This is a genomic window from Chloroflexaceae bacterium (genome assembly GCA_025057155.1).
Classification (GTDB): domain Bacteria; phylum Chloroflexota; class Chloroflexia; order Chloroflexales; family Chloroflexaceae; genus JACAEO01.
Genome location: JANWYD010000001.1, coordinates 147,113 through 262,455, shown reverse-complemented (window position 1 = coordinate 262,455; position 115,343 = coordinate 147,113). Strand labels below are relative to the sequence as shown.

Genomic DNA, 115,343 nt, shown 5'->3' with positions numbered 1-115,343 from the left:
CGCGCACAAGGAGGGTCTCCAGGCGAGGATGGGCAGCGCGCCAGGCGGCGATGGCGGCGAGCACGGCCGGGACGCGACCGGCGCGGGCGTGCAGGAAGTCGCCCAGCAGTACCAGGCGGGCGGCGCCGGTGCGTTGCAGAGCAGCGGTGAGCCGGGCCAGGTCGGCGGCGGCGCTCTCAGGAACGGCGATGGCCGCGGCGCGGAAGCTGGCGGCCTTGCCGAAGTGAGCGTCGGCGACGATCAGGGTGCGCTCACGGGGCCAGAACAGCGCCCGTTCAGGAAGCAGGTCCACCGGTTCGCTGCCGAGCGTGACGTGCAGGTTTTTCATCCTGTCGTTGTTGTTGGGGCGAAAAATCTTTCGCTGCAACAGGGAAACCCCGTTTCCCCGCACCCATGTCCAATGGCTAAAAGCATATTATACCACGGTTCAACGGGAAGGCCGCGCCCGGCCATGCGCGCCGTAGAGCCGGCACGCGGGGCCGGCTCTACGCCACCCCCTGGCGCGCACATCATGATGGACGTCCGCGGGCGCATGGCCGTTGCCGGCAGTGGCAAAGCCGGCCCGCGGGGTCGGCTCTGCGCCAACCCCCTGGCGCGCAAGGCCAGGCCCCGTCAATCCGCCCATCCCAACAATTATTTGTGACCGACACCACAAAGCTCCGGTTCGAGGCGTGGTACAATACCTCCGAGTTGGCGGCGCGCGGCAGAGGCGCCGGGCGCAAATATCTAGCAGCATGAACGCGAGAAAACACCTTATGAACTTGCGGCAATTCCACGGGCCCAACGCCGGTTACCTGGTGGAGCTATACGAGCGGTACACGGCCAACCCGGCCGCGGTGGACGAAGCAACGCGGGCCTTTTTCCGCCAGTACGGCCCGCCGGACGCGGAACTGGCGGCTTCGGGGCAAACGCAACTCGATGTGACGCGGATCGTCGGCGCGGCGCGGCTGATCCGCTACATTCGCGAGCTGGGGCACCTGGCGGCGCGGATCGATCCCCTGGGCAGCGATCCGCCCGGCGACCCGGGGCTGGAACTGGCGACCCACGGGGTTACCGTAGCCGACCTGGCGGCGCTCCCGGCGCATATCGTGCGCGGGCCGCTCGCCGCCGAGTCGGCCAACGCCGCCGAGGGGGTCGAAAAGCTGCGGCAGATTTACTCCGGCCCGATCGGCTACGAGACCGACCAGATCCAGAACTACGAAGAGCGCGCCTGGATCCGCGAGTGCGCCGAGAGCCGGCGCTTCTTTGGCGGCATGGATGCCGACCGGCAGCGCGAACTGCTCGATCGCCTGACCGAGGTGGAGACCTTCGAGCGCTTCCTGCACAAGACCTTCCCCGGCCAGAAGCGCTTCTCCATCGAAGGCTGCGACATGCTGGTGCCGATGATTGACGCGATCATTCGCAACGCGGCGGTGGCCGGCACGCGGGAAGTGGTGATCGGCATGGCCCATCGCGGGCGGCTTAACGTGCTGGCCCATATTCTTGGCAAGCCATACCTCTCCATTCTAAGCGAGTTTCAGACTCCCGATTACTCCAAGGACACCTATCTGGGATGGACGGGCGACGTGAAGTACCACCTCGGGGCGCGCAAGGCGTACCGTGAGAGCGGCATCCGAGAGATGCCGATCACCCTGGCGCCCAACCCCAGCCACCTGGAGTTCGTCAACCCGGTGATCCTGGGGCGCACGCGGGCGGCGCAGGAGAAGCGCACGCGCCCCGGCTTCCCCTACGAAGATGAGAAAGAGGCCCTGGCGATCATCATCCACGGCGATGCGGCCTTCCCCGGCCAGGGCATCGTCGCCGAGACGCTGAACCTGTCGGGCCTGGCCGGTTATCGGGTGGGAGGGGCGATCCATATTATCTTGAATAATCAGATCGGCTTCACCACCGACGCGCGCGACTCGCGCTCGACCCTCTACGCCAGCGATCTGGCCCGCGGCTTCGAGATGCCGGTGGTGCACGTGAATGCCGACCACGTGGAAGCTTGCATCGCAGTGGCGCGCATGGCCTGGGCCTATCGCGAGAAGTTCCAGAAGGATTTCGTGATTGACCTGGTGGGCTACCGGCGCTGGGGACACAACGAGGGCGACGAGCCGGAGTTCACGCAGCCGCGCATGTACGAAAAGATCCGCAACCACCCGACGGTGCGCACCCTGTGGGCCCAGGAACTGGAGCGCCGGGGCCTGATCACCCACGAAGAGGCCGAGGCGCGGGTCGAGGCGGTGATGACGAAGCTGCAACACGCCTTCGACATGGTGCGCGAGCGGCAGCGTCTGGCGGCCGCCGCTCCGCCACAGCCCCCGACTCCGCCGGTGGTGAACCAGATGCGCAACAAGGTCTTCGCCAAGCCCATCTCGCGCCAGAAGCTGCTGGAACTCAACGAGGCGCTGCTCGAGCGGCCCGAAGACTTTACGGTGCATCCGAAGCTGGAGCGCATGCTGCAGCGGCGGCGCCAGAGCATCCACGACGAAGGCGGCATTGACTGGGCCCACGCCGAGATTCTGGCCTTTGCCGCCATTCTGGCCGATGGCACGCCGATCCGCATGTCCGGGCAGGATACCGAGCGGGGCACGTTCAGCCAGCGGCACCTGGTGCTGCACGATGTGGTCACGGGGGAGCGCTTCATTCCTCTGCATCATATTCCCCAGGCGCGAGCCTCATTCGCGGTGTACAACAGCCCTCTCTCCGAGGCGGCCGTGCTGGGTTTCGAGTATGGGTACAGCACCCACGCTCCCGGCACGCTGGTAATCTGGGAGGCCCAGTTCGGCGATTTCGCTAACGGCGCCCAGGTGATCATTGACCAGTTCATCGTTTCCGGGCGCGCCAAGTGGTCAGTGGACCCGGCGCTGGTACTGCTGCTGCCGCACGGCTACGAGGGGCAGGGACCGGAGCACTCCTCGGCGCGTCTGGAGCGGTTCCTGCAACTCTGCGCCACCGACAACATCCGGGTGGCGAATCCGACGACGGCGGCGCAGTACTTCCACCTCCTGCGCTACCAGGCCGCGGCCCTGCCGGTGCATCCCCGACCCCTGGTGGTGATGACGCCCAAGAGCCTGCTGCGCCACCCGCTTGCCGCGTCCTCGTTGAACGATCTGACGCAGACCCAGTTTCAGCCAGTGCTGGGGCTGGGTACGGAGGCCCCCGACCCCGCCGAGGTGACGCGCCTCATCCTGTGTAGCGGCAAGGTGGCGATTGATCTGCTCTCCTCGGCCGAGTTTGAGCAGGCCCGCGGCAGCATAGACGTGCTTCGGGTCGAGATGCTCTACCCGTTTCCCGAGGAGCAGCTCAAGTCGGCGCTGGAGCGCTACCCGCAGGTGCAGGAGGTGGTCTGGCTGCAGGAGGAGCCGCAGAACATGGGCGCATGGAGCTACATTGCGCCGAAGCTGCGGGCATTGCTGCCCCCAACGCTCCCGCTGCGCTACGTGGGCCGCCCGGAGTCAGCCTCACCGGCCGAGGGCATTCACAGTGCACACGTGGTCGAGCAGCAGCGCATTCTGCGCGAAGCGGCGCGCGGGGCGCCGGTAGCGGCGACCGCTATCAGTGAAAGCGCAGGGTAGCCAGGGTGTGGAGATGTAGAGGCGCAGACCAGATTGCGGAGATCGTTCGAAACGCGCCTGATGCTGAGGTGCGAGCATTGAACCGAATTCTGACCGCCAGGACTACAAAGAAAACGTGTTGTCGTAGCACTGGCGCCGGAGAGAAACAGGCCATGGCCTACGAGATTAAAGTCCCTTCGCTGGGCGAGTCAATCGTCGAAGCGACGGTGGCTCGCTGGTTGAAACGGGTCGGCGAGACGGTCGCTGCGGGCGAACCGGTGGTTGAGCTGGAGACCGACAAGGTGAACCTGGAGGTGGCGGCGGATCACGCCGGCGTAGTGACGGCTATCCTGAAGGAAGAGGGCGCGACGGTGGCGATCGGCGACGTGCTGGGCGCTATCGAGGCGAGTGCGGCGCCGCGAGCGGAGGCTGCTGCATCCGGGCCGCCGGTAACGGCGGCGGTCGCAGAGGAACCGGGCGGGGCGGAGACGCCCGGCGCGAACGGCGCGGCGGTGCTGGCCACGCCGACCGCCCAGCGGGTGGCGGCGGAGTATGCAGTCGATCTGCGGGGGGTGGCGGGCACCGGGCCGGGCGGACGGATTACCAAGGAGGATGTGCTGCGCAGCGTTCAGGCCCCGAGAGGGGCGCCATCCGCACCGGTGTCCGCCACTCCCGCGGCGGCGGCGCCGCCGCCCGCGCCAGCGACCCGGCCCGCCCCGGCCCCGCCGGCCGCCGCCTCCGGACGTTACGAGGAACGCCAGCGCCTCAGTCGGCGCCGCCTGACCATCGCCCGGCGGCTTGTCGAAGCCCAGCAGACCGCGGCCATGCTCACGACCTTCAACGAAGTGGACATGAGCGCGGTGATGGAACTCCGCAAGCGGCGCAAGGAGGCCTTCAAGGAGCGCTATGGGGTGAACCTGGGCTTTATGTCCTTCTTCACCCGCGCCGTCGTCGGGGCGCTGAAAGCCTTTCCTATGGTCAACGCCGAGTTGCAGGGCGACGAGGTGGTGGTGAAGTACTACTATGACATCGGCGTGGCCGTGGGCGTCGAGGAGGGGCTGGTGGTGCCGGTGGTGCGCGACGCCGACCGCAAGAGCTTCGCCCAGCTCGAGCGGGAGATCGCCGACCTGGCTCGCCGCGCGCGCGAGGGGACCCTGAGCCTCGCCGATCTGCAGGGCGGCACCTTTACCATCACCAACGGCGGCGTCTACGGCTCGCTGCTCTCCACGCCTATCCTGAACACCCCCCAGGTCGGCATCCTCGGCATGCACAAGGTCGAGGAACGGCCCGTGGCGGTCAATGGGCAGATCGTCATTCGCCCGATGATGTACCTGGCCCTGAGCTACGACCATCGCCTCATTGACGGCAGCACCGCCGTGCGCTTCCTGGTACGGGTCAAGGAGTTGATCGAGGATCCGGAGGCGCTGCTGCTGGAGGGGTAGAAATCCTCCTGGCAGCGAGGGGGTTGGGGAAATCTGCTTTCCTCAACCCCCTCCAACTGGCGATGTTTACGTAAGGCCGCAGACGGCCGCGCCTTCTCACATCCTCCTGTCGCTACCGACCGTAGCGCCACTGGTAATAGTGCTGGCCGACGTTGCCCATCTCGACGCGGAAGGCGGGCGGGTTGGCAGGGTTGTAGGTCAGCACGCGGCGTTCGAAGACCTGGAAGAGGATAGGCGCCTCCTTGCCGCCGACCTTGGCCTTGACCCAGTAAGCCCCGGTAACGGGCAGGCCGAAGACGAAGAGGGGATCATAGACCCGTCCAATCACGTTCCGTCCGCCCTCAGTGACCAGCCCCCGCTGATTCATAAAGTCAATAAAGACCTTCGCCACCCCGTGGTTGTTATCACCCAGCACCAGGATCGTGTTGGGGTCGTTGACGAAGTCGTTGAAGCCGGTGATGGAGCCATCGGGGTTGAAGAATCCGGTCGCGGGCCGGCCGAGATCATTGGGATTAACGGCGCCGGGGCTCTGGTAGAGGGGCAGCAGATCGGCATAGGTCGGGAACTGCCCGGGGTCGCCAATGGCGCTGATGCGAGCGGGGCCGCGCTGCTCGAAGCGGTTATTGCCGAGTTGCATGCGCCCGGTCATCATTTCGATGGGCAGCAGGCCATTGGTGACGTACCAGAGACTGTTGGGATTGGCAGTCGGATCATTGATCTCCATGCGGCTCTTATCAAAGTACTGCACGGTTCGCAAACCGTCAATGCCTTCGATGTAGGTTTCGCGCATAATCCCGCTGATGGGCGCGGGCCCCCATGTCCACGAGCGATCGGTCAGGCCCTGGGAGACGGGGTAATCCTGGCGGGTCCAGACGCGCAGGAAGCTCTCGTTGCCGATAGCGGGCGCGGCCAGCACGGGCTGCAGGGCCAGCAGGGCGGCGGCGAACACCGCGAACATGCCGGCAAGAACGGTCCGTTTCATCGCACACCTCCTGAAGGTTGATCTGGATGCGCGCCGGTGGCGCGCACCGACGGGCCAGACTGGTTCCGATGGGGTCGCGATCGCCGGAACCTGAGCGATACTGCGGCCATCTTCAGCATAGCACCGCGGGGTAAGGATGGCGATCACAAATGTGCTATGCCTGGCTGATGAACAGTCGACAGGAGCGTGAGATCGGTGATACTGAGGTCCCGATGCTATTCGAGGGAGGGAGCAGGCAAATCGGGCTTCCCCGCCGTGCTGCAACCAGCCGGGACATACCCCCCCATGGTATAGGACATGGGTAGTTTTTCCCACCCAATCGGGTACGGGCGCAACAACCCATTCTGAGCGTTGTGGTCTCAGATCGATTCTGGCATACTTTCGATAAGCAAGAGTTTTGCATTATCTCATCGCGCCGCGTGAATGCGAAACGTCTGTCGGTCAGGACGGCTGCGAGTCGCGCCCTGAGATCGACCTCGCTTCTCCGATGCCTGCTGGAGAGGCCAGGTTTTGTGCAGTCCTGCACCTCCCCGGCGCGGTTCTCGCCCGGGCCGCACAGCGAAACCATATGGCGCGACGGCTGAGGTAGCTGCGGTCGTCAGCGTCTCGCGAAGGCGGTACGGCAGCGATGGAGTTGACCGAGTCACTCAAGGAGCTGCTGATCGAAACGGCGCGCAAGCTCAAGGGGCGCGATCGCCGGCGTTTTATGGCGCTTACGGTCAGGGAGCTTGGACCGGGCGGCCAGCGCCTGGCCGAGCGTGAACTGGGCTGGAGCCGGGTGACTATCCGCAAGGGCCTGCGCGAGCTGGAAGCGGGCGCCAGCGACCCGAGCCTGCCTGGACCTCAGGGGCGGCAACGAGCCGAAGAGCGCCTGCCGCAACTCCTGGCCGACATCTGCGCGCTGATCGAGCAACAACGGCGTCTCGATCCCGATCCAAAGTGCAGCACCGACCCGCGCATGGCCTGTCTGAGCGCAGCGGAAGTGCGCCGTCGCCTGATTAGCGACTTTGGCTACACTGATGATGAACTGCCAACCGTCCAGACGATTGCCGCCAAACTCAAGACGCTGGGGTACCACCCGCGGCGCGCGCCACACCCCCAGGCGCCGATGGAGTCCCCTCGCGGAGCGACAACCCAAAAAATCATCTATCCCAGTCGCTCCTCCTCTGAAGGCGTCGAAGCCTGATATGCCGTATTCTAATCACACTCCATAACCGTGATAGCGATATAATTGACTATTATAGTGCAAAGTTGGGATAATTGCTTGTTTTATACCTTGCAACTATTAGTGTCTCGTGCGTAAAGTTGTCAACTCATAACTAAACACGGCGGATGATGGTCTTGAAAAAGATTTTTCCCCTGCTATATTTCGGCTCAACGACGGTGCGGACACCAACCTCCGATTGTGAAACAAATAACTCCGAAAGGAAAGACGCCCGAAGGGGTATAATATCGAACCCCGCTCGCTAGTGCGCATCCTTTTCGCGTGGAGGGACGTGGATTTCTATCCAGCTATCCCTTCCTGCACACAAATGCGGCGGATTTGATATAACTCCGGCAGGTATCGGACGTTTCGGGATCACTGTGGCGAGGGCGCAGCAGCGACCTGGCATGGGTCTATGTGCGCATCCGCTGGAGCGATGAGGTGTGACCTGCGGCGAGTAACGGTAGTGCAACGAAGGAGCAGAGGTTATGGAAGGTGAGCTGAAAGCATTCGTCGAGTCCCTTGAGCGCAACATGACCCCGGAGGACGTTATTACGCTCGAAGCATGCATGGATTGCAAGCTGTGCGGTCATGCGTGCGCCTGGTACCTCGCAACCGGCGATGAGAAGCTCCACCCGACCTACAAGACCAAACTCATTCGCGATGTGTACCACTCGTACATGACCCTGGAGGGCCGTGTCGCCACCGCGCTCGGGCTGCGCAAGGCGCCGACGCTTGAGGATGTGCGCGAGCGCATGCAGTCGTTCTGGCAGTGTACGGCCTGTGGCCGGTGCACCCTGACCTGCCCGCTCGGATTGAGCACCCGGCGCGTGGTGCGCCTGGGTCGGGCGGCCTATACTGACGCCGGTCTCAGCCGCGCCAATCCTACGATCAAGTCCATCATCGAGAATACCGAAAATCTGAGGCACAGCTTCGGGTTGACCATCCCGCAGGTCATCGGGCGTGTCGGGCTGTTTCTCCAGAATGAGGGCATCGAGGTGCCCGTGGAGGTGCACGGCGCCGATCTGCTCTTCGTCTGCCCGGCGGCCGGCAACACCAAGATCCCCGACTATGGGATCAAGATGGTCAAGATCCTCAATGCGGCAGGCGTGAGCTACACGGTCTCGCCGCGCGTCGTTGACACCGGCACCGAGATTGACCACATCGCCGTGCATCACAAACTGTCACGAGTGATGTTGGAGGAGTGGGAAGCAGAGGCGGATCGGCTGGGCGTGAAGCAGATCCTGCTGGTGGAGTGCGGGTGCGATGTGCGCACCCTCTATGCCGAGGCCTCAGAGGCCCTTGGGCGACCGCTCAAGTACCCGGTGGTCAGCGTGGACGCGCTGATGCTGGAGCTGATCAAAGATGGCCGCCTGCCGGTCGAACCGTTGAACACCCGCATCACCCTGCACGACCCCTGCTACGCCACGCGCCTCTCCGGTCTGGGGGAGATCTTCCGCGAGATCCTGAGCTACGTCACCACCGATTTCGTGGAGATGACGCCCAACCGCGAGTACAACTACTGCTGCAACGGCGGCGCGGGCGGTATGCGCCTGCCCGAGAACACCGAGCTGCGGCGCAAGATCTCAGTGTTGAAGGCCAACCAGATCAAGCTCACGGGCGCGGAGCTTGTGACAACGCCCTGCGTGGTCTGCTCGCTGTCGCTGGAGGACACCTGCAACGTCTACGGGCTGGCGCAGCCGGGCGAGCGCATGGTGCAGGTGCTGTTCGAGGTGGTCTACGACGCAATGGAGCAGGCCCTGGCCCGCCGCGGCGAGCTTGACCGCATGTACATGCCCGCCGAGTTGATCGGACGCGACCCGGACTTCTTCGACGCTCACAGCATCGGGGGCCGCATGGCGATGCTGGCGCACCTGCCTGACTTTGACAAGTTGGTGGACTGGCTGGAGCAGGACCCGATCGTCAAGCGCTTCGCCGCCACGCATCCCAGCGTGATGGATCAACTGCGTGGCCTGCGGGAGCTGGCCGAGTGTCCGAATTGCTGACAGGGGAAGGAGGCCCCGCGATGCTCATCACTCTTCTGGACATCGTTGCGCCCATCGTCTTTACGATCTTTCTCGTCGGTCTGGGATTGCGCCTGGGGCGCCTGCTCAAGGCCCTGCTGTTTCGCCAGCACTTCCGGGGCGTGACGCCGAACTTCATCGGCGCCCCGCCGCGCATGCCGCTGGGCGCAGCGCTCAAGGCGGTGCTGATCGGCCCGTTCGCCCACTTCCATCGCAAATCCAATTCGCTCTGGGGCTACGGGCTGATCGCCTATCACATCGCCATCATCACCGAGGTCACCGGCTATACGCTCTCGGCACTGATCCTGGGGGCGCGCCTGCTGGCAGGCCAGCCCGTGCCCGACGTGGCCCGGCACCTGGAACACAGCTACAACACCAGCCCCTCCAACCTGCTGGCGATCATCTTCGGCAACGGCGAGGCGCTACAGTCGCACTTCCTCTTCGGCAGCCTGGCGCCGGTCTTCGTCGGCGTGACCTGGGTGGCGGTCGGGTTTGCCGTGGTCGGGAACATGGCCCTGATGATCACCCTGCTGCTGCGGCGCAGCTCGGCTATCGTCTCGGATATGGATGAGGCGTCGCGAGGGGTGCGCGTGGCCGGTCGCCGGCCCTGGGACCGCATGCTCGTCCGGACGCTGATCTTCTGCATCATCTGGACGGAGCTGTTCGCGCGGCTGGAACTCGTGCCGGGGATCGTGTTCGTGCACGCCGCGCTGGGCCTGGCGCTCTTCACGCTCTTCCCCTTCACCTACCTCTTCCATATAGTGTATGGGTTCTTCGCCATCGCCGTGGCGACCCGCCGGCGGATGGTGGGGACGATTGCGTAGGTGTGGAGGTGTGGAGGTGTGGAGGTGTGGAGGTGTGGAGGTGTAGAGATGTAGAGGTGTGGAGATGTAGAGGTGCGGAGATATCCGAATTGCAGGTATCCTCTCCACTCCACAGCTCCACACCTCTACACCTCCACACCACCCTACGCTCCCGGGGCAGGTTGCTTCGACTCCGCCAGGAGCTGGCGCAGCACATACTGCAAGATGCCGCCGTGGACGTAGTACTGCAGTTCCTGGGGAGTATCAATCCGCGCGATCACCTCGAAGGTCTTCACCGTGTCATTATCTCCAGTGGCGCGCACCGTAAGCGTCCGCCCACCGGCGAACCCTAAGGCCACGGCCTCCTTGAGGCCGAGAACATCGTAGACCTCGCGGCCGGTCAGGCCGAGGCTTTCGGCGCTCTCCCCCGGCTTGAATTGCAGCGGCAGGATGCCCATGCCAACCAGGTTCGAGCGATGGATGCGCTCGAAGCTCTCGGCGATCACCGCTTTGACGCCCTGGAGATACGGCCCTTTAGCGGCCCAGTCGCGGCTGGAGCCGGAGCCATACTCCTTGCCGGCGATGACCAGCAGCGGCGTTCCGTCGGCCTGGTAGCGCATGGCGGCGTCGTAGATGGAGAGGATCTCGCCGGTGGGCAGGTAGGGAGCAAAGCCCCCCTCGGTTCCGGGCGCCAGGCGATTCCGCAGGCGCACATTGGCGAAGGTGCCGCGCACCATCACCTCGTGGTTGCCGCGGCGTGATCCGTAGCTGTTGAAGTCTTTTGGTTCAACGCCGCGTTCGATCAGGTAGCGGCCGGCGGGTGAACTGGCTTTGATGCTCCCCGCGGGCGAGATGTGGTCGGTGGTGATGCTATCGCCAAGCAACGCCAGCACCCGCGCACCCTCAATCTCGGGCACGTGCGCGGGCGGCTCCTCCGGCATGTGATCGAAATAGGGCGGCCGCCGCACATAGGTGCTCTGCGGGTCCCAGACGAAGCGATCGCCGGCCGGCACGTCCAGGTTCTCCCAGTGCTCGTCGCCGACAAAAATCTGCGCGTAGCTGCGCTGGAACATTTCCGACTGGATCGCCGCGTCAATCGTCTCCTGGATCTCGGCATGGCTCGGCCAGATATCTCGGAGGAACACCGGCTCGCCATCGGCGCCCACGCCCAGGGGCTCGCTGGTCAGGTCAATATCAATGCGCCCGGCCAGGGCAAAGGCCACCACCAGCGGCGGACTCATCAAGAAGTTGGCCTTCACCTCTGACTGCACCCGGCCCTCAAAGTTGCGGTTCCCCGACAGCACCGACGCGACTACCAGATTGCCCTGCTCGACCGCCTGGGAGACCGGCTGGGGCAAGGGGCCTGAGTTGCCGATGCAGGTGGTGCATCCGTAGCCGACGGTGTTGAAGCGCAACTGATTGAGGTAGGGGGTCAATCCGGCGCGATCAAGGTACTCGGTCACTACTTTGGAGCCGGGGGCAAGCGAAGTCTTGACCCAGGGCTTGACGCGCAGGCCTTTCTCGACGGCCTTTCTGGCCAGGAGGCCGGCGCCGATCATCACCGAGGGGTTGGAAGTGTTGGTGCAACTGGTGATAGCGGCAATGACTACCGAACCGTGGCCCAACTCCACCGTCTCGCCATCAATGATGCAGGGCACGCGCGTCTGCAACGCAGCGGGATCAACCTCGCCTCTGGGGCTAAGGATGCCAGGCAGCGCGCCAGCGAACACCGGACCGATCTTGCTCAACGCCACGCGATCCTGGGGGCGGCGGGGGCCGGCGACACTCGGCTCGACGCTGCCAAGATCCAGCTCCAGGACATCGGAGTACTCGGCGTCGGGCGTATACTCATCGTGGAAGAGGCCCTGGGCCTTGAAGTACGCCTCCACCAGAGCGACTCGCTCGGGGGAGCGACCGGAGAAGCGCAGGTAGCGCAGGGTCTCGGCGTCTACCGGGAAGATGCCGCAGGTGGCGCCGTACTCGGGGGCCATATTGGCGATAGTGGCGCGATCAGCCAGGGAGAGGGCGGCAAGGCCGGGGCCAAAGAACTCCACGAACTTGCCCACCACGCCCTTCTGGCGCAGCATCTGGGTCACGGTGAGCACCAGGTCGGTGGCGGTAGCGCCCTCGGACAGGGCGCCGTAGAGCTTGAAGCCGACCACCTGGGGAATAAGCATCGAGACCGGCTGGCCGAGCATCGCCGCCTCGGCTTCGATGCCGCCAACACCCCAGCCGAGCACGCCAAGGCCGTTGATCATCGTCGTGTGGCTATCAGTGCCGACCAGGGTATCGGGATAGGCCTGCACCGGGCCGGTAGCGCGGGGGTTCTCGTCGCTGGTAAAGACCACGCGGGCCAGGTACTCCAGATTCACCTGATGCACGATTCCGTTGCCCGGGGGCACAACCTTGAAGTTCTGGAAGGCGGTCTGGCCCCAGCGCAGGAAGGCATAGCGCTCCCGGTTGCGCTCAAACTCCAGCTCGCGGTTGATCAACACGGCCGCCTCGGTGCCATAGGCGTCCACCTGCACCGAGTGGTCAATCACCAGTTCCACGGGTTGCAGGGGATTGATGAGCGCCGGATCGCCGCCCATGTCAGCCATCGCGTCGCGCATAGCCGCCAGGTCAACCACACAGGGCACGCCGGTAAAATCCTGCAAAATGACGCGCGCGGGGGTGAAGGCCACTTCCCGCTCCGGCTCGGCCCGCGGGTCCCAGTTAGCAAGAGCGAGGACATCATCGGCGGTCACGGTGCGGCCATTTTCGGTGCGCAGCAGGTTTTCAAGCAGAATCCGGAGACTGAAGGGCAGGCGCTCGAGGGTTACCCCGTGCCGCGCCAGGCTATCAAGCCGATAGATCTCATATTCTTTACCGCCAACCCGAAGCGTGGAGCGAGCGCCAAAACTGTTGTTCATCGGGAGTCTCCTACCATAATCAAGAGTGGCTGAAGAAGTACGGGAAAACCGGGTTTCCCCATGCCCCCTCCCCCCGCCGAATGGGAGGGCGCCTGCGGCCCCAGGGCCGGCTGGAGGAGCGCCGGGGCCGCATCTCCTCGCTCAACGGAGGCGAAGCCGCCCGGAAGCCGCGTGGCTATGCAATGCGATCAGCTATCCCGGATTATAACACGCCGCCAGGCTTGACCTCGACCAGGCATTACCCGCTGGTGATCGAGGCCAACTGCCCAGCGCCCTCGGCGCGCAATACTTCCATCAGCCGGGTCATAAAGCGCAGATTATGGATAGTGGCCAGGCGCAGGTACAACGTTTCGCCGGACCGGTGCAGGTGGTGGAGGTAGCCGAGGGTATAGTGACGGCAGGTGTAACAGTCACACGCTGGCGAGACAGGCGCGGTCGCCTTGACGAACTTCTTATCGGCGACATAGATCGTCTCGAACCAGCGTCCGGCGAGGCGGAACCCCGGCGCGGACGGGTCGGCGCCGAAGGCGTAGAGGCGGCCCGCTCGGGCATCGCGAGTGGGAAGGGCGCTATCGAAGAGCTGATAGCCCATACGGGCGCAGGCCACCACGTTTTCGGGATGGCCCACGCCGAGGGCATGCATCGGCAGGTGGGGAGGGATCAACTGGCGCGTCGCGCGCAGCACCTCGTGCAAGAGGTTGCCCTGCGCGTCGAGGGGCCAGCCGCCAAAGCCATACCCATCAAAATCGAGTTCCAGCAGCGCCTCGGCGCAACGGCGCCGCAGCGTCAGATCGCCGCCGCCCTGCACCACGCCGAAGAGCAGCGGACGCGCGGCGCCCAGACGGCGCTGGCGCATCTGGCGGTCGAACTCATCGCGGCAGCGCCGCGCCCAGCGGATCGTTCGCTCAACCGCCGCGCGTTGTTCATCCGCTGGCGCATCCACGTGGGTGCAATCATCCAGGCACATTACCACATCGGCGCCATAGGCCAGTTGCAATTGCACGCTCTTCTCAGGGGTAAGTTTGAAGGGGCGCTCGGCCCCCTCGGGCCGGAAAGTCAGCCCCTCATCGCTGAGGCGCCCGGCCCCCGGGTGCTGGCGGATCAGCGAATAGGCCTGAAACCCGCCCGAATCGGTCATAATCGGCCCGTCCCAGGCCGCCATGCGATGCAACCCGCCGAGGGCTGTCACGGTCGAAGAGCCGGGACGTTGCATGAGGTGGAACACGTTCATCACCAGCGCCGCAACCCCTGCCTCGCGCAGGTCGCGCGCGTCCACTGCACGGACGACGCCAAGGGTGGCATCGGGCAAGAAGGCGGGGAGGGCCAGCGGACCGTGATTCAGCAGGAGGGTAGTAATCATACCTGAGCGAGGGGAAGATTCTTCGCGCCGACTTTCACCAAAATGACTTAACAAAAATCAACTTATGGTGTAAAATGTAATACAATCTTTTATCGGTCCTGGCGTCCGAAAAAGATCGCCGCTGCCGGGCAAACTTAGTATGCGAGAATAATGCTCGTGCACGGCAGTTTTTGACCCGCAGGCCAAGAAAGGGACAAAAAGACGCACCAGGAGTCGGTTTTGGGCGACTTTGGTCCCTGTTTCCACTGGATAAGCCGCAAGGATTGAATAATTCAGGAGGGTGTCGTGGTCGATCTGAAGAAGTATACGTTGGACGTTGACCTGAAGCAGGGTGTCGTGCCAATCTCAAAGGCCGCCTCCTCGCTGGCAGCGTTGATTAAGCGTTCGCGGGCCAACCACCAGCCGATCATCGTCACGCAGAAGGGCTACCCTACGGGCGTGATTCTCGATGTGGAGCTGTTTACTGCGCTGCGCCAGCTCGCCGATCTCCACCTGCAGCAGGAGGAGGCGAACGGCGGGAGCGAGACGCCAGCGGAGAGCTGAGAAGGGCTGCAACGCTTCAGACCTCCCTGCTGGCAGGGATGGGGAAAGCGAGTTTCCCCATCCCTGGTTTGATTCTTTTACGGCAGCGGCCTCCCTCCTTAATGGCAGCAGGAATATCGTTCTCCCGGAAGGGCGACGCCCTGCCAGATGCTCCCATTCCTGGCCTGTTTGCACGTTAGAAACCCTTACAGCCGCCCCCTCCGGTAGCCGCACGTTCATGCCAGTATAGCGCACCTTTGCCCGGCGCGCCGCACTCGAACGCGGATGCCTGGTGAAAAGACCGGAATGCTCCTTCCAATCCGATCATTCCAGCGGATCGAACCGATGGAAACACCGTGCAGGAGCAGTCTATGACATACCACTGGTCAATTCAGGGCAACCAGGCCATTATAATGGGCATGCCTGTTTCGCCCGCGCCCGCATTACGGTAGAGTCGATTCTGACCAGAGTCGCCGCCAGCGAAACCATCGAGCAACTGCTTGCCGCCCATCCCCATTTAACCACAGAGGCGCCTCAGACAGCGCTCGCCTTTGCTGCGGAGGCCCTACGGGCCAATACTCTCTATCCAATGACCGATCAAAGGGTACATCATCCGGGAGTATCAGCGCCGAGAAAGTGTCAGTATGGCCAGTAAAGTTACACAACAGGAGTAATACTGAATGGGCAAGCTGGCGAATATACTTCGAGAAAAGGAATTACATCCAGATATCGCTATTCGTGTGATCGACAGGTTTGATCACGATTTTCTAGACGACGCCATCTTAAACGCTTATAAAGTTATAGAAGAAAAACTCCGCGCAATCATGGGATCTTTTGATTCTGATGCAATGGAACTAATAAAACAGGCTTTTCACCCCAATACGGGATTTTTAACAGATCCGCGCTTATGGCCTTCCGAAAAGGAGGGAATACACCAATTATTTCGCGGGGCTTTCCTGACTTACCGAGACAGTTCTGCACATAGATATACACTCATCAATCCTGATGAAGCATGTGACGCCATTATTATTTTGCCAATCGAGTGTATATTATAGTGGATAAATGCTACAAAAATAAAACCGCTTTTTTAAATATACACGCTCCAACCTCAGCCCTGGCATACCCAAAAATCGACTCTAATAGCGAAAAATCGCTTCTTGATGTTGACAATGACGGTCAGGATGAAATACTGGCAAGAGTGCGTTATGTGTATCGTTGGAACTCCTTACGAGGATCATTTGATCTTATACATAGAGAATTCTTGTATATAGGGGGCAGGTAAAAACATTGCGCACCGGCAAGCGCCAGCATTCCCCAGAAACTGTTCGAGTCCGTACCATTAATCTCTCTGATCACCGTACAACTGCTCGCCAGAGAGGAGCACAGGGTTGTATGCATTACCACATCGTGTTCCCGACGCTGTTGCTGATTGCCGCCTTCGGCTGTATCGTCCTGATGATCCGTTCCGCCTTCAAGGAGACGACCCACCTTGCCACCGGCGTCGTCGATACTGAACGCTGGGTTACGGCGTATGCGGGATTTGCTTTCGTAGCGGGTATTGCCGTGCTATCCGTGTGGATTGGGGTCTCGTACAGTCTCTGGCTGACCCCCATCCTGCTGATCGGAGGATCAGCGCCAGCGCTCATTTCGATCGTGCTTGAAGCAAGCAGCCTCAACTCGCGACCGCGCCGATGGGGCCGGCATCTATTCTTCTTTGTTACTGGCGTGGCGGTGGTTCTCGCCTCCTGGCCCCTCGTTTTCAAGATTCTTTTTACGTTGGCCCACACGATGCCGCGCTAACGCTATGGCGGACTCTGGATCGGGCGCGGCGCGTCCGGAGGCAATCGGCGTCGTGCCAATCCCGGAATAGGTCGCCTGGGCCTTGCACCAAGATCCCGCTCTTACTCCCACCGCCCACGGCTGATCACCCGGCGGATGAGCGCCCGCCGCAACGCCCCGATCGCTTCGGCGGGGGGCAGGGGGTCCGGACGCCCGCGGTAACGCTCACCGGCGTAGGCGCGGGCAATGGCGCGAATGGTATGGCGATGCGCGGGCAGGGCCGCTCCGAGAGCTTCGGCATACTCCTCAGGGGTCTGTGAGGGACGCTGGGGTAGTCCGCCCCAGCCGGCCAGGAGGGCCATGCCCGCATAGGTTGCCGCGACGGCCCCCAGCCCCCGCGTTTCGCGGCGCCATACCCCGTACAGCGTTCCTGCGCCCAGCGCGGCAATCGCCAGCGCCACGCCGATGAGCGGCAGACCGCGGGGTGCGCCGCCCTGCACCTGCACGATGACCGGGGCGCGGCTCGGCTCTAACCCTTCGTCAAGCTCCTCGATCAGGTCGCGGGTGTCGCGGGGCGCGACGCCGCTTGCCGTCGTGTCCGCGGCGTCCTCGCCGAAGGCGCCGGTCAGCGGGCGCTGTGGCGGGCTGGTGTAGGCCGCTGGGGTCGGCTCGAAGCGCTCCCAGCCGAAGCCGGGAAAGTAGACTTCGGGCCAGCTATGGGCCACGCTCTCGCGCACCACGTAGACTCCCCGTTCGACATCAAATTCGCCCCCGGCGTAGCCGCGCACCCAGCGGGCGGGGATGCCCTGCGAGCGTAACATCACCACCATGGCCGAAGCGAAATAGTCGCAGTAGCCCTCGCGCTGCTCGAAGAGGAACCAGTCTACCAGATCTCTGCCGGCGGGCGGGGTGGCGATGCTCTCGTTGTAACGCAAGGTGCGCAGGTAGTCCTGAATGACCACGGCCTGATCGTAGGCGGTGAGCGCGCCAGCTTCACTCACCAGTCGGGCGGCCAGTTCGCGGGTGCGCGGGGTGACGCTGTCGGGCAACTGCAGGTAGCGCTCGCGCACCCAGCGGGGGTAGTCATCGCCAGCGGCGCGCAGGCTGCTGATGTCGGCGAAGGAGACCAGGGCGGTGACGCTGTAGGTTGTCCCGGCGCTGAGGCGCTGACGGGCGACGATGAGCGCGCTATCGTCGAAATTGGGCCGGGCGGCGCCGCTCTCGTCGAGGAGATAGTTGTGTTCCACCAGCGCCGGCAGACTGAGGCTCCGCGCTGCGCCGCCGACCACCACCAGGTCATCCAGGCGATCCCTGGCCAGCGTAACCGTCTGGGTGATCTCGCGCCGCCCGCGTAGATCGGCGAGGGGAATGGGTTCATTGGCGGCGCGGGGGGTGCGGGCCTGTTCGGGGGTGGCGGCGCCAAGGGTGGCGCGAGCCTGTTCGCCGGTGGTGTTTTCCCACCTGGCCCCGTCGTAGCGGTCGAAGGCCACGGCGCGCCAGTACTCGTAGCGCATGGAGCGCACGGTCATCACCACCTCGTCGCCGAGGCGCCGCGCCCCGCCCAGGGCCGCGCCACGGGAGGTAAAGGCCCCGCTGCCGGCGCCCGGCGGGGCGCTGATGGTGCTGAACATATCTTCCCACTGCTCGCGGGCCAGGCGGACGGGGCTGCTCAACACCGCCCAGGTGCGCGTGGCCCGATCCACCGATACGCTGCCGGGCAACAGCGCGGTGAGGGCAATCAGCGCCGCGCAGACCAGGGTCGCGGACCAGAGCACATGGACCGGCAGCAGATCGGGATGCTCGATCTGCCAGGCATCCCAGAACGCCAGGCGCTGGCGCATGTTCTGATACACTAGCAGCAGCAGCGCGGCCCCAAGGAAAATGAAGAAAGCCGTCGTCGGCTTGGGCTGGACATAGGTGTAGTTGACCAGGGCGATGGTCGCGTTCATAATGATCGGACGCCAGACCTGGCCCTCGCGCAGCACGGCCCAGGCCGTGCCATAGGCCAGCCCCCAGCAGAGCAGGCAGAGGGCCAGCACGTAGAGAGCGATATCCTCGCCACGCCCGCCTGAACTGAGAACGCGCGCCCAGATCAGCCCGCGAATGAGCAGATCGGTGGCCCGGTCGCGCCAGGTCAGCAGGCGCTCGTCGAGCAAGGGGGCCAGGGCATGCACGACCCAGGTGAGCGCCAGAGCCGCGCTGAGAAGGTGGGCGACCCAGCGGGGCAGCCAGGGCAGCCCGGCAAAGACGACTCCGCACAGCAGGCCGAGGAGGGCCATGGGCCGCAGCGCCTCCAGGCCAGGCGCCCAGCCCGACACCGAGAGCGCGTACACGACCGAGCCGGTCATCAGCAGGATCAGCAGCGCGCCGGGGAGCAGCGCGCCCAGGGTGCACGCCGGGCCTGGCGCGGGAGATGGGTGGGTTCCGGCTGCCATAGGTGAGTTGATGTCAACAATAGCTGTTCGGAGGGGTACGGGGAAACCGGGTTTCCCCATCCCCCGGCCCGACGGTAGGGCGCCGGCGGCCCCGCCACCGGTCAGGGACATGGGGAAACCGGGTTTCGCTACTCCGCTGTCATCCGGACAGCCCAACCGAGATGGTCAGGTCCACAGGATTGGCATCTTCCCACGACCCCATCTTACCCGTGCCGCTCACCGAAGGTAAACAGGCGCCCGGCGTTCGCCCACACCTGAGCGGCCACGTAGGCCAGCAGCTCATTGCGCAGTGCAGCGAGTCGCTCGACCACCAGGCGCACATAGGCAGGTTCATTGCGCTGGCCGCGGTAGGGGTTGGGAGACAGATAAGGGCTATCGGTTTCGGTCAGCAGCATAGCGAGCGGCGCCTGCCGGGCGACCTGGTGCAGGGCGGCGGCTTTGGCATAGGTCAGGGTTCCGCTGAACGAGAGCATGAAGCCGATGTCGAGGCAGGCCTGCGCATAGGCCCAGTCGCCGGAGAAGGCATGCATCACCCCGGTCTGGCCGCGGGCCGCGTCGGCGAGGATGCGCAGTGTATCGGCCTGCGCGTCGCGGCTGTGGATCACCACCGGCAACCCCAGGTTGCGAGCAAGGGCGAGCTGGGCGCGAAAGACCTCCTCCTGGGTGGCGGGGGGAACGCGCATCCAGTAGTAGTCGAGACCGATCTCGCCGATGGCGACCACCTTCGGATGCGCGGCCAGGGCGCGCACCTGCTCCAGATAGTCGGGCGGGGCCTCGTGGATGTGATTGGGCTGCAGGCCAACCACGGCGTAGATGGCGGGATGGCGTTCAGCCAGGGCCACCGCGGCCCGGGAGGAGGGCAGGTCGTAGCCGATTTCGATCATGCGAGCCACGCCAGCGGCCCGGGCGCGGGCGATCACCGCCTCACGATCCTCGTCAAACTGGCTCATCGCCAGGTGGGCGTGCGTATCAATCAACAGTGGCGCGTCACTCATAGCGCCGGCATTGTAGCACATCGGAGCGCGCTGCCGGGGGGCAGAGAAAGAGAAAACTGAGGGCTGATGGGGTCCAACGAACAATCGCTGTGTCACCGCTTTTCCCGCTGGCAGGGGCGAGAGGAAACCTGGCGTCCCCACCTCCCTGCATCCTGCCCTGGGCGGGTCTCGTCCGCTCTCCTCCGCCCGCAGGGGCGGGGTGAACCCTGGTTGCCCCGCATCCCTTCAACCCGCGCCGGGCGGGCCGCGCCCCCCACCCCTGCCGGCAGAGGCGTGGGGAAACCAGGTTTCCCCACATCCTCCAACCGGCTTTGAAAAAGCATCTATGCAAGTAGATAAAGCGCGGAAGCGTTGTACAATGAGGGGCGCATGAGAAAGTTGGCACAGGCAAGCCTACGATGAACGTAGGATCAGGAAGGTAACGGGGATGGCCCGTCGAAACGGCAGCCAGGAGTTCGCAGTGATCGGCCTGGGGCGCTTCGGCAGCGCCGTGGCCCTGAATCTCATCGAGCGCGGCTACACGGTGCTGGGAATTGACCGCGACCCCGAAATTGTTCAGAAACTGGCCGACCGTATCACCCAGATCGTAGCCCTGGACTCCACGAACGAAGACGCCCTGCGCGCCGTGGACATCACCTCCTTTGAAACCGTGGTGGTGGCGATCGGCACGCACTTTGAAAACAATCTAATGACCACGGTGACGCTGAAAAGCATGGGCGTGAAACGGGTGGTCTGCAAGGCGGTCAGTGAGCGCCAGCAGCAGATCCTGCTGCGCGTCGGCGCGGACCAGGTGGTGCTGCCCGAACACGAGGCAGGCGCCCGGCTGGCATGGCGCCTGGCCGAGCCGCGAGTGCTTGATCATCTTGACCTGGGTTCGGGCTTCAGCGTGGCCGAGGTGCGTGTGCCGAACTGGCTGGTGGGCCAGTCGCTTATGACCAGCGGGTTGCGTAAACGCTTCGGCATCAACGTGCTGGCGATCAAGCGCGGCTCGCAGATGTTCGTCACTCCCTCCGCCGACATGGTGTTCGCGCGTGATGATATGATCCTGGTGATCGGTTCGGATCAGTCCATCAGCAGCTTTTGCAACCAGGCCAGATAAATGCGGATCGCTCGCGGTCAACTGGCCCGATCGGGGCGCGTTCCGGCCGGCGCAACCCGGCGACCCCTGCGCCCGGCGCCACGCATTGTGGGCGGGCTGGCCCTGCTGGTCAGCCTGGGCACCCTCTTGCTGATGCTGCCAGTATCCGGCCGCGAGCGCCCTCTGGCCTGGAACGACGCTTTATTCACCGCCGTTTCGGCCCTGAGCGTCACGGGGCTGTCAACCATCACCGCGTCGCAGGATCTCTCGCTGGTGGGCCAGATTCTGCTCCTGACCGGCATTCAGGTCGGCGGCGTCGGGTTCATGGTTGTCGCGGTGGTGATCCTGCGGCTGCTGGGACGGCGCATCGGCCTGACCGAACGCGTGGCGCTGAGCGACTCGCTGGGCCTGCTCTCACCCGCGGCGATCGTTTCGCTCACCAAGCGGGTGCTGACCACCGTGCTGCTGTTCGAGGGCCTGGGCGCGCTGCTGCTCTACCTGCACTGGCGCACCGACGAGCGCCTTAGCGAGTGGCAGGCGCTCTTTTATGCCATCTTCCACGCCGTCTCGGCCTTCTGCAATGCCGGTTTCGATCTCTTCACCGGCACGCCCGGCTTTCCCGAAGGCATTCCACGCGACAATCTCACCCTGGCGATCATGGGCACGCTGATCTTCATCGGCGGCCTGGGGATTCCCGTCATCGCCGACCTGCTGACCTACTATCGCGAGCGACGCCTGTCGCTGCACACGCGCCTGACGCTGATCGTGGTCTCCTTCCTGGTCGTGGGCGGCACACTTGGCTTCTGGGTCGCCGAGATCCGCAGCACGGGCGCCCTCGCCGGAGAGAACCCCCTGCGCGCCCTGCTGATCTGCCTGTTCCAGTCAGTATCGGCGCGCACCGCCGGCTTTGTGGGCATCGCTCATTTCGACGAACTGAGCGCCCCGAGCCAGTTGCTCATGATCACGCTGATGTTCATCGGCTGCGCCCCCGCGTCAATGGGTGGCGGCATTACCACCGGCACCTTCGCGATTATGACCATCTCGTTGTGGAGCTACGCCCGCGGGCTGCCCACGGCCCAGTTCGGCGGGCGCTCGCTGGCGGCGGGCACCTCGCGCAAGGCGGGGGCGGTGTTGACCATCAGCCTGCTGGTTACTCTGCTGGCGTCATGGCTGATAGCCATGACCCACGACTCGCCCCTGGAGCCGGTGGTCTTCGAAGTGGTCTCGGCTTTTGCCACCTGCGGCCTGAGCCTGGGCCTGACCACGGAGTTGAACCTGTTCGGGCAACTGGTGATCTGCCTGGTGATGTTCTGGGGGCGCCTGGGCGCGCTGACCATCGTCGTCGCCATCGCCGGGCAGCAACGGCGCACTCAACTGGTGCAGTATCCAGAGGAGCAGATTCTGATCGGCTAAGGGAGTTTTGGATTTTGGATTTTGGATTTTGGATTGGGGTATGAAGAGGCGGTTGATGGCGTGGTAACGTCTGAACCGGCGTGCTGGAACCGCGCCGGATTGGGCGCGAGCGCCCGTGCTACAATGAACGGGCAGCACAGCCGGCGAACCCGCTCGTGGGGCGGTTCGCGAACCGCCTCTGTCAACCTTGAGCTCCCCTGTCGGTCTGGGAGGGCCGCACCCTCCTGAGCATTCTCTTTTCATCTCAATCGTGGCATACAGGTTTCTATGGAAACCAGGTTTGCCATATGAGAGAAAGCCGCGGCTCGACGATCATTCCGATGCTGGGCGGCGGGTTTCTATGGGAACCAGGTTTGCCATATGAGAGAAAGAAAGGCAATTCCCGTGAGCGAGAGCGTCTACGATGTGGTGATCATCGGCTCGGGGCCGGGCGGCTATGTCGCCGCGGTGCGGGCCAGCCAGTTGGGAATGCGCGTGGCGCTGGTCGAGGCAGGTCAACTCGGCGGCGTGTGTCTGAACGTCGGCTGCATTCCCACCAAGGCGTTATTGCACAGCGCGGACCTGCTCGACGAGGTGCGCGAAGGAAAACGCTTCGGCATCAACGTCGAGGGGCTTAGCTTCGACCTCGGCGGCGCGATGCAGCATAAAGACGCCGTGGTCAAGGCCAGCACCGACGGCGTGAGTTACCTGATGAAGAAGAACAAGGTCGAGGTGGTAGCCGGTTGGGGACGGCTGGCAGGGCGCGGTCAAGTGCACGTGCGTCTGAACGAGGGCGGCGAGCGCACCCTGACCGGCAAGCAGATCATCGTGGCGACCGGGGCGCGTCCGCGACCGTTTCCCGGCGTAGAGTTCGACGGGCAGCGGGTGCTCTCCTCCACCGATGCGCTGCGGCTCACTGCCGTGCCGGAGAGCCTGCTGGCGATCGGCGCGGGGGCGATCGGGGTGGAGTTCGCCTCGATGTACCGCGCCTTCGGGGCCGAGGTGACCCTGGTTGAGGCGCTGCCGCGCATCGTGCCCAACGAAGACGAAGAGGTCTCCGCCGAACTGGCTAAAGCGTTCCAGCGCCGGGGGATCAAGACGCTGGCCGGAGCCCGCGTGGAGAGCATTGACGCCGGCGGGGAGCAGGTGGTTGTTACGCTTATCGATGCTGGCGGCAAGGCCCGGCAGATCGCCGTGGAGAAGCTCCTGGTCGCCATCGGCATTACGCCGAACACTGAGAACATCGGCCTGGAAGAGGCCGGCGTGAAGCGCAACGCCCGCGGATTCATCGAGACCGACGGCTACATGCGCGCCGCCGAGGGGATCTACGCCATTGGCGACTGCGTGGCGGCCACGCCCTGGCTGGCCCACAAGGCCAGCGCCGAAGGCATCCTGGCGGTCGAGCACATCGCCGGGCTGCACGTGACGCCGCTGGATTACCGCAAGATCCCTGCCTGCACGTACTGCAACCCTGAGATCGCCAGCGTCGGCCTGACCGAGGCCCAGGCGAAGGAGCAGGGCTACCAGGTGAAGGTGGGGCGCTTCCCCTTCTCGGCCAACGGCAAGGCGCGGGTGCTCGGCCAGAGCCGCTTCGGGTTCGTCAAGGTCGTTGCTGACCAGCAGTACGGCGAGATCCTGGGCGTGCACCTGATCGGCCCCCGCGTCACCGAGATAATTGGCGAAGGAGGGCTGGCCCTGACCCACGAGGCCACCGGCGAGAGCCTGGTGCAGACCATCCATGCGCACCCGACGCTGCACGAAGCCATCGGCGAGGCCGCCCACGCCCTGGCGCATGGCGCGGCGCTGCATCTCTAGGGTTGTATGAACTGTGGAGGTGTGGAGGTGTGGAGGTGTGGAGGTGGGGGGACTTTGGACGAGGTTGCGCCGAACCATACAACACAGGTCTGTGCACCACAGCCTTCTCTACGCCGCTGCGTACCGACAGCGATCCGGTACGACTGAGCGCAACCTGCGTATTACACCTCCACATCTCTACACCTCTACATCTCCACACTTCCACATCTCCACACCCCCCTAGAACGCGACTCCTCTGACGCCCTCCGCCTCCTGACGCATCAAGGCCCACAGGGCGGCAACATCGGCATGGGTGGTCGGCTCGGCGCCGATGCTCACCCGGCACATCCAGCGCCCATCGAGCACCGCCGGGGTCAGGAAGGCCGCGCCTGAGGCGTTGATCCGCCCGACCCAGTCGAGGGTGTGGCGATCAAGGGCCTCGCCTTCCAGCCCGGGCGGCTCGTGGCGCACACAGACCGTTTGCAGGTGCACCGTATTGAGCAGGCGCCATGCCGGGGTCGCGCGAACCTGGTCGGCGAGCCACCGGGCAGCGGCCAGATCGCGGCGCAGGCGGGCGCGCAGGGCTTCCACCCCCTCCAGACGCAGCAGGAACCACAGCTTGAGGGCGCGGAAGCGCCGCCCCAGCGGAATGCCCCAGTCGCGGAAGTTGGTCACCGTCCCGTCGGTCGCGGTCTGCAAATAGCTGGGGTTGGTGGACATCACCCGGATCAGGTGTTGCGCATCGCGCACGTAAAAGAGTGAACAATCGAAGGCCGCGCCGAGCCACTTGTGGGGATTGAGCACCAGACTGTCGGCCCCCTCAATGCCCTGCCACATCCAGCGGCACTCGGGCAGGATGAGCGCCGAGCCGGCCATCGCCGCGTCCACGTGCAGCCACAGGCCGCGCTCCTGGCAGATGGCGGCAATCGGCTCCAGCGGGTCGAACCCGGTGGTGGCCGTCGTGCCGCTTGTCGCCACGACGGCGCAGGGCCGGCGGCCATAGGTCAGGTCGGCGACGATCTCATCGGCCAGCAGATCCACGCGCATCGCGTGGCGCTCGTCGGTGGGGATGATCCGCAGGTTCGAACGCCCGAAGCCGGCGAGCAGCACGGCTTTCTCCACTGAACTGTGGCTCTCGGCTGAAGCATAGACAGTCAGGGGCAACTCCTCGGCCTGTAGACCGCCGCGGGTCTGGCTGTAACTGGTGCTACGCTCGCGGGCGCAGAGAAGCGCCACCAGGGTCGCAGTGCTGGCCGTGTCGTAGATAACACCGCGCCATGCCTCGGAGAGGCCAAAGAGCTGGCGCATCCAGTCAGCCATATGCTCTTCCAGCTCCGTCAGCGCGGGGCTGGCTTCCCAGTTCAGGCCAAGCTGGCCCAACCCGGTGCTGAGCAGGTCGCCGAGGACCGAGGCCAGGGCGGCGTTGGCGGGGAAGTAGCCGAAGAAGCGCGGATGCTGCCAGTGGGAGAGACCGGGAAGGATGATACGCTCCAGGTCCTCGATCAGCGCGGCAAACGGCTCGGGGGCCTCCGGAGGCGCGGGGGGGAGCTGCGCGCGGATGGCGCCAGGATTGACGCGCGACCAGACCGGCAGTTCGGGGAGGCGCTCCCGGTAGGCGGCGATCCAGTCAATCAACGCATGGCCCGCCTGTCGAAACTCATCGGGGCGCATACGCGGTTCCTTTCTCACATGCGGCTGCGCCGCACACCACTTCCCGGAAGGGCTGCACCCTCCCGGACCCTCCCCCCATGATAGCCGATATTCACGCATCCGCAGGGCTTGACATCCGACGCCGGGCAGACTATCATCTAGTGTCAAGTATACACTATTACCCCGGCGGCTCGTTCCCCTAAGGAGGACACGATGCGAGCAGAGCAGCAGCGCACGGCTGAGGGCATCCTCTTCACCGACCAGTACCAGTTGACCATGGCCCAGCTCTACTTTCGGGCCGGGCTGCACGAGCGGCCGGCTCAGTTCGACCACTTCTTCCGGCGCTACCCCGACTATGGGCTGCACGCCGCTGGCTACTGCGTGGTCGCCGGTCTGGAGTGGCTGCTGAACTGGATGCGCGCGGCGCGTTTCCGAGAGGAGGATCTGGCCTACCTGCGGGCCCAGCGCACCCGCACCGGCGCACAGCTCTTCGCCGACGACTTCCTCGACTACCTGCGCCATCACGGGCATTTCGAGGCCATCAGCCTCAGCGCCATTCCCGAGGGACGGGTGGTGCATCCCGGCGTCCCATTGAGCGTCGTGCGCGGGCCGCTGGCGATGGCCCAGATCCTTGAGACGGCGCTGCTCAACCAGATCAACTACCAGACCCTCATCGCCACCAAAGCTGCGCGCATCCGCGAGGTGAGCCGGGCAAGCATGGTGCTGGAGTTCGGGCTGCGGCGAGGGCAGGACCGCGGCGCCAATGCCGGCACCCGCGCGGCGTTGATCGGCGGGGCTGATTTTACCTCTAATGTGGGCCTCTCCAGCACTCTGGGGCTCCCCCCCAAAGGCACCCATGCTCACGCCCTGGTGCAGGCCTACCTGGCGCTGGGCCAGAGCGAACTCGACGCCTTCCGCGCCTTCGCCGAAGTCTACCCTGATGACTGCATCCTGCTGGTTGACACGGTGGATACGCTGGAGAGCGGCGTTCCCAACGCCATCCGGGTATTTGAAGAACTGCGAGCGAAGGGCCACAAACCGGTGGGCATCCGCCTCGACTCGGGCGACCTGGCCTACCTGGCCATCCAGGCCGCGCTGATGCTCGACCGGGCCGGGTTCAGCGACACAGTGATCGTGCTCTCCAGCGACCTGGACGAACTGGTGATCTGGCAGATCCAGACCCAGATTGCCGCCGAGGCCAGGCGCTACGGCGCCGATGCCGACGCAATCATCCACCGGCTGGTCTACGGCGTGGGCACACGTCTGGTCACTTCACACGGCGAGGGCGCCCTCGGCGGGGTGTACAAACTGGTGGCCATCCACGATGGGAACGCCTGGCGTCCGGCGATCAAGATCGCCGACTCGCCCGCGAAGATGACCACTCCCGGTCTCAAGCAGACCTGGCGGCTCTATGACCGGCGCGGCCTGGCGACCGCCGACATGGTATGCCTGGACGACGAGGATCCAGCGCGGATGGAGCAGATTGTGTTGCGCCATCCTAGCGAACCAACTATGTTCCGTGTCCTGGAGCCAGCGGCGCTTTCGGGAATGGAACCGCTCCTGGTTGAGGTGCTGCGCGAGGGCCAGTTGGTGTACGAACTGCCTTCCCTGGAAGCGATGCGTGAGCGGCGTCGGGCCGACGTTGAGCGCCTCGACGCTGGCGTGCGCCGTATTGTCAACCCGCACATTTACCACGTCTCGCTTTCACAGCGGCTGTGGGATCTAAAGCAAGAGCTGCGGCAACGGCTGGAGAGCGGGGATTAGAGCACTGACCGGAATGCTTGAGCCACTGAAGACCCTGAGCCGTGCGGCTCGCTGCGCGCGCAGCCGGCGGTGCGGGTCAATCGTTTTGAGAAACGCTATAGGGGGATCTGGCGAGGCGGGGATGGAACGGTCGCGCATCACCTATCGCATCGCGCCCGAAGACGCCGGGCTGGGTCTGCGCGAACTGGCGGCGCGCCTTGCGGGCGAGGCCGGCGCCATTGCGGCAGCCCGGGGCGGGGCCTGGCTCGACGGGCGCCGGGTGAGCGACGCTGCTGCGCCTGCGCCCGCTGGCGCAGAGCTGACGCTGCGCTTTCCCCCCGCCGACGGCTATACCGACGTAACCATTACGGCGGAGGATCTGGCCTACGAGGATGCCTGGCTGATCGCCGTGCACAAACGCGCGGGCTGGTATGTGGGGGCCACACCGTGGGACGCTCAAGGCAACGTGCTCGCGGCCCTGGGGCGCTACCTGACATCGCGCGACGGCGCGGCGCCGCCGCTGCACCTGGCGCACCAGCTTGACCGCGACACTTCGGGCCTGCTGCTGGTGAGCAAGGCGCCTGCTGCCAATGCCGCATTGCAGGCGGCTTTTACCACGGGCGAGGTGGTCAAGACCTACCTCGGCCTCTGCGCAGGCAGACCGCCGTGGAGCGCGATTGACTTGCGCACCGGCCACGGCCGGGCAGCCGGGGGGCGCTGGCGCATCTATCCGCTGGAGGCTGTGGGACAGGCGCTGCCCGAGGGCGGCGGGCGCGTGCGCGAAGCCCACAGCAGCTTCCGCGTTGCGCGAACCCTGGGCGATGCCGCGCTGGTCATCGCCGTACCCCATACCGGGCGCACCCACCAGATCCGCCTGCACCTGGCGCACCTGGGCCATCCCCTGCTCGGCGACACGCGCTACGGCGGCCCGCCCGGCTATGCCGGCCAGCCGCTGCCTGGTCACCTGCTGCACGCCGCCGAACTGCGCCTGCGACACCCAATCACGGGCGCGATGCTGGCCCTTGCCAGCCCGCCGCCGCCGCTCTTTGAGGCGTTCCTGTAGCGCAACCTTCCAGGTTGCGCGCGCCTGGGAAACCCGAGGTCACCCACGTCTCTGCCCGAAGGGCCGGTGGGCGGAAGAGAACGGGGAAACCGGTTTTCCCCGCGCCCCTGCCCGTGGATGGGGAAACCAGGTTTTCCCACGCCCTCGCCTGCCAGGTCGGTGGTCGGAGGAGCAGGAAATCCGGGACTCCCCGAACCTCGTCCGGATGGCGCCCCCGGCAGCCCATCATCTCCGTGACGTCCGTGCGCGGGTAACATAAAAAGCCAGCAGCCCCCCAAGGGCGCCGCTCAACAGACCCAGGGCCTGGACGGCGACAAGCAGGCGCGGCACCGGCGCGAGGCCAGGGTTGCTTGCCGCCGCCGCCAGAATCGACGTAACGCCGACGAGTAAGCCGTGAAGGGTGAACGCCGCGCCGGCGATGCGCGCGGCGATAAAGCCGCCGGTGGCGGTAGCGCCGAGGAGCAGCGCGAGGATGAACACGTGCAGCGGCTTGTGGAGGCTCGGCGCGACGAACACGGAAGTTGCGCCGAGCCAGCCAAGGGTCACTTGAATGAGGATGCGGAGCGAGAAATCAGCCAGCCAGCCAAAGGCCACAGCCGCCCACTGCACGTGCAAATCGGTGAACATAGGCCCCACAGGGGAGGTTTTGAGAGGGCCTTGCCTTACCAGGAACAGCCTCTCACCTCGCTCGTGCGCAGCGCAGGCGTCTGCGTAGTTATCTGCTCATGCCCCAGGCGATGAGGAAGATCATCGCCGTAATCTCCATTGCCCGCAGGCAATCAGGAATCACACCGCGCCAGAACTCCTGCTGGCCCAACCACCACCAGATCCGGTTCGCACCCGAGCGGAGGCGCACACGGTCTTCCCACCGAGCCAACTGCTCGACGCGAGCAAGACGAAACAAACGGCGCGTGTGAATGATGACGGTTGAGGCCCACACCCCGGCCATCATCAAATGCAACAGCAGCGGCATCGATTGTAGCTCCTCCTCGACACGTTAGACAACCAGGCGGCTTTGCCGCCAAGCAGTGGGAAAAGGCCTGGCAGGGCCTCGCTTACGTTGCAGGTTTATCCCCCCTGCCCCTCCCTGACCCTCCCCCGCCGGGGAGGCAACCGGGCGCCTCCTGCCAGCGGCGGGAGGCTGGCAATGAGACGCAAGTCTCCGACAACAAACCCGTCTGTTCTTAGTATGCAATGACTTTGCCCAGAAAGGCAAGGCGCTATTTGATACTTCAAAAATCGTCGAGGTAGTACTACGGCGCATTGGGAGATCGGTACCTGCCGGATGCACGCCGCCGACGGCTGAGGGTGTCGAAGCGGCGCTTGAGGGCAAAGGCGACGACAAGTGAGAGGATCGGAATGAGGGACAGGCAGAGGAAGGCGAAGAAGAGAGCCCGTGAACCACGCCATGGCGTTTCTTCGGCGCGATCAGGGGTTGTCTGGCGGAGGGGCGCATCGGAAGGGAGCGGCGGCAGACCCGGGCGCTCCGCGGTGAACCGCAGCGCCAGCGGGGCAGCGGCGCCTCCAGGTGCGCCTCCGTCGCCAGCGAGGAGGACCGCTGGCGCGAGAGACCACAGGACCGCCAGGGCCATCAGCAGCAGGCGCGGATGGTGCGGGAGCATAAACGACCCGGCAGGGCTAGGGCCGGCACACGCCGTCATCGCAGGCATCAGCGCGCCCCCCAAGGAGGTAACGGTTCCGGGCGATCCAGGCATACATCGGGCGGGCGAAGAGCATAGCCCCGGGGAGGCGCATCAACTCGCCGAGGCCACGCAGAGCCGGCAGGCGCAGCAACGTTTCGCGCACCGCATCGGCGCCGCGATAGAGCGTGCCGTCAGGGGCCACCAGATGCACTTCACGCTGCGCGTCTTCGGGAGTGACCTGCGGGAAGCGCGCGCGAGCCTCGGGCGAGCGCATATCAAGCACTTCGATGATGCCGGCATCATTATAGGCTTCGATCCAGCCAATCTGGGCGGTGCAGAGCCGGCATGCGCCATCGTAGAGCAGCGTATAGCGAGGCATGCTCATTGTGTGTAAGCCTGTCGTAATATACGCAGCTTGAGCGTATCAGGTTGCTATCAGTACTATATCATCACACGCCGGCTGGCGCAAAGACACGCTCCCTCGTCAGGGCCAATGCCAATGCGGCGCCGGCGATGGGGTCTGGGGCTGCGACGCCACCCGAGTTACTGGCGTCTGATCTTGCCCTGAAGACGTTGCATCAGCCTGCCTCTGGAGCGCCACCCTTTGGGTGGCGCGGCCCGGGTGGGAACGGCCCGCCCGGGCATCTCTGACGAGAGGAACGAGTTATGCGACAACGACAGATGCTGCGGTTCGCTGCCGCCGGGTTCGCGCTGGCCCTGGCGCTCGTGCTGGGGGTGTTCGCCTATACCTCGTCGGCTTCGACGGCCTCGTTCGGCATTTTCAGCGATCGGCCCCGGGTTGTGTGCGACCGCGTGGGCATCAGCGCCCCATCGGTGTTCCAGGGCGGGCGCTTTCAACTCAAGCTGTCGCGCTACTGGACGGAGCCGGTCGAGGTTGACATCTCGTTTCCCGATGGGCGGCTCTTCACCGTGCCGGCCGCGCGACTGCTCGACGGCACGATTGATCAGGTGATCAACAACCCGGCGGCCAGCCGGGCGAATGCCAACATCGCCGGCGAGGTATCGGCAGTGCTGACCGTGCCCGGCACCTGGCCCTACGGCTGCTACTTCTTTACCGGGCGCGGCTTGCTGAGCGGCAAGGTGGCCGGCGCGGCGCTGGTAGTGGTGCCCGGCGGCGCGCCGGGGCCGAACCCCGGCCCGGCCTTTGCCGCGGTCACCCGCGTAGGCAGCAATGAAGCCAGGGGCGTGCAGGGTTCGCGGGTGGACATCAACGGCAGCGGCTTCCGCGGCGGCGAAAGGATTGACATCTGGATCACCGCGCCTGATGGGACGGTGCTCAACTTCCCCCCCGGTCCGGCCATCTTCGCCGACAATTCGGGCGATTTTCGCGCCGCCTTCACCTTCGACGGCCTGAACCCGGTGGGCGTCTACCAGTTCACCATTCAGGGCGCCAGCAGCGGCTACCGCGTCATTACCACCTTCACCCTCACCTCGCCGCCGGTGACGCCGACCGGCTGGGCCACGTTCCGTGTGGCCTTCCCGCCCGACCAGGCCGACCCGCAGCGAAGCGCCTTTGAGGTGCAGGGCGCGCTGTTCTACCCTGGAGAGCGGGTGGACATCTGGCTGACGCTGCCGGACGGGTCGGTGCGCGGGCTGCCTTCGCAGTTCGCCGACGGCGTGGGTGATTTCTACGCCGTGCTCTACCTCGATGAGCGCCTGCCAACCGGATTCTACCAGGCGACCGCCAGAGGCAGTCTGAGCGGGCACCTGGTTATTACCAGCTTCACCCTGCAACGGGCCATTCCGCAGGACACCATTTTCAATCCCGTTCCTGGGCCGGCTGTCATTGACAGCAGCAGCAACATCACCGGCCCGTCGCCAGATGTGCTCGATCCCTTCAACCAGGGCACGATCGGGGATCGCCTGCCGTAGGCCGAGCACAAATGAAGATCGCTTGAATCTAGATGGTCTGGGAAGGCTACGCCTTTCCAGACCATTGCTTTCCCCACGCACCACCTCAGTACGGCGCGATCGCCGTCACCACCAGCACCATCACCAGAAAGCCGATGACGCTGACGCTGAGGAACTGCGCCAGCCGGCGCCGACGTTTATTCATCGCTGTATCTCCTTCCTCGCTCGGTTGAAGGAGGGCGGGTAAGCCGGATTGACCCATGCCCGTGCCGGATGGGAGGATCTGGGCGGGCTACACCCTCCCGGACCCGTTTGTTACCGCAACCCTCTCTAGTGTACCGTCACCCGGCACAGGCGCGCAAGGGCGCCCCGGAGAAGGGCCGAACAAAAGGGTTGACGAGGGGTATGCAGCGCGGTATACTATGAGTAGTTCGGAGTTGAACTACTAATATGCAATGAGACGACAATCGCTATGGATCTGCTCGACCAACTGGCAGCCCTGGGGTTGACCGAATACGAAGCTAAAGTCTACCTGGCTCTGCTGAGCGAGCATCCGGCGACGGGCTATCAGATCAGCAAGAGTTCCGGCGTGCCGCGCTCGATGGTGTATGAGGCCCTGGGGCGGCTGGAGGGACGGGGGGCGGTGCTCAAATCCGAGGAGGAGAAGGCCACCCTCTACCGACCGGTCTCGCCGGCGGTGCTGCTGGATCGCTACGAGCGCGAGGCCCGCGAACGGGCCGAGCGGCTGCGGGCCGAGTTGATGCCGCTCTACAACCGGCAGGAGTCAGGGCGGCTGTGGAACTTCAGCGGGCGCCGCGAGGCCCTGGCTTACGCCGAGGAGTTGATCGAGGGCGCGCAGCACGAACTGATGCTTGTGCTTACCGACGCCGATGTCGAGGCCCTGCGCGAGTGCCTGACCCGCGCCCACGCCCGCGGGGTCGCCCTGGGCGTCATTCTCACCGGCACGGCCGAGTTCGAGCTTGGCCAGGTGGTGCGCCATCCGCCGCGCGAGACCGAACTGCACCAGATGGAGGAAACGCTGATCGTCGTCGCCGATGAACGCGAGTTTTTGATCGCCAGCGGTCACCTGTTCACCACCGCCACGGTGACGACCAACCATAATATGGTGCTGATTGCCCGGCAGTTTATCTGGATGGAACTCTTCGCCCAACGCATTTTTGCCCGGCTTGGTCCCGATCTGCTGGCCAGGCTGTCGCCCGAAGACCAGCAGGTGCTGCATTTTTGAGGCTTACCATGGCAACCCTTTCTGAACGCATTCAGACCGCAGTGCGGTCGGAGCGGCGTTTTACCTTTGATGATCGTATCCTGGAACCCCTCTTCGTGATTCTGACCCTGGCGGGCATTGTCGCCGGAGGGATGCTCGAACGCCTTGACGTCGCGCCCGCGGCGCTGCTGGCAGTGCGCGTCGCCACCTACTTCTTCGGCGGGTTCTACGCCGTCCAGGCCATTCTCGAAGGGCTGCGCGAACGCCGGATCAACGTGGATCTGCTGATGGTCCTGGCGGCCCTCGGCGCGGCCTATGTGGACGCCTGGAGCGAGGGGGCGATCCTGTTGTTCCTGTTCTCGCTCAGCAATGTGCTGCAGAACTACGCCATGGATCGCACGCGCCAGGCGATTGAGAGTCTGCTCGAACTGCGCCCCGATACGGTCACCGTGCGCCAGGGCGATACGCTGGCGACCATGCCGGTGGAGGAGGTGGGCGTTGGCGCGGTGGTGGTGCTACGCCCCGGCGACCGGGTGCCGCTGGACGGAACCATTCTCCGCGGCTCGGGCGCATTCGATGAGTCGGCGCTGACCGGCGAGTCGATGCCGGTGCAGCGCAGCGAGGGCGATCCGGTGCTGGCCGGCACGCTCAACCAGAGCGGCGCCCTGGACATCGTGGTCACGAAGCCGGCCAGCGAGAGCACCCTGGCGCGCATCATCGGCATGGTCAGCGAGGCCCAGGCGCGCAAGGCGCGCACGCAGAGCTTCCTCGACCGGGCGGAGCAGTACTATGCCACCGGGGTGATCCTCGCCGTGGCCCTGTTCATCGCCCTGGTTCCGCCGCTGTTCGGCGTGCCCTGGCACGAGAACTTCTACACGGCGATGGTGCTGCTGACGGTGGCCTCGCCCTGCGCCCTGGTGATCAGCGTGCCGGCGGCCCTGCTCAGCGCTATTGCCAATGCCGCCCGCAACGGCGTGCTCTTCAAGGGCGGCGCCTATCTCGAGGAGTTGAGCAAGATCAAGGTCATCGCCTTCGATAAGACCGGCACGCTGACCTATGGCCAGCCGGTGGTGAGTGACGTGCTGCCCTGCGCTGGCGTCACGACCGAGGAGTTGCTGGGCGCCGTGGCCCGCGCCGAGCAGCCCAGCGAACATCCCATCGCGCGAGCGATCATCGCCTATGCCGAGGAGCAGGGCATTGTGGTCAGCGAGCCAGAGCGCTTTGAGGCGGTGACCGGCATGGGCGTGCGCGCCAGTTGGGATGGCGTGGAGACGCTGGTGGGCGCGCCGCGGCTCTTCGAACATGCGGGAACGCCGATCCCTGAAGCGCTGCTGGCCGAGGCCGACCGGCTTGCCGATGAGGGGCGCGGCAGCGTGCTGGTGGCGCGCCGCGGCGCGCAGTGGCTTGGCCTGGTAACGGTGATGGACCGCGAGCGGGAAGACGCTGCTGCGCAGATCCGCGCCCTGCGGGCCAACGGTATCGAGCGCATCGTGATGCTCACCGGCGACAACCCCCGCGTGGCCCAGGCTGTCGGGCGCCGCCTGGGGGTGGATGAGGTCCATGCCGGCCTGATGCCCGAAGATAAGGTGCGTATCGTCAGCGAACTGGGCGCCGCCTATGGCCCCACGGCTATGGTGGGCGATGGGGTCAACGACGCGCCAGCGCTGGCCAGCGCCACAATCGGCATCGCCATGGGCGCTGCCGGCACCGACGCGGCCCTGGAAACCGCCGACGTAGTGCTGATGCGCGACGACCTGGGGGCCATCGTCTACGCCGTGGACCTTAGCCGGCGCGCCCAGCGCATCGTCTGGCAGAACATTATCTTCGCCTTCGCCGTGGTGGTAGCCCTGGTTACATTAACCCTCACTATCGGCGTGCCCCTGCCCCTCGGCGTGGTCGGCCACGAGGGCAGCACCATCCTGGTGGTGCTGAATGGCCTGCGGTTGCTGGTCCATCGAGGGTAGGCAAAGGGGCCTTCTGGCAGGTCCGAGGAACCTTATTAGTCTGTGAACAAAGTCTTTCCCTGAACCCCCGCCCCCTCCCCAACCCTCCCCCGCTGGGGGAGGGAGCCCGGCTCCTCCCCCCAACGGGGGGAGGCTGGGAGGGGGGCGGAAATGCCAGGAAACCTACTTTACAGACTACTTCCAGCAGGGGCAACCTGGAGGGTTGCCCCTGCTGGAAGGTCCCCCCCTGAGCAGCCTTCGCTCCGAAATGCTATACTATCGCTCATCGCCTGTATCCGGCCCGAAGGGGCCGGCAAGGAGGAGCGTGTATGGCATTGGCAGAACCGCCCCGCACCCTCATGGATTTCTGGCTCGACGCGCAGCGGCAGACCTGGCAGCGACTGTACGGCGCGACCAACGAGCAGACCCCCCCTGCTCTGCCCCAGATGATCGCCCAGTGGCAGCAGGCCGCGACCCAGGGCTTCACCGCCTGGCTCACCGGGGCCGACCCCTTCGCCCAGGTGATGTCGCGCCAGTTGCTGAGCGCCCAGTCAATTATGCTGCAGGTGATGGAGCAACTCTCCCGCGCCTGGCAGGATCTCAGCCCGCGGCTCGCCGCTGGCGAGGACCAGACGCGGGCGCTGCGCGAGACCGCCGAGCAACTGCGGCGCCAGTTTTTCCCTGACCCTGCCGCGCTGGCCCGCGCGGTTCAGGAGAGCAGCGATCTCTGGCGGCTCTACCTGGAGGAGATGCAGCAACTCGCCCGTCCCTGGGCCGAGGTGCTGCGGCAGGCGCCGAGCGCGCCCGCCGGTGGTAGCGCCTTGCTAGAACTGACCAGTCTCTACTGGGACGCCTATGAGCGCTCGTTCGGGCGCGTGCTTGAAAGTCCGCGCATGGGCTTCTCGCGCGAACTGGAGGAGAAGGTCCTGCGCGGCTTCGAGGCCTGGGCCGAGTTGCGCCGCGCTAGCGTTCAATTTCAACTGGTTGTCGCTGATATCTGGACCGACGTGTTCGAGCAGGTATTGCGTGGCCTGGCCGAGCGCGCCCAGAATGAACGGCCTATCCAGAGCCTGCACGAACTGCTCCAGTTCTGGACCAGCGTGGCCGACCGGCAATTGGAGGCGGCCTTCTCCGGCGAGAAGTTCCTGCAGGCCCAGCGCCAGTTGTTCAACGCCGCGATGCGCTACCGCCTCCACGAGCAGCAGATCGTCGAGTTCGGCCTGCGGGCGAGCTATGTGCCGACGCGCAGCGAGATTGATGAGGTTCATCGTAACATCTACGAACTGCGTAAGGAAGTGCGGGCGCTGCGTAAGGAACTGCGCGAGGGGCGCGAAACCCCGGCCCGGCGCGCCCCGGCCCGCAAGAAGACGTCGTAGGCGGCGGGCGTGCCTGTAGAGCAACCTTCAAGGTTGCCCGGCAAAGTTTCGCCATTGCATCGGGCAGCGCCCTGGCGAACCCGCTTCCCCCGCAGTTATATCCAGGAGAACTGCAATGACCCAGGCCCCCGTTCAACTGAACCCGGTTGAGACGCTCCACGAACTGACCGAGATGCATCGTAAGTTCGTGGAGGGCATGCGTACCCTGAGCCGCATGCGCCACGAGGACATCCAGGTGGGTACAACGCCGAAAGAGCCGGTCTACCGCGAGGATAAGCTGGTGCTCTACCGCTACGTCCCTGTGGTCGAGCAGCCGTTTCCCATCCCCATCCTGATCGTGTACGCCCTGGTCAACCGCCCCGCCGTCGCCGACCTGCAACCCGACCGCTCCCTGGTGCGCAATCTGCTGGCCCAGGGCATGGACGTGTACCTGATTGACTGGGGCTACCCCTCGCGGGCCGACCGCTACCTGACCCTCGAAGACTACATCGCTGGCTACCTCGACACCTGTGTAGACGTGGTGCGCGAGCGCCACGGCCTGGAGAAGATCAATCTGCTCGGCATCTGCCAGGGGGGCACCTTCTCGGTCTGCTACGCTGCGCTCTACCCCGAGAAGGTGAAGAACCTGACGGTCATGGTCGCGCCGATTGACTTCCACGCCACCCAGGAGGGACGCAGCGGGCTGCTGAACCTGTGGGGGCTGGGCCTCGACGTGGATCAACTGGTCGAGGCCACCGGCAACATCCCCGGCGAGTTGATGAACTTCGGCTTCGTGATGCTTAAGCCGCTCCAGCTTAACTTCCAGAAGTACCTGGACGCCCTCGAAGTGATGGATGACGAGCAGAAGCTGCTCAACTTTCTGCGCATGGAGAAGTGGATCTTCGATAGCCCGGACCTGGCGGGCGAAGCGTTTCGGCAGTTCGTGAAGGACTTCTTCCACGAAAACAAGCTGGTCCGCGGCGAAGCCGAAATCGGCGGGCGCCGCATTGACCTGCGCCGGCTGACCATGCCGGTGCTGAACATCTACGCCGAGCAGGACCACCTGGTGCCGCCGCCCTCGACCATCGCCCTTGGCGAGCACGTGGGCACGTCCGACTACACTCTGTGCGCCTTCCCCGTCGGACATATCGGCATGTACGTCAGCGGCAAGGCCCAGCGCGATCTGGCGCCAACAATTGCCAACTGGCTCAAGGCCCGGGCGTGAGGTGTGGAGGTGTGGAGGTGTGGAGGTGTGGAGGTGTAGAGGTGTGGAGGTGTGGAGGTGAAGGTCGGGTTTCGGTAGTCCCATGCGTGCAGTCAAACTGTGACCCTGGCGCGGCGTGACAGATGCTTCGGTTTGTACAGGAACACCACTACCACCGCCCACACCATCACCACGGTGCTGATGACGGCGGCAAGCACGCCGTTGCCGGCGTTCGAGGCCGAAATGAAATTGAAACAGCCGTGCGCGAGCGCCACAACGAGCACACTGCCGCCGGTGCTGTTAAATAGCCAGGTAAACACGAGCGCCCCGGCGAACAACCCCAGCGCCCATCCCGGGGCGATGGCCGGGTCAAAGAGATAGAAGAACTGCGGCAGGTGCCAGAATGCCCAGAAGATCGTCAGGATGATCGTGGCATTCAGCGCGTTGTGGGCCTTCTGCAAGCGCGGCAGGGCATACCCGCGCCAGCCTGCCTCTTCACCGATTCCGAAGGTAAAGATCCACAGCAGCAGCGCGCCGATGCCCAGGGGAGGAAGAAAATGCACCTCGCCGAGCTGCGCGAGCGTAATGGGGTTGTCAGTCAGGAGATCGACGGACAGGATGACTGCCAGCCCGATCAAAAGCGGGGATAGGGCGACAAGCCACCAGATCGGCTCGACGCGCCACCTGGCGACGCGCGCCCATAGCTCCTGCAATCCCCGTCGCCCCTCGGTCGCCCCGGTCACGATGACGGCGGCGAGCAGGGGGCCATAGGCGATGAGATAGTGAAACCATCGGGGAAGGATGGGCGCGATCAGTCCGTGGGCGGCCAGGGCCAGGGCGATGCCGATGGACCAGGAGAGGGCATAGGCCAGCGCGAAATAGGCAAGCAGACGACCGGAGAGCTGAGGGGCGGCGACCCTCGCGTTCATACAGGCTCCTTCGATGATGGATGTAGGAGATCCTTAACTCACGACCCAACTGCTGGCTAATCTCGGCTGGAACGCTGACGCACACCAGCACAACCATCGTCGCCGGGCGCCGGCGTATTGTTTCAATCGCCGTGTGGTCACTATTTAGAGCATACACAACCAGCGCGAAATTGATGCGACCTGATCGGGGTGATTCAAGTTAGCAGCGTTAGCAAGCTGTCCCGCACTCAATTGCTCCCATATTTCAGCAGCCATTTTCTTCTCGATTGCCGCACCTATAAAAAAGGTGTAAGGAGTATGACCTTGTTTAGCAAAAGCTACACGTATACGCTCAAGAGCAGTTCGCGCAGTTTTCCAATGCTCATCCGCTCCTGCCGGATCAATGCCTCCCTTAAGTTCACCAAGAGCAATGTACGATTTAGCTGAGTTGCAAGTTTCTTTGTGCAAATCAGCGGGGTTCAGATCAAACAAACATATATCCACATTATTTTTAACTAGAGGAACGGTCAGATTATAAATCAGTGTTCGTGGCTTGCCTTTTATTTGCCAACTCAACCCTCGTAAGGACAGTTCGACGTCCGGGTCGTCATCTTTCATATCGAGCCATTGTCTGGTCTTAGCATCCTGCCACTTGTACGCTACACCGGCTATTCTCAGGGTAGAAATTATAGATCTGGAGACTTTTCGCTCTGCCAGCACACCACCTATGTTGCGCATCGAACCACCCAGTGCATCTCCACGTGTTAGCAAGAATCTGAATACAAGCTCTTCAACAAACTTAGCACCCGCTGGCTCAAGGAAGTTCTTTATCAAATTATTGATAGCTTCGTCTTTGTCTGTCTGAAGTAGATGAACTTGAGCTTTGTCAGATAATCCCGCTGCAGTGAGCAGGCCCGACTCGATGCCCTTAATGGTTAGTAAATCAGACGGTCGTTTAGCTTTTGATGCGGCAGATTGAAGAGCCCGAGCCTCAGCTACATATGGTGTAGCACGACGGTTCTTTTCGAGCGCGAGAGCAACAAATCCTGCGCGCGTATCTTCATAGGTCGTGACGAGATCGCTACTTGAGCTCAGATGGCTTCGATATGGAGGCAAAGACATCACTGTTTTCTCCAAACGTAAATGCACTTACGCAACTTCTCCCTTCCATATTCACCCATCTGCTGGCTGCTGTTGCCTTTGCCATCTGGCAAGACAAAAATATTTTCAACGTAGAACCCTAATCTTTCCGCGATATCTGACAGAATCATATCTACGGAAATACTGGCGCCTGCGTATCGCACATTATCATTAACCATGAATAACGGCGAGCCAGGTTTTAAGACACGCGCACACTCGGCGATAACGCATGCCATTTCATAGAAGTAGCCTCGGATCATTCCAGGAATGCCATTGTTGTTAAGGGCGCCCTGCGCTTTTTGTCGGTCCAGATACGTTAGAATAGATTGAAGCAGTTGTTGCTCATCAGCAGCGGAGAGAGCTTTCGTCCATTTCGGGTTAATATTCAGCAGATCTTTCGCGCGATTTTCTACAGTGCAACTTAGCATCTCCTGACGAAGCCTTGACAACTCGGCGGCAGTTACGCCCAAAAGCGCAAGTTCCAATGCGTATGTGCGTGTATAGTCATAGCGGTTGCAGTATGGCGGTGAAGTTATAATTGCGTCGTATTCACAATCGGGCAATTGGGGAAGAATCTCCAGGCATGATCCATTATACAAACGAATCCGACCATGGGGTTTTTCAGCGGGAAACAAAGTCGCCTGATGATTTGGAGACACATCAACTAATATTTCGTTAATCTTGTCGCAAATAGCCTCATCAAAACTCGGTATATCACCTTTGTTAAAAATTTTTTTGCCTTGTTTTCGTCCCGAACGAACATCCCAACGCAAATACTGCCCGTCCTTGCGGGTGAAACTAATAGACTCCACGACGCATAGTAAAACAAAACGCAATACGGCCTGGACCTTGCTATTCTCCTGCTGAATCAGACCCATATATTTTTCAATAGCCTGTTTCGTTTCCTCAGGATAAGCTCCTTTGGTAATACGCAACTCAGGCAAAGGAACACACACTTCAGATTTCTGCCAGGGCTTTTGTTCTGACCATTGACTCAATCGTTCAAAATCCTCGTGTGTAAACTCTGTATATAATATTTGTTTAACAGCAACTATTTCACGACCAACAGGCAACAGCTCGATACCATCCGCATCAATACCGATTGCGCTTGCCGCCAGAAGCGTGGTTCCACTTCCAGCAAATGGGTCAAGTATTTTTCCTGCGGTTATTTTGTACCTATTAAAGAAATGTTCGACTAGCGAGGCCGAAAACGCCTCCTTGTACTTATACCAGCGGTAGACGGGCCTGGATTTATTAGCCTGAAAACTAACCAGAAGACGAGAAAACGGGGCTTGAACGACAAATCTCTCCTTAAAACGCTGAGATAACTCTTTATCAAGAAGTTCTATATCATCAAGATCCACAAAACGAGCGATTAACGAAGCATTTGAGTTGTTGAAGGGATGCGGTGCCATTTTGAACCCCGTTTTGGTTATACTTTCAGAAACGTCGAAGCATAAGGGTTATTGAGGAGCCAAACTTTTGCCGATCGTGGGTGCGATATTGCAGATCTGGCACAATGACTCGGTTCGCACTGTGCGATACGACAATAACGTACCACTTCGCTCTGACGTGAAGTTCGTGGCGGCTTGCTTGTTCGGGTTACCCTATAGCTTCCAACGCCTAACATCCGAGGAAGAAGATTGGGAGATTATACCACTTCTCTCTTGCGAGGGTTTCATTAACCAGGGGCATTCTCCCCCTACTGCAATCCCGGATGAACCTGTAATGACTCTAACATGCCTCTGGCATATTCACTGAAGCGATCGCCCTACATTCCCGTTTTCTAGGATGTCTGTTTCTTCCACCCCCACCCCATACACCTGCACCCCCAGGTCGCGGCGGTCGTTCTGGCGCGGGTCCTCGCGGGCGGGGATCCACGACGGCCCGGCCAGGCGCAGCAACAGGGCGCCGGTGGGCGCGGGCGGCAGCCGCGCCGGATCGAGGCGCACCCGGTACGTGCCCGGCTCACCATTGACTGCGAAGCAGCCCAGTTCGACCGGCGCGCCCGTCGTGGCAGGCCACTGGCTGGTTTCGGGCAGGGCGCTCAGGCACACCCGCGCCGGCCCCAGGTGTGCTGGACGCTCGCCAGCGCCCAGCTCCAGCCCTACCTCGCTTGCGGCGGCTCCGGCGGGCCACGGCAGGCGCAGGATGGCGTCGCCGTTGGTCCAGGCATAGGCGCGGCCCACCGGGTCTGCTTCGGGGCGGTAGAAGCCGGTGACCTGGGCGGCGAAGGCGTCGGGGAGGAGGGGCGGCTCGGGCGTGGCGACCGCGCCCGGCGCGCCCGGCACGAGTCGGTAGATCGCAAAGGGCAGCGTCAGCCGCGAGACGTTGCGCGGCTTCTGGTCGGTGAGTTGCTCGAACTCCGGCAGGTCGAGGGTGAAGGCGCCCGCCAGTTCCAGGTCGAAGCCGGGCAGGGCGAAGCTGCCGCCCGAGGCGCTCAGCAGCAGGTAGACCTCGCGGCCCTCGGCGCGCCAGTAGCGGGCCTGGAGGGCCAGGTCCGCGGCGTAGTTGCCCGGCCGGGCGCTCTTCACTGCGAAGGCGTCGAGGTCATAGGCGAAGCGCAGCGGGGTGGCCACCAGGTCGGGGATGTCGCGGGACTGGGCATGGATAGGGGCGCCGCCGCGCAGCAGCAGCACGTCGCTGCCGGGGCGAAACTGCCGCGCCAGGGCGCTCAGTTGCGCCACTGCTCCCCGGTACTCGGTATGGAAGAAGATCGGGCGGTTGGTGACCGCGAAGAAGGCCACTTGCAGCGCCGCGAGCGCCACCGCCGCGCCGAGCAGTCCTGCCCCGAGGACACGGGGCGTGGAACGCCAGCGTGCAATCCCGGCAGCGGCCAGAGCGACCAGGGCGTAGGCCATCCCCAGGCTGAGCGCAGGATAGGTTATCGGCACGAAGCGGCGCAGAATGTAGATGTAGTGCTGCTCGCCGGTGCCGTAGGTTTGCCGCACGTAGAAGAACGTGCCCAGCAGGCTGACGCTGAGGAAGAGCCACGCCGCTGCGCTCAGCCCGCGCCGCCACCACAGGGCGTAGCCCACGCAGCCCAGGACCATGCCCAGGGGTGAGAGGTACCAGCCCACGCGCACGAGGTTCGCCAGGGGAATGCGGTACTTCTCGTTGATAATCTCCGGCTGCGAGGTGAACGTTGCCGGGTCGGCCGTCAGCCGCTGCCACCAGGACATGCCGTTGTACTCCTCGTACCAGAGTTGCACCGGCAGGCGGATGGGCGCGCCCACGTAGCCCTGGAGCCGCAGCCAGTTGAGGGTCTGGTTGCTGAACGGCCCGCGCCAGGGGCCTCGTTCTTCCGCCAGGCGCGCGCGCAGTTCGGCGGTGGCCGCCAGGTCGGGCTGCTGCTCCCAGACCTTGTCCCCCACCAGCACCACGCCGGCCATGGCGCGAGCCTCGTCAATGGTCATGCGCCCCTCGCGCACATCGAGGGCCACCAGCTCCGGGTCGCGAGTGAGGGGGTCGTTCCAGCCGCCGCGGGTGTTGAAGAAGATGTCGGCGTCGAGGATCTGCGGGCGCACCAGGTAGGCGTAGCCGGCCAGCAGCAGGAGCGCGACCATGGTCGCCCGCAGGAGCGGCTCGCGGCGGCGGGCCAGGGTCTGCTCCAGGCGCCGCAGCAGGCCGGCACGGGCGCGCAGGGCGAGCAGGGCGGCCCCCACGGCGCCCAGCAGGGCCAGTTCCAGCGCCAGGCGCGCCCAGGCGCCCAGAGTCAGGTCGCCGGGCAGAGTCAGCGGGCGCGCCAGGGCGCTGCGGGGGCTGGTCAGAAACGTCTCGCGCACCTCAGGGGTCAGGAAGGGCAGGCTTGCCAGGGCCAGCAGGGCCGAATCGCGCAGCAGGCGTTCGTGGCCGGTATCGAAGACGTAGGCCCGGGCGATCAGCAGCACGTGGAGCACGGCGTGGCCGAGCATCAGGCCAAGGGCCAGGGCGAGAATAGTGTGCCAGCGTTCCCAGCGGCGGCTGACCCAGATGTAGACCAGGTAGAGCAGCAGCGGGCCGAGGAGAAAGAAATCCAGCCGCGCCAGGGCCACCTGCCCTACCGCCAGACCTGCCAGGGCCGCAGCCCGCCGCCGGGTAGCCGTGTCACTGGCGGGATCGTGCATCACGGCGAAGAAGAACAAGCCGGCCCAGATCAAAAACTGCGCGACCGTCTCGGCGGTGGAATAGCGCGCAAACCAGACCTGCACTCCGTTAAGGGCGAGGAACATCATCGCCAGCCAGCCCACCCAGGGACCGGCCAGACGCCGCCCGAGCATACCTGCGCTCCACACCCCCAGCCAGCCCAGCAAGCCCACGGCGAACAGCCCCGCGGCGGGGCCGCCAGCGGCGGTGAGCAGGGCGATCCAGGCGGGGAGGAGGTGCAGGCCCTGGGGCACCACCCGGCCCCGGGACAGTTCCCCCTCATAGACGAAGAACCCGGCGGCCCGCAGGCGCGTGGCGATGTAGCGCTCTTGCGGCTGCCCGATAGTGTAGTTGGTGATCGCCTGGCGCGCCGGATTGGCAAGCCGGGGGTCAGGATCACCGGCCCGCCGCCCCAGATCGGCGAGCAACGGATCGGCCTGCACCAGCGCCCCGGTGCGGGCGATGGCGAAGCCGGTGTTGGCATAGACCCCCGCGTCGCGCACCCCCAGCACCACCTCGAATGGGCGCGCGACGAGCAGCAATGTCAGCGCCAGGACCGCGCCGTAGACCAGGAACTGCCAGCGGGGAACGGGGCCTGCCGGCGCCGCGCGCCGCCCGCCCCGGGCCACGAGGGCGCTGGCGGCGACGGTCAGAGACAGGTGCAACCAGAGACTAAACAGGCCAAGCTGGGCCAGGAGCAAGGCCAGCCAGCCGCTCCAGAGGGCGCTGGCGGCCACGCGCTCGAAGTGGCGCTCCAGAGGGTCGGCGGGCGCGCCGAAGCGCCGGCTCACGGCCCAACCGGGCAGATAGAGCAGCAGGGGCGCGCAGAGGGCAAGCAGCAGTGGCGCTTCGGCAACCATCAGAGGGCGATTATAGCATACAGCGTTCCGACACTTTATGGTATACTCTATCCCAACACTGGTCAGAAGAAGGCGAAGAGAGCAAGTTTCTTCACGCGCTTGCTAGAATGGGGTTTGCATAGCGGCATCCTGAAATGACAAGCACCTCTTAATTGAATAGGGCAACTAGTCTGTGAACCAGGTTTTGTGCTCAACCCACCCCCTCCCCAACCCTCTCCCGCGGGGGAGGACATCCGGCTCCTCCACCCAACGGAGGGAGGCGGGGAGGAGGGCGGAAAGGCCAGAAAACTTAGTTCACAAACTAGCAACCTTCGGGGCAGGGTGAGTCTGGCAATGAAGCCGGGCAATTCCCGATCGGTGGTATAGCCCACGAGCGCGGCAACTTTCTGATGCGGCGCACGATCCGGTGCAACTCCGGGGCCGACCGTATAGTCGGGATGAAAGAAGGTTCAAACACGCTGGGATTCCGCCATAGCGTGCTGATCTGGTTTCGCGATACCCCGAACAGTGTTATTGTTCGGGGTATTTTCACAGCAGGCCAGCCAGCGGCGTGGCGGCTGGCTTGCGCGCATAAAGCGTCCCGAAGGCATCTGACACCTTCGGGACGTTGTGTTTGTTGGAGCCGTTGATACGAGGAGGCAGAAGAGCGTGGCAAGGTGCTCACTCCCATCCTGACCGTGTATGTTCGCGTAACTGCGGCACATGACTATGACTATGGAACCTATGCAGTTTATGGAACGAGCGTTGGAACTGGCGCGTCAGGCTGAGGGCCGCACCAGTCCCAACCCTATGGTTGGAGCGGTCATTGTCAATGGTGGCCGGATCGTAGGTGAAGGGCGCCATCGTCGCGCGGGAATGCCCCATGCCGAGATCGAGGCGCTGCGCATGGCCGGCGAGGCCGCGCGCGGGGCGACCCTGTATGTCACGCTGGAGCCGTGTGCGCATCACGGACGCACCCCTCCATGCACCGAGGCCATCATCGCCGCTGGCATCACCGAGGTGTACTATGCCGTCCCAGACCCCAACCCGCTGGTCAACGGACAGGGCCACGCCCGCCTTGCAGCGGCCGGGATCAGGGTCCAGCGCGGTTTATGCGAGGCGGCGGCGCGCGAGTTGAATCGCCCGTTCTTCAAATACGTGGCGACCGGCAGGCCTTATGTAACCGCCAAGGTCGCCATGAGCCTCGATGGTAAGATTGCCACTTCCACCGGCGCTTCACGGTGGATCACCGGCGAGGCGTCACGCCAGCAGGTGCATGCTCTGCGCAATGTCAGCGACGCGATCCTGGTCGGCGCGGGCACTGTGCTGGCTGATGATCCCGAATTGACCACGCGCCTGCCGCCTAATCAGGGCTATGCGCCGCACCATCCCCTGCGCATCGTGGCCGACAGTCGGGGGCGTGTGCCACGGTCGGCCCGCGTCTTCGACCCGGCGTTGCCTGGACAAACCGTGCTGGCAACGACACAGGCTACGCCTGCCGCTCACTGTAGCGCCCTCCAGGAACGCGGCGTTGAGGTGTGGATTCTGCCCGCTGATCGCCACGGGCGCGTTGCACTGCCAGCATTGCTCGATGCCATTGGACAGCGCGGGATGCTGACCCTGCTCGTTGAAGGCGGGAGTGAGATCCTGGGTACGTGCATCGCCGAGCGGCTGGTGGACCGGCTCTGGCTCTTCATCGCACCTATCATCATTGGAGGGCGCACGGCGCCTGGTCCAATTGGCGGACCCGGGGCGACAACCCTGCTTGAGGCGACACGAGTCCGGGGTATGCGCATTGCCAAGCTGGACAACGCCGCACTGACATCCTGGTCGGAGTTGCGGTCCGATAATGACCTGTGGATCCAGGCTGAGCTGTATTATCAGGAGGAATCCCCATGTTCACAGGCATTGTAGAGGAAATCGGAACAGTCAAGGAACTCATCGAAGTCGCGGGAGGCTGGTCACTCACCGTGCAGGCTTCTACGGTGCTGGAAGCTACTGGTCTCGGAGACAGCCTTGCCGTCAACGGCGTATGTCTGACGGTGACCAACACGACCGATTCCGACTTCACCGTCGGCCTCTCGCCGGAAACCCTGCGGCGGACCAATCTGGGCGATCTGCGTCTCGGCGACAGAGTAAACCTGGAACGTTCGCTGGCGTTGAATGGACGCATCGGCGGGCACTTCGTCCAGGGACACATTGATGGCACAGGCGTGATCCGCGCGTTCCGACCAGAGGGCGACTCGCTGTGGGTAACCGTCGCGGCGCCGGGTGAATTGCTGCGCTACATCGTTCCCAAAGGCTACATCGCGGTAGACGGTACAAGTCTGACCGTGGTGGATGTCCTTGAAGACGCCTTCACTTTCATGCTGGTTGCTTACACTCAACAGCACATTACCCTGCCACACAAGCCTGTTGGCAGCCGGGTCAATCTGGAAGTGGACATCCTCGGAAAATACGTCGAGCGACTCATGCGTGAGGCTCACGATGCCTATCGCCAGCATTGAGGCTGCACTGGATGAGCTGCGGGCCGGGCGGCTGGTCATCATTGTAGATGATGAAGATCGTGAAAATGAGGGCGATCTTGCCATTGCCGCCGAGTTTGCAACGCCGCAGGTCATCAACTTTATGGCCCGTGAGGGTCGTGGCCTGATCTGCGTAGCTATGACCGGCGAACGCCTCGATGCATTGCGCATTCCGCTGATGGTGCCGTCTGAAGCGAACACCTCGGCCTTCGGCACCGCCTTCACCGTTTCGGTCGAAGCCCGGCGGGGTGTTACCACCGGCATCTCAGCCTTTGATCGCGCTACGACGATCCGCACCCTCATCGATCCGGCCACGAAGCCGGAGGATCTGGCCCGACCCGGGCATGTCTTTCCGCTACGGGCTGCCGAAGGAGGCGTGTTGACCCGCGCTGGCCAGACCGAGGCCTCACTGGATCTGGTGCGGCTGGCAGGCCTGTATCCGGCGGCGGTGATCTGTGAGATCATGCACGACGATGGCGCCATGGCCCGGCGACCCGAGCTGGAACGATTCGCAGAGCGGCACCGCTTACGGATCGTCACTATTGCCGACCTGATCGCCTATCGGCGTCAGATGGCGTCCGGCGCCCTGCACAGCGTACCGGCCCTGTCACCGGCAGGATGCGCCGGAATGCCGGCAGCCCCATTCCATAACGGGACAATCTTAAACAGTGCACCATCTCCGGACTGGTCGCAACGCCGGTACTCAGGCTACGCACCAGATGCCGCTAGCCGGTCGGGGGCGGAGGGGGTCGGGCGTCGGACGACTGCAGAGCGGAGGGAGGAAACAGTGGGACGGACATTTGAAGGGCATCTCATCGGCGCCGGGCTGAAATTTGGCATTGTGATCTCTCGTTTCAATGACGCTATCGGCAGGGAACTCCTTCGCGGGGCGCAGGAGATGCTGATCCGCCACGGAGTTGCCGAGGGCGATATTGACGTTATCTGGGTGCCGGGCGCCTTTGAGGTTCCTCAGGCGGCCCGATGGATAGCCCGACGCAAAGGCGCTCCACCACAGCGCTCGTATTACGATGCGATCATTTGCCTGGGCGTCGTGATCCGCGGCGCAACCCCGCATTTCGACTATGTGGCAGGCCAGGCAGCCAGCGGGATCGCCTCGGCAGCTTTCGATACAGGGTTGCCGATAACCTTTGGGATGGTGACCGCGGAGAGTCTCGAACAGGCGCTCGAACGGGCAGGAACCAAAGCGGGTAATCGTGGCGCCGAGGCTGCCATCGCTGCGATTGAAATGGCGAACCTGCGACGTCTTCTGGAGGACTGATAATGCCCGCACGGTTGGAAAAGCTGGTGGCGGATATTTTTGCATAACAAGCGACCCTCTTTCCACTGCGGGAATCGGTGTGGTATACTGAGGTTCCCTCAGTAAAAACCCCGGTGGGAGGGGCTATGCACTCAACCTTTGTTGAACATCTGCGGCGAGTGGAAATGTTCGGCGGCCTGAGCGACGAAGAACTGTTTCAGGTTGCGGCGATGTGCAAACCGCTGCGCATGCCGGCGGGACATGAGGTGTTTCACGAGGGCGACGAAGGCGACGAAATGATGGTGATCCTCGAGGGCTGCGTGCGCATCTCGATCACCACTCGCCTCCCCGAGGGCGTCATGGCGCCAAGCACCATCAACATGCTCTACAGCGGCCAGAGCTTTGGTGAGATGGTGCTGCTCGGCAGCGCCACTCGCTCGGCCACCGTCACCTGTGTTGACCCGTGCATCTTCCTGGTGATCCGGGAGCGGGACTTCGCGGCCCTCTGCGAGCGCAATCCACGCATCGGCTACCGGGTGATGCGAAATATCGCCTCAGACCTGGCCTATAAGCTGCGCGCCTCCAACCTGCTGCTGCGCGGCAACATCCGCTGGCAGCACAACGAACTGGGGCGCCGGCATTGAGTGGTCTGTAAACAAAGTCTTTCCCTGAACCCCCGCCCCCTCCCCAACCCTCCCCCGCTAGGGGAGGGAGTCCGGCGCCTGCCCCCAACGGGGGGAGGTTGGGAGGGGGGCGGAAATGCCAGGAAACGTAACTTTACAGGCTACTGAGGCGACCTGGGGAAAGCGGGTTTCCCCAATCCCCCGCCCGCTGGCACTCTCGGCCTCCCAACGCCGGTAATGAGGAGTGCGGAGAAACGGCGTTTCCCCATACGCTGCCTGCGCAGCGTCCCGCCATCCCAGGTGGTACAATACAGTATCAAAGCATCCACCTGCGTGAGGCATCTCCATGGATCGACCCCTCCGTGATGAACTTGTCGCGCTCACCACGGACCTGGTGCGCTTCGAGTCGACCGCCGACCGGCCCGATCAACTGGCGGCCTGTATGGACTACGTGGCCGCCTACCTGTCCGATGTCCCGGGTCTTTTTGTTGAACGCAGCGCAGCGAACGGCAAGCCCGCAATCGTTGCCACCCTGCGCGAGACGCGCGCTCCCGCGCTGATGTTCAATGGCCACCTTGACGTGGTCGTGGGCCGGCCCGAACAATTCACGCCTGAGATGCGCGAGGGGCGGATCTATGGCCGGGGCGCGCTGGATATGAAGGGCAGTTGCGCGGTGATGCTGCGCCTACTGCGCGACCTGGCGGCGCTCCCGGAGCGCCCTGATGCGGGCTTCCAGTTCGTCAGCGACGAGGAGATCGGCGGCGCCGCGGGCACGGGGCGCCTGCTCGCCGAAGGGTGGCGGTGCGACCTGATGCTCTGTCTTGAACCGACTGACCTGGGCATCCTCTACGCCCACAAGGGCTGCATGTGGGTCGAACTGGCCCTGCCCGGTCGCCCGGCGCACGGCTCGCATCCCTGGGAGGGTCACAATCCGATCGGCGACCTGGCGCGCGGCCTATCGGCGGTCGAAGCGCGCTTTCCGCCACCCGCCGGCCCCGATGAGTGGCGCACCACCGTTACCCCGACTGCGTTGCGGGCGGGCGCCGGCGCGCGCAATCAGGTGCCGGCGTTCGCCGCGGTCACGTTCGATATTCGCTACACGAGCGATGAGACGCCCGAAGACGTGCTCGCCGCGCTGAGGGAGTGTTTCCCGACCGCTGCGCCAACGGTTATTGAGACCGGCTACGCGCTGTACACCGACCCGGAACACCCTGGCGTGGCGCGCCTGGCGGATCTTCTTGAACGACGCCTAGGGCGCCCGCCCCGACTCTTTCGCGAACACTACGCCACCGACGCGCGCTACTACACCGGCGCCGGTATTCCCGCCGTCTGTGTCGGGCCGGTCGGCGCGGGCCTCCATTCCGACGAAGAGTGGGTGAGCATCGCCAGTCTGGTTGATCTCTACCACGTGCTGCTTGCCTACGTGACGAGCTGAAATGGCCCTGAGCCATGCTCTACGCTCTGCAAACTGTACCCGGTCTTGGCACGCTCGCCTGGCAGGAGGCCGAACAGACGTTGTCCGGCGGGTCCGCGCCGGCCCCGCCACGACTGGCGGGCATCAAAGCGGTGCCGGGACGCGACGACATCGTGTTGCTCGATTACCAGGGCGGGCCGAAATCTCTGCTCAGTCTTCGTACCGTCGAAGATGTCTTCGTGGTGGCGGCGCGGGCCTTCCGCGTGGCCGCCGATGAACGCGGGCTGCGGCAGATTTACGCCGCGGTGCGCTCCTCCGAGAGCGTCGCCCCGGCCCTCAATATCTGGCGGCGGGTGAGCAGGGCTCACAAGGGTGGCGGCGCCTTTCGGGTCATCGCCCGCACCGTTGGGCACCAGCAGTACCTGCGCCGCGACGTGAGCCGCGCCGTGGCCGACGCCGTGCGCGATGGCTGGCCCGGCCCCTGGCGCCTGGTTGACGAAGGCGAGGACCTGGAAGTCTGGGCCACCCTGGTGGATCAGGAACTGCTCTGCGCCCTGCGGCTCTCCGATGTCTCGATGCGCCAGCGGGGCAAGCTCCGCCACCTGCCTGCCTCCCTGCGCCCGGCCCTGGCCGCGGCCATGGTTGCTCTGACCCACCCGACGCCCGACGATGTGTTCCTCGACCCCATGGCCGGCGCGGGCACGCTGCTGGTCGAGCGGGCCGCCGCCGGTCCCTTCGCTGCCTTGCACGGGGGTGACATCAGCGACGAGGCGGTCAGCGCGATGCGCGCCAACCTGCGCGGCGTCGGGGGCCAGGTCGTCACCAGCCGCTGGGACGCCCGGCGCCTGCCGCTGGAGGATCAGAGCGTGGACAAGGTGGCGGTCAACCTGCCCTTCGGCAAGCAGATCGGCGACCAGGCCGAGTTGCCCGATCTGTACCGGGAGGTGCTGGCCGAGATCGCGCGCGTCCTGCGGCCGGGCGGGCGCCTGGTGGTCCTGGCAGGCGATGCGCAACTACTGGAACAGGCACGTAGCGGCGCGGCCCGTTCCCTGCGCCCTGGCCCGCGCCACCGGGTCTTTGTGCTCGGCCAGCCGGCGGTGATCTGCGAATATACCCGGAAGGATGGCGGGAGGTGATGTGATTTCGGATTGTGGATTTTGGATTTTAGATTGCCGTACGTTGCTTCCCGATGACAATATAAATTAAGGCTCTCGCTCAGAGCCTATCCGATAACTCCTGTAGGAAGGCGGGGAAAGCGAGTTTCCGCACGCCCCTCCCTGAGGAGAGGGACGGGAAGGGCTACTCTCTTCCAGAAGTCATCGTATAACCAGGTTATCCGGATAGGCTCTGAACCTCCACCCCCTCCCAGCCTCCTCCCCCCAACGGGGGGAGGCCGGGAGGGGGGCGGAAATGCAGGGCAACGTACTTTACCGACCTTTTACCCAACCTCCCTCACGCAAACACCACATACTGCCGCAGAAAGGCGTCAAGGGCCGTGTAGTAGCGTTCAATGTTCTCGGCGCGGCGCCAGCCATGCCCTTCGCCGGGGAAGAGATGGTAAACATGGGGCACGCCCCGGCGACGCAGGGCGGCGACGATCGCCTCGGCCTGATTGGGCGGCACCACCCGGTCCTCTTCCCCCTGGAAGATCGCCAGGGGCGCGACGATCTTGTCGGCATGGAAGAGCGGGGAGCGCTCGCGGTAGCGCGCAGCGGCTTCGGGCAGCGGCCCGACCAGCCAGTCGGTGTAGTGCGCCTCGAACTTGTGAGTCTCGGCGGCGAGGCTGAAGAGATCGGTCACCCCATAGAGACAGACCCCCGCCCGGAATACGCCAGGGGCCTGGATCAGGGCCTCCAGCACGGTGTAGCCGCCGGAACTGCCGCCCATTATGACGATCCGCTCCGGATCCGCGATGCCCGCCGCGTCCAGGTAGCGCGCCCCGGCCACAGCATCGGCGACATCGAGCACCCCCCACTGCTCGCGCAGGGCCTGGGCGTAGGCCCGCCCGTAGCCGGTACTGCCGCGGAAGTTCACTTCCAGCACCGCGTAGCCGCGTGTGGCCAGGAACTGCACCTCGGCGCTGTAGCTGAGCACCGCCTGGCCTGTCGGCCCGCCGTGGACGCGCACGATGGCCGGGGGGCGCGGGCCAGACCCGCCGGGCACGTAGCCCGGCGGCAGGTAGAGAATGCCGTGGACCGTTTCGGCGCCAGGCGCGAGCCAGGTGACTGGCAGCGCGCTGGCCAGTTGCACCGCTGGAATCAGTTCGCCGGAACTGCGGCGCAGCACCCGTGTCCGCTGGCCGTCGGCGACCAGGAGGCGCGGGGGGATGGCCGGCGCCGAGGCAATGCCCGCCACCGCGTCGGCGCCAGGTGAAGCAGACGGCTGCGCGAACCAGGTATACCCTTCGCCGTCGCTCAGGCTCTGCGCCGGACCGCCATCAACCGGTTGCACATATACGCGCCGCTGCCCGCCTTCGTTGCGCAAATAGTAGATACGGCGCCCCTCCCGCGACCAGGCCAGGGTGCGCATGCCCTGGGTCCAGGCAGGCTGGCCGTGCTCGGCGGCGCCGCTGGTAAGGCGGCGATGAGACCCGGTCGTCAGATCGTACAGGTAGATGTGCCACCAGCCATCGGCGTCAGAGACATAGGCCAGGAAGCGCCCGTCGGGCGAAAAGGCGGGCTGGAAGATGCTCGTCGCCGGGCCACCGGCAATCTGTTGCACGCTCCGAACGACCGGCGCCGGCCCCGATGCGGGATCAAGGTCAGCCAGGTAGAGGAGACTGCCGTCCCAGGGCATCCGGGGGTGATCCCAGGCCACGCAGGCCACCTGCGTGCCAGAGGGATGCCAGACCGGCCACATGTAGAAATCGTGACCGGTCAGCAGGCGCCGGGGCCATTGCCGGCCCTCGGCATCAACCACGGCGACGCAATCCTCATCCTCATAGGTGTGGACAAAGAGCAGCCAGCGGCCATCGGGCGAGCAGGCCGGGGCGGCGGCGGCTCCGAAAGCTGGCGTGATGGGGCGCGGGCGACCTCCGGCCAGGCTCTGGCGAAACAGCCGCCCTGAGCTGGCCTCGGCAAAAAAGACCGCGCCGCCATGGACGCAAAACTCGCCACCGCCGTAGCCGATCCGCCCACGCACGCTCAGGTCGCCCGGCGTCAACTCGCGGGGGGCGTCGGCAGAGGCGACGTCGGCGCACCACAGACTGCCGCGACCATCGCGCGACTCCAGCCAGATGACGTGACGCCCATCGCTGTCCCACTGCACATCGTCGAAACGTAGCGCGGTAGCCATCGCGCGCGGCGTGAAGGGGCTCGGCCAGAGGCCGAAGGGAGGCGAGGGAGGCATAAACTATCGCTCCGCTATAGTTCAGCGCGAGCAGAACCGATTGCACGGGGATGGGAGGAACCCGGGTTCCTCCCATCTCCCTTGCCCAACAAGAGAGCTACACCCTTTCACAAACCGCTGTTGCGGTTATGACGCGGACCACCAGGCATAGTGCGCCCAGGGCTGCGCGGGATAGACCTTCTGGGGGCGAAGAGGATTGATGCGCACCGGCACCACGGCGCCGATTCGCATCCAGCCCAGACCGTCCTCCTCGACGATCCAATCCACCTGCGCCTCATACGGGCGACCATTGGGCGGCTGCACCCAGAGCACCAGATTGAGTTCGGCGGCCCGCAGCAGGAGCTGGCGCTTCAGATTGCCGCTGTGAACGATGCGCAGCACTTCGGCGCGAGCGGGGACGGCCTTTGCCAGGTCCGCTTCCGCCGCCTGTTGCGCCCGGAGAGCCTCAACTTCGCGCTGACGCACAAACGCATAAATCGGGATCATCAGCACCACGGCAATCAGGGGAATGGCGCGAAAGGCCACCTGATCGGGGGCGACGGTGAATGCCTGGCCCTCGGCAGTGATACAGCGATAGTGGAGGCCATGGCTACGCGGGCCGGGCTCGAGCGTCCCCTCACAAACAAATGGCCCGGCGATACGACCCAGATCGGGAAGCAAGGTGAGGATGATGGTGCTGAGGGCAAAGCCAAGGACCAGTGTGAGAAAACAACGACCAACCATAGGACGGCTCCGCGCTGGTAAGCTAGTTGTCAAGTTGCATGAATCGTACCAGGATTGCATTACCAACACAAGACCATTGCAAGGGGTGCGCATAGAGCACTGACTGGCATGCTTGATCCGCCGAGGATACTGAGCCGCGCGGCTCGGAGCACTCGCGTCGCTATCATTGCGGGTGAACCTTTTCGAGAAACGGTATAGCGAAATTTGCGCGCCCGATCAGCCGGAAGATCGGGCGCCCCGCCTGCCTCAGGCGGCCAGGCGGCAGTACGACCCGCGGAAGTAAATCAGCGGCGCGGCGTCCTCGGCAGCGCGGCGCAGGGCCTCAACGCGCCCGATGACAATCAGGTGATCGCCGCCGTCGAGCACCCGTTCCACTGCGCAGACCAGGGCGGCCAGGCTGTCCTCAAGCACGGGGGCGCCCGCCAGGTCGGCGAAGCGCGGCTCAAGCGCGGCATCGGGGCGCCCGGCGAAATGGCGCGAGAGGGCCTCCTGGTCGGCGCGCAAGATGTTTACGGCGAAACGCTGCGCTTCGGTAATCACCCGGGCCATGCGCGCCCGCCGGTCCACACATACCAGGAGCAGCAGCGGCTCCAGCGAGACAGAGGTGACGGAGTTGGCTGTCATTCCACGGGTCTCCTCGCCGGAGCGCGCGGTGATCACGGCAACCCCGGTGGCGAACAGACCCATAGTGGTTCGGTATTCGCGTTGATCAACACCCATTGGCCTGGAAGTCTTTCTGTTTCGATGCGGCGTTCTTTTTTAATTATGCGACAGTTTTGAGTTTTTGTCGCCCGCGGCATGGAACCAGAATGAGGAAACCAGGTTTCCCCGCGCGCCTGATTGAGGCGCCAGGTGTGGGCGAGGCGGAAATAGAGAACGCTGTAGCGCAATCCAGAGGATTGCTGTAGCGCAATCCAGAGGATTGCGCTACAGGCACAGCCAGGACTATGAGGCGGCCTGCACCGCCGAGGGATCGAAGCCCAGCCGTTCCGGGGCGCTGTAGAGGTGCATGCGCCGGCCACGGACGTAGCCGCAGAGGGTGACACCCCACGCGCGAGCCAGGCGCACGGCAGATTCAGTGGGGGAATTGCGCGAAGCCACCAGCGGAATGCCCAGGCGGGCAGCTTTGTGGAGCATTTCGGTCGAAACCCGGCCGGTGACGAGCAGCACCCGGCCCGTAGTGGGCACGCCACGCACCAGGCTCAATCCGGCGAGCCGGTCAACGGCATTGTGACGCCCCACATCATAGGCGCTCAACAGGAGCGTCTGCCCGTCGCCGAGAGCGGCGACGTGAAAGCCGCCCATATCGTGGTAGAGGTCAGCCGTGTGGGCCAGCATCCGCGCCATCTGGTCGTAGATCTGCGCTGGCGTCAGGCGCGGACCAGCAGGCAGCCGGTAACTGGCATGGACCCGCTGCGCGAAGGTCAGCCCGCCGACGCATGCGGACGGCAACGGCGGTCGTCGGGGGAGGGTGAGATCACTCCGTTTGAGCCAGATGGCCACGCTGGTCTCGCCGTGGTAACGCACGGAGAGTTCGACGACATCGTCCAGAGACTCGATCAGCCCCTCGGTGCGCAGAAAGCCCAGGGCCAGCGTATCGAGATCGGCAGGCGTGCAGAGGAGCGAGACCCAGCGCTGGCCATTGACGTAGAGCGCGCAACTTGTTTCCCGAATGATCGGCTTGCGGCCGGGCGCCACGGCGCCATCGCCAATCTCGAGATAGCTCAGATCATGTTCGGCCCAGGCGGCAATCATACGCTTTGATAGCCCGACGAGATAGCCATCAGGTCCATGCCAACGGTGAGAACCCGTTCAGCGGGAAGATGGACGGGAAAGGCCAGTTCGCGCAGGTCAATCGTCTTCAGATAGCGTCGGCAGGTATCGCAGGTGTATAGACGGTAGACCCCATCCTGGCTGACGGTGTAGGCCAGACGGCCCGGCGTAGTTTCACCGCAGAAGGGGCATGCGCTACGCAGAGCCTGCCATTCGGCGTCGCAGCGCGCGCAGAGCAGCCGGCGCGCGCCCCCGCCGGGGAGGAGCGCGGCCATATCCGCCGGCCCGCCACAGATGGGACACCACGATCGATACCAGGTCTCGGCGCTCGCCAGTGGTTGCCACGTCCGCGCATAGACGTTGAGAAAGGGATGCAGGGCCTGGTTGAGGGCGAAATCCAGCAACGTGGCCTCATAGGTCGCCGCGCTGGCGGGCCGGCGGGCGGGATGCGCGGTGTTCTCTAGATGCTCGGTGACGGCTTCGCGCAGTTCCTCAAGATTATCGGCAATGCCGGCGAGAGCGCGGAAGGCGTCAGCCTCGGCAGAGCGATGGGCGGCGGCCACCGCGCAGATCCTGCCAAAGGCGCGCGCCAGGTCGCTCCAGTCGGGCGCCAGGGTCACGGCGTTGAGCAGCGGCTCACCCCGGGCCAGACATTCCTCCGCCACGCCGGGGGGCAACGGCGGGGGCGCCGGCGGATTGACCCGGGCGCGCGTCTCCAGCAGCGCAATGTGCAACTCCAGGGTCTCGCGCATCTCAGGACGCTGAGGCAGCGCCTTACGCAACTGTTCGATCGTCTCCATCGCCTTACTCATCCCTGCAGCGCCGGTAGACCCGCTCCTGCTCCTGTTCGGCCAGCCACTTTCCGTGGTGCTCGCGCGCAAACTCTTCTGTGACCGTGCCTTCAAACATCGCCGTGATCGACTCGCGCATCAGGGGATGCACGGCTACCAGGTAGATGTGCAGAAGGAAGAGCATCACTGTGGCGATCATTGACAGGTCGTGGACGATCACGCTGGCCAGGAAGACCGCTGGCGGCGCTACTCCTTTGCCAAACCACATAATCATCCCGCTGATGACGAACAGGATGAAGGTGATGATCTGGGTCAGGGCATTAAACTTCTGGCCGGCGTTGTACTTGCCCTGGGGCGGCATCCGGGTGGTATCGCCGCGAGTGTAGTAGCCCCAGGCCGCCCGTAGCCAGCCCAGGTCGTCAGGCCCCCAGGTCAGGGCCTCGCGCAGGCTGTAGAAGAAGTCGCGCGGCGACCAGATGAGGTAGATCAGGGGCGCGGCCATGAACAGGACCGCCGCGGCGCGATGGGCCAGACGGCTGGCCTCGCCCGCTTCCCCGACCGCGAACGGGCGCAGGGCGGGGATATACATGAACAGGCCGGTGCCCAGAAGAATGGTAAAGGCGATGAAATGCACCCAGTGGGCAATGCGTTCACCGGCCGTAAAGCGCATCACCAGCACCTGGCGCCGGTCCTTGCACGGTTTGGTCACAGTTGAGGTGGCCATGGCTCATGCCTCACTTTCGTCAGTTGCGTCCGGCTCAACGGCCTCGAGGTTGCTCAGACGAGCGCGGCGAGTCGCCAGCCAGTTGAAGGCCAGGCCGAGGGTGGTGGCGGCAACGGCGACATAGCCCAGGGGCTGCACGATCTGCTGCCAGCCGGTGATCAGGGAGGAGTACTGGGGATTGGCAGGCAAGCCGTAGGCTTCGGGCGGCGCAGTGAGGACGAAGAGGCGCCCCAGGCCGCCGAGTTGCGTCTCGCCGTACACCTGGGCCTGGGTGTAGCCCCGGTTCCGCAACCACTCGACCCGGGCATGGGCCTTCTCCAGGAGCGCATCGCGCTCGCCCCATTCCAGCGCGCCAGGGGGACAGGTTTTCACGCAGGCGGGGGTCAGGCCGTTGGTCGCCCGATCCTGGCAGAAGGTGCATTTGGAGGCTCTGGCTGCACCGGTCAGCAGATTGATGGTCTCCATCCGGGGCACCTTGAAGGGGCATGCCTGGCTACAGTAGCCGCAGCCATTGCAGGCCTCGCGTTCGAGCGATACGAAGCCCAGCGCATTGTGCTTGAGGGCGCCGGTCGGACACACGTCCACGCAGGCCGCCTGGGTGCAGTGCACGCACCCCCAGGCCAGGAACAACCACTGGAACCCATTGTCCGTCTCATACTCGTGGAAGGTGACCCGCGCCCAGGTGTTCGGTTCCAGGTCGGCAGGGTTCTCGTAGCTGCCCGCCTGGGTCGTCTCGCTGGCCGGCAGGCCCCACCATTGCTTGCAGGCCACCTGACAACTCTTGCATCCGATGCATTTGGATGCATCAAACAGCATCGCCAGTCTGGTCATCACCGGCCTCCTTTACAGCTTCCGCACGTCAACCAGGAAGGCCTTGTATTCGGGGATGTTCGTATTGCCGTCCCCGACGTGGGGCGTGAGATCATTGGCGCTGGCGCCACGGGCAATGCCTTGCCAGGCGAAGTGCCAGGGCATGCCAATGTGGTGCACCAGCCGACCATTAATGGTGTACGGTTTCCAGCGGGCAGTGACCATCGCAACGGCCCTGATCGCGCCCCGGGCGCTGACCACCTCCACCAGGTCGCCATTGCGAATACCCCGTTCGGCGGCCAGGGCGTTGGAGATTTCGACGAACATGCCCGGCTGGGCCTCGGAGGGCCAGGGGAGATAGCGGGTCATGGCTCCCGACTGCCAGTGTTCGGTGAGGCGGAAGGTGGTGCAGACGATGGGGAAACGATCGGGCGCGCCCACGTTGTCGCCGATATCCTGGCCCCGGTCGGTGTCGTACACTTTGACCACCGGATTGAACTGGGTGCGGGAGAGCGGATTGGCGACAGGCGACTCGAGCGGCTCGTAATGCTCGGGCAACGGGCCGTCGGCCATCCCCGATGGGGTGAACAGCCAGGCCTTGCCATCGGGCTTCATGATGAAGGCATCGGCCCCGGATTGAGCGGCCAGGCTGACACCGGCAGGATTGGCCTGCGTCTCCGGCGCCTTGGTGACGGGGAAGTCGGGCACGTCGTAGCCGGTCCACTTCTTCTGGGCGGCATCCCACCAGATGAGCTTCTTGGCTTCGGACCACGGCGTGCCGTCGGGGCGGGCCGAGGCGCGGTTGTAGACAATGTGCCGGTTGGCGGGCCATGTCCAGGCCCAGAAGGGATGGGTGCCAATCCCGCCGGGATCGTTCTGCCCGCGCCGTCTGGCTGCGGGCATGATCACACCGGTGCCATCATCGGCAGGCGCCCAGTAGCCGGCGTAGATCCACGCGCCACAGGCGATGACCTCGGGATTGGCGGCATTGGCGATAACGGCAAAGGAGGGGAGCACTGCGCCAGCGGCCACCAGCACCTTATCCGAAGCGTCCTTCACCTCCTCCAGCGCGTACCCGTTCATCTCGCGAGCTACCCGCTCGGCCTGCGGCGGATCGCCGTAATCCCACACCAGGTCGAGGATGGGCCGGTCCCTGACGGCGGTACTGCCCTGGTAGGCAGCCTTGATCGCCCGCATCAGCCGGTCGAGGATCCAGATATCCTCCTTCGCCTCGCCGGGCGGGTTGGCGACCCGGTTGCGCCACTGGATGGTTCGACCGCTGTTGACCACGCTTCCGGCCTTCTCCACAGCAGCGGCGGCGGGCAGGAGGAACACCTCGGTCTTGATGGAAGCGCTGTCCACCCCCGGCGCGCGCCAGAACGATGAGGTTTCGGTGTCGAACAGCTCCATTACCACCAGCCAGTCGAGGTTCGCAAAGGCCTGGCGCTCGAAGCGGGCATTCGGGCCGCTGACGAACGGGTTCTGGCCCATCACGAACATCCCCTTGATCGTCCCCCGGTGCAGCGCCTCAAACATCGGCATGAAGGAGTAGTCCCCGGAGCGCTTGGGGAGATAGTCGTAGGCGAAGTTATTCTGGCTGGTCGCCTTCTCGCCGAACCAGGCCTTCATCAGGCTGTTGAAGAAGCGCGGCCCGTTGGCCCAGAAACTGGTTCTGGCATACTTGGCGACGAAGGTCTGGTAATCTGGCTGCTTGACGGTCGGCAGGCCGAGGTAACCCGGAAGGTCCTGGTACAACAACCCCATATCGGTCGAACCCTGAACGTTGGACTCGCCGCGCAGGGCGTTCACGCCGCCACCGGGAATGCCGATATTACCGAGCAGGAGTTGCAGGATGGCATAGGCGCGGACATTCTGCGCGCCGACGGTGTGTTGTGTCGTGCCCATGGCGTAGAGGATCGTCCCCGCCTTATCGGGAGCGCCGGTCGAACAGTACAGGCGCGCCACCTCGAGGAAGCGATCGCGCGGAGTGCCGCAGATGCGTTCAACCATCTCGGGAGTGTAGCGGGCAAAGTGGCGCTTGAGGATCGCGAAGACCGTATGCGGGTCCTCCAGCGAGGAGGCCCGTTTCGGAACGGTCGCTTCTTTCTCGACCTCGACCTCGTTGCCGGAAGCGTCGCGCTCCTTAACCTTGACTTTGACCTTCTCGGTCTGGTACTGCCAGGCCGACTGGTCATAGGTGCGCTTCTCTGGATCGTAGCCGACGAACAGCCCATCGAGTTCGTCCGGCCCCTGGTAGTCGGGATTGATGAGGGTCAGGGCATTGGTGTAGGCTCTGACATACTCCTCGTTGTACAGCCGGTTTTCAATGGCATAGTTGATCAAGCCGCCAATAAAGGCGATATCGGTGCCGGAGCGGAAGGGCACATAGAGATCGGCCCTGGCGGCTGAGCGGGTGAAGCGCGGGTCGGCGACGATCAGCTTCGCGCCACGCTCTTCCATCGCTTTTGTGATCCAGCGGAAGGAGACCGGGTGGTTCTCGGCGGGGTTGCTGCCCATCACCAGGAACACGTCGCTGTTTTTGAGGTCCACCCAGTGGTTGGTCATCGCGCCGCGCCCGAAGGTCGGCCCCAGGGCGCCCACGGTTGAGGAATGGCAGAGACGCGCCTGATGCTCGAGATACACGATGCCGAGGGCGCGGGCGAATTTGGAGGCGAGGTAGCAGTCTTCGGTATTGTTGGCCGCGCCGCCCAGCCAGGCGATCCCCTCGGTGCGATTGACCGTCACCTCGCCGTCTTTTTCGCGGAAGGTGGCATCGCGGGTGGCCCTGACCCGTCTGGCAATCTCGGTGATGGCCCAGTCCCACGATTTTTCTTCCCAGGCCGTGCTGTTCGGGGCGCGGTAAAGCACCTTGCGGAGCCGTTTGGGGTCGGTGGAGAGCTGAATGATGGACTGAGCCTTGGAGCAGAGCGCGCCGCGATTCAGCACGTTGTCGGGGTCGCCCTCGGTGTTCACGATACGCCCGTGGACGTCGGTGGCAATCAACACGCCGCAACCCACGCTACAGTAGGGGCACACGCTGGTCGCTTCGCCCAGACGTTTGTGCAGGGGAAAGATGGTCGCCGTCGCCGCCGTTGCTGCGGCTGCGGCAGTGCCGGTCGGCAACAGCAACCCACCTGCCACCAGACCGGTTGCCTTCAGAAAGTCGCGCCGTGACACTTTCATTGTGGCTCCCTCCTCACCCGGAGTATGGATTGTTGAGCGCGCTGGTGTGATGCTACTCCTCTAGCTGGTCTATCGACTCGATCCGGCAGTGGCTAGGAGTGTGGAAAGCGACACGCTTCCCACGCCCTCGCCTGGCGTATGTCCATCCGGCACAGGTGGATGACCCGGCCTGTGAGGTTGCCCTCTCATTACGGGCCGGGCGAAATGCGGCCTCCGCAGCGGGCGCCTGGCTGAATGTCCCTCTGCAAACCGCGCCCATCCACATCAAGGTCGTCAAGGTGACAGCGACCAGCCCGGCTCTCCCGGCAGGGCTGCGCGCTATGGCCAGCCCGCGGACGACCGTGCAGAGTTTTTTGCGCAAACATTCACCAGTCCAGTGCAGAGCTTACACCGGTGAATTGCTGCCAGCGACTTTGAAGCAAGTAGGGAAATCGTTGACGGCATCGTACAGCAAACCGTAAAAATTGAAATAACTGTTTTGTAAACTAGAAGTAAATCTTCCGCAACCAGAGAGTTCGTGAGCGAGACATTTGAGGCATAGAATAATTTTCTCGTCAACTACAGGTGAAGGTTCCGCAACGAAACGCAGCCTTACCGCAGAGCATGCAGAGGGATGCGCGTTTTCAAACGCTCTGCGTCCGCTGCGGTGACTTCGGACGAACCTCGGCGCGGGGCGCCGGTTTTGACGCCCTCTGCGGGGTTAGGGTACGATAGGGAGCATCGAGTGCGCGCTGACAGCGCGCCATAGAAGCAGGGGGAGGCTCTATGTCCGACGAGCAACTGGTGCTCTCCACCATCGAGGGCCACGTGGCCACCCTGACCCTCAACCGCCCCAGAGTGCTCAACGCCCTCAGTCCGGAGTTGATTGACGCTCTCACCGCAGCCCTGGCGCAGTGCGAGGCCGACGACCAGATCCGCGCCGTGGTGCTGACCGGCGGGCCGCGCGCCTTCGCCGCCGGCGCCGACATCAAGGCCATGGCCGAGGCGTCGCCGATGGGCATGCTCACCAGTCGCGCCTTTGAGCGCTGGGCGCGCATTGCGGCCTTTCGCAAGCCGCTGATCGCCGCGGTGAGCGGGTATGCCCTGGGAGGCGGCTGCGAACTGGCGATGATGTGCGATATGATTGTCGCCAGTGAAACCGCGCAGTTCGGCCAGCCGGAGATCAACCTGGGGATCATTCCAGGCGCGGGAGGAACCCAGCGGCTGACGCGCGCCATCGGCCCCTACCGCGCGATGGAACTGATCCTCACCGGCGCGACGATCTCGGCCCAGGAGGCTTACCAGTACGGGCTGGTAAACCGGCTGGCCCCCGTGGAAAGGTTTCTCCAGGAAGCGCAGCGCCTGGCCGCCCAGGCGGCGGCAAAGGCGCCCCTGGCAGTGCAACTGGCAAAGGAGGCCGTGCGGGCGGCCGCCGAGACGACGCTGCGGGAGGGCCTGGCGATTGAGTTGCGTAATTTCTACCTGCTCTTCGATACCGAGGATCAGAAGGAAGGCATGCGCGCCTTCATCGAGAAGCGCCCGCCGGTGTTCCAGGGCCGCTGAGGGGCAAGGGAAAACCGGGTTTCCCCACGCTCCTACCGAACTCAGGTTGGAGAAATACGGGGAAACCGGGTTTCCCCCTACCCTCGCCTGGTCGAGGAGGGTGGGAAAACCGGGTTTCCCCACGCCCCTGCCCGATGGGGGCAGAAACCCATCGCGCCAACTCCTCATTCGCCAGGGGGAGGTTTTGTTCGGAATGATGCAAAAAGGGGCTTTCTATTATGGATACAACTGTCCTCTATGCGACGGCCGACGGTGTTGCAACCCTCACCTTGAACCGGCCCGAGGTGTTCAATGCGCTGAACGCCCAGCTGCACGCCGATCTGCTGGCGGCCCTGCAACAGGCCGAACGCGACCCGCAGGTGCGGGTGGTGGTGATCACCGGGGCCGGGAAGGCGTTCTGCTCCGGGCAGGACCTGCGGGAGTTCCCGGCCGAAGGGGCCGCGGCGCTGATTGGCGAACGTTTGCGCCAGAGCTACAATCCCCTGGTCACCAAACTACGCGCGCTGCCGAAACCGGTGATCGCGGCGATCAACGGCGTGGCCGCGGGAGCCGGCCTCAGCCTGGCCCTGGCCTGCGACCTGCGCCTGGCCGCCGAGAGCGCCCGCCTGGTGGTGGCCTTTGCCCGCATCGGCTTGATACCCGACTGTGGCATGACCTACACTCTCCCGCGACTGATCGGCCAGGCGCGCACCTTTGAACTGGCGACCCGCGGCGGCGAACTCGATGCGCCTACCGCTCTCCAGTGGGGCATGCTCAACCGCATTGTGCCCGATGGCGACCTCGCCCAGGCGGCCCGCGACCTCGCCCTGGAACTGGCCCGCGGCCCCTCCCTGGCCATCAGTCTGATCAAGCGCAGTCTGGAGTTCTCGCAGCATGCCACGCTCGAAGCGGCCCTCAACTATGAGGCCATGGCCCAGGAGGCCGCCAGCGCTCACCCGGACTTCGCCGAGGGCGTGGCGGCCTTCCGCGAGAAGCGCCCGGCGCGTTTTGCCTGAGCGCCCAGAACCCTCGCGCGGGAGGATCAGAAAGAAGCGGGCTAAGACGTACAAGCCCCGCAGGGGCTTGCGTGAACTCAGCCAGGGGTTAGCCTGCAACGTTCGGCGATGCCGGATTCAGGATAGAGAACGATGCCAATGAACCAGATTGTCCCTGAGCGCAGCGAGATCCCTGCTGAATACACCTGGGATCCCGCCAGCGTCTTCGCCACCGAGTCCGAATGGGCCGCGGCGGCGCGTATGGTCGCCAGCCGGCTGGAGGAAGTGGCCGGCTATCGCGGGCGCCTTGCTGACGGACCGGCCACCCTGGCCAGCTACCTCGAACTGGCCGAGGAGTTGCTCCGCGTCGCGCTGCGGGTTGGCGTCTACGCCCGCATGTTCTACGCCGTCAACACCACTGACGCGACCGCTCAGGCTCGTGTGGATCGGGCCACGGCGCTGAACGGACGGCTGAGCGCTGCCCTGGCCTTCGGCGAGCCGGAGATGCTCGCCATTGGACCCGAAAAGTTACGGGAGTGGACCCGGACCGAGCCCCGTCTGGCCCATTATGCCCACTACTTCGAGCGCCTTGCCCGCCGTGCCGCCCACGTGCGCTCGGCGGAGGTCGAGGAACTGCTGGGCCAGCTCAGCGAACCGTTCACGTCCGCTAGAGCCACCCACGGCATCCTGACCAACGCCGACCTGCGCTTCGCCCCGGCCCGGGACTCACAGGGCCAACCGTTCGAGATCGCTCAGAGCGCGATTAACGCCCTGCTGACCCATCCCGACCGGGAGGTGCGCCGCAGCGCGTGGGAGAATTATGCCGACGCTCATCTGGCGCTCAAACACGTTCAGGCCAACTGTCTGGCCACGGGAGTCAAACAAAACATCTTCATCGCCCGGGCGCGGGGCTACCGTTCGGCGCTTGAAGCGGCGCTGGCGTCGAATGACATCCCGCTCGAGGTCTTTCACCATCTGATCGCCACCTTCCGGCAGCACCTCCCGCTGTGGCGCCGTTACTGGCGGCTGCGCCGCAGGGCCCTGGGCCTGGATGCGTTGCAGGTCTACGACATCAAGGCGCCGCTGACCGGCGCGCCGCTCCGCGTGCCTTACTCCCAGGCCATCGAGTGGATCTGCGAGGGGATGCAGCCGCTGGGTGAAGAGTACGTCGCGGTGATGCGCCGGGGCCTCCTCGAGCAACGCTGGGTAGACGTGTATCCCAATCGGGGAAAACGCGCCGGGGCCTTCTCAATGGGCGCGCCGGGAACGCACCCGTTCATCATGATGTCGTACAACGACGACATCTTCGGCCTCAGCACCCTGGCTCACGAACTCGGCCACTCGATGCACTCGTACTACACCTGGGCCAGCCAGCCGTTCGTGTACGCCAACTATGGCCTTTTTCTCGCCGAAGTCGCCTCGAACTTCAATCAGGCCCTGGTGCGCGCCCACCTCCTGAAGCGCCTCCAGGAGCGCGAGGCCCGGATCAGCATCCTCGAAGAGGCGCTATCGAACTTCCACCGTTACTTCTTCATGATGCCAACCCTGGCGCGCTTCGAACTCGAGATCCACGAACGGGTCGAACGAGGCGAGGCCCTGACCGCCGACAGCCTGATCAACCTGATGGCCGACCTGTTTGCCGAGGGCTACGGCGACGAAGTGGCGATGGATCGCGAGCGCGTCGGCGCGACCTGGATGCAGTTCTCCACCCACCTCTACGCCAACTTTTACACCTACCAGTATGCCACCGGCATCTCTGGCGCGCACGCGCTCGCCGAAGGGGTGCTGGCCGGCGCTCCCGGCGCGGCCGAACGCTACCTCGACTTCCTCAAGGCCGGCAGCTCTCGCTACCCCCTGGATATCCTGCGCCACGCCGGGGTGGATCTGGCTTCTCCCGAACCGGTGCAGCGGGCCTTTGCCGTGCTCGAAGGATATATCGCGGAACTTGAGAGGCTGGTGTAACATTATTGGGAAGGGCCGGTTATGCAACCCTCCGGGTTGCGCCCGGTGTTCGGAAGGGCGCGGTCGTCTCAAAGAAAGTCCTGGCCGCCAACGATCCGCCGTTGCTCGACACCGCGATATGCCACTGCCAGCAAGCAGCCGAGAAGGCGGTCAGGGGCTATCTGGTTCTGTGCAACCACGAGTTCGGGCGCATCCTTGACATCGAGGTCCTGGTGCGCGCTGCCGCGGCATATGCACCCGACTTCGTCAGTTGGATTGATGCGGGCATAGAACTGACACCCTATACGCGAATTTTTCGGTATCCCGGATACGCGAAGGAACCAGACCGACCCCGGTTCGAGCGGGCGCTGTCAGCGGCGGAAGGACTGTACGCCTTCATCATCTCGTTGCTGCCGCCAGATATGCGGCCTGCATAAGGTGAAGAAATCGGGACTCCCATGTCCCCGCCCGCCAGAGTCTCCACTGCCCCGACGCGGGGCAACGCCTCCCGACCAGTTGTAGCACACAATAAGGACCATGGTACCAGGCTGCCGGCGTGCATACCGCAGCGACATGTGGTTAACTGGGGCCAGCGCGGTTAAAAAGCAGTAAAGGGCGGCTCCGATGTTCCTTCCGCTGCGGGCGATGCTCGTCACCATCGTGGCGCTGGCAGGTCTGGGAAGCCTGACCACAACCGTGTCCCAACCGCCTGCCCCCATCTATCTGCCGCTGCTAAGCGTTGCCCGGCCACTGAACGAGTTGCGCGCCGGACGGGCGACGTACTACAACGCCACGGGCGACGGCAACTGCTCCTTTGGTCCCTCCCCCGGCGACCTGATGGTCGCGGCGATCAGCCACGAAGACTATGGCAACCCCGATCCCGAAGGCAACCCCGCGGGCGGCCCGGCCGCCGTCTACTGCGGGGCCTACGTCGAGGTATTTGGCGAACTGGGCAGCGTCGTGGTGCGCATCGTTGACAAATGTCCCGATGCTCAGTGCACACGGGGGCACCTTGACCTGAGCGCCCAGGCCTTTGCCCGCATCGCTCCCCTCGAAAAGGGCATCGTGCCCATTACCTGGCGGGTGATCAGCCCGGAGCTGGGACGCGCCATCGCCTACCGGGTCAAAGAGGGCAGCAATCGCTGGTGGACGGCCATCCAGGTGCGCTACCACCGCAACCCGATCGTCAAACTGGAGTACCGCACCGCCGCCGGGCAGTGGCTGCCGCTGGTGCGGCAGGACTACAACTACTTTGTCGGGCGCGATATGGGGCCCGGCCCGTACACGCTCCGCGTCACCGACGCCTACGGCAATGTGCTCACCGACAGCGGCATCGTTCTCGGCGACGGCGTCGAGACGCCAGGCCGCGCTCAGTTCCCGCCTGGACCATAGAGGCGCCAGGGGATGGCAAGCTGTGCGGATCCAAGAGCAACCGCTGCACACCCCTCCACCTCCCCACCTCCCGTTCTCAGGTGGAGGGTTTTCCGGCGCACGCTCGCGTCGCATGCGCCATCCGGGGCATTGGGACGCCCAACCCCCCGCTCCCGCGCGCGGGAGCGGGGGGTGAGGATCGTAAGCGCATGGGAATGCCGAAAACCGCTTCTCGCTCGAAAAACCCTACACCTGAGAACCCGCCTCCCCCCCTGTCTCCCCACCATTTACGCCTTTCTAACATCGCTTAGACGTTCATCTAACACTTCCGCGTTACAGTAGCGCCAGAACGAAAGCGCTGCAGGTGCAGCGCCGGACTGCACAGAACTGAACACAATACACACAGGGAGGTGGTAAGATGACGAGCCTGACTCGTTGGGATCCGTTCCAGGAGGCGATGACGCTGCGTGAGGCCGTGAACCGCCTGTTCGAAGAGAGCTTCGTTCCGATGATGCCTACCCGCGATGGCAGCTTCGTACCCGCGCTCGACCTGAGCGAGACGCCCGACGCCTACATCGTCGAGCTGGCCGTGCCGGGGATGAAGGCTGACGACCTGAACGTCACCATCGAGAACGGGGTGCTCTCGATCAGCGGCGAGGTGAAGAGGAGCGCCGAAGAGCACGAGCGCAACTACCATCGCATCGAGCGCCGCTACGGACGCTTCAATCGCTCCATTACCCTGCCGAGCACGGTTCGCGGCGATGCTATCGAGGCCCGCCTGGAGAATGGCGTGCTCACGCTGCGCGTACCCAAGGCTGAAGAGGTCAAGCCGCGCAAGATCCAGATCAACGTCGGCTGATCCCTGTCAGATAGTCACAGCCGAAGGGGAGGGCGACACCCTCCCTTTCGTGTTTTTGTGTACCCTCCATCGTCCGGCCCCTATGCATCAGGCCGGGAAGTACTGGCAGGCAAGCCAACCCGCTCCACTCCCGCGTACACGTTGAAACGAGCGCCACGGACGAACCCGATCAGCGTCATCCCGAACTCGCGGGCCACCTGCACCGCCAGGCTGCTCGGCGCGGAGACCGCGCACACAATGGGAATACCGGCCACCAGGGCCTTTTGCACAATCTCGTAACTGGCCCGGCCGCTCACCATCAATACGCCGCCGGCCAGCGGCACGCGCCCGGCGAGGAGCGCCCAGCCGATGAGCTTGTCCAGGGCGTTGTGACGTCCGATGTCCTCGCGGGAGACCAGCAATGCTCCCTCCGGGTCGAAGAGCGCGGCGGCGTGCAACCCCCCCGTGCGGCTGAACAATCCCTGAGCGTCTTGGAGTCGCCGCGGCAGCGCCGTTATCACTTCGGGGCGGATAAGCGGCCCCGAAGCCAGCGGCGCACAGCCACGTCCGCGCAGCGTGTCCAGCCCCGCGCGGCCACACACCCCGCAGGCGCTCCCCATCGTGAAATGCCGGGTGAAGGTCGTCAGATCGGGCAATTCCTCCCGCCGCAACACCACCTGCACAATGTTGTAGCGCTGCTCACCGTCTACCTGGGGATCGACACAGTACGCGATCTGCGCAACGTCGTGGCGATCAGCGATCAGCCCTTCGCTAAAGAGGAAGCCGGCAGCCAGCTCGAAGTCGTTGCCCGGCGTGCGCATGGTGATGGCCAGGCTGCGCTGCGCCGCCCCCGCTCGCAACCGTACTTCGAGCGGCTCCTCAACCGCCAGTTCATCGCGACGCGATCGCCCGACACCTTCGTTGAACGTCCAGACCATGATCCGCTGCGCCCCGCGTCTGGTCATGAACCTTCCCTCCTCGCGGCGGGAGATCTGCTCTCACCACCGTCGAATTCTTTCTCTAACTGCCTGCGCCAGCCCCTGGTACCATCAGAATGCCTGGTTGCATACGCTCGCTTTTCGTTCCGCCCGGCGCCCCCTCCCTCTCCACTGCAAGTAGAGAGGGAGGGGATTGGGAGGAGTGCAAGGCCCACGATCACGAATTCGAGGTGTGCCATGGATATGATCTCAATCATCGCGGCGATGATAGGCGTCGGTATGATCGGCGGAGCGTTGATGGGCTGGATTGTAGCGCTGGTCCTGGTGGTTAATGAACTGGTAGCGCCTCCGTTGCAAGAAGTTCTGCAGCGGCGGCGTGGTCAGACCTTCCCGGCGCCTTCGCAAACGCGGCCGGGCTTTTGACGGCAACTCCATCGCCCTGTCCCGTCACTCTGGATGCGAGGCCGGGAGGGTTTTCGCCCTCCCGGCCCATTTTTTTCCCGTTCCTGAGCCACGGGCGGCGAGCGGGTCCGGGGGACGGTCAGACTCACAGGCGCTCGACGCGCACCAGAGCGTTGTAATCGGGAATGCGGGCCTCTGGCGAGCAACTGTCGCGGCTCAGCAGGTGATTGGCTTCGGGCCAGTGGACCTGGAGATTGCCCGGCCGCAGCGGCGCCAGCAGCACCCGGCCCCGGTATTCGCCACGCTCGTTCACCAGGCGCACGGCGTCTCCGTTGCGCAACCCGAGGCGCATAGCGTCGGCGCGGTTCATCAGCACCGCGTCGCGGGTGGCGCCGTTGAGCGCATCGCGCTGCTCGTGCACCATGCTGTTAAACTGCTTGCCACGGCGAGTGCTGAGGCGGAACATACCCTCAGGTACGGCGGTGCGCGGCGGCGTCACGGGCGCGAAACGCGCCTTGCCATCGGGCGTGGGGAAACGCCACCCCGCGCAGAGGTGCGGCCCGCCGTACTGGAACTGGTCGCCTTGCTTCCGCAGGTGCTGGATGCCGTCGTAGAAGGGGATCACCCGGGCGATCTCCTCGCGGATCGCGGCCATGCCCCGGTAGCGCAGCCGCTCGGCCAGATCGGGGCGCACGCGGGCGGCCAGCTCGGCAAAGACCTCAGCCTCGCAGCGCGCCTGCGGCACGCGCGGGCCGGGGATCTCGGGGCTGAAGATCAACCGCCGCTCGGTGCTGGTTTCGGTGACGCCGCCGGGGATTTCATAGCGCGTGGTCGCGGGGAGCAAGAGCACCGTATCCGCCGGCTCGATCAACATCTGGCTGGAGAGCACGATGTCCATGTGCACCCGCAGCGGCACGCGCTCCAGCGCCGCGCGGGCATGCTCCGGCTCGGGCATCACCTCTATGAAGTTGCCGCCAACAGCGAAGAGCACGTCGAGTTCGCCACGAAAGGCCGCCTCGAGCATCTCGGGAGTGGTCATACCCGGTTGGGTGGGCGGGCGGAAGCCCCACAGCCGCTCCAGACGTTCGGCCGCGGCCTCGGTGATCGGCTCGCCGCCGGGGAACACCGTGGCGTAGGCGCCCATCTCGGCGCCGCCCTGCACCCCCGAATGGCCGCGAATGGGCATCACCCCGCAGCCGGGACGCCCGACGAAGCCCTTGCTCAGCGCCAGATTGAGGATGGCCCGCACGCCGTCCTCCCCGTGCGCGTGCTGCGTCACTCCCATGCTCCACACAAACACGGCCCGCGGAGCATCGCGAACCAGTTCGGCCAGGTGGCGCATCTCAGCCCGGCTCGCGCCTGACTCGGCCTCTAACTCCTCCCACTGCTGCCGGTCAAGACATTCGCGGAGCGCCGTGAAACCGCTGGTGTACCGGCTCACAAAATCGTTGTCGTACCACCCCTCGGCGAGGATGTGCTTGAGCACGCCATTGAGGAAGGCCACGTCGCCCCCGGTGTTAATGAGAAAGAAGGTCTCGGCCAGTTTTGTGCCAAAGAGGGCGCTATCAGCGATCGAAGGGATCCAGTAGCGTTCCATTCCCGGCTCGCGGTAGCTGTTCACACAGACGATGCGCGCGCCGTTGCGCCGGGCATGGTAGAGATACTTGGTGGCGACGGGCTGATTGTTGGCCACGTTCGAGCCGATGAAGACGATCAGGTCGGTTTCCAGCCAGTCGCTGTAGGAGCAGGTGGTCGCGCCGACGCCCAGGCTGCCCTTAAGCGCCACGGTGCTGGGCGCGTGGCAGAGGCGGGCGGCGTTGTCAATCGAGTTCGTGCCCATCGCCCGCACCGCCTTCTGGGCCATGTAGTAGCTCTCGTTAGGCATGCCCCGGCTGGTGAGGTAGAAGCCGAGACGCTGAGGGGCGGCAGCGCGAATGCGCTCCGCTGCCAGATCCAGCGCCGCGTCCCAGCTCAGGGGCCGAAAGCCTGTCTCGCCGCGCCGCCGCGCCAGCGGACACGGCAGCCGGCCCAGAGCGCGCAACTCGCCGCTGGACTTGCCAGCGAGCGCCCGCACATCGGCCAGGAGCGAGGGAGCGAAGGGCGGCATCGTGTTGAGACGCAGCAGGCGCAGGCGGATGTTACACAGGTGCACGCCGCTTAACGTCCAGTCGCTCAGACCGGTGGTGCCCAGGGCGCAGCCATCGCATACGCCCTGGCTGAGGATGCGCCAGGCGTAGGGCAACTGATCGCGGTTTTCAACCAGCGCCTTCCAGATCTCCAGGTAATTGTTGGGACGCTGCTCACCGATGCCAAAAGGCTTGAGGCTGACCCAGAGCGATGGGTCCCAGCAGTGCCGCGCGCGGGCCATAGGTGATCCTTGTTGCCTCAGGGCCTGAACATAGATCATCGTGGCGCAACCCTCCGGGTTGCACTCCCACAGATTCATTTACCATCCAGGGTTCCCTGTAGCATACCACAACCGGCGCGTGTGTGCGCCCGAACAGTGTATAATGCCCTGGCGCACGTGACCCATCGTTCAGGAGCATGTATGGAACTTGGCTTGATCGGTCTGGGCCGGATGGGAGCCAACATGGCCATCCGCTGGTTGCGGGGCGGGCACCGGGTGGTCGTCTACAACCGCACCTTCGAGAAGGCGCGCGATCTGGCGGACGCCCACGGCGCTGTGGCGGCCCGCACCCTTGAGGAACTGGTGCAGGCCCTGCCCGCGCCCCGGGTCGTCTGGCTCATGCTGCCGGCAGGGAAGGCCACCGATGAGTATCTTGCCAGCCTTACTCCGCTGCTGCAACCTGGCGATATCCTGATTGACGGGGCCAATAACAACTACCGCGCCAGCATCGCCCACGCGGAGCAACTGGCGGCCCACGGCATTCGTTTCCTCGACGCCGGGGTGAGCGGCGGCGTCTGGGGCCTGGAACTGGGCTACTGCACCATGGTTGGCGGCGACCCCGACACTTTCGCCTATGTCGAACCGCTATTGCAGACGCTCGCTCCCCCTGACGGCTACATGCTCTGCGGCCCGCACGGCGCCGGCCATTTTGTGAAGATGATCCACAATGGCATCGAGTACGGGATGATGCAGGCCTACGCCGAGGGCTTCGAGATCCTCCGCCAGTCGCGCTATGATTTCGACCTGCGGCGCATCAGCCACCTCTGGAACCAGGGCAGCGTGGTGCGCTCATGGCTGCTGGAACTGGCTGAACGGGCCTTCGCCCAGGACCCCGGGCTCGCCAGCATTCGCGGCTACGTGGAGGACAGCGGCGAGGGCCGCTGGACGGTGCAGGAGGCGATTGATCTGGACGTGCCGGCGCCGATCATCACCCTGTCGCTCCAGATGCGCTTCCGCTCGCGCCAGGAGGATAGCTTCAGCGCGAAGGTGCTTGCCGCCCTGCGCCAGCAGTTCGGCGGGCACGCGGTGAAGACGGTGGAGGAGCAGGGCTGAAGCAGCGGCTATGCCGCTGCTTCGGCCCGCGGGCCAGCGAGCATTCACCATGAGCGACGGCGTCGCCACCTCTCTCGAAAACCCGCTGCGGGCAGGGCTGCGGCTCTGGCGCACGCCGGAACCGTGCATCATGGTTATCTTCGGCGCCAGCGGCGACCTGACCAGCCGCAAGCTGGTGCCCGCGCTCTACAATCTGGCCCGCGAGCGGCGCCTGCCGGGCGGCTTCTCGGTGGTGGGCTTCGCCCGCCGCGACTGGGACGACGCCGCCTTTCGCCAGATACTGCTCGAGGCGGTCAATGCTAATTCGCGCACCCGCCCGGTGGAGCAGGCGCTGTGGGCCAGTTTCGCCGAGGGGATCTTTTACCACCGCGCCAGTTTCGACGACCCGGCGGGCTACGCGCGTCTCGCCGAGCGCCTGGCGGCGATTGACGCAGCGCGCGACACCGGCGGCAACCGTGTCTTCTACCTGGCCACCCCGCCCGAAGCCTACCCCGAGATCATCGCCCGGCTTGGCGACCACGGCCTCAATCGCTCCCCCGGCGACGGCTGGACGCGGATCATCATCGAAAAGCCCTTTGGCCGCGACCTGGAGAGCGCCCGCGACCTCAACCGGCAGGTGCTCGCCGTCTTTGATGAACGCCAGGTGTACCGGATTGACCATTACCTGGGCAAAGAGACGGTCCAGAACCTGCTGGTGTTTCGCTTCGCCAACGGCATCTTCGAGCCGATCTGGAACCGGCGCTACGTGGATCACGTGCAGATCACCGTGGCCGAGAGCCTGGGGGTGGAGGACCGCGGCGGCTACTACGACCGCGCCGGGGCCCTGCGCGATATGATCCAGAACCATCTCACCCAGTTGCTTACCCTGACGGCGATGGAGCCGCCCGTAGCCTACGACGCCGACGCGGTGCGCGACGAGAAGGTGAAGGTCCTGCGCGCGATCCGGCCCATTGCTCCGGCGGAGGCGGAGCGGTTTACCGTGCGCGGCCAGTACGGCCCCGGCAGCGTCAGCGGGCGGCTTATGCGCGGGTACCGCGAAGAGCGCGGCGTGGCCCCTGATTCGCAGACCGAGACTTACGTGGCGCTCAAGCTCTTCGTTGAGAACTGGCGCTGGGCCGGCGTGCCATTCTACCTGCGCAGCGGCAAGGCCCTGCCGCGCCGGGTGAGCGAGATTGCCATCCAGTTCCGCAGCGTGCCAACGCTCCTCTTTGCCGACACGCCGGTCAACGAGATCGAACCGAACGTCCTGGCGATCCGCATCCAGCCCGACGAGGGCATCACGCTCAAGTTTAGCTCCAAGGTGCCGGGCCAGGCCCAGATCCGCCCGGTGACGATGGATTTTCGCTACGGAACTTCGTTCGGGGTGGCTTCACCCGAAGCCTACGAACGCCTGTTGCTCGATTGCATGCTCGGCGATAGCACGCTCTTCACCCGGCGCGACGAGGTCGAGGCAAGCTGGGCGCTGCTCACGCCAATCCTGGAGGGTTGGGCCGCCGGTCCGCCGCAGAACTTCCCCAACTACGAGGCCGGCGCCTGGGGGCCCGCCGCCGCCGATGCGTTCATCGCCCGCGATGGCCGCGCCTGGCGCCGACTATGAACACGCTTCCCTTTGTTGATAGCGCCACGATCGAGAGCGAGTTGCAGCGGCTCTGGCAGGAGACCGCCGAGACGTCTGCCAGCGGCGAGGCGGTGACCCGCGCGCTGACCCTGAACCTGATTGCCCGCGCCACCGACCCGGCCATGGCCGAACGGATCAGCGCCGTCGCGCGCGACCTGGTGGCGAGCCACCCCAACCGGACCCTGCTGGCGATCTGCCGTCCCGAAGAGACGCCGCCGCGCATTGAAGCCTGGGTGCAGGCCAACTGCCTGCTGAGCGCCCCCGGCGTGCCCCAGGTCTGCGGCGAGCAGATCAGCATTGACGCCCGCGGCCCGGTCACTGCGCAGATCGCCTCGCTCATCCTGGCCCTGCTGGCGCCCGACCTGCCGGTGGTTCTCTGGCTTCCCGGCCCGGCGCCCTTCGATGATCCGCTGCTCCCCCGCCTGCTGGGGGTGATTGACCGGCTGATCATCGACTCGCGCGACCTGACCGATCCCGCGCGCGATCTGAAGCGCATGGCCGTCTTTGATCGTGATCCGGGAACACCGGTGGGAGCGTCACGCCGGGTGGCGCTGAGCGACCTGGGCTGGGCCGCGTTGACCCCGTGGCGCGAACTGACCGCTCAGTTCTTCGATACGCGCCCGCTGTTGCCTCACCTTCGCCGGCTGGATCAGGTCGAAATCGGCTACGTGCCCGCTGGCGAGCGGCTGAATCCTGTTCCGGGACTGCTTATCACCGGCTGGCTCGCCGCCTGTCTCGACTGGACGCCGCTGGAGGACGCTGTGAGCATCGAGGGCGCAACGCTGCGCCTGCACCTGCGTCGTCCGGCGGTCGGGGTTGGCCCGCGGGCCATTCGCCTGGTGACGATCATCATCACCCCGGTCGGCGGCGCCACGCCGGGTCTGGCCTCGTTGCGCCTGCGCGCGCTCGACGGCGTAACCGCCGATTTTCACGTGCAGCGCACCGACGATCAGGGGCATGTCCTGACCAGCGCGGAGGTCGCCGGCCATCCCCCGGTGCGTCGGCTCACCCGCTGTGTCGAGCCATCACTGGCCGAACTGGTGGCCGCCGAACTACGGCTCCTCAGTCGCGACGCGATGTTCAGCGCCGCGCTACAGAGGGCGGCGATCTTCGCCGCGAGGCTGTCCTATCTCGAAGAACCGGCCGGGAGATAGAGCATCTTGGTCTATAAAGCAAGTTTTCTGGCGTTTTCGTCCCCCTCCCAACCTCCCCCCGCTGGGGGGAGGAGTCAGACTCCCTCCCCCAGCGGGGGAGGGTTGGGGAGGGGGCGGGATTTAGCGAAAAACGTCGTTCACAGACCACTAAACCATGCCCGCCCGGTCGCCGTATGTTCACAGGCACAACCCATGCTCGATACCAGCCTTCTTGCCGCCGGCACCTTCCCGTTCGTCTTTCTGGTCGTCTCGATTATTATTGACGCGCTGATACTGTTTCAGACCCGATGGGCGGATCTCAAAGGCAGCTTCCGCGACTCGCTGATCGCCAATCTGATCTCGGCCGTCGTGATCGTGCTGCTGAGCCGCTTGATCCTGAGCGTTCCCAACATCTTCCTGGCCCTGCTGCTGGCGCTGCTGATCGCCTGGATCGCTGAGGGCTTCGTGCTGGCGCTGCTGCGACGCACGACCTTTTCGCGCGGCTACCTGGCGGCGCTGGTAGCGAACTTTTCAGCGTTTATTTTTGCCTATGCATATGTGGCGACATTTGCGCTGATGCCATTGTAAACAGTAGCGCAACCCTCCGGGTTGCGGCAATCCGGAGGGTTGCGCTACTGGATTATCAGATCGCCCGGCGCGCCTATTTGCGCTTGCCGCGCGGCACGGCCGGCGCCTGGCGGCCTCGGGGCGTGGGCGGGGCGGACTGGGAATTGAGCGCCTGGCGGATCTTCTCAGCTTCGGCGGCGATGGCCGGATTATCCGGCGGCGCCTGCCCGGCGCGCGCTGGCGCGCCTCCGGCCTTGAGCTGGGCAGCAGCGGAGGGGTTGCCGAGCAGATGCATAATCTCCTGCTCGCGACCCATGTGGCACTGCTTGAACTTCTTGCCCGAGCCGCAGGGACAGGGATCGTTTCGGCCGGGCAGGGCCGGGGCCTTGCGCCGCGCGGGCTTGCCGGCGACATTGGCCAGTTCGCTGCTGCCGCCCGCCCGCCGGGCCATCGCCAGGCGCGCCTGCTGTTCGGCCTCGATCTGCCGCAGGTAGCGCTCGTAGGCGAAGGTCTGGTTAATAATCTGATACACTACGTCGCGCGTGATGTTCTCCTTGAGTTGCTCGAACATCTGGAACGACTGGCGGCGGAACTCCACCAGGGGATCACGCTGGGCGAAGGCCTGGAGCATGATGCTCTGGCGCAGTTCGTCCATCGCCGTCAGATAATCAATCCACTGGCGATCAATGGCCGCCAGCATCATGCGCCGTTCGATGTCGCGCATCATCTCCGGGCCAATCGCCCGCTCGCGCTCGGCGTAGGCCTGCTCCAGTTGTTCCACCAGCCAGATCTCGATCTCCTCGCGGCTCTTGCCCTCCAGTGTAGCGCTGCTGACCGAGGCGGGCAGGAGGGGATTGATCTGCCGATAGTGGCGCAACAGTTCCGCAACATCCCAGGCGTCGGGCTGTTCCGCTGGCAGGTGTTCATCAACCAGGGCCGCAATCTCTTCGCCGATCATCTGCAGGATCTGATCGTGAACATCCTTGCCGTCAAGGATCTCGCGCCGATCCTTGTAGATGATCTGGCGCTGCTTGTTCATCACATCGTCGAACTCGACGGTGTGCTTGCGGATGTCGAAGTTATAGCCCTCAACGCGGGTCTGGGCGCTCTCGATGGTGCGGTCGAGGATGCCCGCCTCCAGCGGCACTTCCTCATCGAGGAAGCGATCCATCAGGCCGCGAATGCGATCAACGGGGCCGAAGCGGCGCAGCAATTCATCTTCGAGAGAGAGGAAAAAGCGCGAGGAGCCGGGATCACCCTGACGACCGGCGCGGCCCCGAAGCTGATTATCAATGCGGCGGGCCTCGTGGCGCTCAGTGCCAATGATGTGCAGGCCGCCGAGGGCGCGCACCTCTTCGCCTTCGGCGTCGGTGATGCGCTTCGCCTCCTCCCAGGCGGCGCGCTTCTGCTCGGGGGTGGCTTCCTCGAACTTGATGCCCTTCGCGGCAAGAATATCGTCCACCAGACCATCGGGGTTGCCGCCCAGCAGGATGTCGGTGCCGCGACCGGCCATGTTGGTGGCCACGGTCACCGCGCCCTTGCGCCCGGCCTGGGCCACGATTGCGGCTTCCTTCTCGTGGTGCTTGGCGTTGAGCACGCTGTGCTTGATCCCCGCCTGCTGGAGCAGCCGGCTCACCCGCTCGGAGGTCTCCACCGAGGTGGTGCCGATCAGCACCGGGCGGCCCTGTTCGTGCATCTCCTGCACCTCGCGCACGACCGCCTTGAACTTGGCGCTCTCGCTGCGGTAGATCTGGTCGGGGTAGTCCTCGCGGATCATGGGCTTGTGGGTGGGAATGACCACCACGTCCAGGTTGTAGATCTTGCCGAACTCCTCCCGCTCGGTGTAGGCCGTACCGGTCATGCCGGCGAGCTTGTGGTACATGCGGAAGTAGTTCTGGAACGTGATCGTCGCGAGGGTGACGTTTTCATTCTTGATCGCCACGCCCTCTTTTGCCTCGACCGCCTGGTGCAGCCCGTCGGACCAGCGGCGTCCGGGCATGGCCCGCCCGGTGAACTCATCAATGATCACCACCTCGCCATCAGGCGTAACCATGTAGTCGCGATCGCGTTGGAAGATAAACTCGGCCTTGAGAGCATTCTCAACGTAATGGGTCTTTTCGTAGTGTTGCGGATCGTAGAGGCTCTCGCCTTCGGGAATGTTCAGCAGGCGCTCGAGGCGCTCGATGCCCTGGTCGGTCAGCGTAATCGAGCGGGTGCGCTCATCAATAAAAAAGTCGCCATCGGGCAGCAAACCCTCTTCCTTCATCTGCTTGGGCGTGATGCTGGAGCGCCGCAGATTACGCACCAGGCGCGCCATCTGGCGATAGAGATCGCTCGACTTCTGCGCCGGGCCGGAGATGATCAGCGGGGTGCGGGCCTCGTCAATGAGAATGTTGTCCACCTCGTCAACGATGGCGTAGTGCAGCTCGCGCTGGACCATCTGGGCCTTATCGTAGGCCATATTGTCACGCAGATAATCGAAGCCGAACTCATTGTTGGTCCCGTAGGTAATATCGGCCAGATACGCCTCGCGGCGCGTCACCGGTCGCCAATGGACGAGCCGCTGATCCTCGGGATTGGCGTGGGGGTCCACGTAGTCAGGATCATAGATGGCGCTCTGCTCATGGGCGATAAAGCCCACCGTTAGGCCGAGGAAATGATAGATCGGCCCCATCCAGCCCGCGCCGACCCTGGCCAGGTAATCATTGACCGTGACCAGATGGGCGCCTTTGCCTTCCAGCGCATTGAGGTAGAGCGGCAGGGTGGCCACGAGGGTTTTGCCCTCGCCGGTTTTCATCTCGGCGATCTTGCCCTGGTGCAGCACGATGCCGCCGATGAGCTGCACATCGTAATGGCGGAGGCCGATGGTGCGGCGCGCGGCCTCGCGCACGGCGGCAAAGGCCTCGGGAAGCAGATCATCGAGGGTTTCGCCTGCGGCCAGGCGTTCGCGGAAGACCGCCGTTTTGCCCTGCAGTTCCTCATCGGAAAGGCGTTGATATTCGGGCTCGAGCTGGTTTATCTTCTCAACCAGGGGCTTGATCTGGTTCAGAGCCTTCTCATTGCCATCGCCAACGATCTTTTTCAGCCAGTTAAACATCAGCATATACTCCGTCGCTGTCCGGGCGCGTGGAGACGACAGGCAGCGGCATTCTCCATCAGGCAGGATCGCAGGGGTTTGGATGCTTCGCGGCGTCGCGCCTCTCTCCCCGCCAGGAGGAGGCGCCCGGTTGCCTTCCCCGGCGGGGGAGGCAGCGCCCTGCCCGGTTAAACCGGCCTCATTATACCCGAGAGCATCGCGGCGACACAAGAAATAGCTTGAGCGGCGCAAAGAGCCTCAAAAAGGGCGTCCTCCGCGCGCCCTGCGGTACATCCGAACACCTGTGGAGGCCCGCGTCGGCGCAACCTCTCCCGGCGGGGAGAGGCAAGAGGGAAAATCAGGTTGTCCCGGCGGAGATCTCAACCGACGGCGCGGCCGTTGGCCCGGTTCGCCAGCGGCGCATGTGCGCCGAGGACCTCGTTGAGGGCGCCTATGAGGACTTCAGGGGTAAATGGCTTCTGGATGAACCGCTCGCCGTGGGCGGCTTCGATCCGCGCATCGTCGGTATAGCCAGACATATAGACGACCGCGATATTCGGGCGCCGGGCGCGAATGGCGTCGGCCAGTTGTACGCCGTTGAGACCCTCCGGCATAACAATGTCGGTCAGCAGCAGGTCAATTGAAGCGGCGTGCTGATCGGCAAGTTGCAGAGCGCGATGGCCATTGCCAGCCTCCAGCACGGTGAACCCGGCGCGGCGCAGGATCTGGCTGGCGAGCTGTCGCACGGCGGCATCGTCTTCCACCAGCAAGACGGTAGCGCCAGCGACCCGCAGGGTGTCGGGTCGAGGCGCGGACGCCGGCGTGTCCGGCGCCGCCTCAGTCGCCGCGGGCAGGTAGATCTCAAACGTGGTGCCGTGGTTGACCCGGCTACTGAAGCGGATGAAGCCGCCGCTCTGCTGAACGATGCCGTGGACCATGGCCAGACCCAGACCTGTGCCTTTGTCGCGCGGCTTGGTGGTAAAGAACGGTTCAAAAATGTGGGGTTGCACCGCGGGATCGATCCCCGTGCCTGTATCGGTGACCGTCAGCAGGGCATAGCGGTCCAGCCGCGTGCCGGCGGCATGCGGCGCGGTCAGAACATCCGCGTAGTATGAGGCGGTCTGGATCACCAGTTGGCCACCCTGAGGCATGGCATCGCGCGCATTGATCACCAGGTTCATCACCACCTGCTCGATCTGCCCCCGGTCGGCCAGCACCGGAGGCAGATCGTGGGAGAGCAGGATCGTGAGCATAATATCTTCGCCGATCAGGCGGCGGAGCATCTGCTCCATGCCCGTAATCACCTCGTTCAGGTTCAGCAACTCGGGTTGCAGCACCTGACGCCGGCTGAAGGCCAGCAACTGGCGGATGAGGGCCGCGGCGCGACCACCTGATTGGAGGATCTGTTCCAGCCCGTGCCGGCGGGGATCATCGGAGGGCAGATCATCGAGCAGCAGGCCCACTTCGCCCAGGATGACGGTGAGCACATTGTTAAAATCGTGGGCGATGCCGCCGGCGAGGCGACCCAGAGCCTCCATCTTTTGCGACTGCCGCTGCTCGGCCTCGACGCGCTGGCGTTCAGCCAGCTCGCGCCGCGCCTCTTCGTACAGGCGGGCATTCTCCAGGGCAATCGCGGCCTGGGTGGCGAAGGCCGCGGCCAGACGAGCGTGTTCGCGGGTAAAGAACCCCGGCTGGAACTTGTCGAGGGTCAGCATGCCGGTCAGGCGCTCGCCGAAGATGAGCGGCACGCCGAGCCAGGAGTGGATCGGGTCGGCATTGTATGGCTCGCTGTTGAAATGGGGATAGCGCGCGGGAGCATCGTCAAGGATCACCGGCGCGCGGCTGGCGGCGACTTCGGCATTGGGTGTCAGACCGGGGGCGAGGTCGAAGCGGAAGCCGATCACCTCTTCACCACGCCGCAGGCCGTAGGCGCCGATGATCTCGGCATACCCGTCGCGGACCACCTGCACCGAGGCGCTGTCGTAGGGCACCACCTTACGCAACTCGCTTAAGATCAGGTCGAGCACCTGCTTCAGATCGAGGGTGGAGCTGAGCGCCTGCATGGCCGCGCGGAGCGTCTCGGCCTCCTGGCGGCGGCTCTCGGTGGCGGCGATGGCGTCGCGCAGGCGGGCCACCGTGCGATCCAGTGTCCGGCCCAGAGCGCCAACTTCGTCATCGCCGGTAACGGGAATGGTGGCTTGCAGATCCCCGTTGCCCACACGCTCGGCCGCGGCGGCCAGGGCGCGCACAGGGCGCACAATGTCGCATGCCAGACGCATGGCCGCCATCAGGGCGATCAGCAGGGCGCCCAGGGTGATAACGGCAATCATCGCCTCGCTGCGCCAGATCCGGCCGGTGATCGCGCTGAGGGGAAGGGCGTAGATCACCGTCCACTCCAATCCGGTCTGGCCGGGAGGCTGAACCGGCATAATGACCTGCAACGTCTGCGGACGTTCCTGAGAGACAACCAACACGCCGTCCGCATTGCCGAGGATGCGCAGACCATCACGAGGGCGGGGCGCCGACACGGACAGTGCTCCGGGAGCATCTGGCCGGCAGGCGACGGAGCGATAGAGCGAGGTTCCCGCCGCATCAACAATCGTGGTGCACACGCCATGCTCCGTCTCAACCAGCAGGTCGAAGAGCGCCTGGGCCGGCAGTTCGAGCGTCACGGCAAGCGGCTCGCCTTCCTGGCGCTGCACCAGGGTAAGCAGAGACAGCACGGGCGCGCCAGGGGCCGGGCCGTCAATCAGCGCCGTGGTAACGGACTGGGCGCCGGAACGCCCTTCGCCCGCCAGCGCCTCGCGCGCGGCGTGAACCACCCCTGCCGGCGCCACCTCAACCACCGGTATCCACGCGATCCTGTTGCCCGGGAAAGGGGAGCGCAGACAGCGTCGTTCGCTGGCACTGAGAGGGAAGACGCACAGGGCCTGATAGGGATTGTCCCTTTGCTGCAGAAAAATGGAAAGATCCGTCGGGAACGGATCATCGAGCAAGGAAGGCGATCCGGCCACTGCCAGCAGATCCGCCGCTGCGCTTGCTATCAGCGCCTTAGCAAAGCCGGCGTGCATCGCGGCGCGCTGCCGGTACTCCAGGCTGGCCCGTTCCATCAGCAGCAAGCGCATCTCCACCAGATGATAGATCGAGAGGATCAGTGTAGGAATCAGCAGTACTGCGGCGAAGGCCAAGATTAGCTTGCGCTGAAGCGAGGAGCGGGCCAGAAATTGCATAGGCGCACCCGGCAACCCCTGGAGGGTTTCATACGCTACGTCTGCCTGCCAGCGATCTTCTGGTTGTGAGGTGCAAACGGAACCTTTACTGCTAAGGACAGGGAAGGAGTGGCGGATTTCCCGGATCGGCCTTGCCGGGTTATCCGCGGCAGATTCAGGTTCGGGGCCGCGTGCCGTATGCATCGCACTGCTGCCCTGGCCGGGTCAGCAACATTATATGCGATGAGTATTACAACGACGCAGGTTGCAGAACCCCTCGCACCCGGCTGATCCGCCCTCTGCGCGTTAACCGTTGCTTGATAAATGCTTAAAAAATTTTTGAAAAATTTTTAACATTAACCCAGTAGGATAGCGCATAATCCGTAAGCATTCACGAGCAGGCATCGCTATTTCTGGCGACGCATCCGTGAAACAACCGGTACGGCGCGGCAGCAATGCGCTGCCGATCATCGGACGCTCGTCGGCATCTGCCGCACCGGAGACGCGTGGATCGGGACGCGCCATCGCAGTTCTCTCGGAAGGCTCCAAACCGCCCGCGACGTGTTGCTATCCCGGCGGTCAGACAGCGCCTATGCCCACCATCCTGCTGGTTGAGGACGAGGTGACCTTCGCCGAGACCCTGCGCTACAACCTTGAACGCGAAGGCTACACGGTTATTCAGGCACTCGATGGCGTCGAAGGGTTGGACCTGGCGCGCCGGCACAACCCCGATCTGATTGTCCTGGATATTATGCTTCCACGCCTCGATGGCTTCTCAGTGTGCCGCATTCTGCGCCAGGAGAGCGACGTTCCCGTCATCATGCTCACGGCGCGGCAGGACGAAGTTGACCGCATTGCCGGTCTGGAGCTGGGCGCCGACGATTATATTACCAAGCCCTTCAGTCTGGGAGAGTTCCTGGCGCGCCTGCGGGCCATCCTGCGCCGCAGCGAAGCCCACCCGCGCATCACCGGTCGCGAAGTGCTGATCGCCGGGGGCATCAAGGTGGATACCAGCAGCCGGCGGGCATGGCGCGACGGAGTCGAACTGAGCCTGGCGCAGAAGGAGTTCGACCTGCTGACCTGCCTCATCCGCAACCGCGGCATCGCTCTGACGCGCGACCTGCTGCTCGAACGGGTCTGGGGCACCGAGTTCGCTGGCGACAGCCGCACAGTTGATGTCCACATCCGCTGGCTCCGCGAGAAGATTGAACAGGACCCAGCGCGACCGCGGTACATCCAGACTGTTCGTGGCGTTGGATATCGCTTCGACTCAGTAGACGAACCGGCGTGAGATGGGGCTGGCCGATGACGTTCCAGGCAAGTCCGGCGCTCCGAGACGCCACCGCCCGGCAGGGTCGCGCGAAACCCTGATTTATCCACTACAGAATCAAACATTTCAGGGCAACAATTGTCATTGTTGTTTTACAGTTATTTAACCCCTGTTTTGCTGAACCTTAACACAACTCCGGTAGGATTAGCTCGCCTTCTCCGACACAGGCTCTCGTTTCTCGTAGGACTAGCTGAAGAAGGGGGAACACTGTATGACACGGACCATGATCGTTCGGGTGTTCGCAATCGTGCTTGCCGTCGCAACTCTGCTCACTCTGGCGAGTCCGGCCCTGGCCCAGAGCTGGAGTCCTCGACCGGTCCAGGCCTCCTTGAAAGGATCTGGCGCTACATTCCCTGCTCCACTCTATGCCGCCTGGATCGATACCTATAAGCAAGTTAATCCGAGCGTCTCTATCAGCTACCAGCCGGTAGGCTCGGGCCAGGGCATTCGCGACTTCATCGCCTACCTGACGGATTTCGGCGGCACCGATGCGGCTATCGCCGCCCAGCGCGTGCAGACCGAGGCGCCTGACGCCCTGCATATCCCCATGGTGATCGGCGCTGTGGTTCCCACCTACAACATTCCCGGCATCACCGAACTGCGCTTCAACCCGGAGATCCTGGCAGGCATCTACCTGGGCGCCATCCGCAACTGGAACGACCCGCGCATCGCTGCCGCGAACCCCAACGTGCGCCTGCCGAACCTGCCGATTACGGTGGTCTACCGCTCGGACAGCTCCGGCACCACGGCTATCTGGACTGACTACCTGAGCAAGATCAGCACCGACTGGCGCAGCCGGGTCGGAGCGGGCACGACGGTGCGCTGGCCGGTGGGTGTGGGTGCGCCGGGCAACGCCGGCGTGGCCAGCACGGTGAAGAACACCCGCGGTGCGATCGGTTACGTGGAGCAGGTCTTCGCCACCGCCAACCGCCTGCCCCTGCCGCCGGTGCAGAACGCTTCGGGCAACTTTGTCGCCGCGTCGCTGGAGGCCACCTCGGCCGCGGCGGATGGCGTGCCGATCCCGGCCAACCTGGTGGCCTCGATCACCAACTCGCCCAACCCCAACGCCTACCCGATCGCCGGCTTCACCTACATCCTGGTGCGCCAGAACACCTACAAGGACGTTCCCAAGGCGCAGGCGCTCACCGACTTCCTCTACTGGTGTCTGACGGAAGGCACCGGCGCAGCTAACCGCCTCGGCTATGCGCCGCTGCCGGCCTCGCTGCGCGTGCGGGCGATCGAGGCGCTCCGGAGCATTACGGTTGATGGCCAGCGCGTCTTCGATGGCCCGGCGCGCTGACGCCTCGGGTTGAAGGGAGACGTGATGCAGCGATGAATGCTGCATCACGTCTCTTCGTATTGGCTGCGGGAGCCGCCTTGCTTTTACGGAGCACTATCAATGGCAGATGCAAAAGCCGTACCGCGCATCACCGCGAGCAGCCGCTGGGCGCGACAGACCAGACATGGCGATGTATTTTTCTGGTTGTTGACCCTCTTCTTCGCCCTGGTGATCATCGGTCTGGTGGTAGTAGTGGGGGTGGTGACATATAATGGGTCGGCCGAGGCCCGTGCTGCCTATGGGTGGAGCTTTCTGTGGGGCACTGACTGGAACCCGATTGAAACCGATCTCTATCCGGTCAGCTTCGGAGCCTGGCCGGCCATTCGCGGCACCCTGATCTCTTCGCTGATCGCCCTGATCCTGGCGGCGCCTACTGGGGTAGCCATTGGCATCTTTCTCTCTGAATTGTGCCCCTTGCGCCTGCGCCAGCCGCTGGGCTTCATGGTTGAACTGCTGGCGGCCATTCCCTCGGTCATTTACGGCCTCTGGGGCGTGGCGGTGTTTGCAAACTGGTTCAACGACTGGGTGGCCAACCCCATTGCCAACACCGCAGGACAGTTTGTGCCCTGGCTGGCCGGCCCGATCGCAGTGAGCCGGGGGTTAGCGATCACTGGCACCGTCCTGGCGATCATGATCCTGCCCACCGTATCGGCGATCACCCGCGATGTGCTACAGGCGGTGCCAAATCACCAGCGCGAAGCCATGTTCTCCCTCGGCGCGACCCGCTGGGAAGTGATCTGGGGTGCGGTGGTGCCCTACGCCCGCGCCGGGATCGTCGGAGGGATCATGCTTGGACTGGGGCGCGCCCTGGGAGAGACCATGGCGGCTACAATGCTCGTCGGCAACAGCACGCGCATTGAACCATCTATCTTTATGCCGGCCACCACTGCGGCGGCTCTGATCGCCAGCGAACTGCCCAACTCTGTGAGCCTGATCCACGAGAGTTCGCTTATCGCTCTGGCCCTGGCGCTCTTCGGCATTACGCTGCTGCTGAACGCGATTGCGCGTTATCTGGTGTGGCAGACGGCGCGGGGACCGGCGGGAGAAAAAGCATGAGTGTTAATATCCAGACCAACATGCTGACGTACCGGCGGCGCAGCTGGGTTGATAAGGTCCTGCGCGGATGTACGATTGTCGCGACGGCAATCGCCATCGTGCCTCTGGTGCTGATTATCGCCTACGTGCTGCTTTTGGGCGGCGCGGCCCTGAACTGGGACTTCTTTACCGACACCTACCGTCCGCCGGTGCCCGCCGGCGTTGACCCGCGCACCGGGTTGCCCATCGAGGGGATGGGAGAAGACGCCACTGCTCAGGTGCAGGCGCGCGGGGGCGTGCTGCACGGCATCGTCGGCACCTTGATGGTAACAATCACCGCGCTGCTGTTTTCCCTGCCAATCGGCATTCTGGCCGGCATTTTCTTAGCCGAGTACCCCGACACTCCCTTCAATACCTTTATCCGCTTCTGTTGCGACGTGCTCAGCGGCGCGCCGTCGATTGTCATCGGGGTGGTTGGATTTACCATGATCGTCCGACCGTCCGAAACCTACTCAGGCATTGCCGGTTCGATCGCCCTCACCTTTCTAATGGTGCCGACCATCGCCCGCACGACTGAGGAGATCCTTAAACTCGTGCCCAACGCCGTGCGCGAAGCGGCAATGGCTATGGGCGCGCCCATGTGGTACACTACGCTTACCGTGGTGGTACCCACCGCCCTGACAGGGATCGTCACCGGCGCGCTGCTGGCCTTCGCCCGCGGCGCCGGCGAGACCGCTCCGCTCCTGCTGACCATTCAGGGCAACAGCAATCTCAGCTTCAACATGTTCGCCGCCATGGCCGCGTTGCCTATTCTGACCTACAAGTACATCGAGTCGCCCTTCCCCGCTGAAAACCAGCTTGCCTGGGGCACGGCCTTCGTCCTGACGATGCTGGTGCTCGGGGTGAACCTGCTGGTACGTATCACCACCGCGCGTATTAAGAGGTGAGCGCCCATGGCCATTGCAACCCAACCCGCCCCGGCCACGCAGACTGCCCACAGCATGACCGTGCGCGGCCTCAAGCCCTTCTACGGCAAACGTCTCGCCGTGCAGGCGCTGGATCTGGACGTGCGGCCAAACCAGATTCTGGCGCTGATCGGCCCGTCGGGCTGCGGCAAGAGCACGGTGCTGCGCTGCCTGAACCGGATGCACGAACTTATACCCTACGCCCGCGCCGAGGGCGTGGTCAAGCTCGATGACATTGACATCTATGCGCCGGGGGTTGATCCTGCGCTGGTGCGACGCAAAATCGGCATGGTCTTCCAGATGCCGATCGCCCTGCGCACGCGCAACATCTACGAGAACGTGGCCGTGGGCCTGCGCCTCGGCGGGATCAACAACAAGTCCGAGCTCGACGACCGTGTAGAAAGGGCCCTCGTCCTCGCCAATCTTTGGGACGAGGTGAAAGACAAGCTGCACCTCTCAGGCATGGCCCTCTCCGGCGGCCAGCAGCAACGCCTGAGCATCGCCCGCACCATTGCCGTCGAACCTGATGTCATTCTCTTCGATGAACCCTGCTCGGCGCTTGACCCGATTTCGACCCTCAAAATCGAGGAACTGCTGCTTAGCCTGCGGCTGCGCTTTACGATAGTCATCGTCACCCACAATATGCAGCAGGCGGCGCGTATCTCGGATCGCACCGCCGTGTTTATGGTGGAAAAGACTGATGATGTTCCCATCGGAGTTCTGATCGAAGAAGGACCCACTGAGCAGATCTTTTCCACTCCCAAGGATCCGCGCACCGAGGATTACATCAGTGGAAGAGTGGGCTGACAGGAACGCAGGGAACCAGGGTTTCCCCACGCCCCTGCTCGAAGGAAAGGGCTGGAAGCGTTGCACCCTCGTTCCATTAATGCGCGGCACAGCCGCATGGGAGCCTGACAGATGAGTGAGACGCGGACCAGGTCGTTACCTCTGGCGAGCGGTTTTGCCGCTACCGCAGCGGCTCGCGCACGGACCCGCGAGAAGGTCGGCAAAGCCAAAATCGAGGCCGTCAACTTCAATTTTTACTATGGGACGTTCAAGGCCCTTGACCAGATTAACCTGGCCATTCCTGAGGGCGAGGTTACCGCATTGATCGGCCCGTCGGGATGTGGCAAATCAACCTTGCTGCGGGCAATCAACCGCATGCACGACAAGACGCCAGGCGCTCGTGCGGAGGGGTTGCTTACCATTGATGGCGAGTCTATTTACGGCAAGGATGTTGACCCCATCCTGCTGCGGCGGCGCGTGGGCATGGTCTTCCAACGACCGAACCCCTTTGCCAAGTCGATTTTCGACAACGTCGCCTACGGGTTGCGCGTGCTCGGCGAGCGCAATAACCAGCGGATCAAGGAACGGGTCGAGTGGGCGCTGCGGCGCGCCGCCCTCTGGGACGAGGTGAAGGATCGCCTGAACGCGACGGGCACTTCGCTCTCCGGCGGCCAGCAGCAACGCCTGTGCATCGCCCGCACCATCGCCGTCGAACCGGAGGTGGTGCTGATGGACGAACCCTGCTCGGCGCTCGATCCGATCTCGACCCTGAAAATCGAGGAATTGATCGCCGATCTGCGGGGCAGTTTTACGATAGTCATCGTCACTCACAACATGCAGCAGGCAGCGCGGGTCTCCGACTACACCGCGTTTATGCTGATGGATCCCAAAACGCGCGCGGGGCAGATGGTGGAGTTTGGTCTCACTGCGCAACTGTTCACCAATCCGAGCGACCCGCGCACCGAGGCCTACCTGAGCGGGCGCTTCGGGTAAGGGACAATCGCCAGGCGCCTTGACTCCGGTTGGAGAGATGGGGGAACCCTGGTTTCCCCTCACCCCCGCTCGCAGGACGCCGTCTCGCAATACCACGATCATCATATGTGGGTGAAGGGAGCCCTGGTTTTCCCTCACCCCTGCTTGCAGAGAGGGTTTCGGCAGCGTTGCCCTCCCCTCAGGCCTCGGCTCTCATCAGGGTATAATAAAGGCGTCACTTCCCGGCGCGGCTGGCGCCGATCCGTAGAGGGGAGAGCCGATGACCGACCTGCATACCCTGACCGTCGCGGAGGCGGAGGCCGCCTTCGCGGCCGGGATGCTCAGTTCCTACGAACTCACCGAGGCCCTGCTGGCGCGCATCCAGGCTGTCGAGCCACAGGTGCGGGCCTTTCTTACGCTCACCGGCGAACAGGCCCTGGCTGAAGCCCGCGCCGCCGATGCTACCCGCCGCCGCGACTCCGGCCCGCTCCACGGCATGCCCCTGGCCATCAAGGACGTGATCTGCACCCGCGGCGTGCGCACCACCTGCGGCTCGGCCATTCTGGAAACGTTCGTGCCGCCCTACGATGCCACAGTGATCACCCGCCTCAAAGCCGCCGGGGCGATCAGCCTGGGCAAACTCAACTGCGACGAGTTTGCCATGGGGTCGAGCACCGAGACCAGCGCCTTTCACATCACGCGCAATCCGTGGGACCTGGAGCGCGTGCCGGGCGGCAGCAGCGGCGGCAGCGCGGCGGCCGTGGCGGCGCTGATGGTCCCGGCCAGCCTGGGCACGGATACCGGCGGTTCGATCCGCCAGCCGGCGGCCCTGTGCGGCGTCAGCGGCCTCAAGCCTACCTACGGGCGCGTGAGCCGCTTCGGCCTGGTAGCCTACGGTTCATCGCTCGACCAGATCGGCCCCTTCGCGCGCACAGTTGAGGATCTGGCGCTGGTGTTGCAGGTGATCGCCGGGCACGACCCGCGCGATGGCACCAGCGCCCCCGTGCCGGTCGCCGACTACCGCGCGGCGTTGAGCGGCGAAGTGCGCGGGCTGCGCATTGGCGTGCCCGGCGAGTACTTCGTGGAGGGCATGGAGCCGGGGGTCGAGCAGGCCACTCGCGAGGCCATCGCTGTGCTGCGCGCGCAGGGCGCCGAGGTGGTGGAGATCTCGCTGCCCCACACCCGCTACGCTCTGCCAGCCTACTACATCATCGCTCCGGCTGAGGCCAGCGCCAACCTGGCGCGCTTCGACGGGGTGCGCTATGGCCCGCGCGAGCGGGGTGAGAGCATGTGGGACGAGATCGAGTTGACGCGGGGTCGCCGCTTCGGCCCCGAGGTGCGCCGGCGCATTATGCTGGGCACCTACGCCCTTTCGGCGGGCTACTACGATGCCTACTACAAGCGCGCCCAGCAGGTGCGCACGCTCATCAAGCGCGATTTTGACGAAGCCTTTGCCCGCGTTGACGTGATTGCCGCCCCCACCTCCCCCACTGTCGCCTTCAGGGTGGGTGAGAAGCTCGATGACCCGATCGCCATGTACCTGAGCGACGTGTGCACCCTGCCGATCAACCTGGCCGGCGTGCCGAGCCTGGTAGTCCCGTGCGGCTTCAGTCAGGGGCTGCCTGTCGGGTTGCAGTTGATCGGCCGCCCCTTTGACGAAGCCACCCTCTTACGGGTAGGCGACGCCTACCAGCGCCTGACCGACTGGCACACACGCTACCCGCCGCTGTGAGTGGAGAAAGGTCTGGGAGGGCTGCGCCCTCCCAGACCCTCCATCCAGGGTTCGGAGCAAGCCCGAAAGACTTTGCAACAGCCTTGAAGGGCTTCGCCCTCCCATGTAATGAACTCGCACATGTGGTATACTAAACGCTGGTTTGTCTATGGCAGCCTGGAACTGATCCGAGGAGAGCGATAGCCTATGAGCCGGTCGCGAGGGGTAAAGAGCGGCGGGCGTGGTCGCCGCCGCGAATGCGAATTCACGAAGCTGGGCATTGAGCCCGATTACAAAGACGTTAAGCGCCTGCAGAAGTATCTGACGGCCCAGGGCAAGATCCTGCCGCGCCGGCGCACCGGCGTGACGGCCAAAATGCAGCGGCGCCTGTCAGTGGCGATTAAGCGCGCCCGCCACCTGGCCCTGCTGCCTGCGGCGCCGGCCCACACGCGGGGCTGAGTCCGTCGCCGCCATCCACGGGAGGCACACGGGACAACGAAGAACTACCCTCGTCCTTCCACGGGAAGGCGGGGGTGTTTTGCTCTATGCATATCTGGAAGGCCAGCCTGCGCGAAGGCGGGTTGTCGCTCGCATACAATGCCATCATCCTCGTCCGCGCCGGTCTGCGCCAGCTCACCCGCCCCACCGAGGTCGGCGTGCGCGCCCTGGTTGTACGCGATGACGAGGTGTTGCTGGTGCGCCATCGGGGCGGACGCTACCCCTGGTCGTTGCCCGGCGGCGGCCTGGGGCGGAACGAGACGATGCTTACCGCCATCGTCCGCGAGGTGCGCGAGGAGGCAGGCTGTGAAACGCGCCCGCGTGAACTCCTGGGCCTGTACCGGGCCATCAATGAGGGAATGATCAACTACGTGGCCGTGTTCGTCTGCGAACCGCTGGGGCAGGTGCATCCCCCTACCAGTGATCTGGAGATTGTTGACGCGCGCTTTTTCCGCCAGTGTGATCTGCCAGGGAATACCGAACCGGGAAGCCTGCGTCGCGTTGAGGAATACCAGCAAGGCGCGCGGGGCCTCTACGGGCCGTGGTGAGGCTTCTGGAGGACTATACTCCCGGCGTCTCCTGGCGAACGCCACGCACCCGCGCCATCGCCCGGTCTCACCAGGGGGCGTATACGGCAATCCAAAATCCAAAATCGAAAATGGTATAACCTATGCCATACACCCCCATCATCGCTACCCTGGGGTACGTCCTCTCGCCCGAGCGTACTGCGGTGCTGCTGGTGCATCGCAATGCCCGCGCGCAAGACCAGCATCTTGGCAAGTACAACGGGCTGGGCGGCAAAATCGAGCCTTACGAAGACGTGGTGAGCGGCATGCGCCGGGAGTTGCGCGAGGAGGCGGCGATCGAGGCCCTCGACCTGACTCTGCGAGGAACGATCAGTTGGCCCGGCTTCGGAAAGCAGGGTGAGGACTGGCTGGGCTTCATCTTTCTGATCACCCGCTTCCGCGGCGAACCGCCGCCGTCCAACGCCGAGGGCCGCCTGGAGTGGGTGCCGGTCGAGCGCCTGCTGCGGGGCGATCTCCCCCTTTGGCCCGGCGACCCGTACTTTCTGCCCCTGGTCTTCGGCGACGATCCGCGCCAGTTTCACGGGGTCATGCCATACCGAGAAGGACAACCGGTGAGCTGGACTTATACGCTGATATAACGCCGTAGCCCAACCCTTCGGGTTGCGCCGGGGAATCGGGTTTCCTCATACCCTTCCCTTCCAGGGAAATGCCGCAACGCAACTCTCCGGGTTGTGCGCGCCGCGGAGCGCCGCCTATGGATCTGCTAACGATTGCGATCATCGTCGTGGCCGGTCTGCTGGCGATCGGCATCACGGCCTATATGCTCAACCGGGCCTGGGGCAATTTCCCCTCACGGGTCGGTCAGTTGCCTCCCGACCTCCCACCCGCGCCGCAGCGGCGGCTGGGCGCTACGCCCCCGGTTGATGAGGAGGAGGCCGAAGCGGAAGAAGATTCGCCCACGGGCTGGGAAACCCGTGAGGATATGATCCCCATTACCAATCCTGTGGTCGCGCGGGCCGTCAATGCCGCCCTTGACCGTGGCGGCGGACCGTATGCGATGTTCTTCACCCGTGAAGGCGATCAGGTGTACTTTGCCGCCTATCGCGTGCCTGATCCAGCCCGGCGCGAGCAGTTGATCGGTCTGTTCAAGGGCCTTAATGCAGGTGACCTGGAAGGGGTATCCCTGGTCGAAGTCATGCAGGTAATGAGCCAGTTGAGGCGAAAGTAGCCTGCGATTCGGGATTTTGGAATCTGGATTTTGGATTGTGAAGGTTGGCGCGTTTCAGGTGGCATTGCAGCAGGTTCCGGCACGTATACGCACTCCGGGCAACGGGAACGCGGCATGCCTGTCCCCGATGCGCCGGGACGGGCGTCCGCCGCGGGCGGATCACGGAGCGTTGCGCCCTTCGCAGCTTCTCTACAGGGACATGGACGAGGCCGCGCGGCAAAACCCTGGCCGTCAGGTATGGCAGTGTGGTGTATCCTGGGCGTAGCGCCAATGACGTGGTGCATCCGGCGACGTAGCTTATGTGCACGGTTGGGGAAGCCGGTTCGCGGAAAGGCGCAGCGCCGCCGGATCCTCCCGTTTGCGAACGTGCCGGATGCACCCCAAAGGAGTTGTGGGCATGTTAGACATCAAGCTACTGCGCGAAAGCCCTGATTATGTCAAGCAACAACTGGCCCGCTTCGCTATTGACGGGTCAGTTGTGGATCGGGTGCTGGCCTTCGATGAGCGCCGCCGCGCTCTGCTGCGCGAGGTGGAAGATCTGAAGGCCCGCCGCAACGCGGTCTCAAAGGCCATCAGCCGTATGCAGGACGAGGCCGAGCGGAACGCCCAGATCGCCGCGATGCGCGAGGTGGGCGAGCGCATCAGCGCCCTCGATCATGAGGTGGTGCGGGTCGAGGAGGAGCAGCGGGCGACAATGCTGGAGATCCGCAACCTGCCCCACCCTGATGTGCCCGATGGCAGCGACGACAGCGATAATCCGGTCGTCTACCAGGAGGGCGAGCCGCGCACGCCGCCCTTCGCGAAGCCCCACTGGGATCTGGCCGAAGCCCTGGGGATCATCAATTTCGAGCAGGGGGTGAAGCTGGCCGGGTCGCGCTTCTATGTCATGCGCGGGCTGGGGGCGCGTCTCCAGCGAGCTACCATTCAGTGGCTGCTCGACCTGCACCTGCGCCAGGGCTACGAAGAGATCTATACGCCCTTCGTGGTCAGAGAACACGTGCTCTGGGGTTCGGGTCAGTTGCCCAAGTTCCGCGACAATCTCTACCGCGACGAGGAGTCGGGTCTGTGGCTGGTGCCAACAGCGGAGGTGCCGATCACCGGGGTCTACGCCGACGAGATCCTGGAGGCTGCGCAGTTGCCGATCTACCATGTGGCCTATACGCCCTGCTTCCGCAAGGAGCAGATGAGCGCCGGGCGCGATGTGCGCGGCATCAAGCGCGGCCACCAGTTCGACAAGGTCGAAATGTACATTTTCGAGAAGCCCGAGCACAGCTATGCCGCCCTGGAGAAGCTGCGCCGCGACGCCGAGGAGTGTTGCCGGCTGCTCGGGCTGCCCTTCCGCACCCGCTTGCTCTGCACGGGCGACCTGGGGTTCGCATCGGCCAAGACCTACGACATCGAGGTCTGGGCGCCGGGACAGGGCGAGTGGCTGGAGGTTAGTTCGTGCTCAAATGTGGAAGCGTTCCAGGCCCGGCGCGCCAATCTGCGTTATCGCCCCGAACCGGGGGCGAAGCCGGAGTTTCTGCATACCCTCAACGGCTCTGGCCTGGGGCTGCCGCGCACCATTATCGCAATTATGGAAAATTACCAGCAGGAGGACGGCAGCATTGTCGTGCCTGAGGTGCTGCGGCCCTACATGGGCGGGGTTGAGGTGATCAGGTAAGGCGCTTCGGCAGAGGCGCGGGGAAGCCAGGTTTGCGCCCCCTCCTTCATCTCGACCGATGGCGCGTGTTCGGATGTACCGCAGCGCACGCAGAGGAACGTAGAGGATGAGCTTTTTGAAGCTCTGTGCGCCGCTTTCCGTTGACAGGCAGAGACGGCCCGGCGGGCCGCCTCTGCCGCCGGAATGACGATCGCGCCCGAATAGGAGGAAGCCATGGGGGAACTCACCGGCAAAGTGGCGCTGGTAACCGGCGGCGGGCGGGGGATCGGGCGCGCGGTGGCGCTGGCCCTGGCCGGGGCGGGGGCGGCGGTTGCGGTGACCGGGCGCCACCCCGGCAGCCTGGAGGAGACCGTAGCGGCGATCGGCGCCGCGGGCGGGCGGGCCATGGCCCTCACTGGCGACACCGGCGACCCGGAGGCGGTGCGGGCGGCCTTCGCGGCGACGCGGGCCGCCTTTGGCCCGGTCGGCATCCTCGTCGTCAACGCTGGCGTCACCGCAAGCATGAAGCTGACGGACACGCCCGACGCCCTCTGGGAGGAGATCATGCGCGTGAACGCCAGCGGGGCATTCTACTGCTGCAAAGCCGCGGTCCCGGATATGATCGCCGCCGGCTGGGGGCGCATCATCACCATCGCCTCCATTGGCGGGTTGCGGGGCATGCCCTACTCGGCGGCCTACAGCGCCTCCAAGCACGCCCTGATCGGCCTGACCCGCTCCCTGGCGGGCGAGCTGGCCCGTCACGGGATCAGCGTCAACGCCGTCTGTCCTGGCTGGACAGACACGGCCATGCTGGAGGAGGCGGTCGCCAACCTGATGGCGAAGACCGGCCGCACGGCGGAAGAGGCGCGGGCCGCGCTGCTGGCGGCGGGCAACCAGAGCCGCCCCGTCACGCCGGAGGAGGTGGCGGCGGTCGTGCTGCGCCTGGCCCGCCCGGACTCGCGGGAGAACGGCGAGGCGATTGTAGTGGTGTGAGTGGCTTTTTGGATTTTGGATCGGGCGCGACCACGCATTCACGGCAGAGGAGCGCCGAGGGTTTCACCATTCCACTCTCTGCGCGCTCTGCGGCAGGTCCGCAAAGCTCTCCCGGCATTGTTTGCCTCCACAAGTAGTGGTATACTACTCGCACGGTCGTTCAACTCCAGCGCCGCCGCGACGCCAGGCGGCGCTTTCGTCTGCGCGGCAGGGGTGCAAGGGCCTATGGCGAAGGACAGGATCGTTATCAAGGGCGCCCGTGAGCATAACCTCAAGGGGATTGACGTTGAGATCCCCCGCGACCGGCTGGTGGTGCTTACCGGCGTCAGCGGTTCGGGCAAGAGTTCCCTGGCCTTCGATACGCTCTATGCCGAGGGGCAACGCCGCTACGTCGAGAGCCTCTCGGCCTACGCCCGACAGTTCCTCGGCCAGATGGAGAAGCCCCGCGTTGACCTCATCGAGGGTCTGTCCCCGGCCATCGCCATCGAGCAGAAGAGCGCCAGCAAGAACCCTCGCTCCACCGTGGGCACGGTGACCGAGATTTACGATTACCTGCGCCTGCTCTTCGCCCGAGTCGGCACGCAGCACTGCCACCAGTGCGGCTGCCCGGTCGCTTCGCAGACCGCCGAGCAGATGGTCCAGCGCGTGCTGACCCTCCCGGCGGGGACGCGCTTTATGATCCTCGCTCCGCTCGTCTCCCAGCGCAAGGGCGAGTATCGCGACATCTTCGCCGAGGCCCGCGCCGAGGGCTTCGTGCGCGTGCGGGTGGACGGCGAGATCCGCGGGCTTGACGAGGAGATCCGGCTCAATAAGAAGGTCAGGCACACCATCGAAGTGGTCGTTGATCGTCTGGTGATGCCGGAACGTGACGCGCTCGCAGAGGAGGCCCCCGCGACCGGCCAGGGGATGGCGGCGGCCGGGTCGGGCAGCGTCTACGAGGGCTTCGTGACCCGGCTCACCGACAGCATCGAGCAGGCCCTGCGCGTGGGCGAGGGTAGCGTCATCATCAGCATCCAAGCGCAAGCCCGCGCGGCGCCGGGAGAGGAGCACGCTGCTCCCGCTCCAGAAGAGTGGCTGATGAGCGAGAGCAATACCTGCCTGAGTTGTGGCATCTCCTTCCCCGAACTGACCCCCCAGATGTTCTCGTTTAACTCGCCCCAGGGCGCCTGCCCCCAGTGCACCGGCCTGGGCACGCGCCTGGAGGTGGACCCCGACCTGCTCGTGCCTAATGGCGACCTGTCCATCCACGAGGGCGCGGTGACCTACTGGGGCGAAATGCGCAAGAAGAGCGACTCGTGGGGCTACAAGGCCCTCGTCGCCATCGCCGCGCACTACGGCTTCAGCCTCGACACCCCCTGGAACCAGTTGACGCCGCGGCAGCGCGAGGCCATCATCTACGGCAGCGGTCAGGAGCGCATCCGCTTCTTCTGGTCAAACGAGCACGGCGGCCGCGGCGAGTTCCATCGGCCCTGGGAGGGCCTGGCCGCCGAGATCCGCCGCCGCTTCTTGCAGACCGGCAGCGATGCCGCCCGCGAGTACTACCTCCAGTTCATGAGCGAGCAGCCCTGCCCGGCCTGCCGCGGCGCGCGCCTGCGCCCCGAAAGCCTTGCCGTGCGCGTGGCCGGGGCCAGCATCCACGAAGTCTGCGAACGCAACGTCACCGAGGCCCTGGAATGGGTCATGAGCCTTAGCGCCGGGCCGCTCACCGAGACCCAGGTGCAGATCGTCGCTGATGTGTTGAAAGAGATCCGCGAACGCCTGGGTTTCCTCAACAACGTCGGCCTGCACTACCTGACCCTCGCTCGCCCCGCGCCGACCCTCTCTGGAGGCGAGGCCCAGCGCATTCGCCTGGCTTCGCAGATCGGTTCGGGCCTCGTCGGGGTCATGTACATTCTCGATGAGCCGAGCATTGGTCTCCACCAGCGCGACAATCGCAAGCTCCTCGACTCGCTGCTGCGCCTGCGCGACCTGGGGAACACCCTGGTAGTGGTCGAACACGATCTGGAGACGATGCAGGCCGCCGACTGGATCATTGATTTTGGCCCCGGCGCCGGGGTGAAAGGCGGCGAAGTGGTGGCGGCGGGGCCACCCGAAACGATCGCGGCCCATCCCACCTCACTGACCGGCCAGTACCTCAGCGGGCGCCTGGAGATCCCCGTGCCCGCGCGGCGGCGGCGGCCCCTCCCGGTCTCGGCCATCGCCGAACGCCAGCCTGCGCCCCTGCTGCGGCGCACCCGACGCGCCCCGTCCGCCCCGGCGCCTTCTGACCAGGAGGCCTGGCTGGAGATCGAAGGCGCGACCCTTAACAACCTGCGCGATGTCAGCGCCCGCTTCCCCCTGGGCTGCTTCGTGGCCGTCACCGGGGTGTCAGGATCGGGCAAGTCATCCCTCATCACCGAAACACTCTACCCGGCCCTGGCCAATCGCCTCAACAAGGCCCAGCTCAAGCCCGGCCCCTACCGCGCCCTGCGCGGCATCGAGCACCTCGATAAAGTGATTGACATTGACCAGCAGCCGATCGGGCGCACGCCGCGCTCGAATCCTGCTACTTATGTAAAGTTATTCGACCTGCTGCGCGACCTGTTCGCCAGCACCCCCGAGGCGCGCCTGCGCGGCTACTCGCCGGGGCGCTTCTCCTTCAACGTTCGGGGCGGTCGCTGCGAGGCGTGCGAGGGCAACGGCGAAATTAAAATTGACATGCAGTTCCTGGCCGATGTGTGGGTGCGCTGCAACGAGTGCAAGGGCAAGCGCTACAATCGCGAGACCCTGCAGGTCAAATACAAGGGCAAGTCCATCGCCGACGTGCTGGATATGGACGTGCAGACGGCCCTGGAGTTCTTCGACAACGTGCCGCGGGTGCGGCGCATCCTGCAGACGCTCCACGACGTGGGCCTGGACTATATCAAGCTCGGCCAGCCGGCCACGACGCTCTCCGGCGGCGAGGCCCAGCGAGTGAAGCTGGCCAGGGAACTGGCGCGGGTGGCCACGGGACGCACGATCTACATCCTCGATGAGCCAACCACCGGCCTGCACTTCGCCGATGTGCAGAACCTGCTGCGGGTGCTGCATCGCCTGGTGGACGCGGGCAATACGGTCATCGTGATCGAGCACAACCTGGACGTGATCAAAACTGCCGACTGGGTGATTGACCTGGGGCCGGAGGGCGGCGATGGCGGCGGCTACATTGTGGCGGAGGGTGCGCCCGAAGAGGTGGCCATGGTCGAGGCCTCGCACACCGGCCGCTTCCTGCGCGAGATCCTGCAGGCCGAGACCCGCCGCGCTGCGGCTGATTAAACACCTTTTCGACACTTTGAGTATCCGGTTTCTTTCTGGGAGGATTGCGCTCTCCTGGACCCTCCTTCACTCGGGGGTGAGCAACGCGGGTTCTGCGAGGGTCTGGCCTTCCCGGACCCTCCTCGCAGGCAGGGCTTTGTGGAAACCAGGTTTCCCCATCTCTCCTCCACTCCGCTGCCCGCGGGGAGGCTGCGACCTCCCGGACTCTCCCCGCAGGCAGGGCTGTGGGGACACCTGCTTCCCTCAACCGAGTGAGCAACGCAAGTTCCTGAGAGGCTGCGACCTCCCAGACTCTCCCGTTCAAGCTCGTGATGCAACCACAAGAGACAGCTATGGCCGAAACGATTGAACTCCCTATCTGCGGCATGGACTGCGCCGAATGCGCCGCGCACGTCGAGCGGGCCATCGCTGCGGTGCCCGGAGTCGAGGCAGTGACGGTGCTGCTGGCGGCGGAGAAGGCGATCATCCGCGGCGACCCCGGCCGGGTCACACCGGAGGCGTTGCGCGCGGCGGTAGAAGCGGCGGGGTACCAGGTCCCCGCCGCTCCGGCGCCGCATGGCCGCGGCGAGGCGGGCGCGGCCCTGGCTCGGCGCGCGCTGATGCTCTTCGGCCTGATCTTGGGGGCGGTGCTGTTCGTGGTGGTCGTGGGCGAGTGGCTGGGCCTGCTCGAAACGATCACCGCCAGGGTGCCGTTCTGGATCGGCGCCGGTCTGGTCCTGCTGGCCGGCTGGCCGGTCTTTGCCGGGGTGATCCGCGCGGCCCTGCGCTGGCAGGTGACCGCCCACACGCTCATGAGTCTGGGAGTGCTGGCGGCGCTGGCCGTGGGCGAATGGGCGACGGCGGCGGTGGTGGTGTTCTTCATGCGCGTCGGCGATGGCGTGGAGCGTTTTACCGCCGAACAGGCCCGACGGGCGGTGCGCCGGCTCGACGCCCTTGCGCCGCAAACCGCCCGCGTCGAACGCGAGGGCGCCGAGGTGGAACTGCCCATCGCCGCCGTGCAGCCCGGCGATGTAGTCGTGGTGCGGCCCGGCGAACGCATTCCTGTGGATGGCGAGGTCATCGCCGGCCAGGCGACCATTAACCAGGCGGCGATCACCGGCGAGCCTATGCCGGTCGAAGCCGGGCCAGGGGTGCATGTCTTCGCCGCCACCATCGCCGAGTTCGGCAGCCTGCGCGTGCGCGCGACCCGCGTGGGGGAGGCCAGCACCTTCGGCAGGGTCGTGCGCCTGGTCGAAGAGGCTGAGGCCCGGCGCGCCGACGTGCAACGCCTGGCCGACCGCTTCGCCGCCTGGCTGCTGCCGGTGGTCCTGACTCTGGCCGCGCTGACCCTGCTCCTGCGGCGCGACCCGCTGGCGACGGCGGCGGTGCTGGTGGTGGCCTGTTCGTGTTCTTTCGCCCTGGCCACCCCGGTGGCGGTGCTGGCGGCCATTGGCGGGGCCGCTCGCCGCGGCCTGCTGATTAAAGGCGGGCGTTACCTCGAGATCCTGGCCCGCGCCGATGTGCTGCTGGTGGACAAGACCGGCACCCTCACCCTGGGCCGGCCGCGCATCACCGAGGTGCTCGCCCTGGGCGAACGGTCGGAGGCCGAGGTCCTGGCGCTGGCTGCGGCCGCCGAACGCTACTCCGAGCACCCCCTCGCCGAAGCGGTGCGGGTGGCGGCGGTTGAGCGCGGCCTGGCCATCCCCGCGCCGCAACGGTTCGCGGCGCTCCCCGGCCAGGGCGTGCGCGCCGAGGTGAACGGCGTGGAGGTAGCGGTCGGCAATGCCCGGCTGCTGCCGCCCGGCTTCAGCCTGCCGCCCACGGCGCAGGCCCTGGCGGCCGCCGGACGGACGCTGTTCGTTGTCGTGCTAGACGGTGTACCGGCGGCCGTGCTGGCAGCCGCCGATGGCGAGCGCCCCGAAGTGGCCCGCGCCCTGGCCGAGGCGCGGCAGGCAGGCATCCGTGAGATCGTAATCCTGACCGGCGACAGCGCGCCCGCCGCCGCAGCGCTGGCCGAACGTCTCGGCGTCGGGTGCCGGGCCAACCTGCTGCCCGAGGACAAGATCGCCATCGTGCGCGAGTATCAGGCCCGCGGCCACCGGGTGGTGATGGTCGGCGACGGGATCAACGACGCCCCGGCGCTGGCCCAGGCCGACGTGGGTGTGGCTATGGGCGTGGCCGGCAGCGACATCGCCCTCGAAGCCGCCCACGTGGCGCTGATGCGCGATGACTGGACGCTCCTGCCCGAGGCGCTGCGCCTGGCCCGGCGCACGATGCGCGTGGTGCGCTTCAACCTTGGATTTACTGTGGCCTACAACCTGGTCGGATTGAGCCTGGCCGCCGCCGGTCTCCTGCCGCCGGTGCTGGCCGCCGCGGCCCAATCGCTGCCTGATCTGGGCATTCTGGTCAACTCGGCTCGCCTCCTGCGCCCCCGTGCTCCGGCCACGCCCCCTTCCCGGACCACGGAATTGCAGCCCGGCGCGGCGTAGAGCCGGTCCGGCGGACCGGCTGAAGTTACGCAGCACCGGCAGAATCCGGGTTTGCATATTTGCCAGGATGCGGTACAATATGGGTGGCGTGAATGTAGAGCGACATGAGAAGCGTTTTGGGCGACGCTGAAGCGTGCGCCCGCATTGTCGTTTATCCCCCGTTGCGCGACGGAAATACGACGAGAGAGCCATGCCAAAATCGGAGTTACTGGTCGCCCAGCCGCGTGTCCACCTGATCGCAGCGGGCGTCAACTATGGCCGGTTTGCCATCGAGCCGCTGCAGGTCGGGCATGCCGGGCCGCTGGGAAACGCCCTGCGACGGGTGTTGTTATCCTCCATTCCCGGCGCGGCGATTACTCGCATCAAAATCGGCGGGGTGATTCACGAGTTCTCGACCATCCCCGGCGTGCTTGAAGATGGCACGCAACTGGTCCTGAACATTAAGGGCATCCGCCTGCGTTCGTACTCCGAGCGCGCTGTAACGATGCAGTTGATCAAGCGCGGCCCCGGCCCGGTGTATGCCCGCGATATTGATGCCCCCAGCACGGTTGAGATTGTCAATCCGGATCATTACCTCTGCACAATCGACGACGACTCGGTGCTGGAAATGCAACTCACTGCCGAGCGCGGACGCGGCACCAGTCTGGCCGATAACAATAGCGGCCTGAACATCGGTGAGATTGCCGTAGACGCGCTCTTCAATCCCGTCCCGCAGGTGAACTTTCTCGTCGAGCGCATCGGAGGCGAGGAAGCTCAGGCGCTTGAACGCCTGGTCATCGAGATCTGGACCGATGGGACGATCAAACCCGGCGACGCGCTGGGTCACGCCGCGCAGGTGTTGAGCCAGCACTTCGGGCGCATCGCCGCCTTCGACCAGCCCGAACCGGTCGCCGAACTGCCTACATCCACCGGTCGCTCTATTCCTCCTGATGTCTATAATCGCACGATTGATGAACTGGGGCTAAGCACGCGCACCTACAACAGTCTGCGACGCGCCGATATCACGACCATCGGGCGGCTGCTCGAACTCGATGAGCGCGCGTTGCAGAGCATCCGCAACCTTGGCCCCAAGGGAGTAGAGGAGATCCGCACGCACCTCGCCAGGGCCGGCTATCTCGAAGGCGGTGAAAAGTCATCCCTGCCCGAAGGTGATGACTCCGCCAGCGACGAACTGCTGCCCGACAGCACTGAGTCCGCTATGGCCTGAGTCCGGCCTCGCGCTCCTCTAACGTTCACCTCTGAACGTTTCCCTGACGCGCATGGCGCGAGCGGCTTCTGTGTCGCCTCGCGCCCCAACCCAACCTGGCGCCTGCCAGGGATCGGTTCCCCCGGCATCGAAGGGAGCCAAGCTGCTGCCCGCTGGCAGATCCACAAGGTCAATAGTACAGCCAGCACGTTGGCGCAGGGAGTGTCCGGAAGGGCATCGCCCTCCCAAACATCTTCTCCGGCTACAACTGTCAGACATGGTTCGCACCTGCGTTACCGTTGGAGGAGGGAAGACCTGGCCTCTCCGCAACCTCGGTTCAGCCAGCGGCGGGCGCGAAAACCGATTGCGAGGGCTGCGCCCTCGGCCCCTCTTCCCGACGGTCAGGAAATATGCCGCGCAGTGAAACCAGGTCTCAAGGCGCAGTTGCTGCATGCGCCGTAGCTACGGGAAACTACGGTCTCGTCGTGCGGTCCGTCAGATGTGAACCTTCTCGTCTCGCGGTATCCAGTTCACTGTATCTCCTGGGAGTATAACAAGCATATGGCACGTACATCAAAGAAAAACGCCGCCACCGAAGGCGCCGCCGCTCAGAATGGCGCGGCGACCCAGAATAATAATGGCGCGGCGGTTGAAAATGTCCAACCCCCTGAGAGCGCCGCAACCGCGCTCGGCAGCGGCATCCTGGAGATCGGCTCCGAAGGCTTCGGCTTCCTGCGCGGCCCGCGTCTCCTGCCCGGTCCCGATGACGTCTATGTGGCGCAGTCGCAGATCCGGCGCTTCGGCCTCCGCACCGGCGATCATATCACCGGGCGCGTGCGCCCGCCGCGCGAAGGCGAACGCTATCCCTCGCTCCTCTGGGTCGAGAAGGTCAATGACGTTCCCACGGAAGAGGCCCAGAAACGCCCCGTCTTTGAACGCCTGACCCCCGTCCACCCGTTCCAACAACTGGTGCTGGCAACCGAACCGAATATCCTCTCCACGCGCCTGGTTGACTTGATCGCCCCGATTGGGCGCGGGCAGCGCGGGCTGATCGTCGCCCCGCCCAAGGCCGGCAAGACGATGCTGCTCAAGGCGATTGCCAATGGGATTACTACCAACAACCCCGATGTCCAGTTGATCGTCCTGCTCATCGGCGAGCGCCCTGAGGAAGTGACTGATATGCGCCGCTCGGTCAAGGGCGAGGTGATTGCCGCCACCTTCGATGAGCCGGTCGAGGATCATATCAAGGTCGCTGAATTGACCCTCGAACGCGCCCGCCGCCAGGTGGAGCACGGTCGCCACGTGGCTATCCTGATGGATTCGATCACCCGCCTCGCCCGCGCCTACAATATCGCTATGCCTTCTTCGGGCCGCACCCTCTCCGGTGGCATCGACCCCGCCGCGCTCTATCCGCCCAAGCGCTTCTTCGGATCGGCCCGCGCCATCGAGGAGGGCGGTTCGTTGACCATCATCGCCACCTGTCTGATTGATACCGGCAGCAAAATGGACGATGTGATCTTCGAGGAGTTCAAGGGCACCGGCAATATGGAGCTTAACCTCGACCGCAGACTGGCCGAGAAGCGGATCTTCCCCGCGATTGACATTCAGCGCTCCAGCACCCGCCGTGAAGAATTGCTCCTTGATGCAACCACCCTGCGCCAGACGTATGCGCTGCGGCGCATGGTCAGCATGGTTGGCGAAAACGAGGGCACCGAACTGATGCTTGCGCGTATGGCGAAGACCAGGAGTAACGCCGAGTTCCTCGCTACTCTGGGGAAGTGATCAGTACTGACCGGCTCTGCCTGCGCCTGTAGACGAACGGCGACGCGGAATGGCGTAAATGCGATTGCCCGCGTCGTGTCCACTCAACCGCGACCACGAGAGTCGTGCCTGATGCGCAACAGCCCTCAGCGTCACCCTGCCCGACGGCCATGGCTACGCCCATGGCAGTTGCTGAGTCTCGCGGTCTTGCTCGCCTGTTTGAGTTTCTGCGGCGTGCCCATCGCCCAGGCGCCGCTGGTTCCTCATACGCCGCCAGAACCGGCCACGGCGACAGCAGTCGCCGCGCCGACGGTCGGACTCGCGCCTGAAACGGCGCCAATCGTCACGCTCGATCCTGCCGCGCCACGCCGTATTGGCCTCCAGGCAGGCCACTGGCGTATCGAGGAGCATCCCGACGAGCAGGCCAGTCTGCGCCGCTTCTCCGGGGCCTACTACCGCGGTTACGACGAGTGGGAACTCAACATCATTATCGCCAGGCAGACCATGGAGCGCCTCGAGGACGCCGGGGTGACGGTTGATCTGCTTCCCGCTATGGTGCCGCCGGGCTATCTGGCCGACGGTTTCGTGTCCATTCACGTAGATGGCGCCACCGGCGCGCAGGCGGCCACCCGGCGCGGCTGGAAGCTCGCCACGCCGTTTCGCGCCTCGGCCGCGTCACTCGCCCTGGCCGAGGAGATGAGCGCCGCCTATCCTCGGATCACCGGCTTGCCTGAGGACCCCCATGGCCCTTCCTACGACATGCGCGCCTACTATGCCTTCGCTTACTACCGCTACCATCACAGCATCGCGCCGGAAACGCCGGCCGTAATCCTCGAAGCCGGTTTTATGACCCATCCAGCGGATCGCGAACTGCTCTTCGGACGGCCCGACCTGATCGCCGAGGGTATTGCCCGGGGCGTCCTGGACTACCTCGCGGGCTACGATCCGGCTGACGCGGCGGCGCGCGCGCCAGCGGGACGCACGCTGCTCCGGCCTGCACGCGAAGGCGCGCCCCTCTACGCTCGACCCGACGAGCAGAGCGCCATAGAATGTCTCCTGGCCCGCCATGAGCGGCTGGCGCCCATGGCCGACACCAGCGGCTGGGTGCTGGTCTTTACCCGCGGCGGGAACTGGGATCTGGGATGGGTGCGGAGTGTTGATGTCGAAGACACCGGCGAGCCGCTGGCGCCACGACCTTGAGGCTGCGTCGTCGCTCTAGAAGATAATCTGATCGACGTTCGCCTGGTCAAGGCTGGACCAGGGCGTGCGCACCACGCCGCTGCGGATCTGGCGCCCGAGGCGCAGCACAGCGAGCAACACCACCGACAGCGCCAGCAGGCTCATCGAAGTGGCGTACACCGCGGTGTAGCCGAGGGCCACATCAGCAGTGGCCCGCTGCACCAGATCGCGCATCAGGCCGCCGCCGATGGTGCCAAAGCCCTGCGCCAGGGCCTGCGTGATGCCCCACAGCCCGATGAAGAGACCGGCGTGGTTCTTATCCACCAGGCTCATCACCAGCGCCAGGGCGCCCACGATGAACACGCCCCGCCCCGCACCGATCAGCACGGCGCCGGCGCGGAAGGGGTTCACCAGAGCTTCGCTGCTGGACAGCGTGACCACCAGAAACCCTGACAGACCGACCAGGCAGCCGCCGGCGATCAGCGTCACCGGTGAGCGCCCGCGCCACAGCAGCACCGCCGAGAGCGCGATGCCCAGCAACATGCCCGCACCCCACAGGGCGGTGAGCTGAGTGGTCTGCGCCACGCTCATCCTCAGCACCTGGCCGCCGTAGGGTTCCAGCAGCACGTCGTGGGTGGCAAAGCCCAGCGTCGCCAGGAAGAGCACAACGAACAGGTTCCGCAGCGGGCGCTGGGCGGCCAGCAAACGCACCGACTCGAGCAACGTCTGCCGCACCTGGATTGGCTCGCCGGCGTCCTCGAGCTTGCCATCTGGCCTGAGACGCTCCTGGTTGTACATCGCCACGAACGTCAGCGCCACGAACACCACCGCCGAGCCCTGCATCACCTGGATCAAGCGGATGTGGTTGTAGCGGATCAGCAACTGGCCCATGACGATCGAACTGACAATCGTCCCCAGCACCAGCATGATCCACAACACGCCAAGGACCTGGCCACGCTGGCGCGCCGGAGTAATGTCGCTGACCGTGGCCAGATAGATCGTTTCGACCGCATTGACGCCGATGCCGTAGGCCAGAAAGATCAGCGTGCAGACGATCATGGCGACAGGAAAAGTCAGCGCCCCATCGCCGCTCAGGAGGATCAGCGAGAAGGGCGCCGTCGCCAGACCGCCGTAGGTAAGCATCGCGCCAAAGACCAGGTAGGGGGTGCGCCAGTTGCCCGCGGCGCGATCAACGTCGGAGCGAAAGCCAATCATCGCCCGCGCCGGCGATACAAAATAGTGAATGGCCAGCAGAAAGCCCACCGCCACGGCAGGGATGCGCAGTTCGTCAATCAGCACACGGTTCAGCGTGCCAGTGAGCGGCGCGAGGGAAACGCCCATGCCAAATTGAAACAGACCAAGTCTGAGGACGCCCAGCCAGCTTGCCGCGGACGGATGCCGCTCGAGCCAGCGCCGCGCTCCCTCCACCGGACGCATCAGCATCCTGCCTGCTGCCATCGTCACGCTCCTCGCCAGTCACCTGTGCACTGCGCGCACTATCGGACTATCTACGGGTTTTCGGGGAGGGCGCAGACCTTCCCAAACCTCCCATCCGGTGGTGGTTTGTCCTATTATAGCACGCAGCTCAAAAAAAGCGGTATAAGAAGCATCAGGTCTCCAGAGGCTGTGACAGAGTCTCTGAGGCTTGCCCCGATCCCCCCGCTGGAGGCGGAGTTGCATCGGCCTTGCGCTCTCCGGCACATGCCGGGCCAGGTATGGTATGATAGCCGTTAATGAAGCCGGGCCGGAGATCCAGCCCGTCACTCTACACAGCCGCTATGAGCCGTATCGCCCAGACCTTCGCCCGCCTGCGCGCCGAGGGACGTATCGCGCTGATGCCCTTCCTCACCGTCGGCTTCCCCGAACGGGACAGCGCCCTCGAACTCGTGCCAGCGATGGAAGCCGCTGGCGCGAGCATCTTTGAACTGGGCGTTCCGTTCTCAGATCCGCTCGCCGATGGGGCCACCATCCAGCGCGCGAATCAGCGCGCCCTCGCCAACGGCATTACGCTGGCGGATTGCCTGCGCGCCGTGGCCGCACTCCGCGACCGGGGCGTGCAGGCGCCGCTCCTGTTGATGGGCTACTACAACCCGCTGCTGCGCTACGGACTCGAACGTGCTTCCCGCGACCTGGCCGCCGCGGGCGGCGACGGCTGGATCGTCCCCGACGCGCCCCCCGAAGAGTCGGCCGAACTGCGCGCCGCCGCGCGCTCCCATGGGCTGGATACGATTATGTTCGTGGCCCCGACAACCCCGGAGGAGCGTGTCGCGGCGATCTGCGCTGAGGCCAGCGGCTTCATTTACGTTGTCTCCCTCACCGGGGTCACCGGCGCGCGCCACAGCCTGGCGGCCAACCTCGGCGAGGTGATCACCCGCGTCCGCCGCCATAGCGATCTGCCGCTCGTCGTAGGCTTCGGCATCAGCAATGCCAGCCACGTTGCCGAAGTGGCGCGTCTGGCAGACGGCGCGATCGTCGGCAGCGCGTTGATCGCCCACCTGGAGCGTCTGCCGCCTGACCAGGCGGCAGGCGGAGCGGCCGCGTTTGTGCGCGAGTTGCTGACATCGCAGCGCTGATCAGAGACCTCTTTGCCTTTCTCTCAGCGGGGCTTCGCCCCGCCGAACCTCCCTGCACACCGACGCAGGCTTCAGAGGTCGGCGTCTGCAAGATTGAGGAGGAACCATGGAAGCGAAAGCCTATGTGTTAATCGAAGCCGAGTCCGGGCATGTCGCCGAAGTGCTTACCGCCCTGCGCACCATCGAGGGCGTGAGCGCCGCCGATGCGGTTACCGGCCCCTATGATATTATCGCCACCGTGCAGACTCCCGACCCCCGCAATATTGGCCGGCTGGTGATGAACCAGATTCAGGGCGTCGAGGGCATTAAACGCACGGTGACGTGCATTGTGATTGGCTAGGCGCGTGACCGGACACCCGGCATCCAGGTACGTTCTGGGAGGGCTGCGCCCTCCCAGGCCATCACTGTGCGACAGGGGTGCAGGGCAACCAGGTTTCCCGTCCGGGGAAGTCAGTTTCCCACAGCTACGAGCATCAAGAGAGAACGCCATGACGTCGCTAAGCCGAGGGTTGGAAGGGGTCATCGCCGCGCAAACCGGGATCAGCTTCATTGATGGGGCGAATGGGCGCCTGTTTTACCGCGGCATTGACATTAATGAACTGGTCGAGCACTCGACGTTCGAGGAGACCACCGCCCTCCTCTGGTACGGAGATCTGCCCACCGCCAGGCAACTCGACAGTTTCAAGCGCAAGATGGTTGAAAACCGCCTTGTGCCCAACGAGATCATCGCCCTGCTGCTGCTGCTGCCCAGGAAAACCTCGCCAATGGGCGTGCTGCGCACGGCCGTCTCCGCGCTGGCGCCGTTCGATCCCGAAACCGGCGACAACTCGCTGGAAGCGAATGTTAACAAGTCCATCCGTCTGACCGCCGCACTGCCGACAATTGTCGCCGCGTGGGAGCGCATCCGCAATGGCCTGTGGCCGGTCACTCCCAGCGAGCATCTCGACCACGCCGCCAACTTCCTGTACATGCTCACCGGCGTCGAACCCGACCCGGAGACGGCGCGCGTGCTCGACCGGTGCCTCATTCTGCACGCCGATCACGGCCTGAACGCCAGCACCTTCGCCGCCCGCATTACGGCCTCAACGCTCTCGAACCTCCATAGCGCGATCGTCTCGGCTATCGGCACTCTCAAGGGGCCGCTGCACGGCGGAGCCAATGAGCAGGTGATGCGCATGTTGCTCGAAATCGGCAATCCCGAGCGCGTCGATCAGTACATGCGCGGAGCGCTGGCCGCCAAAAAGAAGATCATGGGCTTCGGTCACCGCGTCTACAAGGCCGACGACCCCCGCGCGCTCTGGCTGCGACGCCTGGCCGCCCACCTGGCCGATCGCACCGGCAACCGGCGCTGGTTCGATATGAGTGAGCGTATTCGCGCCATCGTACAGGCGGAAAAGGCGCTTCCCGTCAATGTTGATTTCTACTCTGCGTCGGTGTACTACACGCTGGGGGTGCCGATTGACCTGTTCACCCCCATCTTCGCTATCAGTCGCGTCGCCGGGTGGACGGCCCACGTCTATGAACAGTACTCCGACAACCGCCTTATCCGTCCCGAAGCCGAGTACATCGGTCCGCTCGACGTGCCGTACACGCCGATCGAGCAACGTGATTAGTCCTGCGACGAGACTTCGTCTCCGTGAGGGCGGCGGGACCTGTGGCCCCTGTAGAATTTCCCGTCTCAGCGCGGCGAAGCTGCACCGCGCTGCACCGGAAAGAGGCTTTTGGAGGGACTTCGCCCCTCCGAGCCGCCCCTACAAGGAGAAGGCTCGTTGTAGTACTGGCGCCTATGCCAATCTCCAGGGGAACTGATAATAGCTCATGCTGCCTGGACTACATCATTACTACGGTTTCATAGCGACTCCGTATACGGCAATCCACAACCCAAAATCCACAATCTGAAATCGTACACCCCTCCCCTCTGGCAGGGGGTCGAGAAAATGAGGGCTTTCGCTCTCTACAAACGAGGTAAGGGTATGGCATCCAGGTCGCACCTCGATCCAACCCTGCGCAGGCGCTTACGCTGGGCCTTCCGCGGCGCGCTGGCCCTGGCGACCTTTGCCATTCTCATCGGCGCGTTGTTCAATATTCTGATAGGCTACGCCCTGGGGGCCATCCCCGCCGATGCCGGAATAGCCTTCTGGGCCTGGTTCCTGCTCCGCTCCGCCCTGGCCTGGGGCGGCGGCGGCCTCTTCTTCGGGGCGGTGCTGGGCGCCTTCGCCTCGATGATCTGGCGGGACGAAAACGCCGCCTGATGGGGACCGCCTGTGAAGGCCCGTCCACGGTTGATGCAAAACGTCTTCGGGGGCCCGCCCGACGCGTGCCTCCAGAGGCGGAGATCTTCCCCATCCGGCGAGCGACTGCGCCGCCCCGCTCTCCCCGCTGGAGGCAGACTTTGCACCTGGCGAGGCGTTTCGGGGCTGAGTTGACGTAGCTGCCCTCAGGCGCTATAATCCATTGGAACACGGGGCGTAGCGCAGACCGGTAGCGCACCTGAATGGGGTTCAGGAGGTCGCTGGTTCAAATCCAGTCGCCCCGACCACTATCGCCTGTTGAGCGCGGCACGAACATGTGCCGCGCTTTATGTGTGTCGCCGGTAATGCTCCCGTCATACCAATCAGGTATCGTAAGGCGAAAATGACTGCGCAGGCGAGCGAGTGGATCAGGGTTGCCCTCGTCCGTGCCCGTGAGCGAGAGGATCAGAATTGTGGCCCTATCCAGGTGGTTGCGACAGGTTGCGCCGACGTGCTACAATAGCACGCGAGTAAATGATTTTGCCTCATTTTTAAGCGCCTGGGCGCAGAAAACATCTGATCTTCGCCTTGACACTGGTTTGATGGCAGTCGTATACTTGACGCATTATGCCAGGCACCTGAGATGGTGCTCCTGACCAGGGATCACACCCTTTCCCCATCGCGACCCGGACAAGGTTTCAGCGCCAATGGCTTGCACGACACTCCAATTCAACACCCTGGCCAGCATGCCGTCGGTCGGCTGTGGGGCCATTGGGTGGCGAGGCAGTGCGTCAAGCAGGTTTAAACCTTGCCCAAGGGACAACAGGAGGCGTTAGCATGGCGACGATGAGCCTGCAAGCTGCATACGATCAGGCCCGCAGCTACCTTGAAGCTAATAAGGTCGAGCAGGCGATCGGTGTGGCTCAGCATATCCTGGAGCATTTCCCGGAGAGCCTGGAGGCTCACCGCATCCTCGGCGAGGCGTATCTCGCCGGGCGACAGTTCGAGCAGGCCGAGGCAGCGTTTACGCGCGTGTTGCGCGCCGACCCGGAGGATATTCCCGCCCATGTCGGCCTGGGCATCACGTTCGAACGGCAGGGCAAGCTCGATCAGGCGGTCGCCGAGTTTGAGCAGGCCCTTGAAGTGCGCCCGGATATGCCCGAACTGCGCAGCCAGCTCCTGCGCCTCTACACCGATATCTGGGGCAGCGAAGGCGCCACCCTGCGGCTGAGCCGGCCCGGCCTGGCCCGCCTCTACGCCAAGGGGCATATGCTGCCGCAGGCCATCCAGGAATATCGCGGCGTTATCGAAGAGCAGCCCGAGCGCTTCGACGCCCGCGTCGGCCTGGCCGAGGCTCTCTGGCGCAACCAGCAGGAGCAGCAGGCTGCAGAGGTGTGCGGCGAGATCCTGGCCCTGCGCCCCGATGTGCTGAAGGCCAACTTGTTGCTCGGCTATATTAAACTGGCCTCCGGCGATCCCGATGGCGAGCGGTTCTGGCGTCAGGCCCAACGCCTTGATCCCTACCAGCACGTCGCGCGCACCCTCTTCGAGACCCTTCCCGATCTGCCTGCACCTGCGGTGCAGATTCCCGCCTGGGACGAAACAGCCTGGGCCGAGCGGCGCACCCGGGAAGCGGCCGAACGGCGCGCCCGGGAAGAGGCCGAACGCCGTGCGGCCCAGGCCGCGGTTGCCGCCGCCGCCGTGGCGACCGTTCAGCAACAGCCGGAGCGCCCGACGCCCGCCTGGAGCGCCGCCGAACCCTCCATCGCCGATCAGGGCGGCTTTGACGCTGATGATCTGCTCGCCAGCCTGCTGGCGATGGAACCTCCTGTGCCTACGGAGCGCGGGGTGGATCTGGATACGTCCAGCGGGGTCGTCCCCTTTTCGTTGGAGGATATTGATAGCGCCGCTCCGCAACTATACGCGACGCCAACCGCCGAGCCCGAGTTGGAGCCGTTCTCGCTCGCTGATCTCGGCTTGAGCGAAGAGGAGATCGCTCAGCTACGCGCCGAACCTGAGCCGCTTTCGCCGCCGCCAGCAGTGGCCCTGCCCGCCAGCCTCGCCGAGACGCCCACCGATGATCTGGACGAAACCGGCCAGATCCAGGCCGGTTTCGAAACCGGCAAGCCTGAACTGGAACCTCTCTCCCTTGAAGAACTGGGCCTTTCTTCAGAGGAGATCGCCCAGCTTGAAGCCGCTGCGGGTGAAGCGGCCGAGAGCGCCGCCGAACCCGAGTTGACCCCCTTCTCCCTCGAAGAACTCGGCCTCTCTCCCGAAGAGATCGCCCAGCTTGAGGCCGCCCGGACCGGCGCTGAGGCTCCGCCCGCCGAACCCGAGTTGACCCCCTTCTCCCTTGAAGAACTCGGCCTCTCTCCCGAAGAGATCGCCCAGCTTGAGGCCGCCCGGACCGGCGCTGCCGGCGAGCGGGAAGCCTCGCCATCCTCACGCAATCAACAGGAGAACCTATCAAGGGGGAGCAGCACGTTTGGCGCCGTTGCCGAAACACCGACAGCGGCCGAGAATGATCTGGGGGAAATTACCCCCTTCTCGCTGGAGGAGTTTGATCTCGACGCCCCAAACTTTGAACCGGGTGAAGGCGAGCTGCCGCCTTCGCTGCGTCCGTTTTCGATTGACGAACCACCGGCGACGACGACCCCTCCACCGGCTGAGGAGGAAGCGGAGCCGAAAGCGGCCTATAGTTGGCAGCAACCTGCGGCTAAGTCCCAGCCTGGCTTCGCCAGCCGGCAGGAGGAGGAAACCCACGGTCAGGAAAGCATTTTTGATCGGCTAAAGGCGCGGGCCGCCGCCCTTCCGCTCCAGGAGCCCGAGCCGCTGCGTCCGATTGCAGATGAAGAGCTTGCGCAGAGCGATTATTTCTCCCACGATGACGTTTCACTGCGCGAGGATGAGCCCGCCGGGCAGAATCGCTTCGTGGGCGGCTTCCGGCTCCCCAAAGAGGACGTTCCGATCAGCGAGGCGTCCCCAGCGCCGGGCGCGACCGAGCGGGTTAAGGAGCCGCCGCCCGCCGAACCCGAGTTGACCCCCTTCTCCCTTGAAGAACTCGGCCTCTCTCCCGAAGAGATCGCCCAGCTTGAGGCCGCCGCGCAGGCCGCCGCGCCCTCTGCGCCCGAGCCGCCGCCCGCCGAACCCGAGTTGACCCCCTTCTCCCTTGAAGAACTCGGCCTCTCCCCCGAAGAGATCGCCCAGCTTGAGGCCGCCGCGCAGGCCGCCGCGCCCTCTGCGCCCGAGCCGCCGCCCGCCGAACCCGAGTTGACCCCCTTCTCCCTTGAAGAACTCGGCCTCTCTCCCGAAGAGATCGCCCAGCTTGAGGCCGCCGCGCGGGGCGAGTTGCCCTCGCCGGCCACTGGCGATACGATTGTGCCCGGCTGGTCCAGGGGCGAAGAACCAGAACTGCAACCCTTCGCTCCCGACGAGCTGAGCATCAATGCCGCCGCCTCCGGCGCTGAGCTGGACCTTTCGGGTCTCAAGCCCTTCGCTCCAGAAGATTTCGGCGCCACGGTCCAGCCGTCCGCTCCAGACGAAGCGCTCCCGGAAGATATCGAACCATTCTCGTTCGAGGATCTTGACCTCGGTGACATCGAGAGCTTCGACGGGCAGACGGCCAGCCGGGAACTGGGGCTGAGCGCCGAAGAACTGGAAGGTCTTGATCTCGGCCAGTTCGAGACGATCCTGAACGAGCATTACGACACACACGCAACGCCCTCCAATCAGGGTGACGCGGCGCTCGAACGGCTGATGAGCCTGGGGCGGCGCCAGGGCTACGTGGATCTGACCGACATCATCGCCGTCGTTTCTGACCCCGAGGCGGAGGCGGATCGGATCGAGGCGATTGGCTGGGCCCTGCACCGGGCTGGCATTCAGATCCGCGATGGCGATGAGATTATTGATATGGAGGAAGTCGAAGCTGAGGGCGAATCAGAGGCCGTCGCACCGACAGCGGAAGCTGAACTCACCCCCTTTTCACTGGAGGAACTGGGCCTGTCGCCGGAGGAAATCGCCGCGCTCGGCCTGACGGAGGCAACCGCCGAGGCGGCGCCCGCCGCTCCGCCCGCCGAACCCGAGTTGACCCCCTTCTCCCTCGAAGAACTCGGCCTCTCTCCCGAAGAGATCGCCCAGCTTGAGGCCGCCAGAGCCGCCGCCGAGGCCGCGCCCGCCGCTCCGCCCGCCGAACCCGAGTTGACCCCCTTCTCCCTCGAAGAACTCGGCCTCTCTCCCGAAGAGATCGCCCAGCTTGAGGCCGCCAGAGCCGCCGCCGAGGCCGCGCCCGCCGCTCCGCCCGCCGAACCCGAGTTGACCCCCTTCTCCCTCGAAGAACTCGGCCTCTCTCCCGAAGAGATCGCCCAGCTTGAGGCCGCCAGAGCCGCCGCCGAGGCCGCGCCCGCCGCTCCGCCCGCC

Annotated in this window: 87 protein-coding genes, 1 tRNA gene, 1 pseudogene and 1 riboswitch (2 of these 90 running past the window's edge); of the genes and pseudogenes, 60 read left to right on the top strand and 29 right to left on the bottom strand. The window is 64.7% G+C overall.

Annotation, left to right across the window (positions count from 1 at the left end; translation table 11 throughout):
- A protein-coding gene (gene pdeM / locus NZU74_01010; protein ID MCS6879890.1) for a ligase-associated DNA damage response endonuclease PdeM crosses the window boundary here: on the bottom strand, positions 1-328 show its beginning. Its footprint begins 335 nt before the window's first position; only the first 328 of its 663 coding nucleotides appear in the window; the start codon lies at positions 326-328; its stop codon lies off the left edge, out of view.
- Positions 329-755: 427 nt separating this feature from the next.
- Here pdeM and NZU74_01005 point away from each other — a divergent pair, with 427 nt between their 5' ends.
- The gene (locus tag NZU74_01005) at positions 756-3,557 is read left to right on the top strand and encodes a 2-oxoglutarate dehydrogenase E1 component (protein ID MCS6879889.1); all 2,802 of its coding nucleotides are present in this window, start codon (positions 756-758) and stop codon (positions 3,555-3,557) included.
- Positions 3,558-3,709: 152 nt separating this feature from the next.
- Positions 3,710-4,978: a 2-oxoglutarate dehydrogenase complex dihydrolipoyllysine-residue succinyltransferase gene (gene odhB, locus NZU74_01000; GenBank protein ID MCS6879888.1), complete on the top strand. Its 1,269-nt coding sequence runs from the start codon at positions 3,710-3,712 to the stop codon at positions 4,976-4,978.
- Between the two features lie 112 nt (positions 4,979-5,090).
- On the opposite strand, the gene NZU74_00995 is transcribed toward odhB, so the two are convergent.
- Positions 5,091-5,960 (bottom strand): hypothetical protein, encoded by an 870-nt coding sequence (locus NZU74_00995; GenBank protein ID MCS6879887.1) that lies wholly within the window; start codon positions 5,958-5,960, stop codon positions 5,091-5,093.
- Positions 5,961-6,588: 628 nt separating this feature from the next.
- Between NZU74_00995 and NZU74_00990 the strand changes: the two genes are divergently transcribed.
- From NZU74_00990 to NZU74_00980, 3 genes are all read left to right on the top strand, one after another.
- On the top strand, positions 6,589-7,146 hold the full coding sequence (locus tag NZU74_00990) for a hypothetical protein (GenBank protein ID MCS6879886.1): 558 nt from the start codon (positions 6,589-6,591) through the stop codon (positions 7,144-7,146).
- A gap of 506 nt (positions 7,147-7,652) precedes the next feature.
- Positions 7,653-9,170: a (Fe-S)-binding protein gene (locus NZU74_00985; GenBank protein ID MCS6879885.1), complete on the top strand. Its 1,518-nt coding sequence runs from the start codon at positions 7,653-7,655 to the stop codon at positions 9,168-9,170.
- A 20-nt stretch (positions 9,171-9,190) separates the two neighbouring features.
- Positions 9,191-10,012, top strand: coding sequence for a hypothetical protein (locus NZU74_00980; GenBank protein ID MCS6879884.1), 822 nt, complete (start codon positions 9,191-9,193; stop codon positions 10,010-10,012).
- Between the two features lie 143 nt (positions 10,013-10,155).
- On the opposite strand, the gene acnA is transcribed toward NZU74_00980, so the two are convergent.
- Together acnA and tgt are read right to left on the bottom strand one after the other, a co-directional pair.
- Positions 10,156-12,903: an aconitate hydratase AcnA gene (gene acnA, locus NZU74_00975; GenBank protein ID MCS6879883.1), complete on the bottom strand. Its 2,748-nt coding sequence runs from the start codon at positions 12,901-12,903 to the stop codon at positions 10,156-10,158.
- Between the two features lie 238 nt (positions 12,904-13,141).
- Positions 13,142-14,263, bottom strand: a complete 1,122-nt coding sequence (gene tgt / locus NZU74_00970; protein MCS6879882.1) for a tRNA guanosine(34) transglycosylase Tgt — start codon at positions 14,261-14,263, stop codon at positions 13,142-13,144.
- A gap of 285 nt (positions 14,264-14,548) precedes the next feature.
- Here tgt and NZU74_00965 point away from each other — a divergent pair, with 285 nt between their 5' ends.
- The 3 genes from NZU74_00965 to NZU74_00955 all read left to right on the top strand — a co-directional run bounded on the left by NZU74_00965 (position 14,549) and on the right by NZU74_00955 (position 16,585).
- Complete coding sequence (locus NZU74_00965) at positions 14,549-14,806, top strand: type II toxin-antitoxin system Phd/YefM family antitoxin (GenBank protein ID MCS6879881.1); 258 nt, start codon at positions 14,549-14,551, stop codon at positions 14,804-14,806.
- 659 nt (positions 14,807-15,465) lie between these two features.
- The gene (locus NZU74_00960; GenBank protein ID MCS6879880.1) at positions 15,466-15,840 is read left to right on the top strand and encodes a TIGR02391 family protein; all 375 of its coding nucleotides are present in this window, start codon (positions 15,466-15,468) and stop codon (positions 15,838-15,840) included.
- Positions 15,841-16,177: 337 nt separating this feature from the next.
- Positions 16,178-16,585, top strand: coding sequence for a hypothetical protein (locus NZU74_00955; GenBank protein ID MCS6879879.1), 408 nt, complete (start codon positions 16,178-16,180; stop codon positions 16,583-16,585).
- Between the two features lie 101 nt (positions 16,586-16,686).
- Here NZU74_00955 and NZU74_00950 read toward each other — a convergent pair whose 3' ends face one another.
- Both NZU74_00950 and NZU74_00945 read right to left on the bottom strand, forming a co-directional pair.
- Complete coding sequence (locus NZU74_00950; protein MCS6879878.1) at positions 16,687-18,999, bottom strand: DUF4129 domain-containing transglutaminase family protein; 2,313 nt, start codon at positions 18,997-18,999, stop codon at positions 16,687-16,689.
- 203 nt (positions 19,000-19,202) lie between these two features.
- Complete coding sequence (locus tag NZU74_00945) at positions 19,203-19,994, bottom strand: TatD family hydrolase (protein MCS6879877.1); 792 nt, start codon at positions 19,992-19,994, stop codon at positions 19,203-19,205.
- Positions 19,995-20,421: 427 nt separating this feature from the next.
- Here NZU74_00945 and NZU74_00940 point away from each other — a divergent pair, with 427 nt between their 5' ends.
- The 3 genes from NZU74_00940 (at position 20,422) to lpdA (ending at position 24,279) form a co-directional block, all read left to right on the top strand.
- A complete protein-coding gene (locus NZU74_00940) occupies positions 20,422-21,093 on the top strand; it encodes a TrkA family potassium uptake protein (GenBank protein ID MCS6879876.1) in 672 nt (223 codons plus the stop codon).
- Positions 21,094-22,485: a potassium transporter gene (locus NZU74_00935; GenBank protein ID MCS6879875.1), complete on the top strand. Its 1,392-nt coding sequence runs from the start codon at positions 21,094-21,096 to the stop codon at positions 22,483-22,485. It abuts the gene before it with no gap.
- A gap of 384 nt (positions 22,486-22,869) precedes the next feature.
- Positions 22,870-24,279, top strand: coding sequence for a dihydrolipoyl dehydrogenase (gene lpdA, locus NZU74_00930; protein ID MCS6879874.1), 1,410 nt, complete (start codon positions 22,870-22,872; stop codon positions 24,277-24,279).
- 219 nt (positions 24,280-24,498) lie between these two features.
- On the opposite strand, the gene NZU74_00925 is transcribed toward lpdA, so the two are convergent.
- Positions 24,499-25,929, bottom strand: a complete 1,431-nt coding sequence (locus NZU74_00925; protein MCS6879873.1) for a pyridoxal-dependent decarboxylase — start codon at positions 25,927-25,929, stop codon at positions 24,499-24,501.
- A 192-nt stretch (positions 25,930-26,121) separates the two neighbouring features.
- Between NZU74_00925 and NZU74_00920 the strand changes: the two genes are divergently transcribed.
- Positions 26,122-27,672: a nicotinate phosphoribosyltransferase gene (locus NZU74_00920; GenBank protein MCS6879872.1), complete on the top strand. Its 1,551-nt coding sequence runs from the start codon at positions 26,122-26,124 to the stop codon at positions 27,670-27,672.
- A 121-nt stretch (positions 27,673-27,793) separates the two neighbouring features.
- The gene (locus tag NZU74_00915) at positions 27,794-28,714 is read left to right on the top strand and encodes an RluA family pseudouridine synthase (GenBank protein ID MCS6879871.1); all 921 of its coding nucleotides are present in this window, start codon (positions 27,794-27,796) and stop codon (positions 28,712-28,714) included.
- 225 nt (positions 28,715-28,939) lie between these two features.
- On the opposite strand, the gene NZU74_00910 is transcribed toward NZU74_00915, so the two are convergent.
- The 4 genes from NZU74_00910 to NZU74_00895 all read right to left on the bottom strand — a co-directional run bounded on the left by NZU74_00910 (position 28,940) and on the right by NZU74_00895 (position 30,736).
- Positions 28,940-29,341, bottom strand: coding sequence for a TIGR04086 family membrane protein (locus NZU74_00910; GenBank protein MCS6879870.1), 402 nt, complete (start codon positions 29,339-29,341; stop codon positions 28,940-28,942).
- A gap of 88 nt (positions 29,342-29,429) precedes the next feature.
- Positions 29,430-29,687, bottom strand: a complete 258-nt coding sequence (locus NZU74_00905; GenBank protein MCS6879869.1) for a hypothetical protein — start codon at positions 29,685-29,687, stop codon at positions 29,430-29,432.
- A gap of 280 nt (positions 29,688-29,967) precedes the next feature.
- Positions 29,968-30,336 (bottom strand): hypothetical protein, encoded by a 369-nt coding sequence (locus tag NZU74_00900; GenBank protein MCS6879868.1) that lies wholly within the window; start codon positions 30,334-30,336, stop codon positions 29,968-29,970.
- Between the two features lie 16 nt (positions 30,337-30,352).
- Complete coding sequence (locus NZU74_00895) at positions 30,353-30,736, bottom strand: DUF393 domain-containing protein (protein MCS6879867.1); 384 nt, start codon at positions 30,734-30,736, stop codon at positions 30,353-30,355.
- Positions 30,737-31,023: 287 nt separating this feature from the next.
- On the opposite strand from NZU74_00895, the gene NZU74_00890 reads away from it, so the two are divergent.
- The 5 genes from NZU74_00890 (at position 31,024) to phaC (ending at position 37,977) form a co-directional block, all read left to right on the top strand.
- Complete coding sequence (locus tag NZU74_00890; GenBank protein MCS6879866.1) at positions 31,024-32,250, top strand: hypothetical protein; 1,227 nt, start codon at positions 31,024-31,026, stop codon at positions 32,248-32,250.
- Positions 32,251-32,701: 451 nt separating this feature from the next.
- Positions 32,702-33,475 (top strand): TrmB family transcriptional regulator, encoded by a 774-nt coding sequence (locus NZU74_00885; GenBank protein ID MCS6879865.1) that lies wholly within the window; start codon positions 32,702-32,704, stop codon positions 33,473-33,475.
- An 8-nt stretch (positions 33,476-33,483) separates the two neighbouring features.
- Positions 33,484-35,418 (top strand): heavy metal translocating P-type ATPase, encoded by a 1,935-nt coding sequence (locus NZU74_00880; GenBank protein ID MCS6879864.1) that lies wholly within the window; start codon positions 33,484-33,486, stop codon positions 35,416-35,418.
- Positions 35,419-35,726: 308 nt separating this feature from the next.
- A complete protein-coding gene (locus tag NZU74_00875) occupies positions 35,727-36,773 on the top strand; it encodes a hypothetical protein (GenBank protein MCS6879863.1) in 1,047 nt (348 codons plus the stop codon).
- 115 nt (positions 36,774-36,888) lie between these two features.
- On the top strand, positions 36,889-37,977 hold the full coding sequence (gene phaC, locus NZU74_00870; GenBank protein MCS6879862.1) for a class III poly(R)-hydroxyalkanoic acid synthase subunit PhaC: 1,089 nt from the start codon (positions 36,889-36,891) through the stop codon (positions 37,975-37,977).
- A 92-nt stretch (positions 37,978-38,069) separates the two neighbouring features.
- Here phaC and NZU74_00865 read toward each other — a convergent pair whose 3' ends face one another.
- The 4 genes from NZU74_00865 to NZU74_00850 all read right to left on the bottom strand — a co-directional run bounded on the left by NZU74_00865 (position 38,070) and on the right by NZU74_00850 (position 44,989).
- The gene (locus NZU74_00865; GenBank protein MCS6879861.1) at positions 38,070-38,885 is read right to left on the bottom strand and encodes a CPBP family intramembrane metalloprotease; all 816 of its coding nucleotides are present in this window, start codon (positions 38,883-38,885) and stop codon (positions 38,070-38,072) included.
- A gap of 144 nt (positions 38,886-39,029) precedes the next feature.
- Entirely contained in the window at positions 39,030-39,986 is a 957-nt protein-coding gene (locus NZU74_00860) for a type II restriction endonuclease (protein MCS6879860.1), read from the bottom strand.
- Entirely contained in the window at positions 39,986-41,419 is a 1,434-nt protein-coding gene (locus tag NZU74_00855; GenBank protein ID MCS6879859.1) for a site-specific DNA-methyltransferase, read from the bottom strand. Before NZU74_00855 ends, NZU74_00860 begins: the two co-directional genes overlap by 1 nt.
- Before the next feature lie 339 nt (positions 41,420-41,758).
- Entirely contained in the window at positions 41,759-44,989 is a 3,231-nt protein-coding gene (locus NZU74_00850; protein MCS6879858.1) for a hypothetical protein, read from the bottom strand.
- 303 nt (positions 44,990-45,292) lie between these two features.
- A riboswitch (FMN riboswitch) is annotated at positions 45,293-45,442 on the top strand.
- 279 nt (positions 45,443-45,721) lie between these two features.
- Between NZU74_00850 and ribD the strand changes: the two genes are divergently transcribed.
- The 7 genes and pseudogenes from ribD (at position 45,722) to NZU74_00815 (ending at position 51,924) form a co-directional block, all read left to right on the top strand.
- Complete coding sequence (gene ribD, locus NZU74_00845; protein ID MCS6879857.1) at positions 45,722-46,882, top strand: bifunctional diaminohydroxyphosphoribosylaminopyrimidine deaminase/5-amino-6-(5-phosphoribosylamino)uracil reductase RibD; 1,161 nt, start codon at positions 45,722-45,724, stop codon at positions 46,880-46,882.
- On the top strand, positions 46,864-47,475 hold the full coding sequence (locus tag NZU74_00840) for a riboflavin synthase (GenBank protein MCS6879856.1): 612 nt from the start codon (positions 46,864-46,866) through the stop codon (positions 47,473-47,475). The genes ribD and NZU74_00840 overlap by 19 nt, the downstream gene beginning before the upstream one ends.
- Positions 47,456-48,043 (top strand): annotated as a pseudogene (gene ribB / locus NZU74_00835) (3,4-dihydroxy-2-butanone-4-phosphate synthase). Before NZU74_00840 ends, ribB begins: the two are co-directional and overlap by 20 nt.
- A gap of 237 nt (positions 48,044-48,280) precedes the next feature.
- Positions 48,281-48,772, top strand: a complete 492-nt coding sequence (gene ribH / locus NZU74_00830) for a 6,7-dimethyl-8-ribityllumazine synthase (protein MCS6879855.1) — start codon at positions 48,281-48,283, stop codon at positions 48,770-48,772.
- Between the two features lie 125 nt (positions 48,773-48,897).
- Positions 48,898-49,395, top strand: a complete 498-nt coding sequence (locus NZU74_00825; protein MCS6879854.1) for a cyclic nucleotide-binding domain-containing protein — start codon at positions 48,898-48,900, stop codon at positions 49,393-49,395.
- Between the two features lie 325 nt (positions 49,396-49,720).
- Positions 49,721-50,809 (top strand): M20/M25/M40 family metallo-hydrolase, encoded by a 1,089-nt coding sequence (locus NZU74_00820; GenBank protein MCS6879853.1) that lies wholly within the window; start codon positions 49,721-49,723, stop codon positions 50,807-50,809.
- A gap of 14 nt (positions 50,810-50,823) precedes the next feature.
- On the top strand, positions 50,824-51,924 hold the full coding sequence (locus NZU74_00815) for a methyltransferase domain-containing protein (protein MCS6879852.1): 1,101 nt from the start codon (positions 50,824-50,826) through the stop codon (positions 51,922-51,924).
- 316 nt (positions 51,925-52,240) lie between these two features.
- Here the strand turns inward: NZU74_00815 and NZU74_00810 are convergent, their stop codons facing one another.
- From NZU74_00810 to fdnG, 8 genes are all read right to left on the bottom strand, one after another.
- Entirely contained in the window at positions 52,241-54,136 is a 1,896-nt protein-coding gene (locus NZU74_00810; protein ID MCS6879851.1) for a S9 family peptidase, read from the bottom strand.
- Positions 54,137-54,262: 126 nt separating this feature from the next.
- Complete coding sequence (locus NZU74_00805; GenBank protein ID MCS6879850.1) at positions 54,263-54,859, bottom strand: hypothetical protein; 597 nt, start codon at positions 54,857-54,859, stop codon at positions 54,263-54,265.
- A gap of 246 nt (positions 54,860-55,105) precedes the next feature.
- Positions 55,106-55,579 carry a flavin reductase family protein gene (locus NZU74_00800; GenBank protein MCS6879849.1) on the bottom strand — a complete coding sequence of 158 codons (474 nt, stop codon included), beginning with the start codon at positions 55,577-55,579 and terminating at the stop codon, positions 55,106-55,108.
- A 225-nt stretch (positions 55,580-55,804) separates the two neighbouring features.
- A complete protein-coding gene (gene fdhD, locus NZU74_00795; GenBank protein ID MCS6879848.1) occupies positions 55,805-56,614 on the bottom strand; it encodes a formate dehydrogenase accessory sulfurtransferase FdhD in 810 nt (269 codons plus the stop codon).
- Positions 56,611-57,432 carry a formate dehydrogenase accessory protein FdhE gene (locus tag NZU74_00790; GenBank protein ID MCS6879847.1) on the bottom strand — a complete coding sequence of 274 codons (822 nt, stop codon included), beginning with the start codon at positions 57,430-57,432 and terminating at the stop codon, positions 56,611-56,613. The genes fdhD (NZU74_00795) and NZU74_00790 overlap by 4 nt, the downstream gene beginning before the upstream one ends.
- Before the next feature lie 4 nt (positions 57,433-57,436).
- Complete coding sequence (locus NZU74_00785) at positions 57,437-58,147, bottom strand: cytochrome b/b6 domain-containing protein (protein MCS6879846.1); 711 nt, start codon at positions 58,145-58,147, stop codon at positions 57,437-57,439.
- 3 nt (positions 58,148-58,150) lie between these two features.
- Positions 58,151-58,978 (bottom strand): 4Fe-4S dicluster domain-containing protein, encoded by an 828-nt coding sequence (locus NZU74_00780; GenBank protein MCS6879845.1) that lies wholly within the window; start codon positions 58,976-58,978, stop codon positions 58,151-58,153.
- Between the two features lie 12 nt (positions 58,979-58,990).
- Complete coding sequence (fdnG, locus tag NZU74_00775) at positions 58,991-62,140, bottom strand: formate dehydrogenase-N subunit alpha (GenBank protein MCS6879844.1); 3,150 nt, start codon at positions 62,138-62,140, stop codon at positions 58,991-58,993.
- A 765-nt stretch (positions 62,141-62,905) separates the two neighbouring features.
- Here fdnG and NZU74_00770 point away from each other — a divergent pair.
- The 6 genes from NZU74_00770 (at position 62,906) to NZU74_00745 (ending at position 68,827) form a co-directional block, all read left to right on the top strand.
- Positions 62,906-63,682: an enoyl-CoA hydratase-related protein gene (locus NZU74_00770; GenBank protein ID MCS6879843.1), complete on the top strand. Its 777-nt coding sequence runs from the start codon at positions 62,906-62,908 to the stop codon at positions 63,680-63,682.
- A 218-nt stretch (positions 63,683-63,900) separates the two neighbouring features.
- A complete protein-coding gene (locus NZU74_00765) occupies positions 63,901-64,677 on the top strand; it encodes an enoyl-CoA hydratase-related protein (GenBank protein ID MCS6879842.1) in 777 nt (258 codons plus the stop codon).
- Between the two features lie 138 nt (positions 64,678-64,815).
- The gene (gene pepF / locus NZU74_00760) at positions 64,816-66,618 is read left to right on the top strand and encodes an oligoendopeptidase F (protein ID MCS6879841.1); all 1,803 of its coding nucleotides are present in this window, start codon (positions 64,816-64,818) and stop codon (positions 66,616-66,618) included.
- A gap of 101 nt (positions 66,619-66,719) precedes the next feature.
- Positions 66,720-67,034: a HEPN domain-containing protein gene (locus NZU74_00755; GenBank protein MCS6879840.1), complete on the top strand. Its 315-nt coding sequence runs from the start codon at positions 66,720-66,722 to the stop codon at positions 67,032-67,034.
- A 187-nt stretch (positions 67,035-67,221) separates the two neighbouring features.
- A complete protein-coding gene (locus NZU74_00750) occupies positions 67,222-67,989 on the top strand; it encodes a hypothetical protein (protein MCS6879839.1) in 768 nt (255 codons plus the stop codon).
- A 397-nt stretch (positions 67,990-68,386) separates the two neighbouring features.
- A complete protein-coding gene (locus NZU74_00745; GenBank protein MCS6879838.1) occupies positions 68,387-68,827 on the top strand; it encodes an Hsp20/alpha crystallin family protein in 441 nt (146 codons plus the stop codon).
- An 80-nt stretch (positions 68,828-68,907) separates the two neighbouring features.
- Here the strand turns inward: NZU74_00745 and fdhD (NZU74_00740) are convergent, their stop codons facing one another.
- Positions 68,908-69,771, bottom strand: coding sequence for a formate dehydrogenase accessory sulfurtransferase FdhD (gene fdhD, locus NZU74_00740; protein MCS6879837.1), 864 nt, complete (start codon positions 69,769-69,771; stop codon positions 68,908-68,910).
- A 216-nt stretch (positions 69,772-69,987) separates the two neighbouring features.
- Here fdhD (NZU74_00740) and NZU74_00735 point away from each other — a divergent pair, with 216 nt between their 5' ends.
- Positions 69,988-70,167 (top strand): hypothetical protein, encoded by a 180-nt coding sequence (locus NZU74_00735; GenBank protein MCS6879836.1) that lies wholly within the window; start codon positions 69,988-69,990, stop codon positions 70,165-70,167.
- A 124-nt stretch (positions 70,168-70,291) separates the two neighbouring features.
- On the opposite strand, the gene NZU74_00730 is transcribed toward NZU74_00735, so the two are convergent.
- The gene (locus NZU74_00730; GenBank protein MCS6879835.1) at positions 70,292-72,514 is read right to left on the bottom strand and encodes an FdhF/YdeP family oxidoreductase; all 2,223 of its coding nucleotides are present in this window, start codon (positions 72,512-72,514) and stop codon (positions 70,292-70,294) included.
- Between the two features lie 180 nt (positions 72,515-72,694).
- On the opposite strand from NZU74_00730, the gene gnd reads away from it, so the two are divergent.
- From gnd to NZU74_00710, 4 genes are all read left to right on the top strand, one after another.
- Positions 72,695-73,606: a decarboxylating 6-phosphogluconate dehydrogenase gene (gnd, locus tag NZU74_00725; protein MCS6879834.1), complete on the top strand. Its 912-nt coding sequence runs from the start codon at positions 72,695-72,697 to the stop codon at positions 73,604-73,606.
- Between the two features lie 49 nt (positions 73,607-73,655).
- On the top strand, positions 73,656-75,203 hold the full coding sequence (gene zwf / locus NZU74_00720; protein ID MCS6879833.1) for a glucose-6-phosphate dehydrogenase: 1,548 nt from the start codon (positions 73,656-73,658) through the stop codon (positions 75,201-75,203).
- A complete protein-coding gene (locus tag NZU74_00715) occupies positions 75,200-76,378 on the top strand; it encodes a glucose-6-phosphate dehydrogenase assembly protein OpcA (GenBank protein ID MCS6879832.1) in 1,179 nt (392 codons plus the stop codon). The genes zwf and NZU74_00715 overlap by 4 nt, the downstream gene beginning before the upstream one ends.
- A 192-nt stretch (positions 76,379-76,570) precedes the next feature.
- The gene (locus NZU74_00710; GenBank protein ID MCS6879831.1) at positions 76,571-76,945 is read left to right on the top strand and encodes a hypothetical protein; all 375 of its coding nucleotides are present in this window, start codon (positions 76,571-76,573) and stop codon (positions 76,943-76,945) included.
- Positions 76,946-77,018: 73 nt separating this feature from the next.
- Here NZU74_00710 and secA read toward each other — a convergent pair whose 3' ends face one another.
- The 3 genes from secA to NZU74_00695 form a co-directional block, all read right to left on the bottom strand.
- Positions 77,019-80,021 (bottom strand): preprotein translocase subunit SecA, encoded by a 3,003-nt coding sequence (secA, locus tag NZU74_00705; protein MCS6879830.1) that lies wholly within the window; start codon positions 80,019-80,021, stop codon positions 77,019-77,021.
- A 359-nt stretch (positions 80,022-80,380) separates the two neighbouring features.
- Positions 80,381-83,230 (bottom strand): GAF domain-containing protein, encoded by a 2,850-nt coding sequence (locus tag NZU74_00700; GenBank protein MCS6879829.1) that lies wholly within the window; start codon positions 83,228-83,230, stop codon positions 80,381-80,383.
- 285 nt (positions 83,231-83,515) lie between these two features.
- Positions 83,516-83,734 (bottom strand): hypothetical protein, encoded by a 219-nt coding sequence (locus tag NZU74_00695; GenBank protein ID MCS6879828.1) that lies wholly within the window; start codon positions 83,732-83,734, stop codon positions 83,516-83,518.
- A gap of 67 nt (positions 83,735-83,801) precedes the next feature.
- Between NZU74_00695 and NZU74_00690 the strand changes: the two genes are divergently transcribed.
- From NZU74_00690 to NZU74_00605, 18 genes are all read left to right on the top strand, one after another.
- Positions 83,802-84,500 carry a response regulator transcription factor gene (locus NZU74_00690; GenBank protein ID MCS6879827.1) on the top strand — a complete coding sequence of 233 codons (699 nt, stop codon included), beginning with the start codon at positions 83,802-83,804 and terminating at the stop codon, positions 84,498-84,500.
- A gap of 250 nt (positions 84,501-84,750) precedes the next feature.
- A complete protein-coding gene (gene pstS / locus NZU74_00685; GenBank protein MCS6879826.1) occupies positions 84,751-85,839 on the top strand; it encodes a phosphate ABC transporter substrate-binding protein PstS in 1,089 nt (362 codons plus the stop codon).
- A gap of 99 nt (positions 85,840-85,938) precedes the next feature.
- Positions 85,939-86,934: a phosphate ABC transporter permease subunit PstC gene (gene pstC, locus NZU74_00680; GenBank protein MCS6879825.1), complete on the top strand. Its 996-nt coding sequence runs from the start codon at positions 85,939-85,941 to the stop codon at positions 86,932-86,934.
- Positions 86,931-87,860 carry a phosphate ABC transporter permease PstA gene (gene pstA, locus NZU74_00675; protein MCS6879824.1) on the top strand — a complete coding sequence of 310 codons (930 nt, stop codon included), beginning with the start codon at positions 86,931-86,933 and terminating at the stop codon, positions 87,858-87,860. Before pstC ends, pstA begins: the two co-directional genes overlap by 4 nt.
- 6 nt (positions 87,861-87,866) lie before the next feature.
- The gene (locus NZU74_00670) at positions 87,867-88,685 is read left to right on the top strand and encodes a phosphate ABC transporter ATP-binding protein (GenBank protein ID MCS6879823.1); all 819 of its coding nucleotides are present in this window, start codon (positions 87,867-87,869) and stop codon (positions 88,683-88,685) included.
- Positions 88,686-88,796: 111 nt separating this feature from the next.
- Positions 88,797-89,657, top strand: coding sequence for a phosphate ABC transporter ATP-binding protein PstB (gene pstB / locus NZU74_00665; GenBank protein MCS6879822.1), 861 nt, complete (start codon positions 88,797-88,799; stop codon positions 89,655-89,657).
- A 259-nt stretch (positions 89,658-89,916) separates the two neighbouring features.
- A complete protein-coding gene (gatA, locus tag NZU74_00660) occupies positions 89,917-91,368 on the top strand; it encodes an Asp-tRNA(Asn)/Glu-tRNA(Gln) amidotransferase subunit GatA (GenBank protein ID MCS6879821.1) in 1,452 nt (483 codons plus the stop codon).
- Positions 91,369-91,554: 186 nt separating this feature from the next.
- A complete protein-coding gene (gene rpsR / locus NZU74_00655) occupies positions 91,555-91,806 on the top strand; it encodes a 30S ribosomal protein S18 (protein MCS6879820.1) in 252 nt (83 codons plus the stop codon).
- Between the two features lie 86 nt (positions 91,807-91,892).
- The gene (locus NZU74_00650) at positions 91,893-92,393 is read left to right on the top strand and encodes an NUDIX domain-containing protein (GenBank protein ID MCS6879819.1); all 501 of its coding nucleotides are present in this window, start codon (positions 91,893-91,895) and stop codon (positions 92,391-92,393) included.
- 122 nt (positions 92,394-92,515) lie between these two features.
- Positions 92,516-93,010 carry an 8-oxo-dGTP diphosphatase gene (locus tag NZU74_00645; GenBank protein ID MCS6879818.1) on the top strand — a complete coding sequence of 165 codons (495 nt, stop codon included), beginning with the start codon at positions 92,516-92,518 and terminating at the stop codon, positions 93,008-93,010.
- 116 nt (positions 93,011-93,126) lie between these two features.
- Positions 93,127-93,600: a hypothetical protein gene (locus tag NZU74_00640; GenBank protein MCS6879817.1), complete on the top strand. Its 474-nt coding sequence runs from the start codon at positions 93,127-93,129 to the stop codon at positions 93,598-93,600.
- Between the two features lie 397 nt (positions 93,601-93,997).
- Positions 93,998-95,263, top strand: a complete 1,266-nt coding sequence (gene serS, locus NZU74_00635) for a serine--tRNA ligase (protein MCS6879816.1) — start codon at positions 93,998-94,000, stop codon at positions 95,261-95,263.
- A 213-nt stretch (positions 95,264-95,476) separates the two neighbouring features.
- Positions 95,477-96,235, top strand: coding sequence for an SDR family NAD(P)-dependent oxidoreductase (locus NZU74_00630; GenBank protein MCS6879815.1), 759 nt, complete (start codon positions 95,477-95,479; stop codon positions 96,233-96,235).
- Between the two features lie 225 nt (positions 96,236-96,460).
- Positions 96,461-99,529, top strand: a complete 3,069-nt coding sequence (locus tag NZU74_00625; protein ID MCS6879814.1) for an excinuclease ABC subunit UvrA — start codon at positions 96,461-96,463, stop codon at positions 99,527-99,529.
- 332 nt (positions 99,530-99,861) lie between these two features.
- Positions 99,862-101,997, top strand: a complete 2,136-nt coding sequence (locus tag NZU74_00620) for a cation-translocating P-type ATPase (protein ID MCS6879813.1) — start codon at positions 99,862-99,864, stop codon at positions 101,995-101,997.
- Positions 101,998-102,187: 190 nt separating this feature from the next.
- Positions 102,188-103,204, top strand: a complete 1,017-nt coding sequence (locus tag NZU74_00615; GenBank protein MCS6879812.1) for a DNA-directed RNA polymerase subunit alpha — start codon at positions 102,188-102,190, stop codon at positions 103,202-103,204.
- A 540-nt stretch (positions 103,205-103,744) separates the two neighbouring features.
- Entirely contained in the window at positions 103,745-104,965 is a 1,221-nt protein-coding gene (gene rho / locus NZU74_00610) for a transcription termination factor Rho (GenBank protein ID MCS6879811.1), read from the top strand.
- Between the two features lie 111 nt (positions 104,966-105,076).
- A complete protein-coding gene (locus NZU74_00605) occupies positions 105,077-106,144 on the top strand; it encodes an N-acetylmuramoyl-L-alanine amidase (GenBank protein ID MCS6879810.1) in 1,068 nt (355 codons plus the stop codon).
- Between the two features lie 15 nt (positions 106,145-106,159).
- Here NZU74_00605 and NZU74_00600 read toward each other — a convergent pair whose 3' ends face one another.
- The gene (locus tag NZU74_00600) at positions 106,160-107,581 is read right to left on the bottom strand and encodes a BCD family MFS transporter (GenBank protein ID MCS6879809.1); all 1,422 of its coding nucleotides are present in this window, start codon (positions 107,579-107,581) and stop codon (positions 106,160-106,162) included.
- A 320-nt stretch (positions 107,582-107,901) separates the two neighbouring features.
- Between NZU74_00600 and trpA the strand changes: the two genes are divergently transcribed.
- The 6 genes from trpA to NZU74_00570 all read left to right on the top strand — a co-directional run.
- Positions 107,902-108,696, top strand: a complete 795-nt coding sequence (trpA, locus tag NZU74_00595) for a tryptophan synthase subunit alpha (protein ID MCS6879808.1) — start codon at positions 107,902-107,904, stop codon at positions 108,694-108,696.
- Positions 108,697-108,802: 106 nt separating this feature from the next.
- On the top strand, positions 108,803-109,036 hold the full coding sequence (locus NZU74_00590) for an Lrp/AsnC ligand binding domain-containing protein (protein MCS6879807.1): 234 nt from the start codon (positions 108,803-108,805) through the stop codon (positions 109,034-109,036).
- A gap of 148 nt (positions 109,037-109,184) precedes the next feature.
- On the top strand, positions 109,185-110,309 hold the full coding sequence (locus NZU74_00585; protein MCS6879806.1) for a citrate synthase: 1,125 nt from the start codon (positions 109,185-109,187) through the stop codon (positions 110,307-110,309).
- A 360-nt stretch (positions 110,310-110,669) separates the two neighbouring features.
- Positions 110,670-110,948 carry an ABC transporter ATP-binding protein gene (locus NZU74_00580; protein MCS6879805.1) on the top strand — a complete coding sequence of 93 codons (279 nt, stop codon included), beginning with the start codon at positions 110,670-110,672 and terminating at the stop codon, positions 110,946-110,948.
- Between the two features lie 210 nt (positions 110,949-111,158).
- Positions 111,159-111,235, top strand: a tRNA-Pro gene (locus tag NZU74_00575).
- Between the two features lie 529 nt (positions 111,236-111,764).
- Positions 111,765-115,343: the 5' portion of a tetratricopeptide repeat protein gene (locus NZU74_00570; GenBank protein MCS6879804.1), read on the top strand. 843 nt of this gene lie beyond the right edge of the window; the window shows 3,579 of its 4,422 coding nt (coding positions 1-3,579); its start codon is at positions 111,765-111,767; its stop codon lies off the right edge, out of view.

Bases quoted from the DNA above. Each gene is read 5' to 3' on its own strand.
- NZU74_00630 (MCS6879815.1), top strand. From the start codon at position 95,477: ATGGGGGAACTCACCGGCAAAGTGGCGCTGGTAACCGGCGGCGGGCGG.
- NZU74_00890 (MCS6879866.1), top strand. From the start codon at position 31,024: ATGCGACAACGACAGATGCTGCGGTTCGCTGCCGCCGGGTTCGCGCTG.
- secA (MCS6879830.1), bottom strand. From the start codon at position 80,021: ATGTTTAACTGGCTGAAAAAGATCGTTGGCGATGGCAATGAGAAGGCT.
- NZU74_00645 (MCS6879818.1), top strand. From the start codon at position 92,516: ATGCCATACACCCCCATCATCGCTACCCTGGGGTACGTCCTCTCGCCC.
- NZU74_01005 (MCS6879889.1), top strand. From the start codon at position 756: ATGAACTTGCGGCAATTCCACGGGCCCAACGCCGGTTACCTGGTGGAG.
- NZU74_00640 (MCS6879817.1), top strand. From the start codon at position 93,127: ATGGATCTGCTAACGATTGCGATCATCGTCGTGGCCGGTCTGCTGGCG.
- NZU74_00605 (MCS6879810.1), top strand. From the start codon at position 105,077: ATGCGCAACAGCCCTCAGCGTCACCCTGCCCGACGGCCATGGCTACGC.
- NZU74_00780 (MCS6879845.1), bottom strand. From the start codon at position 58,978: ATGACCAGACTGGCGATGCTGTTTGATGCATCCAAATGCATCGGATGC.
- NZU74_00980 (MCS6879884.1), top strand. From the start codon at position 9,191: ATGCTCATCACTCTTCTGGACATCGTTGCGCCCATCGTCTTTACGATC.
- NZU74_00785 (MCS6879846.1), bottom strand. From the start codon at position 58,147: ATGGCCACCTCAACTGTGACCAAACCGTGCAAGGACCGGCGCCAGGTG.
- NZU74_00815 (MCS6879852.1), top strand. From the start codon at position 50,824: ATGCTCTACGCTCTGCAAACTGTACCCGGTCTTGGCACGCTCGCCTGG.
- NZU74_00765 (MCS6879842.1), top strand. From the start codon at position 63,901: ATGGATACAACTGTCCTCTATGCGACGGCCGACGGTGTTGCAACCCTC.
- zwf (MCS6879833.1), top strand. From the start codon at position 73,656: ATGAGCGACGGCGTCGCCACCTCTCTCGAAAACCCGCTGCGGGCAGGG.
- NZU74_00745 (MCS6879838.1), top strand. From the start codon at position 68,387: ATGACGAGCCTGACTCGTTGGGATCCGTTCCAGGAGGCGATGACGCTG.
- NZU74_00925 (MCS6879873.1), bottom strand. From the start codon at position 25,929: ATGCGCCCCGATGAGTTTCGACAGGCGGGCCATGCGTTGATTGACTGG.
- NZU74_00600 (MCS6879809.1), bottom strand. From the start codon at position 107,581: ATGGCAGCAGGCAGGATGCTGATGCGTCCGGTGGAGGGAGCGCGGCGC.
- NZU74_00940 (MCS6879876.1), top strand. From the start codon at position 20,422: ATGGCCCGTCGAAACGGCAGCCAGGAGTTCGCAGTGATCGGCCTGGGG.
- NZU74_00700 (MCS6879829.1), bottom strand. From the start codon at position 83,230: ATGCAATTTCTGGCCCGCTCCTCGCTTCAGCGCAAGCTAATCTTGGCC.
- NZU74_00730 (MCS6879835.1), bottom strand. From the start codon at position 72,514: ATGGCCCGCGCGCGGCACTGCTGGGACCCATCGCTCTGGGTCAGCCTC.
- NZU74_00825 (MCS6879854.1), top strand. From the start codon at position 48,898: ATGCACTCAACCTTTGTTGAACATCTGCGGCGAGTGGAAATGTTCGGC.
- NZU74_00885 (MCS6879865.1), top strand. From the start codon at position 32,702: ATGGATCTGCTCGACCAACTGGCAGCCCTGGGGTTGACCGAATACGAA.
- NZU74_00995 (MCS6879887.1), bottom strand. From the start codon at position 5,960: ATGAAACGGACCGTTCTTGCCGGCATGTTCGCGGTGTTCGCCGCCGCC.
- pstA (MCS6879824.1), top strand. From the start codon at position 86,931: ATGAGTGTTAATATCCAGACCAACATGCTGACGTACCGGCGGCGCAGC.
- fdnG (MCS6879844.1), bottom strand. From the start codon at position 62,140: ATGAAAGTGTCACGGCGCGACTTTCTGAAGGCAACCGGTCTGGTGGCA.
- NZU74_00915 (MCS6879871.1), top strand. From the start codon at position 27,794: ATGGAACGGTCGCGCATCACCTATCGCATCGCGCCCGAAGACGCCGGG.
- NZU74_00770 (MCS6879843.1), top strand. From the start codon at position 62,906: ATGTCCGACGAGCAACTGGTGCTCTCCACCATCGAGGGCCACGTGGCC.
- NZU74_00865 (MCS6879861.1), bottom strand. From the start codon at position 38,885: ATGAACGCGAGGGTCGCCGCCCCTCAGCTCTCCGGTCGTCTGCTTGCC.
- NZU74_00590 (MCS6879807.1), top strand. From the start codon at position 108,803: ATGGAAGCGAAAGCCTATGTGTTAATCGAAGCCGAGTCCGGGCATGTC.
- NZU74_00805 (MCS6879850.1), bottom strand. From the start codon at position 54,859: ATGGTTGGTCGTTGTTTTCTCACACTGGTCCTTGGCTTTGCCCTCAGC.
- NZU74_00935 (MCS6879875.1), top strand. From the start codon at position 21,094: ATGCGGATCGCTCGCGGTCAACTGGCCCGATCGGGGCGCGTTCCGGCC.
- NZU74_00810 (MCS6879851.1), bottom strand. From the start codon at position 54,136: ATGCCTCCCTCGCCTCCCTTCGGCCTCTGGCCGAGCCCCTTCACGCCG.
- NZU74_00950 (MCS6879878.1), bottom strand. From the start codon at position 18,999: ATGGCAGCCGGAACCCACCCATCTCCCGCGCCAGGCCCGGCGTGCACC.
- NZU74_00690 (MCS6879827.1), top strand. From the start codon at position 83,802: ATGCCCACCATCCTGCTGGTTGAGGACGAGGTGACCTTCGCCGAGACC.
- NZU74_00650 (MCS6879819.1), top strand. From the start codon at position 91,893: ATGCATATCTGGAAGGCCAGCCTGCGCGAAGGCGGGTTGTCGCTCGCA.
- NZU74_00580 (MCS6879805.1), top strand. From the start codon at position 110,670: ATGGCATCCAGGTCGCACCTCGATCCAACCCTGCGCAGGCGCTTACGC.
- phaC (MCS6879862.1), top strand. From the start codon at position 36,889: ATGACCCAGGCCCCCGTTCAACTGAACCCGGTTGAGACGCTCCACGAA.
- NZU74_00790 (MCS6879847.1), bottom strand. From the start codon at position 57,432: ATGGAGACGATCGAACAGTTGCGTAAGGCGCTGCCTCAGCGTCCTGAG.
- tgt (MCS6879882.1), bottom strand. From the start codon at position 14,263: ATGATTACTACCCTCCTGCTGAATCACGGTCCGCTGGCCCTCCCCGCC.
- NZU74_00960 (MCS6879880.1), top strand. From the start codon at position 15,466: ATGGGCAAGCTGGCGAATATACTTCGAGAAAAGGAATTACATCCAGAT.
- rho (MCS6879811.1), top strand. From the start codon at position 103,745: ATGGCACGTACATCAAAGAAAAACGCCGCCACCGAAGGCGCCGCCGCT.
- NZU74_00945 (MCS6879877.1), bottom strand. From the start codon at position 19,994: ATGAGTGACGCGCCACTGTTGATTGATACGCACGCCCACCTGGCGATG.
- NZU74_00990 (MCS6879886.1), top strand. From the start codon at position 6,589: ATGGAGTTGACCGAGTCACTCAAGGAGCTGCTGATCGAAACGGCGCGC.
- NZU74_00615 (MCS6879812.1), top strand. From the start codon at position 102,188: ATGCCAAAATCGGAGTTACTGGTCGCCCAGCCGCGTGTCCACCTGATC.
- odhB (MCS6879888.1), top strand. From the start codon at position 3,710: ATGGCCTACGAGATTAAAGTCCCTTCGCTGGGCGAGTCAATCGTCGAA.
- NZU74_00820 (MCS6879853.1), top strand. From the start codon at position 49,721: ATGGATCGACCCCTCCGTGATGAACTTGTCGCGCTCACCACGGACCTG.
- NZU74_00910 (MCS6879870.1), bottom strand. From the start codon at position 29,341: ATGTTCACCGATTTGCACGTGCAGTGGGCGGCTGTGGCCTTTGGCTGG.
- NZU74_00620 (MCS6879813.1), top strand. From the start codon at position 99,862: ATGGCCGAAACGATTGAACTCCCTATCTGCGGCATGGACTGCGCCGAA.
- NZU74_00585 (MCS6879806.1), top strand. From the start codon at position 109,185: ATGACGTCGCTAAGCCGAGGGTTGGAAGGGGTCATCGCCGCGCAAACC.
- pstC (MCS6879825.1), top strand. From the start codon at position 85,939: ATGGCAGATGCAAAAGCCGTACCGCGCATCACCGCGAGCAGCCGCTGG.
- NZU74_00800 (MCS6879849.1), bottom strand. From the start codon at position 55,579: ATGGGTGTTGATCAACGCGAATACCGAACCACTATGGGTCTGTTCGCC.
- NZU74_00850 (MCS6879858.1), bottom strand. From the start codon at position 44,989: ATGGTTGCCGAAGCGCCACTGCTGCTTGCCCTCTGCGCGCCCCTGCTG.
- NZU74_00715 (MCS6879832.1), top strand. From the start codon at position 75,200: ATGAACACGCTTCCCTTTGTTGATAGCGCCACGATCGAGAGCGAGTTG.
- NZU74_00880 (MCS6879864.1), top strand. From the start codon at position 33,484: ATGGCAACCCTTTCTGAACGCATTCAGACCGCAGTGCGGTCGGAGCGG.
- gnd (MCS6879834.1), top strand. From the start codon at position 72,695: ATGGAACTTGGCTTGATCGGTCTGGGCCGGATGGGAGCCAACATGGCC.
- NZU74_00855 (MCS6879859.1), bottom strand. From the start codon at position 41,419: ATGGCACCGCATCCCTTCAACAACTCAAATGCTTCGTTAATCGCTCGT.
- rpsR (MCS6879820.1), top strand. From the start codon at position 91,555: ATGAGCCGGTCGCGAGGGGTAAAGAGCGGCGGGCGTGGTCGCCGCCGC.
- NZU74_00710 (MCS6879831.1), top strand. From the start codon at position 76,571: ATGCTCGATACCAGCCTTCTTGCCGCCGGCACCTTCCCGTTCGTCTTT.
- trpA (MCS6879808.1), top strand. From the start codon at position 107,902: ATGAGCCGTATCGCCCAGACCTTCGCCCGCCTGCGCGCCGAGGGACGT.
- NZU74_00695 (MCS6879828.1), bottom strand. From the start codon at position 83,734: ATGGCGCGTCCCGATCCACGCGTCTCCGGTGCGGCAGATGCCGACGAG.
- NZU74_00900 (MCS6879868.1), bottom strand. From the start codon at position 30,336: ATGCTCCCGCACCATCCGCGCCTGCTGCTGATGGCCCTGGCGGTCCTG.
- NZU74_00955 (MCS6879879.1), top strand. From the start codon at position 16,178: ATGCATTACCACATCGTGTTCCCGACGCTGTTGCTGATTGCCGCCTTC.
- acnA (MCS6879883.1), bottom strand. From the start codon at position 12,903: ATGAACAACAGTTTTGGCGCTCGCTCCACGCTTCGGGTTGGCGGTAAA.
- NZU74_00985 (MCS6879885.1), top strand. From the start codon at position 7,653: ATGGAAGGTGAGCTGAAAGCATTCGTCGAGTCCCTTGAGCGCAACATG.
- pstB (MCS6879822.1), top strand. From the start codon at position 88,797: ATGAGTGAGACGCGGACCAGGTCGTTACCTCTGGCGAGCGGTTTTGCC.
- fdhD (MCS6879848.1), bottom strand. From the start codon at position 56,614: ATGATTGCCGCCTGGGCCGAACATGATCTGAGCTATCTCGAGATTGGC.
- NZU74_00750 (MCS6879839.1), top strand. From the start codon at position 67,222: ATGTTCCTTCCGCTGCGGGCGATGCTCGTCACCATCGTGGCGCTGGCA.
- gatA (MCS6879821.1), top strand. From the start codon at position 89,917: ATGACCGACCTGCATACCCTGACCGTCGCGGAGGCGGAGGCCGCCTTC.
- pepF (MCS6879841.1), top strand. From the start codon at position 64,816: ATGAACCAGATTGTCCCTGAGCGCAGCGAGATCCCTGCTGAATACACC.
- NZU74_00875 (MCS6879863.1), top strand. From the start codon at position 35,727: ATGGCATTGGCAGAACCGCCCCGCACCCTCATGGATTTCTGGCTCGAC.
- ribD (MCS6879857.1), top strand. From the start codon at position 45,722: ATGGAACGAGCGTTGGAACTGGCGCGTCAGGCTGAGGGCCGCACCAGT.
- pstS (MCS6879826.1), top strand. From the start codon at position 84,751: ATGACACGGACCATGATCGTTCGGGTGTTCGCAATCGTGCTTGCCGTC.
- NZU74_00920 (MCS6879872.1), top strand. From the start codon at position 26,122: ATGCGAGCAGAGCAGCAGCGCACGGCTGAGGGCATCCTCTTCACCGAC.
- NZU74_00860 (MCS6879860.1), bottom strand. From the start codon at position 39,986: ATGTCTTTGCCTCCATATCGAAGCCATCTGAGCTCAAGTAGCGATCTC.
- NZU74_00840 (MCS6879856.1), top strand. From the start codon at position 46,864: ATGTTCACAGGCATTGTAGAGGAAATCGGAACAGTCAAGGAACTCATC.
- NZU74_00905 (MCS6879869.1), bottom strand. From the start codon at position 29,687: ATGCCGCTGCTGTTGCATTTGATGATGGCCGGGGTGTGGGCCTCAACC.
- serS (MCS6879816.1), top strand. From the start codon at position 93,998: ATGTTAGACATCAAGCTACTGCGCGAAAGCCCTGATTATGTCAAGCAA.
- fdhD (MCS6879837.1), bottom strand. From the start codon at position 69,771: ATGACCAGACGCGGGGCGCAGCGGATCATGGTCTGGACGTTCAACGAA.
- NZU74_00625 (MCS6879814.1), top strand. From the start codon at position 96,461: ATGGCGAAGGACAGGATCGTTATCAAGGGCGCCCGTGAGCATAACCTC.
- NZU74_00670 (MCS6879823.1), top strand. From the start codon at position 87,867: ATGGCCATTGCAACCCAACCCGCCCCGGCCACGCAGACTGCCCACAGC.
- NZU74_00895 (MCS6879867.1), bottom strand. From the start codon at position 30,736: ATGCCTCGCTATACGCTGCTCTACGATGGCGCATGCCGGCTCTGCACC.
- NZU74_00735 (MCS6879836.1), top strand. From the start codon at position 69,988: ATGATCTCAATCATCGCGGCGATGATAGGCGTCGGTATGATCGGCGGA.